Source organism: Acinetobacter tianfuensis, from assembly GCF_003611465.1.
GTDB classification, from domain to species: Bacteria; Pseudomonadota; Gammaproteobacteria; order Pseudomonadales; family Moraxellaceae; genus Acinetobacter; species Acinetobacter tianfuensis.
This window is the reverse complement of sequence record NZ_RAXV01000002.1, coordinates 113,803-209,060: the sequence shown is the minus strand read 5'-3', so window position 1 is coordinate 209,060 and position 95,258 is coordinate 113,803. Positions and strand designations below refer to the sequence as shown.

At 42.5% G+C, this 95,258-nt stretch carries 89 protein-coding genes, 1 other RNA gene and 3 pseudogenes (1 of these 93 running past the window's edge); 48 read left to right on the top strand and 45 right to left on the bottom strand.

The window, feature by feature from the left end:
• Positions 1-98 precede the first annotated feature (98 nt).
• The 8 genes from purD to D7V32_RS02395 all read right to left on the bottom strand — a co-directional run bounded on the left by purD (position 99) and on the right by D7V32_RS02395 (position 8,165).
• Complete coding sequence (purD, locus tag D7V32_RS02430) at positions 99-1,382, bottom strand: phosphoribosylamine--glycine ligase (RefSeq protein WP_120401328.1); 1,284 nt, start codon at positions 1,380-1,382, stop codon at positions 99-101.
• Between the two features lie 130 nt (positions 1,383-1,512).
• On the bottom strand, positions 1,513-3,087 hold the full coding sequence (purH, locus tag D7V32_RS02425) for a bifunctional phosphoribosylaminoimidazolecarboxamide formyltransferase/IMP cyclohydrolase (RefSeq protein WP_120401327.1): 1,575 nt from the start codon (positions 3,085-3,087) through the stop codon (positions 1,513-1,515).
• 89 nt (positions 3,088-3,176) lie between these two features.
• A complete protein-coding gene (gene fis, locus D7V32_RS02420) occupies positions 3,177-3,446 on the bottom strand; it encodes a DNA-binding transcriptional regulator Fis (RefSeq protein WP_001086304.1) in 270 nt (89 codons plus the stop codon).
• 382 nt (positions 3,447-3,828) lie between these two features.
• On the bottom strand, positions 3,829-4,716 hold the full coding sequence (locus D7V32_RS02415) for a DUF3426 domain-containing protein (RefSeq protein ID WP_120401326.1): 888 nt from the start codon (positions 4,714-4,716) through the stop codon (positions 3,829-3,831).
• 19 nt (positions 4,717-4,735) lie between these two features.
• Positions 4,736-5,638: a 50S ribosomal protein L11 methyltransferase gene (prmA, locus tag D7V32_RS02410; protein WP_120401325.1), complete on the bottom strand. Its 903-nt coding sequence runs from the start codon at positions 5,636-5,638 to the stop codon at positions 4,736-4,738.
• Positions 5,639-5,773: 135 nt separating this feature from the next.
• A complete protein-coding gene (locus tag D7V32_RS02405; protein ID WP_120401324.1) occupies positions 5,774-6,655 on the bottom strand; it encodes a bile acid:sodium symporter family protein in 882 nt (293 codons plus the stop codon).
• A 115-nt stretch (positions 6,656-6,770) separates the two neighbouring features.
• Positions 6,771-7,661: a bile acid:sodium symporter family protein gene (locus D7V32_RS02400; RefSeq protein WP_120401323.1), complete on the bottom strand. Its 891-nt coding sequence runs from the start codon at positions 7,659-7,661 to the stop codon at positions 6,771-6,773.
• Between the two features lie 153 nt (positions 7,662-7,814).
• Positions 7,815-8,165 carry a hypothetical protein gene (locus D7V32_RS02395; protein ID WP_120401322.1) on the bottom strand — a complete coding sequence of 117 codons (351 nt, stop codon included), beginning with the start codon at positions 8,163-8,165 and terminating at the stop codon, positions 7,815-7,817.
• Between the two features lie 258 nt (positions 8,166-8,423).
• Between D7V32_RS02395 and mnmG the strand changes: the two genes are divergently transcribed.
• The 3 genes from mnmG to D7V32_RS02380 all read left to right on the top strand — a co-directional run bounded on the left by mnmG (position 8,424) and on the right by D7V32_RS02380 (position 12,357).
• Entirely contained in the window at positions 8,424-10,304 is a 1,881-nt protein-coding gene (gene mnmG / locus D7V32_RS02390; RefSeq protein WP_120401321.1) for a tRNA uridine-5-carboxymethylaminomethyl(34) synthesis enzyme MnmG, read from the top strand.
• Positions 10,305-10,698: 394 nt separating this feature from the next.
• Complete coding sequence (gene mhpT, locus D7V32_RS02385) at positions 10,699-11,901, top strand: 3-(3-hydroxy-phenyl)propionate transporter MhpT (protein WP_120401320.1); 1,203 nt, start codon at positions 10,699-10,701, stop codon at positions 11,899-11,901.
• A gap of 129 nt (positions 11,902-12,030) precedes the next feature.
• Positions 12,031-12,357, top strand: coding sequence for a hypothetical protein (locus D7V32_RS02380; RefSeq protein WP_120401319.1), 327 nt, complete (start codon positions 12,031-12,033; stop codon positions 12,355-12,357).
• Between the two features lie 94 nt (positions 12,358-12,451).
• Here D7V32_RS02380 and glnG read toward each other — a convergent pair whose 3' ends face one another.
• Both glnG and glnL read right to left on the bottom strand, forming a co-directional pair.
• Positions 12,452-13,930, bottom strand: coding sequence for a nitrogen regulation protein NR(I) (glnG, locus tag D7V32_RS02375; RefSeq protein WP_120401318.1), 1,479 nt, complete (start codon positions 13,928-13,930; stop codon positions 12,452-12,454).
• Positions 13,917-15,026, bottom strand: a complete 1,110-nt coding sequence (gene glnL, locus D7V32_RS02370) for a nitrogen regulation protein NR(II) (RefSeq protein WP_120401317.1) — start codon at positions 15,024-15,026, stop codon at positions 13,917-13,919. The genes glnG and glnL overlap by 14 nt, the downstream gene beginning before the upstream one ends.
• A gap of 351 nt (positions 15,027-15,377) precedes the next feature.
• Between glnL and rimO the strand changes: the two genes are divergently transcribed.
• The 12 genes from rimO to lpxA all read left to right on the top strand — a co-directional run bounded on the left by rimO (position 15,378) and on the right by lpxA (position 27,806).
• Entirely contained in the window at positions 15,378-16,721 is a 1,344-nt protein-coding gene (gene rimO / locus D7V32_RS02365; protein WP_120401316.1) for a 30S ribosomal protein S12 methylthiotransferase RimO, read from the top strand.
• 51 nt (positions 16,722-16,772) lie between these two features.
• Positions 16,773-17,501 carry a UMP kinase gene (gene pyrH, locus D7V32_RS02360; protein ID WP_120401315.1) on the top strand — a complete coding sequence of 243 codons (729 nt, stop codon included), beginning with the start codon at positions 16,773-16,775 and terminating at the stop codon, positions 17,499-17,501.
• 80 nt (positions 17,502-17,581) lie between these two features.
• Positions 17,582-18,136, top strand: coding sequence for a ribosome recycling factor (gene frr, locus D7V32_RS02355; protein WP_120401314.1), 555 nt, complete (start codon positions 17,582-17,584; stop codon positions 18,134-18,136).
• 6 nt (positions 18,137-18,142) lie between these two features.
• Positions 18,143-18,895: a polyprenyl diphosphate synthase gene (uppS, locus tag D7V32_RS02350; protein ID WP_120401313.1), complete on the top strand. Its 753-nt coding sequence runs from the start codon at positions 18,143-18,145 to the stop codon at positions 18,893-18,895.
• 3 nt (positions 18,896-18,898) lie between these two features.
• Positions 18,899-19,723 (top strand): phosphatidate cytidylyltransferase, encoded by an 825-nt coding sequence (locus D7V32_RS02345; RefSeq protein WP_120401312.1) that lies wholly within the window; start codon positions 18,899-18,901, stop codon positions 19,721-19,723.
• On the top strand, positions 19,724-20,920 hold the full coding sequence (gene ispC / locus D7V32_RS02340; RefSeq protein WP_120401311.1) for a 1-deoxy-D-xylulose-5-phosphate reductoisomerase: 1,197 nt from the start codon (positions 19,724-19,726) through the stop codon (positions 20,918-20,920).
• A gap of 3 nt (positions 20,921-20,923) precedes the next feature.
• Positions 20,924-22,279, top strand: coding sequence for an RIP metalloprotease RseP (rseP, locus tag D7V32_RS02335; protein ID WP_120401310.1), 1,356 nt, complete (start codon positions 20,924-20,926; stop codon positions 22,277-22,279).
• 44 nt (positions 22,280-22,323) lie between these two features.
• Positions 22,324-24,915, top strand: a complete 2,592-nt coding sequence (bamA, locus tag D7V32_RS02330) for an outer membrane protein assembly factor BamA (protein ID WP_120401309.1) — start codon at positions 22,324-22,326, stop codon at positions 24,913-24,915.
• A gap of 40 nt (positions 24,916-24,955) precedes the next feature.
• Positions 24,956-25,456, top strand: a complete 501-nt coding sequence (locus D7V32_RS02325) for an OmpH family outer membrane protein (RefSeq protein ID WP_120401308.1) — start codon at positions 24,956-24,958, stop codon at positions 25,454-25,456.
• 3 nt (positions 25,457-25,459) lie between these two features.
• Positions 25,460-26,530, top strand: a complete 1,071-nt coding sequence (gene lpxD, locus D7V32_RS02320) for a UDP-3-O-(3-hydroxymyristoyl)glucosamine N-acyltransferase (protein ID WP_120401307.1) — start codon at positions 25,460-25,462, stop codon at positions 26,528-26,530.
• Between the two features lie 5 nt (positions 26,531-26,535).
• Positions 26,536-27,021: a 3-hydroxyacyl-ACP dehydratase FabZ gene (gene fabZ / locus D7V32_RS02315; protein WP_120401339.1), complete on the top strand. Its 486-nt coding sequence runs from the start codon at positions 26,536-26,538 to the stop codon at positions 27,019-27,021.
• A complete protein-coding gene (lpxA, locus tag D7V32_RS02310) occupies positions 27,018-27,806 on the top strand; it encodes an acyl-ACP--UDP-N-acetylglucosamine O-acyltransferase (RefSeq protein ID WP_120401306.1) in 789 nt (262 codons plus the stop codon). Before fabZ ends, lpxA begins: the two co-directional genes overlap by 4 nt.
• A gap of 55 nt (positions 27,807-27,861) precedes the next feature.
• On the opposite strand, the gene D7V32_RS02305 is transcribed toward lpxA, so the two are convergent.
• On the bottom strand, positions 27,862-28,737 hold the full coding sequence (locus D7V32_RS02305) for a YbgF trimerization domain-containing protein (protein ID WP_120401305.1): 876 nt from the start codon (positions 28,735-28,737) through the stop codon (positions 27,862-27,864).
• Between the two features lie 283 nt (positions 28,738-29,020).
• Here D7V32_RS02305 and ffs point away from each other — a divergent pair.
• Together ffs and D7V32_RS02295 are read left to right on the top strand one after the other, a co-directional pair.
• An RNA gene (ffs, locus tag D7V32_RS02300) (signal recognition particle sRNA small type) lies at positions 29,021-29,117 on the top strand.
• Positions 29,118-29,713: 596 nt separating this feature from the next.
• The gene (locus tag D7V32_RS02295) at positions 29,714-30,502 is read left to right on the top strand and encodes a hypothetical protein (RefSeq protein ID WP_147394206.1); all 789 of its coding nucleotides are present in this window, start codon (positions 29,714-29,716) and stop codon (positions 30,500-30,502) included.
• On the opposite strand, the gene D7V32_RS02290 is transcribed toward D7V32_RS02295, so the two are convergent.
• The 4 genes from D7V32_RS02290 to D7V32_RS02275 form a co-directional block, all read right to left on the bottom strand.
• Positions 30,499-31,137, bottom strand: a complete 639-nt coding sequence (locus D7V32_RS02290) for a regulatory protein RecX (protein ID WP_120401303.1) — start codon at positions 31,135-31,137, stop codon at positions 30,499-30,501. The genes D7V32_RS02295 and D7V32_RS02290 overlap by 4 nt on opposite strands.
• A 70-nt stretch (positions 31,138-31,207) precedes the next feature.
• A complete protein-coding gene (recA, locus tag D7V32_RS02285; protein WP_120401302.1) occupies positions 31,208-32,251 on the bottom strand; it encodes a recombinase RecA in 1,044 nt (347 codons plus the stop codon).
• 138 nt (positions 32,252-32,389) lie between these two features.
• Positions 32,390-32,836, bottom strand: coding sequence for an RNA-binding S4 domain-containing protein (locus D7V32_RS02280; RefSeq protein ID WP_120401301.1), 447 nt, complete (start codon positions 32,834-32,836; stop codon positions 32,390-32,392).
• Positions 32,829-33,515, bottom strand: a complete 687-nt coding sequence (locus D7V32_RS02275; protein WP_120401300.1) for an HAD-IA family hydrolase — start codon at positions 33,513-33,515, stop codon at positions 32,829-32,831. The genes D7V32_RS02280 and D7V32_RS02275 overlap by 8 nt, the downstream gene beginning before the upstream one ends.
• Before the next feature lie 14 nt (positions 33,516-33,529).
• On the opposite strand from D7V32_RS02275, the gene D7V32_RS02270 reads away from it, so the two are divergent.
• Positions 33,530-34,369, top strand: coding sequence for a 3'(2'),5'-bisphosphate nucleotidase CysQ family protein (locus D7V32_RS02270; RefSeq protein ID WP_120401299.1), 840 nt, complete (start codon positions 33,530-33,532; stop codon positions 34,367-34,369).
• Between the two features lie 61 nt (positions 34,370-34,430).
• Positions 34,431-35,174 (top strand): histidine phosphatase family protein, encoded by a 744-nt coding sequence (locus D7V32_RS02265; protein ID WP_120401298.1) that lies wholly within the window; start codon positions 34,431-34,433, stop codon positions 35,172-35,174.
• A 62-nt stretch (positions 35,175-35,236) separates the two neighbouring features.
• Here the strand turns inward: D7V32_RS02265 and D7V32_RS02260 are convergent, their stop codons facing one another.
• Entirely contained in the window at positions 35,237-35,677 is a 441-nt protein-coding gene (locus tag D7V32_RS02260; RefSeq protein ID WP_120401297.1) for a hypothetical protein, read from the bottom strand.
• A gap of 429 nt (positions 35,678-36,106) precedes the next feature.
• On the opposite strand from D7V32_RS02260, the gene D7V32_RS02250 reads away from it, so the two are divergent.
• Positions 36,107-38,812 carry a M66 family metalloprotease gene (locus D7V32_RS02250; protein ID WP_120401295.1) on the top strand — a complete coding sequence of 902 codons (2,706 nt, stop codon included), beginning with the start codon at positions 36,107-36,109 and terminating at the stop codon, positions 38,810-38,812.
• A gap of 305 nt (positions 38,813-39,117) precedes the next feature.
• Here the strand turns inward: D7V32_RS02250 and rpsT are convergent, their stop codons facing one another.
• Positions 39,118-39,384, bottom strand: a complete 267-nt coding sequence (rpsT, locus tag D7V32_RS02245) for a 30S ribosomal protein S20 (RefSeq protein WP_039622003.1) — start codon at positions 39,382-39,384, stop codon at positions 39,118-39,120.
• Between the two features lie 215 nt (positions 39,385-39,599).
• Here rpsT and D7V32_RS02240 point away from each other — a divergent pair, with 215 nt between their 5' ends.
• The 5 genes from D7V32_RS02240 (at position 39,600) to D7V32_RS02220 (ending at position 44,456) form a co-directional block, all read left to right on the top strand.
• Entirely contained in the window at positions 39,600-40,265 is a 666-nt protein-coding gene (locus D7V32_RS02240) for an NAD(P)H-binding protein (protein ID WP_120401294.1), read from the top strand.
• Between the two features lie 11 nt (positions 40,266-40,276).
• Entirely contained in the window at positions 40,277-40,789 is a 513-nt protein-coding gene (gene rraA / locus D7V32_RS02235; RefSeq protein ID WP_120401338.1) for a ribonuclease E activity regulator RraA, read from the top strand.
• An 88-nt stretch (positions 40,790-40,877) separates the two neighbouring features.
• Positions 40,878-41,657, top strand: coding sequence for a glutathione S-transferase N-terminal domain-containing protein (locus tag D7V32_RS02230; protein WP_120401293.1), 780 nt, complete (start codon positions 40,878-40,880; stop codon positions 41,655-41,657).
• Between the two features lie 188 nt (positions 41,658-41,845).
• Positions 41,846-42,547 carry a response regulator transcription factor gene (locus D7V32_RS02225; protein ID WP_120401292.1) on the top strand — a complete coding sequence of 234 codons (702 nt, stop codon included), beginning with the start codon at positions 41,846-41,848 and terminating at the stop codon, positions 42,545-42,547.
• Between the two features lies 1 nt (position 42,548).
• The gene (locus tag D7V32_RS02220; RefSeq protein WP_120401291.1) at positions 42,549-44,456 is read left to right on the top strand and encodes a sensor histidine kinase; all 1,908 of its coding nucleotides are present in this window, start codon (positions 42,549-42,551) and stop codon (positions 44,454-44,456) included.
• A gap of 54 nt (positions 44,457-44,510) precedes the next feature.
• Here the strand turns inward: D7V32_RS02220 and D7V32_RS02215 are convergent, their stop codons facing one another.
• Positions 44,511-45,683 (bottom strand): ribosomal protein uL16 3-hydroxylase, encoded by a 1,173-nt coding sequence (locus tag D7V32_RS02215; RefSeq protein ID WP_120401290.1) that lies wholly within the window; start codon positions 45,681-45,683, stop codon positions 44,511-44,513.
• A gap of 351 nt (positions 45,684-46,034) precedes the next feature.
• Here D7V32_RS02215 and D7V32_RS02210 point away from each other — a divergent pair, with 351 nt between their 5' ends.
• The gene (locus tag D7V32_RS02210) at positions 46,035-46,412 is read left to right on the top strand and encodes a YcgJ family protein (RefSeq protein WP_120401289.1); all 378 of its coding nucleotides are present in this window, start codon (positions 46,035-46,037) and stop codon (positions 46,410-46,412) included.
• Between the two features lie 156 nt (positions 46,413-46,568).
• On the opposite strand, the gene D7V32_RS02205 is transcribed toward D7V32_RS02210, so the two are convergent.
• Positions 46,569-47,162, bottom strand: a complete 594-nt coding sequence (locus D7V32_RS02205) for a Maf family protein (protein WP_120401288.1) — start codon at positions 47,160-47,162, stop codon at positions 46,569-46,571.
• Positions 47,162-47,545 (bottom strand): DUF2237 family protein, encoded by a 384-nt coding sequence (locus tag D7V32_RS02200; RefSeq protein WP_120401287.1) that lies wholly within the window; start codon positions 47,543-47,545, stop codon positions 47,162-47,164. The genes D7V32_RS02205 and D7V32_RS02200 overlap by 1 nt, the downstream gene beginning before the upstream one ends.
• A gap of 139 nt (positions 47,546-47,684) precedes the next feature.
• On the opposite strand from D7V32_RS02200, the gene D7V32_RS02195 reads away from it, so the two are divergent.
• The 5 genes from D7V32_RS02195 to D7V32_RS02175 all read left to right on the top strand — a co-directional run bounded on the left by D7V32_RS02195 (position 47,685) and on the right by D7V32_RS02175 (position 51,912).
• Positions 47,685-48,872, top strand: coding sequence for a phosphoglycerate kinase (locus D7V32_RS02195; protein ID WP_120401286.1), 1,188 nt, complete (start codon positions 47,685-47,687; stop codon positions 48,870-48,872).
• Positions 48,873-48,986: 114 nt separating this feature from the next.
• Positions 48,987-49,385: a hypothetical protein gene (locus D7V32_RS02190; RefSeq protein ID WP_120401285.1), complete on the top strand. Its 399-nt coding sequence runs from the start codon at positions 48,987-48,989 to the stop codon at positions 49,383-49,385.
• 136 nt (positions 49,386-49,521) lie between these two features.
• Positions 49,522-49,788 carry a hypothetical protein gene (locus tag D7V32_RS02185; protein WP_120401284.1) on the top strand — a complete coding sequence of 89 codons (267 nt, stop codon included), beginning with the start codon at positions 49,522-49,524 and terminating at the stop codon, positions 49,786-49,788.
• Between the two features lie 124 nt (positions 49,789-49,912).
• Positions 49,913-50,950, top strand: coding sequence for a class II fructose-bisphosphate aldolase (gene fba, locus D7V32_RS02180; protein WP_106984802.1), 1,038 nt, complete (start codon positions 49,913-49,915; stop codon positions 50,948-50,950).
• A gap of 104 nt (positions 50,951-51,054) precedes the next feature.
• Complete coding sequence (locus D7V32_RS02175) at positions 51,055-51,912, top strand: EamA family transporter (protein WP_120401283.1); 858 nt, start codon at positions 51,055-51,057, stop codon at positions 51,910-51,912.
• A gap of 91 nt (positions 51,913-52,003) precedes the next feature.
• Here the strand turns inward: D7V32_RS02175 and D7V32_RS02170 are convergent, their stop codons facing one another.
• The 3 genes from D7V32_RS02170 to nfsB all read right to left on the bottom strand — a co-directional run bounded on the left by D7V32_RS02170 (position 52,004) and on the right by nfsB (position 53,361).
• Entirely contained in the window at positions 52,004-52,264 is a 261-nt protein-coding gene (locus D7V32_RS02170) for a hypothetical protein (protein WP_213072532.1), read from the bottom strand.
• 103 nt (positions 52,265-52,367) lie between these two features.
• Complete coding sequence (locus D7V32_RS02165) at positions 52,368-52,532, bottom strand: hypothetical protein (protein ID WP_228200156.1); 165 nt, start codon at positions 52,530-52,532, stop codon at positions 52,368-52,370.
• A gap of 175 nt (positions 52,533-52,707) precedes the next feature.
• Positions 52,708-53,361, bottom strand: a complete 654-nt coding sequence (nfsB, locus tag D7V32_RS02160) for an oxygen-insensitive NAD(P)H nitroreductase (protein ID WP_120401281.1) — start codon at positions 53,359-53,361, stop codon at positions 52,708-52,710.
• Positions 53,362-53,614: 253 nt separating this feature from the next.
• Between nfsB and hpaI the strand changes: the two genes are divergently transcribed.
• Together hpaI and D7V32_RS02150 are read left to right on the top strand one after the other, a co-directional pair.
• A complete protein-coding gene (gene hpaI / locus D7V32_RS02155; RefSeq protein ID WP_171407552.1) occupies positions 53,615-54,412 on the top strand; it encodes a 4-hydroxy-2-oxoheptanedioate aldolase in 798 nt (265 codons plus the stop codon).
• A 407-nt stretch (positions 54,413-54,819) separates the two neighbouring features.
• Positions 54,820-55,038 carry a transposase gene (locus D7V32_RS02150; RefSeq protein ID WP_120401280.1) on the top strand — a complete coding sequence of 73 codons (219 nt, stop codon included), beginning with the start codon at positions 54,820-54,822 and terminating at the stop codon, positions 55,036-55,038.
• Between the two features lie 54 nt (positions 55,039-55,092).
• Here D7V32_RS02150 and D7V32_RS02145 read toward each other — a convergent pair.
• Positions 55,093-56,085: pseudogene (locus D7V32_RS02145) on the bottom strand (NtaA/DmoA family FMN-dependent monooxygenase); the annotation flags it as partial.
• On the opposite strand from D7V32_RS02145, the pseudogene D7V32_RS17805 reads away from it, so the two are divergent.
• A pseudogene (locus D7V32_RS17805) lies at positions 56,081-56,246 on the top strand (monooxygenase); the annotation flags it as partial. The pseudogenes D7V32_RS02145 and D7V32_RS17805 sit on opposite strands and share 5 nt — an antisense overlap.
• Here D7V32_RS17805 and D7V32_RS02140 read toward each other — a convergent pair.
• The gene (locus D7V32_RS02140) at positions 56,243-56,962 is read right to left on the bottom strand and encodes a UDP-2,3-diacylglucosamine diphosphatase (protein WP_120401279.1); all 720 of its coding nucleotides are present in this window, start codon (positions 56,960-56,962) and stop codon (positions 56,243-56,245) included. The pseudogene D7V32_RS17805 and the gene D7V32_RS02140 sit on opposite strands and share 4 nt — an antisense overlap.
• 88 nt (positions 56,963-57,050) lie before the next feature.
• Positions 57,051-57,560, bottom strand: a complete 510-nt coding sequence (locus D7V32_RS02135; RefSeq protein WP_120401278.1) for a peptidylprolyl isomerase — start codon at positions 57,558-57,560, stop codon at positions 57,051-57,053.
• A gap of 231 nt (positions 57,561-57,791) precedes the next feature.
• Between D7V32_RS02135 and D7V32_RS02130 the strand changes: the two genes are divergently transcribed.
• Together D7V32_RS02130 and D7V32_RS02125 are read left to right on the top strand one after the other, a co-directional pair.
• Positions 57,792-59,519, top strand: a complete 1,728-nt coding sequence (locus D7V32_RS02130; RefSeq protein WP_120401277.1) for a glutamine--tRNA ligase/YqeY domain fusion protein — start codon at positions 57,792-57,794, stop codon at positions 59,517-59,519.
• A 133-nt stretch (positions 59,520-59,652) separates the two neighbouring features.
• Positions 59,653-60,564, top strand: a complete 912-nt coding sequence (locus D7V32_RS02125; RefSeq protein ID WP_120401276.1) for a bestrophin family protein — start codon at positions 59,653-59,655, stop codon at positions 60,562-60,564.
• Between the two features lie 37 nt (positions 60,565-60,601).
• Here the strand turns inward: D7V32_RS02125 and D7V32_RS02120 are convergent, their stop codons facing one another.
• The 6 genes from D7V32_RS02120 to putA all read right to left on the bottom strand — a co-directional run bounded on the left by D7V32_RS02120 (position 60,602) and on the right by putA (position 70,177).
• Positions 60,602-63,307, bottom strand: a complete 2,706-nt coding sequence (locus D7V32_RS02120; protein ID WP_120401275.1) for a 3'-5' exonuclease — start codon at positions 63,305-63,307, stop codon at positions 60,602-60,604.
• Between the two features lie 162 nt (positions 63,308-63,469).
• Complete coding sequence (locus D7V32_RS02115; RefSeq protein WP_120401274.1) at positions 63,470-64,006, bottom strand: lecithin retinol acyltransferase family protein; 537 nt, start codon at positions 64,004-64,006, stop codon at positions 63,470-63,472.
• Between the two features lie 278 nt (positions 64,007-64,284).
• The gene (locus tag D7V32_RS02110) at positions 64,285-64,536 is read right to left on the bottom strand and encodes a hypothetical protein (protein ID WP_147394205.1); all 252 of its coding nucleotides are present in this window, start codon (positions 64,534-64,536) and stop codon (positions 64,285-64,287) included.
• A 174-nt stretch (positions 64,537-64,710) separates the two neighbouring features.
• A complete protein-coding gene (locus D7V32_RS02105) occupies positions 64,711-64,935 on the bottom strand; it encodes a hypothetical protein (RefSeq protein ID WP_120401272.1) in 225 nt (74 codons plus the stop codon).
• A 239-nt stretch (positions 64,936-65,174) separates the two neighbouring features.
• On the bottom strand, positions 65,175-66,260 hold the full coding sequence (gene trmA, locus D7V32_RS02100; protein ID WP_120401271.1) for a tRNA (uridine(54)-C5)-methyltransferase TrmA: 1,086 nt from the start codon (positions 66,258-66,260) through the stop codon (positions 65,175-65,177).
• A 167-nt stretch (positions 66,261-66,427) separates the two neighbouring features.
• A complete protein-coding gene (gene putA / locus D7V32_RS02095; RefSeq protein ID WP_120401270.1) occupies positions 66,428-70,177 on the bottom strand; it encodes a trifunctional transcriptional regulator/proline dehydrogenase/L-glutamate gamma-semialdehyde dehydrogenase in 3,750 nt (1,249 codons plus the stop codon).
• A 122-nt stretch (positions 70,178-70,299) separates the two neighbouring features.
• Between putA and D7V32_RS02090 the strand changes: the two genes are divergently transcribed.
• Positions 70,300-70,794: a winged helix-turn-helix transcriptional regulator gene (locus D7V32_RS02090; RefSeq protein WP_120401269.1), complete on the top strand. Its 495-nt coding sequence runs from the start codon at positions 70,300-70,302 to the stop codon at positions 70,792-70,794.
• A 39-nt stretch (positions 70,795-70,833) separates the two neighbouring features.
• Here the strand turns inward: D7V32_RS02090 and putP are convergent, their stop codons facing one another.
• Complete coding sequence (gene putP, locus D7V32_RS02085) at positions 70,834-72,348, bottom strand: sodium/proline symporter PutP (RefSeq protein ID WP_120401336.1); 1,515 nt, start codon at positions 72,346-72,348, stop codon at positions 70,834-70,836.
• A gap of 450 nt (positions 72,349-72,798) precedes the next feature.
• Here putP and aspA point away from each other — a divergent pair, with 450 nt between their 5' ends.
• The 5 genes from aspA (at position 72,799) to D7V32_RS02060 (ending at position 80,569) form a co-directional block, all read left to right on the top strand.
• On the top strand, positions 72,799-74,247 hold the full coding sequence (aspA, locus tag D7V32_RS02080) for an aspartate ammonia-lyase (RefSeq protein WP_120401268.1): 1,449 nt from the start codon (positions 72,799-72,801) through the stop codon (positions 74,245-74,247).
• A 167-nt stretch (positions 74,248-74,414) separates the two neighbouring features.
• Entirely contained in the window at positions 74,415-74,774 is a 360-nt protein-coding gene (locus D7V32_RS02075) for a hypothetical protein (protein ID WP_120401267.1), read from the top strand.
• A 139-nt stretch (positions 74,775-74,913) separates the two neighbouring features.
• Complete coding sequence (gene mfd / locus D7V32_RS02070; protein ID WP_120401266.1) at positions 74,914-78,372, top strand: transcription-repair coupling factor; 3,459 nt, start codon at positions 74,914-74,916, stop codon at positions 78,370-78,372.
• Positions 78,373-78,604: 232 nt separating this feature from the next.
• On the top strand, positions 78,605-79,039 hold the full coding sequence (locus D7V32_RS02065) for an HIT domain-containing protein (protein WP_120401265.1): 435 nt from the start codon (positions 78,605-78,607) through the stop codon (positions 79,037-79,039).
• A 123-nt stretch (positions 79,040-79,162) separates the two neighbouring features.
• The gene (locus D7V32_RS02060) at positions 79,163-80,569 is read left to right on the top strand and encodes an adenylate/guanylate cyclase domain-containing protein (protein ID WP_120401264.1); all 1,407 of its coding nucleotides are present in this window, start codon (positions 79,163-79,165) and stop codon (positions 80,567-80,569) included.
• Positions 80,570-80,650: 81 nt separating this feature from the next.
• On the opposite strand, the gene fdx is transcribed toward D7V32_RS02060, so the two are convergent.
• The 8 genes from fdx to D7V32_RS02020 all read right to left on the bottom strand — a co-directional run bounded on the left by fdx (position 80,651) and on the right by D7V32_RS02020 (position 86,839).
• A complete protein-coding gene (fdx, locus tag D7V32_RS02055) occupies positions 80,651-80,989 on the bottom strand; it encodes an ISC system 2Fe-2S type ferredoxin (RefSeq protein ID WP_120401263.1) in 339 nt (112 codons plus the stop codon).
• A gap of 16 nt (positions 80,990-81,005) precedes the next feature.
• Positions 81,006-82,865: a Fe-S protein assembly chaperone HscA gene (gene hscA, locus D7V32_RS02050; RefSeq protein WP_120401262.1), complete on the bottom strand. Its 1,860-nt coding sequence runs from the start codon at positions 82,863-82,865 to the stop codon at positions 81,006-81,008.
• Positions 82,866-82,899: 34 nt separating this feature from the next.
• Positions 82,900-83,415, bottom strand: a complete 516-nt coding sequence (gene hscB, locus D7V32_RS02045) for a Fe-S protein assembly co-chaperone HscB (protein WP_120401261.1) — start codon at positions 83,413-83,415, stop codon at positions 82,900-82,902.
• Between the two features lie 106 nt (positions 83,416-83,521).
• The gene (gene iscA, locus D7V32_RS02040) at positions 83,522-83,842 is read right to left on the bottom strand and encodes an iron-sulfur cluster assembly protein IscA (RefSeq protein WP_120401260.1); all 321 of its coding nucleotides are present in this window, start codon (positions 83,840-83,842) and stop codon (positions 83,522-83,524) included.
• A 37-nt stretch (positions 83,843-83,879) separates the two neighbouring features.
• The gene (gene iscU / locus D7V32_RS02035; RefSeq protein WP_005010233.1) at positions 83,880-84,266 is read right to left on the bottom strand and encodes a Fe-S cluster assembly scaffold IscU; all 387 of its coding nucleotides are present in this window, start codon (positions 84,264-84,266) and stop codon (positions 83,880-83,882) included.
• Positions 84,267-84,372: 106 nt separating this feature from the next.
• Entirely contained in the window at positions 84,373-85,590 is a 1,218-nt protein-coding gene (locus D7V32_RS02030) for an IscS subfamily cysteine desulfurase (protein ID WP_120401259.1), read from the bottom strand.
• A 1-nt stretch (position 85,591) separates the two neighbouring features.
• The gene (locus D7V32_RS02025) at positions 85,592-86,065 is read right to left on the bottom strand and encodes an Rrf2 family transcriptional regulator (protein WP_120401258.1); all 474 of its coding nucleotides are present in this window, start codon (positions 86,063-86,065) and stop codon (positions 85,592-85,594) included.
• A 111-nt stretch (positions 86,066-86,176) separates the two neighbouring features.
• Complete coding sequence (locus tag D7V32_RS02020) at positions 86,177-86,839, bottom strand: hypothetical protein (protein WP_120401257.1); 663 nt, start codon at positions 86,837-86,839, stop codon at positions 86,177-86,179.
• 192 nt (positions 86,840-87,031) lie between these two features.
• Here D7V32_RS02020 and D7V32_RS02015 point away from each other — a divergent pair, with 192 nt between their 5' ends.
• The 4 genes from D7V32_RS02015 to D7V32_RS02000 all read left to right on the top strand — a co-directional run bounded on the left by D7V32_RS02015 (position 87,032) and on the right by D7V32_RS02000 (position 91,043).
• Positions 87,032-87,502 carry a phasin family protein gene (locus D7V32_RS02015; protein WP_120401256.1) on the top strand — a complete coding sequence of 157 codons (471 nt, stop codon included), beginning with the start codon at positions 87,032-87,034 and terminating at the stop codon, positions 87,500-87,502.
• Between the two features lie 170 nt (positions 87,503-87,672).
• Positions 87,673-87,945 (top strand): HU family DNA-binding protein, encoded by a 273-nt coding sequence (locus D7V32_RS02010; RefSeq protein WP_120401255.1) that lies wholly within the window; start codon positions 87,673-87,675, stop codon positions 87,943-87,945.
• Positions 87,946-88,074: 129 nt separating this feature from the next.
• Positions 88,075-89,940 carry a SurA N-terminal domain-containing protein gene (locus tag D7V32_RS02005; RefSeq protein WP_120401254.1) on the top strand — a complete coding sequence of 622 codons (1,866 nt, stop codon included), beginning with the start codon at positions 88,075-88,077 and terminating at the stop codon, positions 89,938-89,940.
• A 143-nt stretch (positions 89,941-90,083) separates the two neighbouring features.
• On the top strand, positions 90,084-91,043 hold the full coding sequence (locus D7V32_RS02000) for an alpha/beta fold hydrolase (protein ID WP_407641526.1): 960 nt from the start codon (positions 90,084-90,086) through the stop codon (positions 91,041-91,043).
• Between the two features lie 66 nt (positions 91,044-91,109).
• Here D7V32_RS02000 and D7V32_RS01995 read toward each other — a convergent pair whose 3' ends face one another.
• On the bottom strand, positions 91,110-91,982 hold the full coding sequence (locus D7V32_RS01995; protein WP_120401253.1) for a DUF2797 domain-containing protein: 873 nt from the start codon (positions 91,980-91,982) through the stop codon (positions 91,110-91,112).
• Positions 91,983-92,017: 35 nt separating this feature from the next.
• Between D7V32_RS01995 and D7V32_RS01990 the strand changes: the two genes are divergently transcribed.
• Together D7V32_RS01990 and D7V32_RS01985 are read left to right on the top strand one after the other, a co-directional pair.
• Positions 92,018-92,488: a DUF6231 family protein gene (locus D7V32_RS01990; RefSeq protein ID WP_120401252.1), complete on the top strand. Its 471-nt coding sequence runs from the start codon at positions 92,018-92,020 to the stop codon at positions 92,486-92,488.
• Positions 92,489-92,592: 104 nt separating this feature from the next.
• Positions 92,593-93,202 (top strand): annotated as a pseudogene (locus D7V32_RS01985) (YidB family protein).
• 123 nt (positions 93,203-93,325) lie between these two features.
• Here D7V32_RS01985 and D7V32_RS01980 read toward each other — a convergent pair.
• The 3 genes in view from D7V32_RS01980 to D7V32_RS01970 are tightly spaced (at most 18 nt apart) and all read right to left on the bottom strand, a layout consistent with a single transcriptional unit that may run on beyond the window.
• The gene (locus tag D7V32_RS01980; protein ID WP_120401251.1) at positions 93,326-93,943 is read right to left on the bottom strand and encodes an OB-fold-containig protein; all 618 of its coding nucleotides are present in this window, start codon (positions 93,941-93,943) and stop codon (positions 93,326-93,328) included.
• Between the two features lie 18 nt (positions 93,944-93,961).
• A complete protein-coding gene (locus D7V32_RS01975; protein WP_171407556.1) occupies positions 93,962-94,273 on the bottom strand; it encodes a Rieske (2Fe-2S) protein in 312 nt (103 codons plus the stop codon).
• Between the two features lie 14 nt (positions 94,274-94,287).
• Positions 94,288-95,258, bottom strand: the 3' portion of a protein-coding gene (locus D7V32_RS01970; RefSeq protein ID WP_120401249.1) for an adenosine kinase. It continues 34 nt past the right edge of the window; the window shows 971 of its 1,005 coding nt (coding positions 35-1,005); the start codon falls outside the window, past its right edge; it ends in the stop codon at positions 94,288-94,290.

The window sequence follows — 95,258 nt, the reverse complement described above, 5'->3', positions numbered from 1 at the left end:
AATAAATTAAAGCGCATTTTTAGAAAGTATTTGTTTGATATTTAATTGAATATATCAAAAAACCCCGCACTTAGCGGGGTTTTTATTCTTAAATCTAATTAAGCATTTTCACGTGCAATTGCGCGGTAGCCAATATCTTTACGGTATTGAACACCATCAAAAGTCACTTTTTCACAAAGTTCTAATGCTTTGGCTTGCGCTTCACCAATGGTATTACCCAGTGCAGTCACACAAAGTACACGACCGCCAGCAGTCACAATGTCGCCATTCTCAAGCGCTTTCGTACCTGCATGGAAGACTTTCGCATCTGCCATTTCTGTGTCTAAACCAGAAATTACATCGCCATTGCTCGACGTTTCAGGGTAGCCTTTAGATGCTAAAACGATACCTACAGTCTTACGCTCATCCCATTCAGCTTCGGCAGGTAAGTTACCCGCAATACCTGCTTCAACCAAATCAACTAAAGATGATTTTAAACGCATCATGATCGGCTGAGTTTCAGGGTCGCCAAAACGGCAGTTGAACTCGATCACTTTAGGTTGACCTTGTTCATCAATCATCAAACCTGCGTATAAGAAACCTGTATAAATGTGACCGTCTTTTTTCATACCTTCAACGGTAGGACGCATCACTTCATTCATGGTTTTTTCAAACACATCAGCAGTCACGACAGGAGCAGGAGAGTAAGCGCCCATACCGCCCGTGTTTGGACCTTGGTCACCTTCAAAGATACGTTTGTGATCTTGTGAAGTTGCCATAGGCAAGATGTTGTCACCATCAATCATACAAATGAAAGATGCTTCTTCACCTGCAAGGAATTCTTCGATGACTACGCGTGAGCCAGCATCCCCAAATTTGTTGCCTGCAAGCATGTCATCAATGGCATCAAATGCTTCTTGATTGGTCATGGCAACGATTACGCCTTTACCCGCAGCAAGACCATCAGCCTTGATCACAATTGGCGCGCCATTTTTTTCAACAAAAGCTTTCGCTGCATCTACTTCTGTAAACACGTCATAGAAAGCAGTTGGAATGTTGTGGCGTTTAAGGAAGTGCTTCGCAAATGCTTTAGAGCCTTCAAGCTGCGCAGCAAATTGAGTAGGCCCCCAAATTTTTACACCAGCCGTGCGGCAAGCATCTACAACGCCATTTACAAGCGGTGCTTCAGGGCCAACAACGATTAAATCAACTGCATTGTTTTTAGCGAAGTCGATAATCGCAGTATTGTCTAAAATGTTAAGCGCAACATTTTCACATTTTGCTTCTGTTGCAGAACCTGCATTGCCTGGAGCAACAAAAACTTTTGCAACTTTGTCGTCTTGTGCGATTTTCCATGCAAGCGCATGTTCACGACCGCCATTACCCAAAACTAAAATATTCATGATCAAAAATCCTTCCAGAAATAAGAATCCCCCTAAATCCCCCTTTGGAAAGGGGGACTCCCTTCGTTCTATTATGATATAGAAAACCCTCCTTTATTAAAGGAGGGCTAGGGAGGATTTAATATATTAATTAGTGACGGAAATGACGCATGCCAGTGAATACCATTGCAATACCAGCTTCATCAGCAGCAGCAATGGTTTCTTCATCACGCATAGAACCGCCCGGTTGGATAATGCATTTGATACCCGCTTTCGCAGCGTTATCAATACCATCACGGAATGGGAAGAATGCATCAGATGCCATTACAGCGCCTTCAACCACTAAACCAGCATGTTCAGCTTTAATCGCAGCAATACGAGCAGAGTTAACGCGGCTCATTTGACCTGCGCCCACACCAATGGTTTGACGGTTTTTAGCATAAACAATTGCGTTTGATTTAACGTATTTCGCAACTTTCCAAGCGAAGATCATGTCATCGATTTCTTGTTCAGTTGGTGCACGTTTCGTCACAACTTTTAAGTCATCTTTCGTGATCATGCCTAAGTCTTGGTCTTGAACCAATAAACCGCCATTGACACGTTTGTAGTCAAGTTGAGCTTGACGCGCGTCAATTGCAGGAAGTTCGCCGCATACAAGTACACGAACGTTTTTCTTCGCGCCAGTCACTTCAAGCACGCCGTCAGCAACGCTAGGCGCAATGATCACTTCAACGAATTGACGATCAACAATGGCTTGTGCAGTTGCAACATCTAATTCACGGTTGAATGCAATGATGCCGCCAAATGCAGATTCAGGATCTGTTGCATAAGCAAGGTCATACGCTGCTTGAATACCGTCTAAAGATACCGCAACGCCACAAGGGTTTGCATGTTTAACAATCACACAAGCAGGTTTTGCAAATGATTTTACACATTCAAGTGCTGCATCTGTATCTGCGATGTTGTTATAAGATAATTCTTTACCTTGTAACTGTTTTGCAGTTGAAACAGATGCTTCAGTTGCAGTTGCTTCTACATAGAAAGCAGCAGATTGATGCGGATTTTCACCGTAACGTAAATCTTGTGCTTTGTTCAATTGCGTATTGAAAGTACGGGCAAATTTATCTGCTTCGCCTTCTTCTTTACCAACACGTGCGCCTAAGTAAGAGGCGATCATGCCGTCGTATTGAGCAGTATGTTCAAATGCTTTAACAGCAAGGTCAAAACGTGTTGCATAAGATAAAGCACCCTCAGCTTTAAGCTCAGCAACGACAGTCGCATAGTCAGCAGCATTTACAACTATACCTACAGATGCATGGTTTTTCGCAGCAGCGCGAACCATAGTCGGACCGCCGATGTCGATGTTTTCGATTGCATCAGCAAGTGAACAGTTTGGTTTAGCAACTGTTGCAGCAAATGGGTAAAGGTTAACAACAACTAAATCGATCGCATCGATGTTGTGTTCAGCCATTACTTCTTCGTCTAGACCGCGACGAGCCAAGATGCCGCCATGGATTTTAGGATGCAGTGTTTTTACACGGCCGTCCATCATCTCTGGGAAACCCGTGTGCTCTGAAACTTCAACTACGGCAACATTGTTGTCTTTTAACAACTTATATGTACCGCCAGTAGATAAAATTTCTACCCCAAGAGCAGCAAGGTCTTGTGCAAATTCAACAATACCAGTCTTGTCAGACACAGAGATTAAAGCGCGTTTAATAGTCATGATCTTCGTCACAGTTTTCAAGATTTAAAACAAATTAGCTAATATACAGGTAAAAAAAATGCCCGCGGAAGCCGCAAGCATTTTATCATTTATTCACTCATTAAACCGTGAGCTTTTAGCTTTTTACGTAAAGTACCACGGTTTAAGCCGAGAATTTCAGCAGCGCGAGTCTGGTTGCCGCGAGTGTATTCTAGAACAACAGATAGAAGAGGTTTCTCCATTTCTGCCAGCACCATGTCATAAACTTGAGATGGTTGTTCGCCTTGCAATTGTGCAAAGTAGTGGCGAACTGCGCGATCTACGTGAATACGAAGAGCGACATCAGATTGTGCAGTAAAAATAGGAGATTTGCTATTCATGCGAATTAATCCGAAAAATCTGAATATCACTTGGGTAAAAGTGATATATATAAAGTGGTCTAAAAATTTAAATGAACTCCGTTTTAGATCCTAAAACGGGTAGTTCTAAAACTGTACATTTAGCATGCCACAACTCGTCAAAATGGTCGAAAAATAAGCGTAACAATAGTTAAACATTTGTTACAGACCATTTTTAAAACAAAAAAATCTGCTCTATACGCTATAAATAAATAAAGCGCATTTTGCTGATGTTCTATTTGTATTAAAAAGACTGAGGAGATTGCAGCACAAAGCTTTCGTGGCGCGTATCATACCATTGTCTAAGAAAAAGTGAGCAAGAAAACTGCATTTTTTTTACTTTTTTTTATAGTTTTTTTCAATTTTACGGACGAATAATTTCTAGAGTATAGCTGTCAAAGCTTTTACGTGAGTGAGGCAGAGTAAATTTAAGACGGAATGGCGTATTGGTTGGAATACGTTTGATGCTGGAAAGACTGCCGATCAAATATTCCTGCGGCTGCAGATTGTAAACTGCAAATTCTTGACCATTGTCTTTAAGCTTGACGCGTATTATAGGTAAAGACAGGCTGCGGGTGTGGAAGTTGACCAATTCACCGCTGAACGTCACTTCATTCTTAGCTGTAGGTGAAACTTTAACCTTTTTTAGGTTAAGCAGCATGTACTGTTCATCAAATTTAGAACAGTTAAATACAGAACATACACTATTAAATGCGGCGCTCATAATTGGGCTGCCATTTAAATAGTGAGGATTAAACCAAAAAAACTGGAACAGCAGTGTGCTGAATAGCAAAATGTTGACTAGAGTCCAGCCAAAATAGCTGAGTACAGAACGTTTTTGCTTTTGCTCTTGTTTGTCTGACCAATTCAGGGCAGGGAAGTTGCCAATAGGGTCTGTACTAAAGTAGTTCAGGTTGTTCAAATAGGTTTTTAAGTCAATGTTGGAGTTTTCGACTTTTTTGTCAAAAATTGCCAGCATGCCGTTAGTATTTGCTTGGAGCGGAGAAGGCAGATTGTCTGCCTCCCTATTTACTTTTTCGACATCTACAGGCTCTGTCGTCATGACAGGCTTCATTGCTTCATTTAATGAAGGAATGAATTGTTCTTTGTTAACGTTAAGTAAATAGCTTAAAGCATTAAACGTATTTGAACATTTTGGACAGCAAACCATCCCTTGCGACATCGTCAACTGTGCGACAGATATCCTGTAGGTGGTAGAACACGATGGGCAATAGGTCTGTTTGCTGCTCATAATTGTTTACATAGCTGAATTAATAAGAATGACGTTTACCAGAGATGCGGCACCAGTATTCATCACGAATTTCGACCTTCAATATATCAAAGAATTTGCTATAAATGTTAGAAACATCAGCAACTTGCTCTTCTATTACACCTGCAAGTGCGAACTCTCCCTCAGATTTAATTAAAGTTGAGAATTCCTTTGCAAGCATCATTAGCGGTCCGGCAAGAATGTTTGCAACAAAGACATCTACTTTCTCATTTTTCAGCTCTTCGTTGAATTCTTCCGGCAGGCCGACATATAGGCGGTCAAGTACACCATTCAATTCGGCATTTTGCTGGGTTGCTAAAACGGCTTGAGGATCAATGTCTGTTGCATAAACTTTTTTTGCGCCGAGCAGCAGGGCAGCAACACCTAAAATGCCTGAGCCGCAGCCATAATCGATGACGACTTTATCTTTTACGTCTGTTTGACCGAGCCATTGCAGGCAAAGGAAAGTAGATGCGTGATTCCCTGTGCCAAAAGCTAGGCCAGGATCAAGCTTAATGTTGACAGCATCGGCTTCAGGCGCTTGCATCCATTCAGGCACAATCCAATATTTTTCACCAATTTGGATCGGCTCATAAGCATCCATCCATGTGCGTTCCCACGCTTGGTCTTCTAGGAATTCATGGCGCACAGGCGCCTCAGGCAATTGTGCGGCAACAAAGGTCAGCAAAGCATCTACATCAATTTCTTCGCCGTCTTCTTGTGCATAAATACCTGTCACAATGACTTTGTTCCAAAGCGGTGTTTCACCCGGAAGCGGTTCAAGCAGGTCCTGATTCTCAGCATCATCTAAAGTTACGCTGACTGCGCCTAATGAACTGAGTAATGTCTCAGTGAAATCTACTTGCGCTTGATCAACAGTAATATGAATTTGCAGCCACTTCACAGTAAGGAACCTAATTTTGTCTTCAAAAAAGCTATTGTAGCGGAACTTGCTTGGTATCGCCTATATTTTAAGAGGCTCTGAGCAAAATAAAAGGACGCGCTTTGCATCCTTTTATTTTAAAAACATGGTGCAGTTTTATATTGTTTCAGCTTTTGCAGACGGGATTGGCGCAAATTTGCTGAGCATTAATCCAAATAAGGCTGCAAAAATATACATGAAAATAGAGTATACGGCGGCAGGCATGGCGGCTGCAGAGCTCATCATGACGGTAAGTGCAATAGTCATGGCTAATGTACTGTTGTGAATGCCAATTTCAAATGCGCAAGCGCGGGCCTGCGTGCTGCTGATCCCGGCTAAGCGCGGTACAAAGTAACCGATAGTTAAGCTGCAGATACAGAAAATTGCTGTTGCGGCGCCAACTTGTGTTAAATAGGTCATAATATTTTCTCGTTCAGCAGCTATTGCGCCAACGATAATTAAAATCAGGAAAATGACAGCAAAAATGCGCAGCGGTTTACTGAGCTTTTCGGTTAGGCGCGGTGAATAGTGCCGAATAAGCATGCCAATAGCTACAGGGACAATGATGATGCTGAATACCTGCAGGATTTTTGAAAACTGCAGGGTGATTTGCTGACTTTCTTGCATAAAATGCGCAATGGAAAAATTGACAATTAAAGGCAGCGTAACTGCAGCTATTACAGAGTTAATTGCAGTTAAAGTAATGTTCAGCGCTAAATCGCCTTTAAATAAGTAGCTGAACAGGTTTGCTGTGCTGCCTCCGGGAGAGGCGGCTAAAAGCATGAGGCCAACGGATAATAGCGGCGGCAAATTGAAAATTTTACATAAGGCAAATGCAATGCTGGTCAATACAGCAAGCTGGCAGAATAGTGCAAGCAGTACCGCTTTCGGGTGTTTGCTTACTCGTGCAAAATCTTTAAGAGTAAGCTCTAAGCCTAATCCAACCATAATAATGGCGAGGGCTAAAGGGAGCATAATCGTAATAATTTGTGAATTCATCCTAAATCCTTCATTGTCCGTTTTTTATCATTATGTGCTTTAAAACTATCCGCTGTGCAGGTGCTGTTGAAACTCCTTTTTTGTAAAGAATTATAAATTAAGAATTTAAGTGTTTTTATTTGGCCTGTTTCGTCTGCGAAATAGCCAGACTGCCGTTTTCTTTACGTGTTAAAAATAAACCGAAACCGATTGCAAATATATACATGTAAATCGAATATACGCCTGCTGGAATAGCAATTGTTGTATTGGATAATACAGATAAAGCAATAGTTAGAGAGACTGCGGTATTGTGGATGCCGATTTCAAATGTACATGCCCGAGCTTGGCGTTCAGGAATGCCAGCGAGATGAGGAATTAAGTAACCAATGAACAGGCTGCTGAAGCAAAATAGCCCCATAGCAATTCCGACATCGATAAAATAAAGGATGACATTTGAACGCTCTTGGAAAAGGGCGTAAATAAAAATGCTTGTAAGAAATAGGATCGACAGCATGCGCATCGGTTTATTCCACTGGCGCGCAATTTTAGGAAAATGGTGGCGAATCAGCATACCTAAACAAACAGGAATAAATACAATTAAGAAGACTTGGGCAATTTTGGCGACAGGCATGCCGATGGTCGTGTCTGCGCTTAAAAAATACAGCAGAGATAAGTTGACAATAAAAGGCAATGTAAAGGTGGTAATTAAGGAATTAAGGGCAGTTAATGTCAGGTTTAGCGCAACATCGCCTTTGAAAATATAGCTGACTAAATTTGCAGTCGGGCCGCCGGGAGAGGCGGCTAAAAGCATCACGCCTACAGAGAGCAAAGGCTCTAATTGAAGTACTGTACAGATGAAAAATGCAATGCCGACAAGAACAATCAGCTGGCAGAACAGCGCAATAAATATTGCTTTCGGGTAGCGTCCTACACGTAAAAAATCCTTAACTGTCAGCTCTAAACCAAGCCCCATCATCATAAATGCTAAAATGACCGGCAGAAAAAATACAAATATGCCCGAATCCATGGAATATCCTTGTTTTTATCATCCTTTGGCATTGAGTTTAAACAAGTTAATTAATTTATCAATAAAGAAAAAGGGCAAAAAATAGGTACTTTGCCCTTATGTTTGAGTGAAATGTGAGATGGCTGGCATTCATTCGTCGCTTTTCATGCTCAGCTATTTTGGACGCGGCGGTGAAAATCCGAGTGCGCATTTTCCGTAAATTTCTTTGCCCTCAATATTTATAGATTTTACGTTTGCATCATTTAGACAGATTGAGTTGAGCTCTGCTTCATTGCCTGTTAATCCAGCTTTGCTGGAGGAGCTGAAGAATTGAGGTTCACATGTGCCATTCCAGATAATGCCTCTATAAGCAAAGCTTACTTCAGCGCCTTGTGATTTGCCTTTACAGACTTGCTGGAACTTCGTGCTGTTATAGATTGTTTCGACTTTGTCATTTGCTGCAGCTGAAAATGACGCGAAAAAAGAACCGCACAGTAAGGTCGAGAGCAGCATCGTTTTAATCATTGCTTTTATCCTTTTATTTTCTGTGGATCAAACTTCAGCATAAAAGATCGGCTGTGCTGTACAAGGGTAATCAGGTTAATTTTGCTGAAAAAGTGTTTTATTTTGCTGAAAAATGCTGCAAAGCGTATTTGCTGTTGAAACTGTGTATACCAGCTGAGACTGGTAAAATACAATAAAAACGACTGAATCAGTCAACTTATCTCTGAACTTTTGCTATAATCTTCGGTCATCCATTTTTTGAAATCTCTCCATACCACTATGCATTATCCTAAAGTTTACGATGTCATTGTTATCGGCGGCGGTCACGCAGGTACCGAAGCGGCTCTAGCTGCGGCGCGCATGGGCCGACAGACTTTGCTCTTAACTCATAACATTGAGACTTTAGGGCAGATGAGCTGTAACCCTGCGATTGGCGGTATTGGCAAGTCGCATTTAGTGCGTGAAATTGATGCTTTGGGCGGCGCAATGGCTTTGGCTGCGGACAAAGGCGGTATTCAATTCCGTATTTTAAATTCGCGTAAAGGCGCAGCAGTACGTGCAACCCGTGCGCAAGCTGACCGTGTGCGTTTTAAAGCGGCCATTCGTGAGACTTTGGAAAATCAAGCGAACTTGGATATTTTTCAGCAAGCAGCGGATGACCTGATTGTAGAAGGCGATACGGTTAAAGGTGTTGTCACTCAAATGGGTGTGCGCTTTGATGCGAAAACTGTGGTATTGACGACAGGTACATTCTTAGGCGGTGTAATTCACATTGGCCTAAATAACGCGTCAGGCGGCCGTGCGGGTGATCCGCCGTCTATTTCATTGGCTGCGCGTTTACGCGAATTAAACTTGCCTGTAGGCCGTTTAAAAACGGGTACACCGCCGCGTATTGATGCGCGTTCTGTCGATTTTTCTGTCATGACAGCGCAGCCGGGAGATTTCCCGTCGCCAACAATGTCATTCATGGGTGATGCTTCCATGCATCCTGAGCAAGTGAACTGCTATATTACCCATACCAATGAAAAAACCCATGACATTATCCGCGGAGGCTTAGACCGTTCACCAATGTATACTGGTGTAATTGAAGGTGTAGGTCCACGTTACTGTCCTTCAATCGAAGATAAAATTCATAAATTTGCCGATAAAAACTCGCATCAAGTATTCCTAGAGCCTGAAGGTTTGGATACGCATGAGCTTTATCCAAACGGCATTTCAACATCATTGCCATTTGATGTGCAGTTTGAGCTTGTCCGCTCGATTCGCGGTATGGAAAATGCGCACATTCTGCGTCCGGGCTATGCAATTGAGTATGACTACTTTAACCCGCAAGCCTTGAAGTTTTCTTTGGAAACTAAAGCAATTAATAACCTGTATTTCGCTGGTCAAATTAACGGTACAACAGGTTATGAAGAAGCGGGCGCGCAAGGTTTGCTTGCTGGTCTGAATGCTGCACGCCGTGCGTGGGATCAAGAGCAATGGACACCTAAGCGTGATGAAGCGTATATGGGGGTATTGGTAGACGACCTGATTACTTTAGGTACGAAAGAGCCGTACCGTATGTTCACGTCGCGTGCGGAATACCGCTTAATGCTTCGCGAAGACAATGCAGATCAGCGTTTAACTGCAATTGGCCGTGAAATGGGGCTGGTAGATGATGCGCGTTGGGATGCGTTCTGCCAAAAAATGGAAGCGGTAGAAACAGAAAAAGGCCGTTTACAGCATCTTTGGGCAGCGCCAAATAATCCGCTAGGTAAGAAATTTGTAGAAATGACAGGTGATGACCTGTCTAAAGAGACTTCTGCAATTGATTTGCTTAAACGCCCGAATATCAACTTTGCGCAAATTGCAGAATTAACGGGTTCTGAAGTATCTGCATTTGTAGGCGAGCAAATTGAAATTGCGGTGAAATATGAAGGTTATATCAACCGTCAGCAAGAAGATGTCGCGCAGTTGAAGCGTTTAGAAGAGACTAAGATTCCTGCTGATTTTGATTATGATGCGGTTTCTGGCCTTTCACGTGAAATTACCTTGAAGCTGAAAGATGTGCGCCCTGAAACACTTGCTCAGGCAAGCCGTATTCCGGGTGTTACACCAGCGGCAGTGCAATTGGTGATGATTACGATTCGTAAAAATGCCAATGCTAAAAAATCTGCTTAAGCTTTTAAAGTGAAAAAAACCCGCTGAGTGCGGGTTTTTTTATTTGTATTGATATGCCGCAGGTGTTTTATATGCTTTGCTGCTATTTATTCGATCTTAATAGCAGCGTTTATTTAAAGTTAAATACTGGCGTTGATCTGAAAAAGCGGAATGATTGTATTTCGCTATCATGGCATAGCTGTAATCTTTTGTTGTATTAAGTTTTTGATATATAAGTCTAAATTAAAATAATAAGAGTCAAAAACTATTGATGTGCAATCTTTTGAATCTTAATTGGCTTGTTGGTCTGTCTTTAATCCGACCATTGTAGTGGTATTTATTGTGATTCATTCGGCAGAAAATGCCTTGGCAGGCAGTAGAGGGCTGTCTGTGTACTATGGATAGGGGGTGAATTATGGCACAAGTACAAACGGGGAAAATGCAAAAGTTTCTAACGGTATTTTTGTGTTTCTGGGTGGCGTTTTTTGAGGGTTTTGACCTGCAGGCGCCTGGAATCGCGGCGAAAGGAATTGCGGCGACATTTTCATTGGATCAAGTGCAAATGGGCTATGTGTTTAGCCTAGGTGTATTTGGTATGCTGTTTGGCGCATTTTTTGGCGGCCGCGCAGCAGATTATTTAGGGCAAAAGAAAATGCTAATGCTTTCAATTGCAATATTTGGCGTATTTATGTCGATTACGGCATTAGCGCCAAGCATTGAAGTTTTGTATATTGCGCGTTTCTTTACGGGTTTAGGTTTGGGGGCTGCAATGCCGACCATGATTTCAGTGGTGGGTGACGAAGCGAATGAGTCGAACCGCGGCAAGTTAAATAGTTTAATGTACTGCGGCTTGCCTGTAGGCGCCATTTTTGTTGCTGGTTTGGGTATCTTGTTTAAAGATATTTCATGGCATGCCATTTTCTTAATTGGCGGTTTAGCGCCTTTAGTACTGATTCCATTCATGGCGTTTATTTTAAAAGATAAACCAAAAGCTGTTGTGGAAGTGAAAAGCGCGGAAACTGTACCGCCAATGGCGCAAGTATTGTTTGCTGAGAAAAAATATAAATATACATTGCCGCTGTGGGTAGGTTTCTTCTTTACGCTTATGGTGAACTATATTTTAATCAGCTGGCTGCCGAACTTGCTTATGGAGCAAGGTTTGGAGAAGCAGCAGGCATTCATGATCATGCTGGTGTTTCAAGTAGGCGCTGTCATTGGTACGCTTGGTTTTGGCTACTTGCTGGATCGCCTAAAGTTGTGGCAAATGTCGGTATTGATTTATACAGGCTTGTTTGTGGCGCTATTTGCTTTATTCACCACAACGTCTATTCCTGTGCTGATCGTTGCAGGCGTAATGGGCGGTATTTTCTCTACAGGCGGTCAATCGATCCTTTACGGTATTTCACCAATCTTCTACGCTGGCGCAGGTAAAGTGACGGGTGTGGGCAGTGCAATTTCTTTGGGCCGTTTGGGTGCAATGACAGGGCCGTTATTAACAGGTAAAATTTTAGCTTTAGGCTTGGGTACAACGGGTATTTTGGTGGCAAGTGCCCCAGGGATTGTGCTGTCAGCTATAGCGATTGCAGGTTTGTCTGCATATAAGGCAAGTCAGAAATAATTGCATCATTAAGCATTGAACGAAAAGGAGGCTCGGGCTTCCTTTTTTATGCATATTTAGATGTAAATTCTTTGGTTCAAAATAGCTCATTTGTTAATATAGCCTAGATTTAATAACGATGAAGCACCTATGGCATATCAACTTATTCAGCTTGCGGTCCAGCCAACTGATAATATTGCTTGCCCGCATTGCCAGCAGCAAGTCATTGATTGGGCTGAAGAGCAGTATATTCAGCCATGTGAGCATACTTTGTTTATTGCGATGGATATTGGTTTTGAGTACATTACGGATGAGTTTGAAACGACTATGCGCCGTAATGTGGATGATTTGCATGCGAATGATGATCAAGTGATTATGCTGGATGAGCTTAAAGCGGCTGCTTTTGATCATTACGTGATTTATCAGTCTGACTTGGGTATTGAAGGCTATTCACGTTATATTGGCTTTACCGCTTAAGGCTAAGCAGGCCTTTTTGCAGGACTAGGCGTTTGAGGCATTAAAAAAGCTAACTTTGGAAAGTTAGCTTTTTATTTTGGAAAAATATGAAAGTTTAACCTTCAACCTCTTCTTCAATGTCATCCTCGGTGCTGTCCATGCCAAGCTCTTTCAGCTTGCGGGTCAGCGTGTTGCGTCCCCAGCCAAGAAGTTCGGCGGCATGGCGTTTGCGGCCGCGTGTTTGCTGCAGGGCTGCATTAATCAGTGTGCGTTCAAACATTGGCGTTGCAATGTCTAAAATTTTCATCTCGCCATTTTTCAGTTTTTGCACAGCCCATTGGCCAAGCATCTCATCCCAGTGATGAATAGAAATGCGGTCTAGGTTATGCGGAGCAGGTGCGCCTTCGCCGCTTTGATGGATTGGAATCTGTTTCAGTTCGGAAGGCAGATCTTCAGGGTAGACTTCACGGCCAGTAATCATCACTGTTAACCAGCGGCAGGTATTTTCCAGCTGGCGAACGTTACCCTGCCAAGGGAGCTTTTGCATGTATTCCTGAGTTTCAGCGCGTAAAATTTTCGGACTTACCCCCAGCTCTTTACCTGCGCGTGCAAGGAAGTGCTGTGCCAGCATTGGAATGTCTTCGCTACGGTGCGCCAGTTTAGGAATGTGAATGCGGATAACATTTAGACGGTGGTACAAGTCTTCACGGAAGCGGCCATCTTGTACGAGTTTTTCTAAATCTTGGTGGGTTGCAGCGACAATACGCACATCGACTTTAACGGGAATGTGTCCGCCTACGCGGTAGAACTCACCATCGGCCAATACACGTAATAAACGTGTCTGTGTTTCAAATGGCATGTCGCCAATTTCGTCTAGGAACAGCGTACCGCCATTGGCTTGTTCAAAGCGGCCTTGGCGCTGTGTGTTTGCGCCAGTAAATGCGCCTTTTTCATGACCAAATAATTCGGTTTCAATCAAATCTTTTGGAATGGCGGCCATGTTCAGCGCAATAAAAGGTTTGCTGCTGCGCGGAGAGTGGCGGTGCAGGGCATGTGCAACCAGTTCTTTGCCTGTGCCAGATTCACCGTTAATCAGCACAGTAATGTGTGATTGTGATAAACGGCCAATCGCGCGGAAGACTTCCTGCATGGCAGGCGATTCACCAATAATTTCAGTCGACTGAATTGGCTGAGCGGTTTTCGCTGATTCTTGCTGCTGCAGCTTAGTAATGTGCAAAATTGCGCGGTTGACTAATGCAAGCGCTTCGTCAATATCAAAGGGTTTAGGCAGGTACTCAAAAGCGCCAGTTTGGTAGCTGGAAACAGCAGACTCTAAGTCTGAATGCGCTGTCATAATAATGACAGGCAAGTCAGGGTATTGGCCTTTTACTTTACCTAGGAATGTTAAGCCGTCGATACCGGGCATGCGGATGTCGGTTAAAATGACATCTGGCGCATCTAGGCTCAGCTGATCTAAGGCTGATTGGGCTTCTTCGAAACTGGTAACGTCAAAACCTTCTTCTTTGAAGGTTTTTTCCAGTACCCAGCGCATTGCGCGATCGTCATCTATAACCCAGATTTTATTTCGCGGCATGATCCGACTCCCAAGGTAAATATAAGCTAAAAATGGTTTGACCAGACACAGATTGGCATTCAATCATCCCGTTGTGCTGGTGCATGATGTTTTGTGCGATGCTCAGTCCTAAACCAGTGCCTTTCGCTCGGCCAGTCACTAATGGATAAAACACCGATTCTAATATTTCTTCAGGAACGCCTGGCCCGTTGTCTTCTATATCAATACGCACTGCAGAGCGTTTCAGTACGCCATTAATAGTGACAAGGCGCTGAATGCGGGTACGTAAAATCAGTTCAGGCTGATGGTTTGTGAAGAATTCTTTATTTTCGGTCATAGCCTGTACGGCATTGACGCTGATATTGAGCATGACTTGAATCAGCTGGTCACGGTCAGCCATGACATCAGGCAGTGACAGGTCATAATCACGGGTAATTTTAATTTTCTTTTTAGTTTGATTGACAATGAGCGCGCGCACCCGTTCCAGCGGTTCATGTACATTCACTGGTTCATAACTTGGCAGCTGGCGTGAGCCAAGCATGGTGTCGGCTAAATTGCGCAGGCGGTCAACTTCGCTGATGATAATGTCGGTGAATTCGCTGTACTGAGGATCATTTAAACTGCGGGCCAGCAGCTGTGTCGCGCCGCGAATGCCGCCTAGCGGATTTTTAATTTCATGGGCTACACCGCGGATCAGCTGGCGGGCAACTTGATGCTGCTGAATAAAGTTCTCTTCTTTAGAGATTTTCAGCATACGGTCAATTGGATTTAATTCAATAATTAACAGCGGGTGATACGGTTTCCCTGAGTTTAGCTGTGAAACAGTATAGTCCACATGCATTTCTTTGAACTTTACATTAATGGTTGCTTCACGGCGCGTGTATGGCTGGCCAGTCGCTAAAGTGTTGTTCAGCGCTTCTTCTGTATTGAATTCATCGTTTGGCATATGTAAAAGATTCAGTACAGGCAAGCCCTCAGCGCGAAGTAAGCTAATGTCAAATAATGCTTCGCAAGATGAGTTCAAATAAAAAATATTAAGCTTACTATCGACCAGTAAAATTGCTGTCGTTAAATTATCTACAAGTAAGCGATAATCGATAGTCATGGGCTGATCCATTAGCGGTGAGTTCCTGTTTTAAAATAGCGCAATGGCATCTTCATAAAGCATTTGTGTGTCAGTGTTTGGACTGAATTGATGCAGATTAAGCAAAATGCACGCCAACTTTTATGAAATTGGCTTAAATTTTATGGTGAGTTAAGCAAAATGCGCTGAATTTAGCCTTTGTTTAAAAGGTATAACGAATTAAAAAAGTGCTGTAAATAAAAAATGATTCAAGATGGTGCATAAATGTTTATATGGTTAGATTTATGGCATTATTTTGGTGCGTGATATAAAGAGTATCCTTTTCACCTGTTTTTATGAAGCGAAAAGACATACAATACGCGCATTCTAGTGGAGCGCAGATTCATGAAATCCCCCAAAGTCGGTTTTGTTTCTTTAGGTTGTCCTAAGGCATTGGTAGATTCCGAACGAATTTTAACTCAGTTAAAGACTGAAGGTTATGATGTAGCGTCAGATTACGACGGTGCAGATTTAGTTGTTGTAAATACCTGCGGTTTTATTGAATCTGCAGTGCAAGAGTCTTTGGACGCGATCGGTGAAGCGATGAGCGCAAATGGCCGTGTGATTGTCACAGGCTGTTTGGGTAAAGACGAAGACAAAATCCGCCAAATGCATCCAAATGTTTTAAAAGTAACAGGTGCGGCGGCATATCAAGACGTAATGGAAGCAGTGCATCAGTATGTGCCTGAACCTCCAAAACACAATCCATTTATTGACCTGGTGCCAGAGCAGGGTGTCCGTTTGACGCCTAAGCATTATGCATATTTGAAAATATCAGAAGGCTGCAACCACCGCTGCACATTCTGTATTATTCCAAGCATGCGCGGTGACTTAGTTTCACGCCCTGTCGGCTCTGTATTAAGTGAAGCTCAAGCTTTGAAGAAAGCTGGCGTAAAAGAAGTGCTCGTTATCTCCCAAGACACTTCGGCTTACGGCGTGGACACAAAATACAAGCTGGATTTCTGGAACGGTCAGCCTGTTAAAACTAAATTCTATGACATGTGTGAAGCATTGGGCCAATTGGGTATTTGGGTGCGCCTGCACTATGTATATCCGTACCCGCATGTGGATGCTGTTATTGATTTAATGGCGCAAGGCAAAATCCTACCGTATTTGGATATTCCATTCCAGCATGCAAGTCCTAAAATTTTGAAACTGATGAAGCGTCCTGCGCACAGTGAAAATACTTTAGAGCGCTTGAAGCTTTGGCGTGAAAAATGCCCTGATTTAGTGATTCGTTCAACATTCGTTGTTGGTTTCCCTGGTGAAACCGAAGAAGACTTCGTCATGTTGCTTGATTGGCTGAAAGAAGCGCAGCTTGACCGTGTTGGCTGCTTTACGTATTCGCCAGTTGAAGGCGCGACTGCAAACGACCTGCCGGATCATGTGCCTGAAGAAGTGAAGCAAGAGCGTTATGAACGCTTCATGGAAGTTCAGCAAGAAATCTCTGCTGCAAAATTGCAAAAGCGTATCGGTCAAAAAATGACAGTGCTTGTGGATGGTCTTGAAGATGAATTCCCAGTTGCAGTTGCGCGTTCTTATGCAGATGCGCCTGAAATTGACGGCAACGTATTTGTTGAAGACATCGATAAGTCTCTGATTAAAGCAGGTGATCTGCTGGAGGTGGAAATTACCGATGCAGACGAGTATGACCTGTTTGCGAAGCTGATCAGCATTAAGTCCGCTTAAGCGCTGCATACGAATAATATTTTAGATTAGATATAGGTATTGGAGTTTTAGATGATGGACTCAAAAAAACCGCGTTATGAACGTATTTTGCTGAAACTTTCGGGTGAAGCGCTTGCTGGCAATAAAGATATGGGTATCGACGCGCAAGTGCTTGATCAAATGTCTTTAGCAATTGCTCACTTAGTGGGTTTAGGCGTACAGGTTGGTATCGTTGTTGGCGGCGGCAATTTGTACCGCGGCAGCCAGCTGCAAAAAGATGGTTTGGTTGGCCGTGTAACAGGTGACCAAATGGGCATGCTTGCAACTGTCATGAATGGTTTGGCTTTGCGTGATGCATTGGTTCGCCGCAACATCAAAACTCGTTTAATGTCTGCATTGACAATTGGCGCGGTGGTTGAGCCATACTCAAGCCGTGATGCAATCCGTCATTTAACACGCGGTGAAGTGTGCGTATTTGTTGCAGGTACTGGCAACCCATTCTTTACAACAGACACAGCTGCATGTCTGCGCGGTATCGAAATTGAAGCGAATTTGATCTTGAAAGCGACAAAAGTAGATGGCGTATACAATAAAGATCCAAGCAAATTTGAAGATGCTGTGAAATATGACACATTGACTTTCGACCAAGTATTGGATGAAAAGCTGGGTGTGATGGATTTAACGGCAATTTGCTTATGCCGTGACCACAATGTGCCGCTTCAAGTATTTGATATGAATAAATCAGGTTCATTGCTGTCAGTAGTTATGGGTGAAAAAGAAGGTACTCACGTTACGAATTAATGTACGTGGGGCCTAAAGCTCTTTATACTACAGACTATTTTAGTCTTATCTCTTATTAAAAATTCAGTAAGGAAGATCACATGATTAACGATCTTAAAAAAGATGCCGAAGACCGCATGAATAAATCATTGGAGTCTTTGGAGCATGGTTTTGCAAAGGTTCGTACAGGCCGTGCGCATCCATCTATCCTAAACGGTGTTATGGTTCCTTACTACGGTTCAGACGTGCCATTAAACCAAGTTGCAAGCGTTGGTGTTGAAGATTCACGTACGCTGATTGTTCAGCCATTTGAACGCAATATGGCGGGTGCAATTGATAAAGCAATCCGTGAATCAGATTTGGGTTTAAATCCAATTTCTTCTGATTCGATTCGTGTGCCAATGGCAGCTTTGACTGAAGAAACCCGTAAAGATATGCAGAAAGTTGCGCGTAACGAAGCTGAAAATGCGAAAGTTGCAATCCGCAACATCCGCCGTGACGTTTTGGGTGATATCAAAGCATTATTGAAAGAAAAAGAAATTTCTGAAGATGATGAACGCCGTGCAGGTGATGATATCCAGAAAATTACAGACAAATTTGTAGCAGAAGTGGAAAAACGTTTAGCTGCGAAAGAAGCTGAATTGATGAAGGTCTAAGTTTGAATGACCCCATCTGAAGAAACTTCCCGTCTTCCGAAACATGTTGCCATCATCATGGATGGCAACAATCGTTTTGCCAAAAAAAATCAAATGCAAAAAGGTGAAGGACACCGTTCTGGAAAGGACATTCTTGACCCGATCGTAGAGCATTGCCGACAAACAGGCATTCAAGCGCTGACCGTATTTGCTTTCTCTAGTGAAAATTGGAACCGTCCTCAATTTGAGGTCGAGCTGCTGATGAAACTGCTGGAAGAAACCATTCACGAACAGCTGTCCCGCATGGAAAAATTCAACATTGCATTGCGCTTTATCGGAGATCGGTCACGTTTATCTCCAGAATTGCGTGCGCTTATGTTGCATGCTGAAGAAAGGACTGCTAAGTTCACTAGCATGACGCTGACCATCGCTGTAAGCTATGGCGGCATGTGGGATATGGCGCAAGCTGCGAAGCAGATTGCGGCAGATGTTCAGGCAAATAAATTAACGCTTGATGCGATTGATGTTGATGTATTTGGTCAATATGTCAGTATGAGTGATTTGCCCGCAGTAGATTTATTAATTCGTACAGGCGGTGATTTCCGTCTTTCAAATTTTCTATTGTGGCAGGCCGCTTATGCAGAGCTGTATTTTACACAGACATTATGGCCTGAGTTTACCGTCGAAGAATTAGAGGATGCCTTTGCAGTCTTTGCAGGGCGTGAACGCCGCTTCGGTAAAACATCAGAGCAAATTCAGCAAGCGACACTTGAGAATTAATAAATGTTAGAGCGGATTATTACCGCATTGGTTTTGGTTGCAGTTGTACTGAGCTGTATGTTTGCTTCGTCTTCTCATTATCCAATGTTTGTGCTGATGATCATTGCAGCAGGGGTAGCTGGCTATGAGTGGTTTAAACTCATGCCTAAAAAATCAGAAAATGCGAATAAGCCGCTGGCATGGTGCTATGGCATAGCGGCAGCTGTGCTTTCAGCTTTGGCGCTCAGCTATACAGATGTGGCGCTGCTGCTTTGGGCTGCGTCTATTTTGACGTGGGTTCTTAGCGTGTATTGGGTGAAGTCTTATCCTGAATATGACAGCTGGTATAATCCTTCTTTAAATGTTATTGGCTTTGTTTTAGTTTCTGCCGCTGTTACTGCCATTTATTCGGTATGGCAAAGTTCACCGTGGTGGCTGATGTACTTGTTCTTGCTGGTTTGGGGAGCAGACAGCGGCGCATACTTCGTTGGACGCAAACTAGGCAAAAAGAAACTTGCAGCAGATGTAAGTCCAAATAAATCTGTAGAAGGTTTATATGGCGGCGTAGCGACAGCTATGCTGATCGTGATTGTTGTGGAAGTGATTTATTTAGATTTAAGCTTGGCTGAACACGCGCTCTTTTTAATCCTTTCTGTTATTACGGTTTTCAGTTCTGTATTGGGCGACTTGTTTGAATCAATGATCAAGCGCCGTGCAGGCATTAAAGACTCTGGCCGTATCTTGCCGGGACATGGCGGTGTCTTAGACCGTATCGATTCATTATTGGCAGCAGCGCCTATTTTTGCTGCTGGCTTATATGTTTTAAAACTTATTGGCGTAGATTTATAAATGACACAATCTGTTTGTATCTTGGGTGCAACGGGTTCTATAGGTCAAAGCACCTTAAAGATCCTGCAGCAGCATCCGCAAGAGTATTCCGTTTTTGCAGTCACAGCGCATAGCAGAATTGTAGAACTGGTCGAAATTTGCAAACAGTACAAGCCTAAAATTGCTGTTGTTCCGCCGCATAAAGTGGATGAGCTTCATCAGCTGTTCGTGCAGCATCAGCTGGCCGATATTGAAATATTATCTGGCGAAGCTGGATTGATTGCAGTTGCAGAACATGCTGAAACAGATGTGGTTATGGCAGCCATTGTCGGCGCTGCTGGATTGCTGCCGACATTGGCTGCAGTAAAGGCTGGTAAGCGGGTATTGCTTGCAAATAAAGAAGCGCTTGTAATGTCGGGTGATATTATGATGCAGGCTGCTTTAGAAAATAATGCAGCATTATTGCCAGTAGATTCAGAACATAACGCAATTTTCCAATGCTTACCGCAAAACTATTTCAGTGCAGAACGTAACGGACAGCCTAAATTAGGTGTATCGCAAATATTGCTGACGGCTTCAGGCGGTCCATTTTTGCATCATACAATTGAGCGGCTGCAGACGGTGACGCCGGCCCAAGCCTGTAAGCATCCGAACTGGTCTATGGGGCAGAAAATTTCTGTTGACTCTGCAACTTTGATGAATAAGGGCTTAGAGCTGATCGAAGCTTGCCACTTATTTTCAGTGAAAGAACATTTTGTAACAGTAGTTGTTCATCCGCAGAGTATTATTCATTCCATGGTGCAATATGTAGATGGTTCTACATTGGCGCAAATGGGCAATCCAGATATGTGTACACCTATTGCGCATGCATTGGCTTGGCCTGAACGTATTCAGACACATGTGCCTGCGCTGGATTTATTTCAGCATTCACAGCTGAATTTTGAAGAACCTGATACTGTGCGTTTTCCTGCTTTACAGCTTGCACGCCAAGCAATGAAAACGGGCGGTATTACGCCGGCAGTTTTAAATGCAGCCAATGAAATCGCGGTGGACGCATTTTTGCATGGAAAAATTGGTTTTATGCAGATTCCTGAAATTGTGGAGCGGACCTTAAACCGTATGGAAAATAAAGCCGCTGCCAGTTTGGAAGTAATTGTGCAGGCGGATCAAACTGCGCGTTCAATTGCTCAGCAATTGGTGATGGATAAAGGAAGCTAAACGATGAATGCCTTGTTTGTAATAGCAGCAGCAGTTTTATTGCTTGGGCCATTAATTGCAATTCATGAATTTGGCCATTATTTTGTTGCTCGCAAACTGGGCGTTAAAGTTCTAGTTTATTCTATTGGTTTTGGTCCAACACTGCTGAAGTGGACATCTAAAAAATCGGGCATTCAATATCAGCTTTCTGCTTTGCCGCTTGGCGGTTATGTAAAAATGCTGGATGAGCGTGAAGGCAATGTGGCAGAAGAAGATTTACCCTATGCTTTTAACCGTCAGCATCCATGGAAGCGGATTGCAATTGTTGCTGCAGGTCCCCTCATTAATCTTGCTTTCGCAGTGGTGCTGTTTTGGGCATTATTTTTACCTGCACAAGAACAGTTGAATACCCGTGTTGGAAAAGTGTTGCTAAATACGCCTGCCGCAACGGTTCAGATGCATTCTGGTGACAAAATTACAGCAATTGACGGCACACCCGTAAGTACATGGGAAAAACTGAGTTATGCTGTGGTTGACCGTGTGGGTGAAACGGGTCATATTGCCGTGACTGCGCAGCGTGAAGACGAAGTTAAAACCTTCCAGCTGCCTATTCAGCAATTCTTAAAAGATCAATCGCAATCACCTCTTGAGGCGCTTGGCTTTACGCCTTACCGTCCGCAAATTCCAGCTGTTATTACAAAGCTGAGTGAAGGCGGCGCTGCGGTGCGGCAAGGCATGAAAGAAGGCGACCGTATTGTTTCAATTGATGGCGCAGCAATGAAAGATTGGTTTGATGTTGTGCAAGTGGTGCAGGCATCGCCAGAAAAGCTGTTAAAAATTGAAGTGATGCGCGGGCAGCAGCTGGTGCATTTGGACGTAATGCCTCAGGGTAAGCGCGATAATATGGGGAATGTGACGGGTGTGCTGGGTGTTCAAAGTGACCCAGGCAAAGTGACAATTCCTGCAGAATACAAACAAACAATTCAATACACTCCGGCAGAAGCGTTTACAATGGCGCTAGATAAAACTGGTCAGCTTTCCAGTATGATTCTAGGTTCAATTGTGAAAATGGTTCGGGGCTTAATCGGTCTAGATAATTTATCGGGTCCAATTACGATTGCGAAAGTTGCAGGGCAAAGCGCTGAAATGGGCTGGCAAACCTTTATTTCCTTTATGGCGCTGATGAGTGTCAGCTTAGGGATTTTGAATTTGCTGCCGATTCCAATGCTTGATGGCGGTCATTTAATTTACTATTTTATTGAATTAATTCGTGGTAAACCTGTTTCTGAACAAATACAATTGGTTGGATTAAAAATTGGTATGGTACTGCTTGGCAGCATGATGCTGCTGGCACTCTTCAATGATTTTATGCGTTTATAAACTGCGTAGATGATGGAATAAATTTAACAGCGGAAAAGACTGGCATGCAGCACAAACATTTATTTATGCCTTTGGCACTCGTCAGTGCAATGGCATCAGCACAACAAATATATGCAGCAGATGATTTTATAGTACAAGATGTAAAAGTGAATGGATTAGTCCGTTTAGCGCCGGAAAGTGTAGCAACAATGCTGCCGATCACCAGCGGTGACCGAGTGAATGATTCTGCAACTGCAAATGCAATCCGCACATTGTACGCAACAGGCTTGTTTGATGATATTAAAGCATCACAAGACGGCAATACGCTTATTTTCACAGTGGTTGAGCGTCCAGTCATTTCAAAAATTGAATTGAAGGGCAATAAGCTGATTCCTAAGGAAGCGCTGGAAGAAGGCCTGAAAAAAATGGGCTTGGCTGAAGGTGAGGTACTGAAAAAATCTGCACTGCAAATTGTGGAAACAGAGCTTGAACAGCAGTATATGCAGCAAGGCCGTTATGATGCGGATGTGCGTGTAACAACATCTGCAAAGCCGAATAACCGTGTAGACCTTTTACTTGAGTTTAGTGAAGGTAAAGCAGCCAAAGTCTTTGATATTAATATTATTGGTAATACAATTTTTAAAGATGCTGATATTAAACAAGCTTTTGCAGTGAAAGAAAGCGGCTGGGCATCTGTTGTATCCCGCAATGACCGCTATGCGCGTGAAAAAATGGCTGCCAGCTTAGAAGCATTGCGTGCAATGTATCTGAACAAAGGCTATATCAATTTTAATATTGCAAATTCAAGCTTGAACTTAAGTGAAGATAAAAAGCATGTCTTTATTGAAGTTTCTGTGGATGAAGGTGAGCAGTTTAAATTTGGCGAAACGAAATTTTTAGGCGATGCTTTGTATCCTGCTAAAGATTTAGAAGCGCTTAAAATTTATAAAGATGCTGATATCTATTCGCAAGAAAAAGTGAATGCTGTAAAACAGCTGCTGCTTCGCAAATACGGCAATGCCGGCTACTACTTTGCTGAAGTCAATGTTGTGCCGCAAATTAATAATGAAACCAAACTGGTTGATTTGAGCTACTATATCAATCCAGGTCAGCAAGTGACCGTTCGCCGCATTAACTTTACAGGCAACTCAAAAACTGAAGATTCAGTATTGCGCCGCGAAATGCGTCAAATGGAAGGCGCATTGGCAAGCAATGAAAAAATTGATTTGTCTAAAGTGCGTCTTGAACGTACTGGTTTCTTTAAAACTGTAGACGTTAAGCCAGTTCGTGTACCAAATGCTCCAGACCAAGTTGACTTGAATGTCTCTGTTGAAGAGCAGCACTCAGGTACAAGTACTTTAGCAGTCGGTTTCTCACAAAGCGGCGGTGTAACATTCCAAGCAGGTTTAAGCCAAACTAACTTCTTGGGTACGGGTAACTCTGTTTCTATTGATTTATCGCGTTCTGAAACTCAAGATTACTACAACCTGAGTGTCACAGATCCGTACTTCACCATTGATGGTGTGCGCCGCGGTTACAATATGTATTACCGTAAAACTAAGCTGGATGATGACTACAACGTTAACAACTATGTAACGGACAGTTTCGGCGGCGGCATTAATTTTGGCTATCCAATTGATGAAAACCAAAGCATCAGTGCAGGTTTGAATATTGATAGTACAAAGGTTACAACTGGTCCGTATGTGTCGACTTATGTACGTGATTATTTGCTGCAGAATGGCGGTAAATCAACAGGAAAAGGCTCATATTGTCCAAATGATGCAAGTGGTAATGCGCAAAATACAGTTCCTGTATATTTGACCGATTCAAATGGTAATTATTTGGATTCTGACGGTAAGATTACTACAGATAGCACAAAATACGTTATTTCCTATTATAGTTGTGCAGTTCCTGAAGTTACATATGATAATGAGTTTGAAGGTGACTTCTTAACTTATAACCTAAACTTGGGTTGGAGCTATAACACGCTGAACCGTCCAATGTTCCCGACTAATGGCATGTCACATCGTGTAAATGCTGAAATTGCTTTGCCAGGCAGTGATGTTGAATATCAAAAAGTAACTTATGATGCGCAAGCCTTCTTCCCATTAGGTAAGGATTTCGTACTTCGCGGTTATGGTAAATTAGGCTATGGTAATGATTTGCCGTTCTATAAAAACTTCTATGCTGGCGGTTTTGGCTCTGTACGCGGTTATGACAACAGTACTTTGGGTCCTAAATACCCTGGTGTGACTTATAGTGAAACAGAAACGCGTGATCATGATCCTGAAGAAGTTGGTGGTAATGCTTTGGTTCAATTTGGTGCAGAACTTGTATTGCCATTGCCGTTTAAGGGGGATTGGACACGTCAAGTTCGTCCAGTATTATTTGCCGAAGGCGCACAGGTATTTGATACGCAGTGTGATGTTCCAACAGGTACATTGTATTTAGATGCAAATAACAAAAGTGTTGATGCTAAGCAATATTGTCAAGACAACTATGGCTTTGATATGAATAACATGCGCTATAGTGTTGGTGCAGGCTTTACTTGGATTACGATGATTGGTCCGCTTTCATTGAGCTATGCATTCCCGATGAATGATAAAGCTGGTGATGATACCAAAAATATCCAATTCGAAATTGGCCGTACTTTCTAAGTACGGTTCCTTTCGGGGGATAAAAAATAAAGGTGAATACATGAAACAGATTATAAAAAGTATTGTTGCCTTAACTCTGCTGAGCGGAAGCGCCGCTCATGCAGCAGGTTATGGAGTAATTGATATAGAACGCGCTGTAGAGCAAAGTACATATATTAAGCAGCAAAATGCAGTCATTCAAAAGCAAATTCAGCCGCAAACAAATCAAATTTCAGCTTTAAGCAAGGAACTCGAAGCGCTGCAGCAGCGCGCACAGCAAACTGGCGCCAAACTTTCAGATGCTGAAAAGCAAAAGTTTGCTGCTCAGTATGAGGCGAAAATTAATGAGATGAATAGTTTGCAGCAAAAAGTGCAGGGTGTAGTTGAAAATAATATTCAAAGTATTAAACGCACAATGGATGCACGTATTAAGCAAGCTGCAGAGCAATTGCGCAAAGAAAATAGCTTAGATGTGGTTTTGAACAAAAATTCCGCATTGGCTTATGACCCTAAATTTGATTTAACTGATAAACTTATTCAAAAGGTTAACTCAGTTAAATAATCAATGAATCTTCAGAAATTCAGCCTTGAGCAGCTCGCCAGCTTCGTACAGGGTAAGGCTGTCGGCCAGACAGAAATGCAGCTTGACGGTCTGGCAAGTTTGACACAAGCGGATGCTCATAAGCTGGCATTTGTAAATGCAGATAAATATCTTGATCAGGCAAATCAGTCAAAAGCTGGCGCATTGATTGTGACCGAAGAGCTGAGGGCTCATATCACTTCACAGCAAAATTTTATTGTTGTCGAAAATCCATACTTAGCCTTCGCTATTCTGACGCATGTCTTTGAAAAGAAACATACAGCTCAAGGAATAGAAGCAACGGCTCAAATTCACGCTTCTGCCATTATTTCGGACACCGCTTATATTGGCCATTATGCTGTCATTGGTGAACATTGTGTGGTGGGTGATGAAACGGTTATTCAATCGCATTGCCATATTGATGATGGTGTTGAAATTGGCAAGCAGTGCTTTATTGACTCGCATGTTGTGCTGACAGGGCATTGTAAATTAGGTAACCGTGTGCGTATTCATGCCAATACGGTGATTGGCGGTGAAGGATTTGGCTTTGCGCCATACAAAGGCAAGTGGCATCGAATTGCACAGTTGGGTTCTGTGCTTATTGGAAATGATGTGCGTATTGGCTCAAACTGCAGTATTGACCGCGGTGCATTGGATGACACGATTATTGAAGATGGCGTCATTCTTGATAACCTTGTGCAAATTGCCCACAATGTTAAAGTTGGCGCCAATACAGCGATGGCAGCCAAATGCGGTGTTGCGGGCAGTACCACAATTGGCAAAAACTGTATCTTTGCGGGTGCAGTAGGTGTGGTGGGTCACATTAATATCGCCGATAATGTAACGGTTACCGGTATGTCAATGGTCACAAAAAGTATTTCTGAAGCTGGGAGCTATTCTTCTGGCACGCCTATGCTGGAAAGCCTGCATTGGAAACGCGCAGCTGTGCGCTTTAAACAATTAGCAGATGCGCCATTGACCCAAATGTTAAAAAGACTTGATCATATGCAGGCTCAAATTGAGTCACTTGAATCAACTTTTAAATTGCGTAAATAATTATGATGACTGAGTCGAATACACCTGCATTCACTAAACCTGAATTGCCAATGAATATTCAAACTATTCGTGAATATCTTCCGCACCGTTACCCATTTTTATTGGTTGATCGTGTGACTGATATTACTGAAAATGCGATTGTCGGTTATAAAAACGTTTCAATTAATGAAGAGTTTTTACAAGGCCATTTCCCAGAATTTCCAATTATGCCAGGTGTGCTGATTGTTGAAGCTATGGCGCAAGTTTCTGGTATTCTAGGTTTTGTAATGAACAATAAAAAGCCAACTGCTGGAAATTTATTCTTATTTGCTGGGGCGGAGAAGGTTCGCTTTAAAAAACCTGTCGTTGCTGGCGATCAATTAGTGTTAAAATCTGAACTCGTCATGCAAAAGCGCGGCATTTACAAATATAATTGTATTGCTACGGTGGATGGCGTAGTCGCAGCAACCGCGGAAATAATGGTTTCGCATCAGAAAATAGAGCAAGCATGAGCAATAACGAATTTATTCACCCAACCTCTATTGTTGACTCATCTGCAGTAATTGCTCCAGATGTGCAGATTGGCCCTTATTGTATTATTGGTCCAAATGTAACAATTGGTGCAGGGACTAAACTGCACTCTCATGTGGTTGTTGGCGGTTTTACCCGTATTGGCGAGCACAATGAGATTTTTCAGTTTGCCAGTGTAGGTGAAGTCTGTCAGGACTTGAAATACAAGGGTGAAGAAACGTGGCTTGAAATTGGCGATCATAACCAAATCCGCGAACATTGCAGTTTGCATCGCGGGACTGTTCAAGATCAAGGCTTGACAAAAGTCGGCAGCCATAACCTTTTGATGGTAAACACGCACATTGCGCATGACTGTATCGTTGGCAATCATAATATTTTTGCAAATAATGTGGGCGTTGCTGGTCATGTATCGGTGGGTGACTTTGTTATTGTTGGCGGAAACTCAGGTATTCACCAATTCTGCAGAATTGATTCTTACAGTATGATTGGCGGGGCGTCTCTGATTGTGAAAGATGTTCCTGCATATGTGATGGTGTCTGGAAATCCTGCACATGCATTTGCTATGAATATTGAAGGCATGCGCCGCAAGGGCTGGTCGAAGAATGTTATTCAAGGTCTGCGGGAAGCATTTAAACTGATTTATAAATCAGGTTTAACCACACAAGAGGCGGTAGATAAAATTCGTAATGAGATCTTGCCTGAAGTTGCTGAAGCGCAGCTGCTGCTAGATTCGTTAGAACAATCAAAGCGCGGTATTGTACGTTAATCCGCAGCTTAAAAAAAACCGCCATATTGGCGGTTTTTTTTATTTAAGTTCCTGCTTATTTCAAATAGCCGGCTTCTTCTGATTTTGGATAATTTTTTAACAGCTGCTGTTTGTATTGATTTGCTAGGGCAGTATTGTGATCTACATCTTTAGCAATATTATGCAGCTGATAAAGTGCGCGTGATGCACGTGAAGAGTTGGGATACTGTTTCACGACGATGCTGTAATTTTTTTTTGCTTCACTAAAATTGGATGGCTCGATTGCTACATAAAACTCAGCAAGCCAAAAGTGTGCATTACTGATATATACGCTGTTTGGATTGTTTTTAATGAAGTTTTGCATTGGCGCAATGGCTTTTTTAGCACCGCCTTGTTTATAAGCATCTAAAGCTACTGTATATGCGGCTTTGTCCAGCTCTTCTGAGCGGGCAGGCACAGCAGCGGTATTGGCTGCTGCTGGTTGTTTATTTGCTGCTGTATTGCTTTTGGGCGGTACAGGCGGCGCAGTTGTTACGATGCTGGTGTTTGCTGAGTTGCTGGGTACACTACCTTGTTGGTTATCCTCCTCTGCAGCAGTACCCTCAGCGGGTTCTATTTTTTGCAGAAGCGCTTCAAGACGCTGATCTAGGTCTGCGTAGCGGTTATTCAGCTCATTTTTGAGTTTTTCAATTTCATTGTCATGCTCTTCAATTTTGCCGCGCAGCGCTCGAATATCATTTTCCAGCTGCTGATTTTTTTGCATCAGCTGCCAATTCAGATTGGTCGTGACAGGCTGTTCGCTGCCTATAGAGATTGCAGCTTGTGTATTGTTGACAGCATAGACCGTATTGCTGCCTTGGCTTAAACCACGTGATTCAATGGGAATATTGGCAAAAACGGGTGCGGAGCAGCAGATAAGCAGTGTGCCGAGCGCATGTTTTTTTAGCATCATAAAATTTCCGTATTATTTGTGCTGGTTTAAGCGGAGACATCCAGCATCATGTTAAATTTCAATAGACACATTAAAAACGGCAATACTGGCAAATGCAATACGATTTTTCATGGTTGTTGTTTTTATAAGTAAAGTTTTTGTGCAAATGTGGAGGAAAGATATGATTTAAAATCAGTATTTTGCTTTATAAATAATCAAATGAATCAAACAGCGGGTGAATATGGCTGTTTAGGCTTGAAAGTTTAAGAAAATTCTCTATACTCTGTTTTTGTAATGGTAGCCCTGCTGGTTACTTCGCAATTGTAATCTACGAACCCCGCCAGGACCGGAAGGTAGCAACGGTAGTAGACCTATGATGTGCCGAAGCTTTGCTGGTAGGGCTGCCACCATATTATTAAAATAATTTATCTTCTTTTATCTTTATTTCATAGCTCTCATATATCATTTATGTCACTATCAGTCATATAGCGATATGATTTTTCTATTGTATTTTAAAAATCATACTCTTAGACGCTTCAATCTTGCTATGCTTTAACTGTACATAAAGAATAACATTAAGCATAAAAATACATTTTGCTTATAATGTTTATGAAGGTCGGGTGCTGGCTTATTCCGCGTAAATAAAACGTTCAAGAAGTAGCTTATGGTTTTTCTTTGTTTTATTGCTCTTTCCTTGGTTATGATTCTTAAATGTTTCTTTGATTACAGCGCAGCAGCCAGTTTGGGGGATTGTGATAGCCGCCGCCGCTTCATGTTTGGTATCTGTGCTTTATTTGGCGTTATTGATTGAGTTTTTTGTTTCTAAAATTGTCATTCATGCAGATCATCTAAGCCAGTGTTATTTTTGAAAACCAAAATTATTAAGTACCGGGGTATTTAGTGTTGCCGTTTAAGATATCATCTGACCATTGAAGCTCAAAATGGCGAACGGATAACGATACTGCGTTTACTTCAGTATTTTAATGAGATGTGTTTGATGAGGCAGGAAAACTCTCAGGATTTGGATCGAATATTGGGCAATAAGCATGATCAGGCATTTTTTGCTCAGGCAGGCGAGCTGACTGAGGCTGAAAAACAGCGCTATATTAGCAAGGCAAAACGGATTAAAAAAGCCATTGATATTGTAGTCGCTGGATTATTCATTCTGAGCTTTTTTCATTTTTCGCCTTATATTGAATTGATGTTTTATTTAAGTGTATTTGTTTATTTCTATTTAAGTTATTCGAACAGCAGTTTAATCCGTATTCACTTTGGGCAGACTGAATTGCCAAATGCGCTCTACAGTGTTTGGATTATTATGATGTTATCTGGGCTATTGCTGCTTTATAAAGTGATTGATCATCAAGATATAGCGCGCTATCTGATGATTGTGCTGGCTTTTAGCTGTCTGCTATTTATTTTACTATGTATAACGGCCAATATGTTCAGAGCGGAAACAACCGTGACTCAGCTGTTTGGGCTGCTGTTTCTGAGCTTTAGCTTGATGTTCTTTTACTCCATGAGCTTTATCTGCTTTTTGAATGTGTTTGGAGAGCAGCGGGTTGTGCATAGCAGCAGCTATATAATTATAAATAAAGATTATTCATCGAGCCGTCGAGGTCCATCTAGGCATTACTTTGACTTAAAAACGGAATCGGGTACTGTGCTTCGAAATATTGATGTGCCTTCATCACATTTTAATTCTAAGCAAATTGGCGATGAATATCAGATTCAGACTTATAAAGGCAATTTAGGCATTGCTTGGACACCAACCAATGGCTATTAATCCTCATTGGGTTTGCGTGATATGGCTTTGATAATCGCGTCCATTTCAAAGCCGCGGTACATTAAAAAGCGAATCTGCTTGGCTTTTATTTTAGGGTCTTTGCTGACCTCTGTACCATATTTTTTGACTTTAAGCTCATAAGCCTGCTGAACCCAATCAGTTTCTTTCAGCTCATCCGCAATTAATGCTGTATCCAGTTTTTTGCTTTTGAGCTTCATTTTAATTTGATTTGGCCCTTTGCCTTTGCGTTTTTGGCTTGATAGAAGGGTGTCTGCAACGCGCTGATCACTTTGATAATTCTTACGTGCTAGTTCGTCAACCAATTTTAAAACTTCATCGCGTGATTCTGCATATAAGGACAGTTTTTCGATCAGTTCGGCTTTGGCATATTCTTTACGGGTGAGTACAGCAAATGCATAAGAACGCAAACGCGAGCCTGTAAGGCCGGGTTTCTTTTCAGCCTGAGCTGGCGGCGCATCAAAACTCAGCGCATCATCGTCATTAGATAAAATGTGCTCTCGCTGAGCATGATAAGCAGTGGGGGCGCTGCTATGCGGCGCAGTGGGTCCGTCTTCACCAAATTGCTTCTTCAGTGCTTCATAATCTAGAAGTTTGGGAAATTTTGAATCAGTCATCTTCTCTATGCTTATAAAAGAAAAACGCCCCGCAGGGCGTTTAACAGTTTAACCTGAAATTTCTTTGCTGTTAAACATCTAAGAAATCTGGCTCTTCTTCATTATCTTCCGCAGGAGCTGCATTGCTTGTAGTCAGCAGCTGTTCGCGGATTAGTTTTTCAATGGTTTGAGCAAGTTCTGGGTGCTCTTCAAGATGACGGATGGTGTTGTTTTTACCTTGGCCAATCTTGTCGCCTTGGTATGAGTACCAAGCGCCTGCTTTGTTGACAATTTCCTGCTGTACAGCAAGGTCAATGAGTTCACCAAGGTGGTTTACGCCTTTGCCGTAAAGAATTTGGAACAGTGCTTCACGGAATGGAGGTGCCATTTTGTTTTTTACAACTTTGACTTTTGTTTCTGAACCAATGATTTCATCGCCTTCTTTAACTTGGCCAATGCGGCGGATGTCTAAGCGAACTGATGCGTAGAATTTTAGTGCATTACCGCCAGTTGTGGTTTCTGGGCTGCCGAACATCACGCCAATCTTCATACGGATCTGGTTAATGAAGATCACCATACAGTTTGAGCGTTTCGCATTACCTGTGATTTTACGCAGCGCTTGGCTCATTAAGCGGGCTTGCAAGCCCATGTGCGAGTCGCCCATTTCGCCTTCAATTTCAGCGCGAGGAGTAAGCGCCGCAACAGAGTCGACTACGATTAAATCAATTGCGCCTGAACGAACAAGCATGTCGGCAATTTCAAGCGCCTGTTCACCGTGGTCTGGCTGAGATACCAGCAAATTATCAATATCTACGCCAAGTTTACGGGCATATTGAGGATCTAGCGCATGCTCAGCATCAATAAACGCGCACGTGCCGCCAGCTTTTTGACATTCCGCAATAGCTTGCAGTGTCATTGTGGTTTTACCAGATGATTCTGGACCATAAATCTCGATAATACGGCCTTTCGGCAAGCCGCCAATACCTAGCGCAATATCCAGTGTTAATGAGCCAGTTGATACAGCTTCAACCGCCTGTACAGTATTTTCGCCTAAGCGCATCACTGTATTTTTACCAAATTGCTTTTCAATTTGGCTTAAGGCAGCATTCAGCGCCTTGCTTTTATTATCATCCATCTTACAACCTCAATACGATGTCACTAAACAATATACTCAAGTGGATGTATTCACTTTAAAACTTTCCACATGAGTATAGTGGCAGAAATATGCCTTATAAACTACAGCAATTCTGATATGCACGACATATCATGACGCTTATGACTCATCATCATAATAAGACCAATGCTGGTCAAACTGCTGGTCATTTTCTCTTTTAAATTTGCCAATATCTCGGCGGTCCTTTTTACTTGGCCGATGATCTGGCCGCGCTAGATTATGCAACTTTCTTTGTGATGCAATCAATTCCCTTCGCGCAATACTGACCTCAGTTTCTTCGTACAGCAGCTGAGCAACGGGTGCTGGGCCGCGAACATCAGAGAGTGCCTTGATAATCACCGATTTTTTTTCAATACCTTGTGCAATGGTTAATTCCATACCGATACGGACTTCACGTGATACTTTTACACGTTCGCCATTATGATGCACTTTACCGCCTTCAATGGCATTTTTAGCAATTGAACGGGTTTTAAAAAAACGCGCAGCCCAGAGCCATTTGTCTATACGCATTCCAACCGCATCTTCGGCTAGATTCGATTTACGCATATTTTTTGATTTCCTCAGCTTCTTCCAAAATAGAAATAAGATCTGTTAATGCGTGCAGCATAGGATATTTGCATGTATCACGCGGCGCTTTTGCAGAAGAAGGCTGAGCAATGCTGTATAAATTGGCAATACCGCAGCGCTGAGCGCCTTGCAGCACTTTTTCTGTATCATCAATAAAATAGCAATATTCAGGCTTAAATGGGTGTAATGCATTTAATTCTTGCCAAAACTCATCGAATTCTTTTGCATGGCCTAAGGTTTCACTGCTGACAATGACATCAAAATAGTCTGCAATGCCAGTCTCGAGCAGTTTAAACTCCAAGCCTGCAGCATCTGCATTGGTTGCCAGCCATATTGGATAGCCATTATCTTTTAAATAAGCCAGCAGCTCGATACAGCCGTTGCGTTTAGCAACTTTATGCTTTTGCTCAATTTGCATTTGCAATACATCAACGCCGACTTGTGATGTCCAAAAGCGTGATGAGTACCATTTTAGGGTATGATTATGCTGTTGGTAAAAATTAAACAATGTTTGCGTGCTTTGCTCTAAACTGCAGTTATGATGCTCTGCATAGCGGATAGGCAACAGCTCATTCCAGATGAAATCATCATAAGCAAGATCGAGTAAAGTTCCGTCCATATCAAAAATGATGGTCGGCTTTTCTGAATAATTTGGCATATATAAGGCTTTCTATGTTTAAAACAGCAATGCCGCCGCAAGATCAGCTCATTGGGCAACTGGTACCCATTGTGACACAGGCGTGTGAAATTTTGCGAGAAGAATATCAGCGCTATTGTGCAGGTGCAGATTTTGATGTGGAAAGAAAAGAGGATAATTCACCTGTTACGCAGGCAGACTATCGTGCCAATGCTTATATCACTGCAGCGCTTTCACAGATTTCAAATTTACCTTTGCTTTCGGAAGAAGGCGATCAGACGCAGCGCAAAGACTGGAAGGCATTTTGGCTGCTGGATCCTTTAGACGGTACAAAAGAATTTCTGCATAAGCGCCCGGAGTTTACGATTAATCTGAGCAAGGTTGTTAATGCAGAAACGGTTTTTGCGATATTGGCTGTGCCGGGTGAATACACGATGTATATTTGTCCTGAGCAAGGCATCCCCTTAAAACTGGATATTGCGTCTGGACAATGGTTTGAATATTGCCCGCAGGACACCGCGGCTGTTCACGTCGGTTTAAGCCAGAGTGCGCAAAGCAAGCCGCAATATGATGAATATCTGCAGTCTTTGGCTAACTTGACTGAGTATACGGTGTTTAAGGCTGGAAGTGCCTACAAGTTCTGTATGATGCTGGAGGACCGTGTCGATATTTATCCGCGCTTTCATCCAACGTGTGAATGGGACACCAGTGCGGGGCAATGCCTGATTGAGCGCATAGGCGGCGGTTTAATTGATTTTAAAGGGCGGCCCTTTGTTTATAATCAAAGGGATAGTCTGCTAAACGGCGGTTTTATTGCGTATAAAAATAAGCATATGAAAAAACTGGCGTTGCAGGCGCTAGAGTTAATGCTTTAGTGTCATTGAGCTCCAAGCTGTTCGTGCTATAGTAAGCGCACAGTTTTTTGTTTGATTTGATATGGCTCTAGATCTGCTTCCTCCCAGTATGTTCAAAGCGCTGGATTTGCTCCCTGATGCAAAAACACCAGTGACTTTGTTTACGCGCCATTCTATACGTGAGGTGGTGACAGGACAGGGGCTGGCGGGTTATGACCTGCAGCTGACCAATCAGGGCCGTGATCTGGCAGAAGCTTGGGGTGAGTATCTCATCTCAAATACAGACCGAGTAATTGAACACTGTATTTCCAGTCCAATTCAGCGCTGCGTAGATACGGCAGCCTTAATGATTCAGGGGGCAGATGCTAAAGTGCAAAGCCCCAATACGCATCATATTGAAATTATTGAGCAGGGCTTATTGGTAGAGCCGGGCAGTTTTGTTTTAGATATTAAGCAAGCTGGGCCATATTTTAAGAAACAAGGCGCTCTCGGTTTTATTAACAGCTTTGTTAATAATGCGCTGCCGGGGATGAAGCACCCAATTGGCGGTGTGGTTGATGTGCTGGAGCTGATTTATCAAACGCATCCGACGAGTCAGGCTGGTCTGAGCTTGGCTGTGAGCCATGACACAATTTTAGCCGCAATTTTAGCGGTTATTTCAGGTAAACACGGTATTACCCGAGAAGAATGGCCGAAAATGATGGAAGGCTTGTTTGTCTGGTTTGAGGGTGAGGTTTTTAAAGATTCGAAGCTGAAGTGGATTTGGCGCGGTGAGCTGCATGAGCTGGTTATTGCAGACTTTTATATGCATCAGCCCGTGGACTAAATAAAACTGAATCAGATCAGAAAAAGCCCAAAGTGAGCTTAGCTTTGGGCTTTTTTTTATTGTTAAAGGTTTGCTTTTAAACGGTTTGGAAAATCATTTAAATTAATCTCCCGGCCTTGATCATTGAGAGGCCATTGAGCGGTGTTCACACTGACGCTTTGCTGGTGAATGCGGCTGTATTTGTCTGCCGCTATGAGTGTTGCGATTTCATGTCCAGTGATGGTGTAAGCTGTAACAACATCTTTCGGATATGCGGTACGTTGGTAAAATTGTGTTTCACTTTCACCTTGATGCAGTGCAAAAATACGTTCCACAGCCGGTAGATATATACCATAACCTAGCCATGCATCGACACCTTGAGATGCTTGTATTTCGGCAGTGCCTTTCATATTTGAGATGACTTTGCCCAAAATATCTTTTTCGCCTTTTGCGGTGAAATATTCAATATATTGCTGTTCAGCAGACTGAAATTTTTTAAGTGTTGGCAGGAAGTTATTAATCATCAGATGCACCTGTTTTATTTTCAATATTTCTCAGTTCTCAATAGAGAATACCATATTTTTTTTATGGGTATTTTGTGTGAATTTATAAAAATCAGAAGAATTGAAGCCTGTCCGAAATAACTTGCTAAGTTTTTATAAAAATAAAGAGCAGCGCCAAAAAAATGATGACTTTTTTCGACACTGTATCGGCATAAATAATATTGCGCTATGTAGTGTTGTGACTGAAAAAGAAGACTTTAGTCGCGCAATTTTTATAATTAATTATCGTTTTTATGGATTATTTTTGAAAATTGTCTTTTTGTGACAAATCACGTTATTTGTAATTAGTATTGAATTTTTATATTATATATTTATAAGTAAGATATTGATTTTAAAAGTTAATTTTAAATCACGTTTTGGTGTGAAAATGCTTGGTGGTTCGAGGGGATTATGAAAAGTGTGATTGATTTTACGTCTAGCAAGCTGAGTGTTTATATTTTGGCGCTGATGCTCAGTGCATGCGGCGGCGGTGGCGGTTCGGGCGATGGTGCTTCATCGGGCGGCAGCGGGGATTCGTCAGATTCAGGGGGAAGTGCTGAACGCTATCCCGAACCTGAGAAAGATGTTGCTGATACGGCAAGTATTGGCTTTTATGACTTTAACGCGGAAGATAAAGAACGTGAAATTCGCCCTGATTTAGAAGGGAGTTTTCAGGGAATGGTGCAGTTCGGACAGGGGCATGTGGTTGACCCGAATGGCAATGAAGCAAAGCAAATGCCTAGGCTGACTGCTGAGCGTGAGGCGCTGTTATTAGTCACTCCTGTAAAAACGCTGCAATCTGTAAAGAATCTAAAAGCTGAAATTTATCGTAATGGCGCTTTATTAAGAACCGTGGATTTGTCACCGCCAGAAGATATTCCAGCTTCAGATCAAAATATTATTCAAAATCGTCCATCTGTTGTTTACAGCAAGCGGGCATGGTCAGCCAAACTGGGTTGGAATGAAGTTCAGCCGGGCTTACATATTAAATTCATCGATTCAGAAAACAGACAAGGTGAGTTGGCGGAAAGCAAAATTGATTTTGCCTCTCCGGGTGAATTGGTGCTGAATAACATCCGTATAGGAATGTTGACGTCTGCGCCTGCTTCAAATGGACATTATATGCTGTTAGAGCCTGAAAAGGCTGGGGCAGATTATTTCCAGACTATCCCTGCTGCCCAAATGGTTGTTGCCAAGTACGATGACGTTTTCTTACCGCGTGTTATGGTGTCAAGCGGCACGATTTACAGCAGTACAAGCAGTACAGAGGGTGGTGCTTATTCTGGAGATATGCGCGGAGATACAGCGAAATCGACGTTTAGTGTTGGTATTAATTTAGCGAATTGGGGTGTGACCAGTGCCTCCATGGCAAATCAAAACCAGCCGCAGATAACCCAGACTGTTATTGTGCACCATGCCAAGGGTAAATATACGAATGGTGAACAAGGCCACGGCTTAAGCGGCGGTAATGGCATGCTGACCCTGTATGACTCTGTCGGTAATGAGTTTAGTCATGAAATTGGCCACCATTACGGTTTGGGTCATTATCCTGGTCAGGAGGGTGATAATTTATTCTGGGCAGCACATCATGCAGACAGCGGATGGGGCTATATTGGCTACCGTAATAAAATGCGCGGCAACTTATCTTGGACGGCAGCGTGGAAGTGGGATGGCGCTAATGGTATTCCAAACTTCAAGGGCATTTTTCCTTATGGTAAGGACGCTATGTCCGGCGGTTATACAGACAGTAATATTTCCCGTTATACGCATTATACAGGCTACAGTACATTCTTAAGAATTCAGCCGCATTATGACCGCTATGTTTGGGATGAAACATCTCCAACAGGCTATAAAAAATGGAATAAAGATACGCGTCAGATGGAAGTCGCGCAGCCAGTCATGCCTAATTCAACTTCGCCAGTATGGTATCAGGCAGGTCAAAACTATCTGCGCCCGCGTATTTTTGGTCAGCCCGTTCTTACCATTCTTGGCGGTTATGATCCTGTGAATCAAGTGGGCTTATTGTACCCGGCAGCCCGTTCAAATTGGGGCAATGTCTATGACTTGCCAAGCGCGAATACATCAATTGGACAAGCATCCTGCTGGTTAAATGTACAATATTCTAGTAAATCGACAAATATTGCACTTGCACCGCAAAGGCTTTTGATAACAGATAAATCAGAAGGCAATGCAAATAAGCTGCATGTTAATTTATCACTGGCCGATCATCCTCGGAAAGTAGATTTGTATTGTAAAAAAGCCAATGAAGCTGAGAAGCTGCTATCTACAATTGATATTCCTGTATATACAGACGAGATTAAGCCAGCCGTGAAAATTGGCCGTGAAGCGGGTTATAGCGCTTTACGCAAGATTGAACTTCCTGTGCTCGAGCAAGCCCTGCTCAGTCAGGCTGGCAATCCTGTGATTGCGTTATCGCCGTCTGAGTTTGCATTATATGAATCGTACAAGACTTTTGCTCATGAGCTGTCTGGAGCTGCGCAAGCCGAGTTGCGCCGTTTTGAAGATCAACAGTCTAAAGTGTACCGATTAAACCGTTGGATGAATGTATATGCTAAAGACTTGGAAACACAAAAGCCCGAAGCAATAGAGGCGCTTGATAAATTTAAGACCTCTTTGGGCTTGGCGGAAGACAATGCGCTAAAAAATGTTTCGCTGATCAAAAATGGCAGCAATTGCTTGAAAGGTATGCCATTAGGCAATGGTGAATATGATCTTTATATCAGCGGCGCATCTGGCTGTAAGGCAGATGGTACAGAACAGTGGATATATGATGGCTTAGGCCGTATTCATAATAAAGATGCGATTGATCAGTGTCTGACAAGTACGGGCGGTTCAGGCAGTAAGGTCATCATGAGTAAATGCAGTACAAATTTGAATACGCAAGTTTGGGCAATGCATCCTGGTACTGGAACTATCCGCCAAGATGGACAATGTATGGATTTGAATACAGGACATTTGGTGAATAACCGTCAAATACTGATCCGCTATGGGTGCGGTAATAATAATGCCAATCAAAAATGGACAAATTTGACTGCGAATCCAAGCTTAATTTTGGTATATTTGAAGCCGCATAATTTGAAGCTACTTACTAAGTAAACGTAATTCAATTGCTTATTGTAGATACATTGTTTTCTGCAATAAGCGAAATCTTAAAAATCTTGAATTATAAAATGATGCACCGTGTGCATTTCATGAAAAATGCCAGATGGGATTTCTGGGGTGATTTTGTGTGAATGCTGCAGCGGTTTAATTTTAAGTTTATAAAATTGAATGATTTAATGTTTAGATGATGAATAACTGCTATGTTTATTGTGCTTATTGTATTTAAAAGTTATTGATTTTATATGCTTAAAAAAGCTATAAAAAAAGCCCTGAAAGGGCTTTTTTTATTTTGCAGCAAATTAGTTAGCTAATGCTTTAACTTGTGCATTTAAACGGCTCTTGTGACGAGCAGCTTTGTTTTTATGGATGATGCCTTTGTCAGCCATACGGTCGATTACTGGTACAGCAGTTTTGTACGCTTCAGTAGCCGCAGCATAGTCGCCAGCAGCAATAGCAGCTACTGTACGTTTAAGATAAGTACGAACCATAGAACGTAAGCTAGCGTTGTGTTTGCGTGCTTTAACGTTTTGACGAGCACGTTTTTTTGCTTGAGCAGAGTTTGCCACTCGTGCACTCCTTGAAATAGATTGGTCTGGGCGGGCTGAAATTCCATCTGAAAACCAACATCAGAAGAACTATCACCAGCCCGTAAACAAGTGCCATATTGTGATTAATGTGAGCGCTTAAGTCAAGTCTTGACATGCTTTGACAACATTTTAGATGAAGAAAAATGCCGAGGAAAACGTTAGATTAGCGGTATAGAAAGGATATTGTATAAAAAATGAGTAATTCAATCGATAATGCAATTGTAATTGGCGCAACTGGTTTAGTTGGCAGAAAATTAATCCAGCAGCTTAGTCAGGCCAGTGACTGCAGAAACATTACTGCTGTAGTACGCAAGCGTGATCCAGAACTGGATCGAACGGCTAAAGTGCAGCAATTTGTGCTGGATGACTTCACTATAATGAATCATGAAGATGTCAGCGGCTATACGCATGCATTCAGCTGTTTGGGCACAACAATGAAAAAGGCGGGCAGTAAAGAGCAGTTTTATAATACAGACTTTGTAATTAATGCTCATTTTGCAGAGTTGCTGGAAACCGCGCCGATACATTTTATTTTACTTAGCGCGATGGGGGCAAATACGGCATCCCCTTTTTTCTATAACAGGGTGAAGGGCGAACTTGAATATTATGTCAAAAGTTTGAATTTGGCTCGGACATCAATTATACAGCCCTCGCTGCTGCTGGGCGTCCGTGAGGAGCAGCGCAAAGCGGAAGATGCTGCACAGCGGCTGTACCGCCGTTTTTCGCATTTAGTGCCAGATACTTTTAAATATAAGCCAGTGACAGCAGAGCAAGTGGCTCATACTATGGTCGAGGCTGCGCATGTTCAGACTGAAAGATTTCATATTTATGATAATTTACGCATACAAAAAACTAGATGAGGGAAAGCATTGTGTCTACAGCACCATTTGTAACCTGTGATTTACTGGATGATAACCCAGACAAAGAACTTCAAGTTGTGACGCCGTCAATGGATGGGAAGTTCTTTAAAAGCTATGGCGCGCGCAAGAGCTTTGGCGGACAGGCTGTTACAGTCAAGTGCTTTGAAGATAATTCTCGTGTCAAAGAGCTGTTGGCTACTGACGGCACAGGTAAAGTTCTTGTTGTCGATGGGGGCGCTTCAATGCGCTGTGCGCTGATGGGTGATTTGATTGCTGAGTCTGCGGTGAAAAACCACTGGAATGGTGTGGTCATTTATGGCTGTGTGCGTGATGTAGATGCAATTGCAGAGCTGGATTTAGGCGTACATGCCTTGGCCTCTATCCCGCAAAAGAGCAACCGTAAAGGCGCGGGTGAAACAGATGTTCAGCTCAATTTTGGCGGTGCAGTGATTCAATCAGGCGATTATATCTATGCCGATAATAATGGAATTGTGATTGCAAGAGAATCCTTAGTCAGCCTTTAACAGTTAGACACAGTATCAGCCCATGATCAGTGGGCTGATATTTAAAAATAAAAGCAGTAAAACAAAAAAATAATTGAAGGATCCATCTATGATCATGCATCAAATCAAAGTCGTACAAGCTTTAGTTTCTGGCGCGCTGGAAGGCGGGCGCGGTACAAATGGTACTGCTCATCCAAAACAGCCAGAAAAAGCGCTGAAATTGTATGAGTTTGAAGGCTCTCCATTTTGCCGCCGTGTACGTGAAGTTATGACAACACTGAATTTGGATTACGAGGTTTATCCATGTCCAAAAGGCGGACAGCGTTACCGCAATGAAATGAAGAAAATTGGCGGGCGGCGACAGTTTCCATTTTTAGTTGATGAAAATACAGGCACACAGCTGTATGAGTCACAAGATATTATCCATCATTTATTTAAGCATTACGGAAATAGCGGTAAAACACCTAAAAAATATTCACATTATCCAAAAATTCCAGCGCTGGCATTTGCTGGGACTTTAGCAAACGGTGCGCGCGGTGTATGGGTAAATAAAAAAATTTTAGAGCGTCCAGCGCCTGAACATTTATTGGAACTGTGGGGTTTTGAAGCAAGCCCTTATACCCGGATTGTCCGGGCAGAATTGACCGAGCTCGAACTGCCATTTAAGTTCCATAATGTTGCAAAAGAACGCTGGCAAGATCAAGGCCTAGCAGTTTTACGTTTAAAGCCAGGAAAATATTCACCATTGCCGGGCGGTAAGCGCGAGCAGGTGCTTAAAGTTATGGGTGATAATATTCAAGTGCCTTATTTGGTTGACCCCAATACGGGCAAAGCTTTGTTTGAATCTGCTGAGATTATTAAATATTTAAGAAAACAATACGCGGCTTAACAGAGCGTCAAAATCTGTATGAGTAAAAGCTGCCGTATTTTTTAAAGGCTCATCATGTTTATGCTGTGAATAAAAAAGCAGCATAAATGTAAGTATATAAAAAATAACAAGGTAAATTACTTATTTCTAGGGATATGCTGGCATTATAAAATTGATTATCTTAGGAAAATTTTTTGGGAAGGATTGATATGAAGGCCATCGAACCCGTTTTGCCAGTCCCCGTGCTGGTGGTTGAAGATGAAGAAATTATTCAGCTTAGACTTCGCCAGATTTTAACTGATTTAGGTTATTGCCCAGAAGTATTGCTCTTTGCAAAGAGTGTAAAAGAGTCCTTTAAAATTATTGAAGAACAGCCGATTTCTTTAGCTTTAGTTGATTTAGGTTTGCCTGACGGCAGCGGGCTGGAGATTATTGAGAAATTACGCGCTATTGAAAGCAGTGCGATGATTTTAGTTATTTCTGCATGGAGTACGCAAGAAAGCTTATTTGCTGCGATCAAGGCTGGCGCAACAGGCTATGTGCTTAAAGAACGGGATGATTCAGAGGTATTATTATCTATCCGCAGTATTTTACGCGGCGGCGCACCCATTGATCCTTTTATTGCCCGTGAAATTTTAAAACAAATATCGGCAGTTGAATTAGAGCAGCCGCAAAATGTTCCTGAATCTGAAATAGAGCCGGCAGCAGATATAGAACAAACGGTTTTAACTAGCCGTGAAAAGGAAATCTTAAATTTAGTTGCGCAAGGGCTGAGCAACCGTGAAATTGCGGAGCAGCTTTTTGTCTCACGCTATACTGTAGAAAGTCATATTAAGCATATATACCGTAAACTTTCGGTCAGTAAACGTACTAAAGCAGTCAGTACGGCACGCTCTTTAGGAATTTTATAAGATGCGCATCTGGAAATATTTGTGTCTGCTGCTGTGCTTTATGTGGAATATTGCATGTGCAGAAGAAATATTTCCAATTAATTCAACCTGTCAGGCAACAATACATACTGTTGAAAAAGTAAAAACCAAATCGCTTGAAAATATTCCCAGTTCAGGTTGGAAACGTATTGGCCCTTTACCTGATATTTGGGAAAAGCAGCCTGACTGGAAAAATTATAACGGCGGTGCATGGTATCGGCTGACATGGGGGTGGGGCTGCAGGCAAGGCACACATTTGAATGAACCGATTGCACTGTCATTAGGTTATATCAACTCAGCTGGAGCTATATATTTAAATGGTGATTTACTTTGGAAAGATCGAAATTTAATTGAGCCATTATCGACTGGCTGGAATATAGTACGTCATTGGATCTTACCAAAAACAGGTTTAAAACCAGATGAAAACGTCATCATGGTATATGTAGTCGGCTATGGCAATTTAAAAGCGGGCTTAGGTCAAATTGCGTTTAATAATGTCGAGAATAATGCCGCATTCGTGACAAAAAAAAGGTGGGAAAATAGAACCCTTTTTCAAATTAACTTAATCTTGTCCGGCACCTTAGGAATTATTTGTTTAATTATTTGGCTATTTCGCCGTGAGGAGCCGAGCTTTGGCTGGTTTGCTCTCAGTTCACTAATGTGGATGGGATTTATTTCAAATGTCTTAAGAATTGAAACAGCGCCGTTTCCCAACTTAATTGTGGCATCAAAAGTTAATATGATTTTTTTCATATTATATTTTTTAGCTTTCTGTTTGTACTTGCTGCGATTCATTGGAGAAAAAAAGCCAAAAACTGAAAAAGCAGTATTATTTATTTCATTCATTTTACTTTTAGCGAATATTTTTGCAACGCTTAAAAATATTCAGCCCGTATTTAATATCATAGTATTTTTCTACACTCTTTTATTTACGGTGACGTATATTTATTTATGCATAAAAGCATATAAATCAAAACGCATCGATTTTATTTTTCTTGCGCTATGTATGTCTGCAATCGTGTTTTTCGGCTTATTTGACATATTTTCCTATACGATTTGGGGCGGGTCTGAATTGCCGCCTTTGACACCGTACACATCACCTATTGTGACGGTTTTTATTGTGGTCATATTGGGCGCGCGCTTAAACCGAAATATTCGAAAGGTTGAGAAATTTAATGAACATTTGGCACAGAAAGTTCATCAGGTCAGTGAAGATTTAAGCGCCAGTTTGCATGATAAACATCAGTTAGAATTAAGCAATGCGCGTTTACATGAGCGTATGAAACTTTCACATGATTTGCACGATGGGCTGGGCGCATCAATTGTCAGATCGATGATTATGGTCGACCAATGTGCGCATCCTATTCCAAATCAGCAATTTTTATCGATGCTGAAATTATTACGGGATGATTTAAGGCAAATTATTGATAGCGGTTCTGCTGAAAATAATCGAGTGCCTGAATCTCCAGTGTTATGGGTGGCGCCTGTTCGTTACCGTTTTAATTCTTTGCTGGATGAAATGGATATTCGAGGGCAATGGCAGCTGCCGGCACAGTGGATCTTTGTGCCTAATGCATTGCAATGTTTGACGCTAATACGCATTTTGGAAGAAAGCCTCATTAATGTGGTTAAACACAGTCAGGCTGATAAGGTTTTAATTAGAATGCAGTTTTTGTCCGATACACAGCTGGAGTTAACGGTGGAAGATAATGGCATTGGGTTTGATGTGCAATGTGTTTATCAAAATGGGATGAGTATTGGCATGCGCAGTATGAAAATGCGCGCGGAGCGCATGGGCGGAGAGTTTAATATACAATCTGAAGCAGGACGAACATGCATGAAAGTGGTATTTAGTGCGGAAAATTCAACTATAAACAGTGGAGAAATTTAAGTTTCTCCACTGTTAGTTTCAGCAGCAGATTAAGCTGTTATGAAAAAATATGTATTATTCTTCATCGTTATGCAGCGGGACAAGCATAATAATGGATTCGTTCAGCAGCTGCGCGATATCTTCCAGAATGTCTTCATCTGCTAAGTTTTCGTCCAGTAAAACAGCTTGGCCGTCTGCTAGACGTTTAAGAATTGGCGCTGAAGCGTCTGCAATACAAATTCCTTCGCCATTTGCCCAGAATAAAATTTCATTTTCCTGTTCTGTATACAGTAAGCGGGAAGCTGGCTCCATCATCAGCTGATAACCTTGTTCTAAGGCATCTGCTAAGTCTCCTGTACCAATCTCTTCTGCTTCTGGAATATTTTCAGGATATTTCGGTTCAGACATCAGGCTCATGATGGCATCTTCAAGCACGGTTGAGTTTTGAATTTGCTCAAGCAGCTTTTCTTTCAGATAGTCCAGCTCGTTTAGAGTGATTTGTCCAACTGGGCTGATTTGGTCACGAATGATATCCAGAAGCGGATTTTGCAGGTTTTGATTTTCAGAGATTTTGTCGCCGACACGGTCAACCATGTCGCTGACATTTGGCATACGGAAACCGAAAGAGAAGGTCAGGCAGTCATTTTCAGCAACGCCGTAATGCGCCAAACCTGGCGGTACGTACAGCAAATCACCCGGTTCAAGCACTTCATCAAAATGAACATCAATTTCCGGCAGCAGTTTTAAGGGCTGGCCCGCAGCAAATTCGGTATCTTCATTGCACATTTGGCCCAGCTGCCAGCGGCGCTGTCCATAACCTTGTACAAGGAATACATCGTAAAAGTCGAAGTGTTTGCCTACAGAGCCGCCTTTCGGTGCATATGACACCATAATGTCATCACGGCGCCACTGCGGAATGAATGGAAACTTTTTCCAAAGTTCTGCTAAGTCAAATGAATAATGGTCAGTTGCTTGAACAAGTAAAGTCCAAAGCTTTGGCATTTTCTGAAAGTCAGCTTTTAGTAAAGGAGAAGACTTAACAGACCATTGATTCGGATCTTTGTCTTTTTGCTTGATCAGGCGTGCTGTGACATTTTCATCCAATGCCAGCTCCATCACATCGCTTGGCTCTAAAAGGCCTGCAATTTCAGGAAGCGCATTACGGACAAGGAGAGGTTTCTTTTGCCAATATTCGGCAAGGAATTGCTCGGCAGTGATACCGCCAAGGACATCTAAGGGTTGAGACATTACTTAAACTGCTTGAAAAATTTTATGTATTTTCGCTTGAGTTGGCTTGGGGCGCAAGCTGTTGTTAAATCTGATGGGGATCTGCCGATCTTTTATTTGCAAAGCAGATAAATCACCAGTTTAAAGCAGCTGGAGTTTTAAGCCCGATGTAAGAGTTATGAAAATGAATTTTGATCTTTAAATGGGCTTATTCATTTAGATGGAGCTAAATATATTAAGAGGTAAATTTATTAAATTGATTTATATTTTGTTTTTTACATTATTTAAAATTCGAAACATTAATATACTTTAATTTTGGTCTATTCTTTTTAAAATATGCGATGTAAAAAATTAATTTTACATTTGGAGAAAATGATGAAAAAAACGGCTTATTTATTGTTGATGCCGATGCTTTTAATGGGCTGCCAAACTGCTCAAATGAATGCAGTGAAGCCAGTCCAAGGGGTTGAGTTAAAGCAGCCCGAAGCGCATGTTTTATGTGATCAATATATTTGTGCCAATGATTCAGGTATTTCAAGAGAACTGACTCAAAAATATCTCGGTCAGGATCAAGCGGATAAAGTTTTTTCGAAAGGGCAGTTTAATCGTACTCAGTTTGCTTTTGCGAATGGTATTTTTTGCGATGTTCAGGCTGGAAAATGTTATGTAGACCGTTATTTTAATGCAGATGGCAAGCGCAGCGCTGTTGCGGAAAATTATAGTAAAGCATTATTTGGTCAAGAAAAATGAATATGCGGGCGGATGAATGATTGTCTCATTTATGAGTTTTTTATTGAAAAAATGATTGATTTAGAGTGAAAGCCTGCAAGTAAAAATACGAGTTCGGCTGTGCGGCAGGCAAAGCTGAGCACAGCCATCATGATTTTTAAATAGTACGTGAAGCCGTTAAGGCACTAAGACATTCAGTTGACGCAAGATAGTGCAGAGCTGAATCATGGGCATACCCATGAGCGTGGTTTGATCTTGCCCAATCATTTCTTCAAATAGGCTGATTCCCAGACTTTCACATTTAAAACTGCCGGCGCAGTGCAAAGGCTGTTCAATTTCAACATAGCGTTCAATTTCAGGCAGGCTCAGTTTGCGGAATTTCACTTTATAGTGTTCAACTAATGTTTGTTCAAAACCAGACGCCGCATGCTGCACGCTCAGTGCTGTACTGAAATACACAATTTTATCTGAGTTGGCCTGCAGCTGGCGTACTGCTTTTTCAGCAGCCAGCGGTTTGCCGATAAAAATATCGGGTGCGCCTTCACGCCAAGCAACTTGGTCAGAACCAATGACAATTGCATCTGGATATTGGCTGGCAATGAGTTTGGCTTTTTCAAAAGCCAGACGCTGCGCTAAATCATCTGCATGGTTTTCCCCTCGGGGCGCTTCGTCGATGTTAGGAACGATAGAGCGGTAATCGATGCGCAGCCGATCCATTAAATCCCTGCGGGTTTGACTGCTGGATGCTAGGATGATTTCGGGAGTATTCATTAGACAGCATATTCCATTAATACATTAAGAGGGACATAAGACAGCACAGCTTGGTGGCATGCCTGTATTTTCACTGGTGGAGCAAGGCCTTCTTGATAAGCTTCTACCCAGCGCGTCACGCAGATGCACCAGAAGTCACCCGGCTGTAAGCCAGGGAAGCCAGCCTCGGGTAATGGTGTGATTAAATCATTGCCTGTTTTTTGGGAAAAGTTTAAAAATTCTGAAGTCATTTGCGCACACATGGTGTGCTGGCCTAAGTCTGAAGTTGCAGTATGGCAAAATCCATTGCGGAAATAACCGGTAATCGGATCGAAGCAGCAGCTGGCCAAAGGCTCGCCTAAAACGTTCAATCGGTTAATATTTGGATCTGGATGAATGGACATAATGCTGCGAATCTTTATCAGGCTTTTCACTATGATAGCAAAACTTTATGTTTACATGCCTTTTCTGCAAAAGAAGCTAACCTTTTTCTGCATAATCATTTAAAATCTTGGCGTTTTGATATCAATAAGAGAGCAATGCATGAACTTTCAGCGTATGACTGATCTTGATTTGGCAGGTAAGCGCGTACTGATTCGCGAAGACTTAAACGTACCTGTTAAAAATGGCGTGATTACTAGCGATGCGCGTTTACGTGCGGCATTGCCGACAATTAAAGCTGCTTTAGCAAAAGGCGCAGCTGTAATGGTGTATTCACACCTTGGTCGTCCAGTTGAAGGTGAACCTAAAGCTGAACAGTCACTAGCTCCAGTGGCTGCTTACTTAACTGAAGCATTAGGTCAGGAAGTGAAGCTGATTACTGACTATCTTGATGGTGTTGAAGTTGCTGCAGGCCAAGTGGTATTGCTTGAAAATTGCCGTTTCAACGTTGGCGAAAAGAAAAATAATCCAGAACTTTCAGCAAAATATGCAACGCTATGCGATGTGTATGTGATGGATGCATTTGGTACAGCTCACCGTGCAGAAGCGTCAACTGAAGGTGTTGCGCGCTGTGCAAAGGTTGCTGCTGCTGGCCCATTGCTTGCTGCTGAGCTTGATGCGCTTGGCCGTGCTTTGCAAACTCCTGCTAAGCCAATGGTTGCCATTGTTGCGGGTTCAAAAGTTTCGACTAAATTGGACGTATTGACTTCACTTTCAGATATCTGTGATCAGTTAATTGTAGGCGGCGGTATTGCTAATACATTCTTAGCTGCTGCTGGTTTCAATGTTGGCAAATCACTGTGTGAAAATGATTTGATTGATACAGCGAAAGCGATTGCTGCAAAAGTATCTGTACCGCTTCCAACTGACGTTGTAGTGGCTGATGCTTCAGAAATTAACTTTGATGATTTCTTAGGTTCATTGGCTGCTGCGAAAGCAGTGGTGAAAAAAGTTGAAGACGTTGCTGACAACGATATGATTTTGGATGTTGGTCCAGAAACTGCAAAAGCCTTTGCTGACATTTTGAAAACATCTAAAACGATTCTTTGGAATGGCCCAGTAGGTGTTTTTGAAGTGGATCAATTTGGTGAAGGCACGAAAACTTTATCTTTAGCGATTGCACAGTCAGAAGGCTTCTCTATTGCTGGCGGCGGCGACACTTTAGCGGCAATTGATAAATACGAAGTGGCTGACAAAATTGGCTATATCTCTACTGGCGGCGGCGCTTTCCTTGAGTTTGTAGAAGGTAAAACACTTCCTGCAGTTGCAGCGCTGCTAGAACGTGCATAATCATTAGTTCATGTAAATGATGAGTGAATAAAAGGCTGATTACGTATCGGCCTTTTTTAACGGTGTTTGTTCATCTGTATTTATAATAAATATTCATTTTTAAATAAGATTAATATGGCAAAAATTATTTTTTTATTCGGTATCTTTCTATCGATATCCATTAATGCTGAAACAAATTGGAAACATGTGAATAAATTTCTTGATATGCCAAGAAGTCATTCAGAGTTTGAGGGGATTTGGCTTCAAGATTTAACAGGGGGTGAAATGGTGTTGAGATTAAATCAAGACGGCACTGGGATGCTCTGTATGAACAATGGATATGCCATGAGCGCTTATGAGCTGAATTATTTCGAAAATATATGGCATACAGTTGATCCGAAGATCAAATTTGAAGTAGTTGAGAAAGATGGAGATGTTAATTTAACCATTGAGCAAAATAAGAAAAGGATTCAAATGCGACCAGATCCAGATCTGTATTTTTCATCAGGCAATTGTGCCAAACTTTTAAAATAAAGCCCCCTAGGCATTTTTTCGACAGCGTGAAGTACCAGCAGTCCTTTTTTGTGGCCGTAGATTTTTCGGTCATAAAAATGAAATATTTCTGCAATAAAATTTCTGCGAAGTAATCATCAACCCGTAGGAAAACATGATGAATCTAAAACTGGTACTTGCAGCATTATTAATTGCACCTTTGGCATTAACCGCATGTGCAAAAAAAGAAGCAGCGCCTCAAGATACAGCAGAAGCATCTGCACCAGTTGCTGATGAAAAGACAACTCCAGAACAGCAGGCCGCAATTGATGCGCTGGATCAGCCAGTTTTGGATGAAAAAAACACGGACATTCCTGCTGAAATTGCAAATGCGCCGGCGGATGCTGCGACACCTGACAGCGAAGCTTCAGCTGCCTTACACTGATATTGCTGATTTTAATCTAAAAGTCCCTGCGTGAGCGGGGATTTTTTTTGAATAAAAGCGCTTTTAAGTGCTGATTTGAACAGCCCGAACATGTAGAATATGTCGCATTACCTGGGAGGACATTATGGCTCTTATTTCTTTGCGCCAGCTCTTGGATCACGCCGGCGAACACAACTACGGCGTACCAGCGTTTAACGTAAACAACTTAGAACAAATGCGCGCTATCATGTTGGCCGCAGACGAAACGAATTCACCTGTAATCGTGCAAGCATCTGCTGGTGCGCGTAAATATGCAGGCGCTCCATTCTTACGTCACCTTATTTTGGCAGCAATTGAAGAATGGCCGCATATTCCTGTTGTAATGCATCAGGACCATGGTACAGACCCTGATGTTTGTCAGCGTTCTATCCAATTAGGCTTCTCATCTGTAATGATGGACGGCTCTTTGGGCGCAGACGGCAAAACACCAACAACTTACGAATACAACGTAGACGTAACTCGCCGTACAGTTGCGATGGCGCATGCGTGCGGCGTATCTGTTGAAGGTGAAATTGGCTGTCTAGGAAGTCTTGAAACTGGTATGGCTGGTGAAGAAGATGGCGTAGGCGCAGAAGGCGTACTTGACCACTCTCAACTGCTTACATCTGTTGAAGAAGCAACTCAATTTGTTGCGGATACTAATGTCGATGCGCTTGCTATCGCAGTTGGTACGTCACACGGTGCGTACAAGTTTACGCGTCCGCCTACAGGCGACATCCTAGCGATTGACCGTATTAAAGAAATTCATGCTGCGTTGCCAAACACGCATCTTGTAATGCACGGTTCAAGCTCTGTTCCTCAAGAATGGCTTGCAATCATTAACCAATATGGCGGCGACATCAAAGAAACTTATGGTGTTCCTGTTGAGCAATTGGTTGAAGCAATTAAGCACGGTGTTCGTAAAATCAATATCGACACTGACTTGCGTTTAGCGTCTACCGGTGCAATGCGCCGTATGATGGCTGAAAAACCAAGCGAATTTGACCCGCGTAAATTCTTTGCTCAAACTGTTGATGCAATGAAGCAAATCTGTGTAGACCGTTACACAGCATTTGGTACAGCTGGCAACGCTGACAAGATCCGCCCGATTTCTCTTGAAAAAATGGTTGATCGTTATAAATAATTTGTCATAGATTATTTATAAGCAAAAGCCCACAATATGTGGGCTTTTCTTGTGTATGCATACGAAAAAATATAAAACACCGCCTGAATAGAGGATGAACCGTCATGGAGCTGATATTTGCCGCTGCGCTGTGCAGTGTGGCTGTATCCATAGTTTTAAAAATCTGCCGTGATAAAGGTTTGCTTCCAATGCAAATGATTGCTTGGAATTATGCGATGGCCAGTATTTTGACATATTTATGGTTTAAGCCAGATTTAGCGCATGTGTCTGCAGCGCATACGCCGTGGTGGCTGATTATTCTTTTAGGCATATTGCTGCCTGCGATTTTTTTCTGCTTGTCTAAATCGCTGCAAAATGCTGGCATTTTAAAAACGGAAATTGCTCAGCGTTTATCTGTCGTATTGTCTTTGCTGGCAGCCTATTTTATTTTTAATGAAACTTTTAATCAGCTTAAGATTCTTGGAATTATTATGGGGGTTGGAGCAATATTTTGTATTTTAGACTCGCATAAACGTAAACAGGCGGTTCATGGCGCTAAGCCTTTGGCCGCGGCATCGCTATTGGCTGTATGGATGGGGTATGCGCTGATAGATGTTTTGTTAAAGTATACAACTGGTCTGGGTTTGCAGTTTTCTGTGACCTTGAATTTAATGTTTATTTTCGCCTTTGTCATTTCTATACTGTTCATCGCTGTAAAATATAAAAGTTTAGGGACTTGGCAAAATATTGGAGCAGGGCTGTTGCTTGGTATTTTGAATTTTGCCAATATTGCGCTTTATGTAAAAGCGCATATGCTGCTGAAAGATTCACCAGCAGTGGTATTTGCAGGAATGAATGTGCTGGTTGTTATGCTGGGCGTGCTGAGCGGATTATTCATTTTTAAAGAAAAGCTAAAGCCGCTTGTCGCTTTAGGCATTGTCTTAGGCTTAACCAGCGTGCTGTGCTTGGCTTTTGCTATGTAAGCAGCAATATTTTGATGCACTGAAGTGTAAAAAGGCACATAGATTGTGCCTTTTTATTGGTTTTGACTGTCAATGTTTCAGTGCTGTAAAACTAAACTTTTAGGGACAGGCGGGTATTTGAAGAGTGAACTGCAAATTTGTACTTTGCCCAAATTAAGCCGCTGTTTAGAGCATGAACTGGATGGCAGAACAAATCAGAGCTTTCGGCGATACCCGTAAGTAAGCCTTGCTGTCCGCATTCGGGGCAGCATGGATACTGACGGTTTTCCTGCTGATAGGGGTGCATATAGCAAGAATTGCAATGATGGCATTGAAACTTCATTGGCATTGGCCAATTAAAAAGTACAGACATATCTAATCCTCTGATAAGAATTGACTGATGAAAATGAAAGCAATTTATAGGCCATATTTGCAAGCTTGCAGTGGTGCATAAAGGCAAGTTCTTAAGTCTGAAATTATCTTTTCATATATGCCAGTGTGCTATGCAGCAGGCTTTTAGCTACGCTAACAGGGTGCTTAAGCAAATCTTGCGATTCAATTGTGCCTTGCAGCTGTCCAGCATTGCTGCATTGGGGACAGGCAGGATAGCTGACAAGTGCATTCGCACGATAAGCTTGCATGTAAACTGAATTGCAGGAAGTGCAATAAAACTTCATAGGTAATTTGGGTGAAGTAAGCATATTGTTCTGCCAGTGTTTTGTTTTGCGCAGAATATACTCGATTTATGTTTAAAAAATAAGTCCTGAAATGACATGAAAGGGGTTTTTTAGCCCCTTTCATCGTTTTATTCCAATATTAAAGCTGTGTAAAGATGTCTTCTTGGCTTAAGCGCGATTTGGGTAATTTTGCATTAAAGTCAGTTTCACTGCGGTAGCCGAGTGTAAGCAGTACAGATGGAATTAAGCCTTTTTCAGCTAGGCCTAGTTCATCGCTAATGATTGCTTCATCAAAACCGCCAATCGGTGTTGCATCGATACCTTCAATACCTGCAGCCAAAAGCATTTGTCCTAACGCAATAAAAGTTTGGTTCTCAGCCCAGCGCTGAATGTCGCCTTTTTCATTGCGGTAATAATCGACATAACCAGTGCGGCTGTCCTTTTGACCTTGCTTAGCAGTTTCATCTTTAAAGCGGCCGCTGGCTTCATCACGGCTCAGCAGCTGCTCTAAATGATCTGTACTAATGTCGGCTTTGGTGCAGAACAAAATGGTATGTGATGAGTCTAGGACTTTGGGAGCATTGTAAGCATATTTCCCAACGAGCGCTTTTGCTATGCGTTCTTTAGCTGCGTTATTGTCTGCAATAAAAAAATGCCAAGGCTGAATATTAATAGAGGATGGTGTTAAACGCAGTATTTCGAGTAAACGTTTAAATTGCGCTTCTGGAATTTTTTTAGTTGGGTCGTAGGCTTTGGTGGTATAGCGGCTTTTTGAAACGTTTAGTAAATCCATCAATACTGCTCCAATATTCAATTTATGTCATAGTTTACCTGAAAGAGAGCGGGCCAGACGTTCATGATTAGGGAAGATCATATGAATTTTGGCATAAGGAAGTTTGGAGCCTGTTCTATTTTAGAATAAATCCCCTAATAAAAATAATGAATTAAGAGTTTTCTTCAATTATGCAAGAGAAAATCTATATTGGCAGATTTTGTGAAAAGGCGTTTAATCAAAGAGAACATCTGAACCTGCACTGAGCAAGCAAATGATAGATTATACAAATCACTTTAAACGGAAATTAAAAACACAGCAGCAAATTGGTTTGTGGATTGGCTTGGCGGATGCTTACGGTACAGAAATTGCCGCCAATGCAGGCTATGACTGGCTGCTGATTGATGGCGAGCATGCGCCAAGTGATTTAAGAACAACGCTTTCACAGCTGCAAAGTATTGCGGCTTATCCCTCTCAAGCTGTAGTACGTCCGCCTATAGGCAGTGTGCAGCTGATTAAACAGCTGCTGGATATTGGCGCGCAAACGCTGCTGATTCCTATGGTGGAAACGGTAGAGCAGGCTGAGCTGATGGTGAGGGCTGTGCGTTATCCGCCAGCAGGTGTTCGCGGGGTAGGCGCAGCATTGGCAAGAGCGACGCGCTGGAACAGCATTCCAGACTATTATGCAACTGCCCATGAAAATATCTGTTTGCTGATCCAGATTGAATCTGTAGACGGCTTAGCAAATTTAGATGAAATTCTAAAGGTGGATGGTATTGACGGTATCTTTATTGGCGCTGTGGATTTGTCTGCGACAATGGGTTATGAAGGAAATCCAAATCATCCTGAAGTACAAAAAGCTGTTATAGATGCCATTCAGCGGATTCGCGCTGCGGACAAAGCGGCGGGTATTTTGTCTACTCAGCATGAGGCAACACAAAAGTATATTGAACTTGGCACGGAGTTTGTGGCTGTTGGTGTAGATACCAGTGTGCTCATGCAGTCGCTGCGCAATTTGCTGCATCAATATAAACCTGAGATTGCAGCAATCAAGTCTGCCGAAGGCTATTAAGCGACGTGTACATATTTAAATGTACTTGAGTGTTTTAGCGCCCCCATCTTAATGTCTGCTTATAGAAAATTAAGTCTTAAGCTGGGGGTATTTAAAAAATAGATTTTTATGAAATTGATGTTAATAAACAGATGATATTTAATGAAAATTAGACATGTTTTTTAGCTGCTGTTTAAATAATGTTACAAGTTCAGTTTGCCTTTATAAGTTTAAAAATGTATAAAAGAAATACTCTAAGCGGGTATTGTTCCTGCTTGTCTATTTTTATAGCTGTTTGTGATTTATATAAAATCTAAGTGAGTTGCTTAGATTGCATCTAGTAGTTAGTAATACAGAATAATTCCTCTATCTGCGTTAGTTGATTTCTTTGCGTGATTGTCACAACTGCTCAACTTTGAGTAATTGTAATGAAAAAATTAAGTGAATGGCTGACTGCCAGCCAAGCCAATGGCGGTCAGATTAAAGTAAAATTAGTTCCAATGCAGCGTCAGCAAAATACGCCGCAAGGTTTTATTTGGGTTGATGTTGGGCAAATGATCGAGCTGGAAACAGGCGAAACTTTTAACTTCAATGTTGATGGAAAAAGTTTCTATACAGGTTTCAATCAGCTTTATCGCTTAGCTTGAAATAAATAAAAAACAGCAGATAACCTGCTGTTTTTTATTGCCTGAATTTTTATTTTAGGCCGTTTCTGCAGCATGAAAAGTATTGGAGACATTCAACCCTGCATGATAGCGGTATTGTGCAGCGCGGTGGCTGTCAGGCAATCTTGCTTGTTGGACAAAAGTTTTTTTCTTAAGGTACCCTCGCATATTCCGTTTGATAGACACCGCGGCGCTGCAGCTCAGGTACGACAAACTTAACAATATCTTCAAAGTTTTGATGCGCCAAAATATCAGCCAGATTAAAGCCGTCAATGCCCGTATTTTCTACTCCTTCCTGTAAGCGGTCTGCAACTGTGGTTAGCGAGCCGACAATAATAGGACCGTTGATGCCAATACTGGTCTATTTCGCTATTTTTTCAATAGTCCAACTTTATTTGGATCTGCTTCGACATAGGACTGAAGCATGGGCTGAATGGCATTGGTATGAATGTATTCCGCTTGATCTATGGGTTTAAACTGCGAAAAGTCGACACCTGACCAGCCAGCAGCTAAAGTTAAGCCACAATCATAGCTGCCGTATTGCTGGTATTCACGGAACTTCGCTTGGGCCTTTTCATCTGTTTCATCGACGATAAGGGCCAGCATGGTATAGATCAGGACAGAGAGGGTATCTTTGCCTTCTTTTACTAAATTATGCCGAATACCATTGGCCAGTTTTTTTACGGCAATTTGAGTTGGGGCAGAAATGAATACGCATTCTGCATTTTGACTGGCAAATTTTTGCCCGCATGATGATGCGCCAGTCTGGTACAAAACAGGTGTGCGCTGCGGTGAGGGTTCACAAATGTGAATTTCCGGTAAAGTGAAGTATTTCCCTGCATATTGAATAGGATGCACTTTGGAGTGATCTGCAAAGATGCCTTTTTGTTTGTCACGGAGGACGGCATCATCTTCCTATGAGCCATCCCAAAGTTTGTACAGCACTTCAAGATATTCATCTGCGATGTCATAGCGGTTGTCATGGCTGACTTGAGTCTTTAAGCCTAAATTTTTAGAGACGCTTTCTAAGGCGAGTTCTACCGCAAAACAGTTAGACCGTTTTGGTCTAATGCGAGGGCATTATCTTCAAATAATCCGTTGATTTATAAACAAAAAGTGATTGGATGATGGGGGTTAATCAAGCGCCGCTGCTGTATGTCTGGCAAGTTGGCAATAGCCCATCATTTTAGTACGTCCAAGTTTTTAGATGGAGATCATCTAATACGCTTTTTTCGTCAATTTCTAAAATCTGCGCTTGGTCTGCGCGCCAGTCACCTAAAACAATACGTTTTTTTTGTGCGATGTCATGTACAGCAGGGCGGTGTGTATGGCCATGAATAAGCAAATCAGCTTGCTGCAAAGCATTTTCGACTGCTGATGCATTTACATCCATAACATCATAGCTCTTGATTTGATTGGCCTGCTGGCTTTTTTTACGGAAGCCATTGGCAAGCTTCTGCCTGAAACTTAATGGTGTGCTTTTTAAAATGCCGAGAATCAGCGGATTACGGATAATTTTGCGGAAGCGTTGATAAGAAACATCATCGGTGCAGAGCAGGTCGCCGTGTTCGAGGCGAATATTGATGCCGCCAATTTTTAAAGGTTCAACTTCGCTTAACCGCTGTGCGCCAAACTGATCTAAAAATGTCTGACCTAAGGCAAAATCGCGGTTGCCGACAATAAAGTAAATATGATTGCCAGCTTGCTGGAAGGCTTGCATCGCTGCAACGATTTCATCCAGCCAAGGCGCACGGTAGTCATCGCCAATCCATGCATTAAACCAGTCGCCTAAAATATACAGCTGAGTCTGTTTGTTTTTATAAGCATCCAACAATGCTAAAAACCCTCGAACGAGTCGAGGGTGATCTGGTGACAAATGTAAATCAGCGATAAACAGATAGGTCACGAATCTTTTTCCTTTGAATCTCCCTAAATCCCTCTTTAAAAAAGAGGGACTTTCCCTCCCTTTTATAAAGGGAGGTTAGGAGGGATTCTTATTCAGAAATGATTTTAGCAGATTCAATGACAACGTTCTCTAGAGGAACGTCAGCGTGGTAACCGCGGTTGCCAGTACGAACGCCTTTGATTGCGTCAACAATATCAAGACCTTCAGTTACTTTACCAAATACTGCATAACCCCAGCCTTGAGCTGTTTTGCCAGTATGGTTAAGGAATGAGTTATTTTTCACGTTAATGAAGAATTGAGCAGATGCAGAGTGAGGCGCTTGAGTACGAGCCATTGCAATTGTGCCTGCATCATTGCTTAAACCGTTGTCTGCTTCATTTTCAATAGAGTCACGAGTCGCTTTTTCTTTGAAGTTTTCATCCATACCGCCGCCTTGGATCATGAAACCATCAATCACGCGGTGGAAAATCACGCCGTCATAGAAGCCGTCACGAACGTATTCTAAGAAGTTAGCTACAGTTTTTGGTGCTTTTTCACTGTTAAGCTCAAGAACAATACGGCCTTTATTGGTGTTTAACTCTACTTGAGGAAAACTCATTGTGTAATCTCCTGAACATGGACATTAAAGCCATGGGTTTTTGGTTGTGAGAAGCATAAGCAAACTGTAAACTACAAGGCAAGTAAAAACGTTATTTTCTTTGTTAAAAAGATCAAATTACGTTTAAAGGCCTGTTTATCATTCATGATTCAAGCAATCAGCTTGGTTTGCATGAATACGGTACAGTCTGTATTTTTGAACTAATATTTTACCAGAAGTGATTTTAGAACTATGAAGCCAAATGATGTTGTTTCATCTCTGCCAAATAACCCGACACCAAGTAACAATGCCTCTGTCGATGCTGCGCAGCAAGAACAACAGCCAGGCTTAGACTTTGTACGCCAAGTGATTACAGAAGATTTAGCTTCTGGCCTTACAAAACAAGTGGTGACACGTTTTCCGCCTGAACCAAATGGCTATTTGCACATTGGTCACGTCAAAGCGATCTGCCTGAACTTCGGCATAGCAGATGAGTTTAATGGCGTATGCAACCTGCGTTTTGATGATACAAACCCAGGTGCTGAAGAACAAGAATATGTAGACGGCATTGCAAATGACGTGAAATGGCTAGGTTTTGAATGGGATGGCGAACCGCGTTATGCGTCTAGCTATTTTGACCAATTATACACATGGGCCATTAAGCTGATTGAACAAGGTGATGCCTATGTCGATTTGCAAAGCCCAGAAGAAATTCGTTTAAACCGCGGCAACTTTGTGGATTTGGGTAAAAATTCACCGCAGCGTGATGCAACGGTTGCAGAAAACCTTGAACGCTTTGAAAAAATGCGTAACGGCGAGTTTGCAGAAGGTCAGGCTGTGTTGCGTGCCAAAATTGATATGGCTTCACCAAACGTACATATGCGTGACCCAATTTTGTACCGTATTTTGCATTCTGAGCACCATCAAACAGGCGATACTTGGAAAATTTATCCAATGTACGACTATGCGCATCCTTTGTCTGATGCCATTGAAGGTGTAACGCATTCATTGTGTACGCTGGAGTTTGTCGATCACCGTCCATTTTACGACTGGGTAGTAGAAAAAGTTGAATCGCCTGCAGTGCCGCGTCAGTATGAGTCTAGCCGCTTAAATGTCGATTATACGATTACGTCTAAGCGTAAATTGCGCCGTTTAGTCGAGGGCGGCTTTGTAAATGGCTGGGACGATCCCCGTATGCCTACAGTGGTTGGCATGCGCCGCCGCGGTTTCACGCCAGAAGGTCTGCGTGACTTCTGTAAGCGTGTAGGTGTGACTAAGGTCGATGGCAGTATTGTTGATGTTGCTATGCTGGAATTCTGCATCCGCCAATCTTTAGAAAATACGGCAAGCCGCGCTATGGCAGTGCTGAACCCGCTGAAAGTTACTTTAACCAACTTGCCTGAAGCGATGGATTTGGTGCATGCGCGTCATCCGAACGTAGACATGGGGGAACGTATTATTCCTTTAACGTCTGAGCTGTATATTGACCGTAAAGATTTTGAGGAAGAGCCGCCTAAAGGCTTTAAACGTTTAATTCCAGGCGGTGAAGTTCGTTTGCGTCATGCATATGTCATTAAATGCGATGAAGTGATTAAAGATGAAAATGGTGAAGTGGTTGAGCTGAAATGTTCCATTGACCCTGAAACCTTAGGGAAAAACCCAGAAGGCCGTAAGGTGAAAGGTGTGATCCATTGGGTATCAGCGTCTAAAGGCGTAAAAGCGGAAGTGCGTATTTATGACCGTCTGTTTACAGAAGCTGACCCAGAAGTAGGTGAAGACTTCTTGGAAAACCTAAATCCAAACTCTTTAACTGTTGTAGAAGCAGTTGTGGAACCATCTTTGGCGCAAGTTCAGCCTGAAGACCGTTTCCAGTTTGAGCGTGAAGGTTACTTCGTTGCAGATCAGCACGACTATACAAGTGAAAAACCTGTCTTTAACCGTATTTTGGACTTAAAAGACAGTTTTAAACCTGCTAAATAAGAAGGCTGCTTATGCTGTAGTAAGAGGAATGTCTCGATGGATATGAATCTTTGCAGCAGCTTGCGATCTTAATCAAAAGCTCAACCTCGGTTGGGCTTTTTTTAAGGCAGTATTTGAGAAATAGGAAGAGCTAATGATTATCCGCGATAAAGAGAATAGCTTTAAGCTGTTATTTGCCTGGCATGGTACAATTTTACCCAAGGTCATGCCAGCATTGCTGATCGTGGTTCTGATCTCTGCATTACTGGTGTATTTGGGGCTGCGGCATTATGTCAATCTGGCTGAAGTGCCAGCCTTTGGCTTCACCATTTTTGGTGTAATTCTTTCTATTTTTATCAGCTTTAGAAACAATGCCTGCTATGACCGCTGGTGGGAAGGCCGGAAGCTATGGGGGGCACTGATTGCGCAAACCCGCCATATCTGCCGTGACAGTCATGTGATGCAGCTGCAAGCGCGTGAAGCGATGATGTATCGAGTGATGCAGTTTAGCGGATTGCTGCGTGACCGTTTGCGCAAGCAGCCGGCAAATTTGAGCTTTAGCCAAATACAGCTGGCTTTAGATGATGTTCAATGGAAAAAATTGCAGCAGCATTTTAATCCGCCGCAATATTTACTGGAAATGGTGCAAAAGGATTTAGCTGCTCAATATCACCGCGGTGAGTTAAGCGATATTATTTATGACAGCCTCAGTAAGCATATTGTGGCTTTGGGTAATATTCATGCGGGCTGTGACCGTATCTCTTCTACACCGCTGCCATTTTCATATTCAGTGCTGCTGCACAGAGCTGTGTATTCTTTCTGTTTTATTTTGCCTTTTAGTTTGCAGGGCAGTTTAGGGCTTTGGACACCTGTAATTGTGGCACTGATCGCTTATCTGTTTTTAGGTCTAGACGCTTTAAGCGCAGAACTGGAAGAACCCTTTGGCCTGCAGGAAAATGATCTGCCTCTAGATTCGATTGTACGAAGTGTAGAGCGGGAAATGCTGAGTTCTTTAGACGCAGCGTTGCCGCCGGCAATACCGGCACATAAAGGCAATTTGCTATAACAGTCTGCTGCGCTTGATTCATCGAAGCCAGTTAATATTAAATCTGTTGAAATTGTCCGCGATAAGCGGCTAAAAACTGCGTGATGTCATAATGCCGCGGATGCTTCCAGCCGCGTTCATGGTTTTTAAAATTATAAGTGCCGATAATCAGGCTTTTTTTAGCGCGTGTCATGGCGACATAAAGCAGCCGCTGCTGTTCTTGAAACAGCTGTTCGGCTTCCTGTTTATGCAGCAGCGAGCTGCTTTGACGTTTTTTGATGACCATATAGCTTGGAAAATGCTGATCGATAACATCGGGCAGGATGACATGGTCGAATTCTAAGCCTTTAGAACGGTGGATCGTGCTGACAACTAAATGGTCATTTGGCGTGATTAGATCAGATTCTTTAGCGGTTTGGTAAAATGGAATGACTTCATCAAAATAGTGATAGGCATCTTGGATTTGATCATAATGATATTGCGCATGGTTAAATAGCTTTTGCTGCAGCTGATCAATATTTTTTTCGGCGTAGCCTTCGTAAAGCTGACGGTTCATGTCGCGGATATAATGAATATATAAGGTAAACAGCTGCTGAATTTTAAAGTCACGGTTGCACTGGATGCTGTATTGAGCCAAGTTCCAAAGCGGGCTTAGGCTGCGGTTGAAAGCATTGAGGCATTTTTCGGCCTGTGTCAGCAGGTGAGTCAGCGCAGGTTCATTTTCTTCAATTTTCTTGACTAAATGGGAGAGCAGCGAGCGGCCAGCTTTCACATCGTCCAGTGCGTTATGGCTGTTTTGGCCTTCTAAATTAAATTGCTGCAGTAAATCTCCTAATTTATAGCTATCTAGCCGTGGGAAAAGCTGTCTGCTCAGTTCTAATGAGCAAAATTTTGGCCGGCTAAAGAAGCTTTCAGTCAATTCGGGCGCATATTTACGGATATTTTCATTCAGCATTGCTTGATCAAATTTTAAATTATGTGCAATGAGAGCGCTGTCTGGATTAAATGCCATAAATGCATGCAGCTGCGTATGGTTCGGTGCGCCGTGTCTTTCCAGTGTGGCTGCGCTGATTTGATGGACCTTGCTGCTTTCAGTTAGATCAAGTGAAGTATGGCAATATAAATTAAGTTCTTGCTGATGCGTTACTGCGGCAATTTGAATAATATCGTCAGCAGTATAGTTTAAACCTGTAGTTTCAGTATCAAAAAAAGCTGCGCTGCCATGATTAAAATAGCTTTTCAGCTGCTGCTGACGGTGCTGAAAACAGTCTTCAATATTCAGAAAGTTATTCAGCCAGCAGCCATTTTCTGCGAGCTCATGAACCAATTTAATGGCAGCGAATTGCGCTTCTGTTTCTTTTAAATGCACAGGTTTATTATGCTGTACGTTGCCAAAGCGCCACAGCAGGCGCGCCCAAGCTAAACGGTTTTCAGGGTTTTGCAGCGCACTGATAAATGCCATGAAGTCTAAGTAAAATTCGCGGGTCAGCAAATCATCTTGAGCAACAAAAAAGTGGGGCATTTCATAAGTATTTAATGCATCGGAAAAGGCTTCAGCTTGCTTGTTGGTTGACAGAAGCACTGCCAGAGATTCATGGGTACGGTTTGCTTTACGAATACAGGCAATCAGATCTTCGGTCTGCTCGGTGTCATATTGACGATGCAAATGCTGCAAAGCTTTAGCGTGCGCGCGCTTATTGGCGCGGGCTTTGATTTTATATTTTTTGTTGAGCTGGGCTGCTGCATAGTCATTTGACAGCTGAACCAAATTATCTGGACTGCGGTAGTTTTCTTCCAGTATATAAACATTTTTCCCTAAGCGCTGCTCAGTCAATTCTACGGATGCGCCCATGAAGCGGTAAATAGATTGGTTTAAATCGCCTAAAATTAAAATATGAGCATCTGCGGTAACTAAATGATCGATCAGCAGCCAGTGCAGCGGGGAAAGATCCTGTACTTCATCAATCTGCACCCAAGCATAGCGTTTAGCATGTTCTTGGTTTTGCAATGTTAATGTATCAATAATTAAGTCATCATAATCATAAAAATGATAATGCTGTTTCAGCTGCTGATAGGCCTCATTGTAATAAACCGCCAAAATAAAGGCATATTTGACAGATGTATCGGGAATGTTTTGATCTAAAGTTTTCAGGCGCTGGCGGATAAAGTCCTTCTGCACAGCAGCGAGATAGTGCCGCGCATTTGAGATCAGAGGTAAAATTAAGTTACGGATGCTGTCAATGTTCCAGCGTTCATAGGAGTTTTCAACTTCGAAAATTTGATAGGCGCAATACTGAATATGATCTGGAGAAAACCCTTGCAGCGCTCCAGTATGTAAGCCGTAGAGATTTAAACAGTGTTCGAGCTGCTGCAGTATAGCTGGATAGGGCTCTTTCAGCAGATTTTGCAGCTGCACTGAAGCTTGGCGCAGCAGCCTTTTTTGCAGTTCTTCATTAATTAAGTCGCGCTGCTGTTTGGCATAGGGCTGTATTAATGTTTTAAAGCAAAAAGCATGCATATTGCCAATCAATAGGTTTGGAAAATTTTTGCCTAGCCGTGAATTGACTTTTTCCCGCATGTTTAAACCGGCGCGGTTGGTAAAGGTCAGGCATAAAATATCTGATGCTTTTACACCGCGTTCAAGCGCTTGCACAATCCGTTCAGTCAGTACTTCTGTTTTTCCGCTGCCAGCGGGCGCTAAACATGCATGATAGCCTGTGGTTAGATGGATAATTTTGAGCTGTTCTGGATTGAATACAAGCATGGATGCGACTCAGGCTGGACAGGTTTTGCAGGAGATAAGACAAATGGCTTTAGCAGGCGGCCTGTATTTTATGCAGGGCTGCAGAAAAAAGCATAAATCTGCTTATAAAATAATAATATGGATGCAGTTAAGCAAGAGCTGGAAAGCGGCTGGGCCGACCTTTTAACGGTTTTTATGCTGCTGATTGCGAAATTCTAAATAATCGCTTAAACGCTGATTGGCTTTATCGCGCAATTTTTTCTTAATATACAATACTAAGGCAAAACTTGTTGTTGTTAGCGTGAGGAATAAACTGTTCATAAAGCTCATTGCTGAACTCACATAACCAATGGTTGTAAGCCGGTTCATCATACGGAAGACTTGCGGACTGCTTTCTACACCGGTAATAGCCCAGGTGCATAGATGTTCACAATTATTGGTAATTAAGTGGTAGCTGTTTTCATGCATACGGCTGCGCATGCGGCGAACAACTCTGCGGCCGCTGAATTTAGGGTTTTCATAACGCTGGATTGTGATCATTCGGCCATGGCTGAATTGCTCAATCGTGGTCATTTCAATGGGATGCTTTTTAAATAGATGTGCGAAACCTGAGTAATGAATTACTCTGCCTCGTCCAGCATAGATGCCGTGATGAGTATAGCCAAAATGTTTGACGATTAAATGCGCCCCTAAAGGAAACCGTTTTCTGTGCTGTTGCATGCCTACGTTAGCCAATAAAGTTACAACTGTATTTTAGCACCTAGTCTAATGCTTTTGTGTGAATTAAGCGACCTATTCAACTAGACTTTGTCTAAGCATTTGGCAGGGGGATGCGTGATGAAAGATTTTTTAAAAGTATGCCTATGCGCATTGAATTGCATGCCTTTTATCCAGCACGTATATCCTTGCTTTATAGAAATGATGAGTTTAGGCATTTAGGCTCGATATTGGCATATACAGAGCCTATGCACTGTAAATAATGCAATGCAGCTGAAAGCTTATTTTTTCGCTAGGTTGAGAAAGCTGCTTTTGGCGGTACAGCTTTGCACAGCTTCTTGTTTCGGCATCGCTTTTATTTTATTTTCAAAAGCAATTTTATTATTTTCAATTTGCATATCACTCATCCCCATTTGTTTGGACAGCTGTTCAATTTGTTTCCAATAGCTTGTACAGGCTTCAGGTATGCTGCTGCACCCAGTGAGTATGGTGCTTAAACATAGCATCAAGGCAATCACAAATGATTTCATCATCAATCCTTATTTTTGATTTTATTTATTCATTTTGTTTCAGCATATCAAAAAAAGCGCAGAAAATTTATACAAAGCAGTCATTTGCTTTTACACACGGCGCAGAAGCATTTTAGTGCAGGCCTTAAAAAAGGCACTTCGATAAATCGAGGTGCCTTTTTTGTTGCGTTTTGCTGCTTATTGAAGCGGCAGGCGCTGCAGTTCATTCAGCTCTTTGCGGCTATAGCCTCGTGATACGAGAACTTTTTTAATACCGATAATCACATCTTCATCAGTTGCTTGTACAAGCTTCTCAATCAACTGCTCATTCGATTTGCAAGAGCAATCATTTTCGACGCAAGAAATTTGATTCTTGTGTTCATTCTGCTGTTCATTAGAGAACAACTTTTGCCAAAAACTCATAGAGCCATCATTTACCGCCTTAGATAGGGTGAAATATAGCCAAACTGTAAAATAAAGCAAGCCTGCTTAACTGATAAAAACAGCAGTCAGATGCAGTTTTTGTCGATTCAGTTGGAAAAATGTGCAACAAGATAAATTGTGGCAATTTTTTAGCTTATAAGCTGCTCATTTTACAGGCAATAAAAAAGAGCTTAAGGTTAAGCTCTTTTTTGACAGAAAAATGACATGAAATAAATTGTTTAAATTTTTTCCAGCATCACACCTGATTCGACATGATGGGTATAAGGAAACTGGTCAAACAATGCAAACTTTGTCACTTTATGGGTTTTTGCCAGTGTTTGCAGATTGTCATGTAAAGTGTCAGGGTTGCATGAGATATAAATAATACGTTCAAAGCGCTGCAGCAGTTTCAATGTTTCATCATCAATGCCTGCACGCGGCGGATCGACAAATACGGTGTCGAAGTCATAGCTTGAAATATCAATATTGGCTTCTTGCAGGCGGCGGAATTCACGTTCGCCATTATAAGCAGAAGTAAAGTCCTCAGCAGATAAGCGGGCAACTTGGATGTTATCTACGCCGTTTTGTTCAATATTCCACTGCGCAGCATAGACTGAAGATTTTGCAAGTTCGGTTGCCAGTACACGGTTGAAACGCGCTGCCAGCGGTAAAGTAAAGTTGCCGTTACCGCAATACAGTTCAAGTAAGTCTTTGTCGGATTGTTCAGCTGCATTGCATGCCCATTCCAGCATTTTTTCACAGACTTTAGCATTTGGCTGGGTAAAGCTGTTTTCAATTTGTTTGTATTTATAAGTACGGTCAAAAACTTGCAGCTCTTCAACCACATGCTCATTTTCAAGAACAAATTTTTTACCGCGGCAGCGGCCAATGATCTGGATATTCAGCTCTTGCGCTGCTGCTTTAGCCGCAGGTTCCCAATTTTCTTCAAGCTTGCGGTGATACAGTAAAGACACCAGCATTTCACCGCTGAGTGTTGCAAGGAAATCAACTTGGAACAGGCGTTCTGAGAGTAAAGGATTTGCTTCAAGCGCTTGCAGCAGTTTTGGCATCAAGTCATTAATGCTTTTATCTGCAATAGGGAACTGCTCAACTTCGATGACTTTTTTCTTATCATCTTCCGTGCGTTCAAACATTGCGTAGAACATGCCGCCTTCTTTACGGTGCCAAATACGGAATTCTGCACGCATACGGAAGTTTTTTTCAGCAGACGCAAATACTTCGAGTGAGGGAGGATTAAATTCGGCAAATTGCGCTGAAATACGCTCAACTTTTGCATCAAGTTGTTGCTGATAAGATGAAGTCATATACAGAAAAAATCACAAGCATGTTCAAAACACGGATGGTAGCAAAAATTGAACTTCAGCGGTCAAAAATCTTCTTAAATGTTGTAAGAATCTGAGCTTTTTGCAGGAAATAAAAAGCCCAAGCTATATGGAATATAGCTTGGGCTTCCTCAGAGGGAGAGGAAAGCTTAGCTCATGGTCATCAGGCTGGCATTGCCGCCGGCAGCTGCAGTATTCACACTGATTGCACGTTCAATAACAAAGCGTTCCAGCGGAATGTTGTATTGACCTGGCTCTAAACGGGTAATGCCGATAATGGCGCCGTCACGTTCTGCAATACGTTTTTGCAAATCCAGCAGCTGGGTCTTAGTGCCATGAAGCAGTACGGCATCGAAGCTGCCTTTTTCAATGCTGGCGACAGCTGTAATACGGGCAGCGACTTCTTTAGGCATGGATGCCAGATATTTCAGGATAAAAGTGTTGTCTGCCAGTACAGCAGGCTGGCAGCCGACTTTAAAGACAGCCAGCAGCTGCTGGATTAAATCTTGTTCCTGATCTGCAATTAACAGCACACTGCTGCGCGGCAAGACTGCATATTGATTGCTTTCACCAGTAGGTCCTTGCAGTTCAAAGATTTGGCCAGAGCAAAATTCTTGGGGCATTTGCAGCTTGAATTCAGGGAAGGTTTTTTCTGCCCAAAGTTTAAACTGCTCGAATAATGCCTGCTGTGACGGAACGTTGGCTGCCGTGCCTGCCGCAAATGGTTTGGCTAATTTTTTATTGCTGCATTCCTGCATCAGGCGGTAGATATAAATTGGACCGCCAGCTTTAGGGCCAGTGCCTGAAAGTCCTTCGCCGCCAAATGGCTGCACACCGACAACTGCGCCGACAATGTTGCGGTTAATGTATAAGTTGCCGACTTCAGCCTTACTGATGACGGTTTGAATCGTTTCATCAATACGGGTATGCAGGCCCATCGTCAGACCATAGCCTTTGGCATTAATCTGATCTAATAGCTGCTCTAATTCGCCGTATTTATAGGTAATGACATGCAGGGCAGGACCGAATACTTCACGTTTTAAGTCATCAAGGTTAGGCAGTTCAATCAGTGTTGGAGGTACAAAAGTTCCTTGGCTGATTTCACGGCTGTCTTTGTTGCGCATCAGCTGATGCACTTTGTGGCCTTTAGCGCGCATAGCGTTAATATGTGCTGTAATCATGCTTTGAGCTTCACTGTCAATGACAGGGCCGATGTCTGTTTGCAGTAAATATGGTTTGCCTACACGCAGCTGCTGCATTGCGCCTTTCAGCATAGTAATCACTGTCTCAGCATTATCGTCTTGTACGCAAAGTACGCGCAAGGCAGAACAGCGCTGACCAGCACTGTCATAAGCAGAGTTGACTACATCTAGTACAACCTGCTCAGTTAAAGCAGATGAGTCAACAATCATGGCATTTTGACCGCCAGTTTCCGCAATTAATGGTACAGATTCGCCAGTTTTGCTTAAGCGTTTTGCAACGGTTTTTTGCAAAATGCGCGCGACCTCGGTTGAGCCTGTAAACATAATGCCGTTTACACGTTCATCTGCGCTGAGTTTGGCGCCCACTGTTTCGCCGCGGCCAGGCAGTAACTGCACGGCAGATTTCGGGACACCTGCATCCCAAAGCAGCTGAATGGCTTGTGCTGCAATCAGCGGAGTTTGTTCTGCAGGTTTCGCAATGACCGTGTTGCCTGCAACGAGGGCTGCAGCAATCTGTCCTGAGAAAATGGCCAATGGAAAATTCCATGGACTAATACAGAGCACTGTGCCAAGCGGTACAATTTTAGATGTATCATCTAAATCACGCATTTGCGCAGCATAGTAGCGCAGGAAATCGACAGCTTCACGTACTTCAGCAATGGCATTGGCATAAGTTTTACCGCTTTCTCGGCATAACAGCACCATCAGCGGCTGAAGCTGCTGTTCCATGCTGTCGGCAGCGCGAGCCAAACAAGCAGCGCGTTCATTTTTGCCTAATGCTAACCAAGCGCTTTGTGCAGATGCCGCATCGTCTAAGGCTATATCTGCTTGGGCTAAAGTTGCCTCAGTTACAAAGCCGACAATATCCTGCTGGTCCGCAGGGTTAACAACAGCGAGCGATTGAGCGCCCTCTGCAGGCGCATCCAGATGCTCACCCATGGGCTTAGCAGCCCATTGCGCCGTACTTAAGGCTTTTGCCGTTTTATCCAAAGCTGCTAAATCTTGATCATTGGCTAAGTCCAGACCAGCTGAGTTGTTGCGTGAAGCGCCATATAGATGAACTGGGCAGGGAATAGACGGATGTTTTAAGCCCGCTTTACCTTCTGCTTTTTGAGCGTGTTCAATTGTAATGCGCGGGTTTTCAATTAAATCATCAATTTTTAATGTTTTGTCTGCAATGCGGTTTACAAATGACGTATTTGCGCCGTTTTCCAGCAGGCGGCGGACCAAATAAGCCAATAAAGTTTCATGGTTGCCGACAGGCGCATAAATACGGCAAGGCACACCCAGTTTATGATCTTGTTTGCTGCCTACAACTTGCTGGTAAAGCGGTTCACCCATGCCGTGCAGGCATTGAAACTCATACTGTCCTGTATAATATTGAGCTGGGTCTGCTAAATGGTAGATAGTCGCCAAAGTTTGCGCATTATGTGTAGCGAATTGCGGGTAAATTTGTTCTGGCGCGGCCAGTAATTTACGTGCACAAGCAATATACGATAAATCGGTATGCACTTTACGGGTAAAGACAGGATAGTCTTCCATACCGTCTATTTGCGCTTTCTTAATTTCGCTGTCCCAATATGCGCCTTTAACCAAACGGATCATCAGGCGTTTTTGACTGCGTTTAGCAAGGTCAACAACATAGTCGACCACGTAGAAGCAGCGCTTTTGATAGGCTTGGATAACAAAACCAATGCCTTTCCATTGATCCAGCAGAGGCTCAAAACATAGGCGCTCAAGCATTTGCAAAGAAATTTCTAAGCGGTCTGTTTCTTCTGCATCAATGTTCAGGCCAATATTGTACTGCTTCGCTAAAACCGCTAAGTTCAGCACTTTTGCATACAGTTCATCTTGCACACGGTCAATTTGAGCGCGCTGATAACGCGGATGCAGCGCGGAAAGTTTAATTGAGATTCCTGGACCATCATAAACATCTTTATCTTTAGAGGCTTTGCCAATAGCATGAATCGCATTGGTATAGTCATCATAATAGCGCTGCGCATCATGGTCAGTTAAAGCAGCTTCGCCCAGCATGTCATATGAGTAGCGGAAACCTTTATCTTCTAAAGTTTCAGCATTTTTTAGCGCTTCATTAATGGTTTCGCCAGTAACGAATTGCTCGCCCATCATACGCATTGCGGCGTCAACAGCTTTACGGATAATACCGCGGCCGCTGCGCGCTAAAAGGCCCGTTAAAATGCCAGAGAGGTTATTGGCTTTTGGTGTTTCCATCAGTTTGCCAGTTAGCATCAGGCCCCATGCTGCCGCATTGACGAACATCAGGCTGCTTTGACCTAAATGATCTTTCCAGTTGCCTTGGTTAATTTTATCTTTAATCAGCAAATCGCGGGTTGCGGTATCTGGAATGCGCAGCAAAGCTTCTGCAAGGCACATCAGTGCAATACCTTCCTGAGAAGAGAGTGAAAACTCTTGCAGCAAGCCTTGTACAATACCGGCTTTGCCTGAATCCCCTTTACGTTCACGCAGACTATGCGCTAAATCGAAAGCTAATTTATAAATACGGTCTGAAAGTTCAAGATCAATTTGACTATGTGTAAGCAGGTTTTCTACACATTCACTTTCTGAACGGCGCCAAGCGCGGTTAATTTCTATTTCGTATTCAGATTTCTCGGTAAACGCCGTGATATATCCTAAGTGCGCATGGTCCAAAGAGAGCGGGGAGTTATGTTCTGACATTTTGCCAACATCCTGTGACATCGAAAATTTAAATTGAGTTAAGAACTGGATTTAATTTATGATCACAGAAAATATGCAGTACAACTCACTATAATTTGATCTATTTTTAGGGAAAAATTCAGATGGCGAGCCCAATCATGCTATTGGACCGTACAGATATCAGGATATTGGATATCCTGCAGAAAGATGGTCGTATTTCAAATATTAAATTGGCTGAAGCGGTAAATTTATCGCCTACAGCAGCGCTGGCGAGAGTGCAGAAGCTGACAAAGGATGGTTATATCATCGGCTATGAAGCAAAGCTTAATCCAGACATGCTGAATAAGAGCTTTGTGGTTTTTGTCGAAATTTTATTGGACAAAACAACGCCGAATGTTTTGGAGGAATTTACAGATGCTGTCATTCATTTTCAAGATATTGTGGAGTGCCACATGATCAGCGGCGGTTTTGATTTTGTTGTGAAGATTCGCTGCGCAAATATGGAAGAGTTCCGTAAAATTTCAGGGCAGGTACTTTGGCAGCTGCCTGGTGTGAAAGAAACCCGCAGCTATCCTGTGATGGAAGTGATTAAGGAAACACATCAGATTAATATCAAGCAGCCTGTCAAAAAGACTTAAATAAAAAAGGGGCCGAGGCCCCCTTGAATTTGAATCGTATTATTTACCTGTTTTCATTTCCTGCATTTCTTTTTCATAAAGATTTTTAGCAGCGTCAAATCGGTCAGTCACATCTTTAGCGGGCGCTTTGCCTAATAGGCTGACAACGACAATGCTGATCAGCGCAAAGATGAAGCCAGGAATAATTTCATAGACTTCAGTATGCGCCATGGTATTTTTCCATACAATTACGGTAACTGCACCAACAATCATGCCGGCAATTGCGCCGTTCAGCGTCATGCGTTTCCAAAATAAAGACAGAATAATCAATGGGCCGAAAGCAGCGCTAAAACCAGCCCATGCATAAGCAACTAAGCCTAAGACTTTGCTGTTGGGGTTCATAGCAAGGATAATTGCTAGAACTGCAATGGCTGCAACCATAAAGCGCCCGACCCAGACGAGTTCATATTGAGAGGCATTTTTGCGTACAAAAGCTTTATATAAGTCTTCGGTCAAGGTGCTTGAACAAACCAGCAGCTGGCAGCTGAGCGTACTCATAACCGCAGCTAAAATCGCCGCAAGCACAATACCTGCAATCCACGGGTTAAACAGAATTTTGGTCAACTCCATAAATACTGTTTCAGGGTTGGCGCTGACTGCAGCAGCCAGTTCAGGATGCGCTTGAAAGTAAGCAATCGCGATATAGCCGACAGCTACCGCACCGCCTAAGCAAAGAATCATCCATGTCATGCCAATGCGGCGGGCGGCTGGAATGGACTTGACAGAGTCCGCAGCCATAAAGCGCACTAAAATGTGCGGCTGGCCAAAGTAGCCTAGCCCCCATGCCATGGATGATAAAATAGCGACGGTGCTTAAGTCGGAGAGCATGTTGCTGGCCAATGGACGGACAGATTCAACTGTGGCAGACAGCTGCTGTGCATTATCGCCTAAAGCAAGGTAAGTCATAATTGGTGCAAGCAAGAGCGCAAAAATCATGAGGCCGGCTTGAAATGTATCGGTCCAGCTGATGGCAAGAAAGCCGCCAATACAGACATAGCTGATGGTCGCAATAGCGCCAATCCACAGCGCTGTTGTATAGTTCCAGCCAAATAAGCTCTCGAATAAGCGTGCGCCGGCAACCATGCCTGAAGCACAGTAAATAGCGAAGAAAATTAAAATAACAACAGCGGAGATCACGCGCAGCACTTTTTTGCTGTCGCCAAAACGGCTGGTGAAATAATCGGGTAATGTGAGTGCGTTATTTTGCAGTTCTGTATGTGTGCGAAGTCTGCCCGCAACCAAGAGCCAGTTTAGCCAAGCACCTATAATTAAGCCGATTGCAATCCATGACTCTGATAGGCCTGATAAATAAATTGCACCGGGCAAACCCATCAGAAGCCAGCCGCTCATATCTGATGCGCCGGCAGAAAGTGCGGTAACGACGCTGCCTAAGCTTCGGCCGCCAAGAATATAGTCGTCAAAATTCGTTGTTGCCTTATAGGCATATAGCCCAATGCCAATCATCGCCACGATATAAAATATAAACGTGATCAGCGTAGGATTCATTTGGCTCATAGCTGCACCATCCATTGTCTGTTCAAATACTCATCTTTCCTTAATAAGATGAAATTTTGTTCTGTATTACTAAGGTGCTGATTCAAGCATAATTGGAAAATTACGCTCTGTTACATTTGAGTCGCTATTATTATTGTTTTGTGAAACTGATTGTAAAAATAGTTACAAAGTTGGAAATATTATGCATTTTATGCTTAAGCGTAAAATTTGTAATTCAGCATTAATATTCAAAAATGCAGTCTGGGATGCTAAAAAATATTTAATGAATAAAGGTGGTGCTGTTAGAGTTGAAGGGTAAAGTTAATTTTTACACAAAATTACATTTTTTACATAAATTATACGCTTGTAATAATTTATTTCATTATTTAGTGAAAGAACTGTAGCTTAAATCCCACGCTGATATAGCATGGGTGTGCACACTTTTAGTGCATTTAAAGAGAGAATATTGTTGTGTCTACGGTTCAGCTGGAAAAAACAAGGATAGAGCGTGATTTGCTAGGAGCAAAAGAGGTTCCTGCCCAGAGCTACTATGGTATTCATACTTTGCGGGCTTTGGAAAACTTCCAGATTTCCTCAAAAAAAGTCGGTGAGCATTTACCTTTTATCCGTGCACTGGCGCAAGTCAAAAAAGCCTCAGCGCAAACCAATTTAAAATTTGAGCAAATATCTGCAGAAATCAGCGCTGCGATTCAGCAAGCCTGTGATCAATTAATTAAACAGCCAGAGCAGTGGAGCCATGCATTTCCTTTAGATGTTTATCAGGGCGGTGCAGGAACTTCTATCAATATGAATACCAATGAGGTCATTGCAAATATTGCGCTGGAAAATTTGGGTTTGGCTAAAGGTACATATGCACGTATTCATCCAAATGATCATGTGAATAAGTCGCAGTCAACCAATGATGTTTATCCAACGGCTTTACGTTTAGCTGTGTATTACAGTTTAGAAAACTTATTTGCTGTAATGCGAAAAATTATTGACAGCATTCAGCTGAAAGCTGCTGAATTTAATTTTGTTATTAAGATGGGCCGTACGCAGCTGCAAGATGCTGTGCCTATGACATTGGGACAAGAGTTCCGCGCTTTTGCAACGCTGCTAAAAGAAGATTTGAAGCTGATTGATAATACCCGTCAGCTGCTTTTAGAAGTAAACCTTGGCGCGACTGCAATTGGCACAGGCGTCAATACGCCTTATGGCTATGCTTATGAATCAGTAAATGCTTTAAGAGAAATTACAGGCTTGCCATTGGTGGGCGCAGAGGATTATGTTGAAGCAACGAGCGACTGCGGTGTATTCATTATACTTTCCAGTACATTAAAGCGCTTGGCAGTCAAGCTGTCAAAAATTTGTAATGACTTGCGCTTGCTAAGCTCAGGCCCGCGCACGGGTTTGGCTGAAATTCGATTGCCTGAACTTCAGGCTGGCTCATCAATTATGCCTGCAAAGATCAATCCCGTTATACCGGAAGTGGTAAACCAGATTGCATTTAAAGTGATTGGAAATGATTTGACTGTGACGATGGCTGCTGAAGCAGGACAGCTGCAGCTTAATGTGATGGAGCCAGTCATTGCTGTTGCTATGAATGAGTCTATTGATTTGCTGTGCCAGGCCATTCAGACTTTAGATGAAAAATGTATTCAGGGTATTCAGGCAAATGAGCAGGCTTGTTATGATGCAGTGATGCGCAGTGTCGGTATTGTGACTTTACTTGATCCAATTTTAGGCCATGCAAAATGCGATGAAATTGGCAAGCAGTGTATTGCGGAAAATAAAACAATTCAGCAAGTTGTTTTAGAGCAAGGATTATTGACTCAAGAGCAGCTGGATCAAATTTTTGCATTCTCTAATTTAGTTTCTGAAGTGCAGACAGCCCAGCTGGATTTGGCGCAGGTTTCTTAAGCCGAATAATGAATAGCCTGATGTTTAGGCAGTATTCTTTTTAAGCAGCTTGTTTGTGCAGAAAAGCAGCATTTGCTGCTTTTCTGCATTTTAAAGGGTGAAATTGCAGAGAATGCGCAGAATTGTCTTTAGAATATCAAAGCTAAGCCTTTAGAGAGTTAAAATCAATGCTAAACAAGCTATCTGCATTATTTAAAAGTAATAAGCCTGACCCTGAGCAGCTGTACTTAGAAGAACACCATATTCAGTTTGAAGAAGGTAAAGGCTATATTGTTGCAGGCGCGGTTTTAAATGAAACTTTGGCTGCGCGCTTAGCATATCTTTCTAACCGCCGTTTACAGTCATTTGATGATTTGCAGGCTTTATACAATACAGCCATGATTATCAATGAAAAAATTGATTTGGAAATCGCTAATCAGCGTTACGCGGCGCATTTAGGAAATACGGAAGAAAATTTATTGGCCTTCAAACAGATTGTCAAACTGCTGAATGACTATTACCGTAATTTTAAGCGTGCACGCAAATAAGCGGCCTTTGGGCAAAACGGCTGAATTGCAGTGCAGGCCTATAAAGTAAAAGCTTGTAAAAACACGCCGATAATATACGCCTGCTGGAAAAACATCGTGTTAAAATATGCGCTATGTGGTCTAGACTTTAAAGCTATTCATGTTCCAACAAGAAATTTCCCAACTGAAAATTAAGCAGCTGAAAGCTGGCGAAAAACGCTGGATTGGCAATTTACAAGGATCAGCAACAGGTTTGCTGTTTAAAGAAATCAGCCAGCAGCACAGCCAGCTTTTTATCATGGTTGCACGAAACAGCCTGCACTTGGGGCAATTGGAAAGTGAGCTTGAATTTTATGGTATTAAGCCAATCATCTTTCCTGATTGGGAAATTTTGCCTTATGACCGTTTATCACCGCATCAAGATATCGTTTCTGAACGTTTAGCGATATTATCCAATATGCCTGCAAATGGTGTGCTGCTTTTGACGGCCGCCGCGCTGGCACAGCGTGTTGCGCCAGCTTCATGGGTGCTTGGAGAGCATTTTGATATCCGTGCAGGGCAGAAGTTTGATTTAGAACAGCAGAAAAAGCGTTTAGTTCAAGCAGGATATCGCTTGGTCGATACCGTGTATGACCATGGTGAATTTGCTGTACGCGGCAGCATTATGGATATTTATGCATCGGGACAAGAATCGCCGGTCCGTATTGACTTGTTTGATGATGAAATTGATACGCTGAAATTTTTTGATCCTGAAACACAGCGTACAACAGAAACTTTGCAGTATTTTACAGTATTGCCTGCCAAAGAATTTCCATTAAAAGAAGGCCGGGCAGTTTTCCGTGAGCGTTATGCCGAGCAGTTTCCAACGGCTAATCCAAAGAAAAACCCAATTTATCAAGATGTCATGGAAGGCATTGATTCACAAGGGCTTGAGTTTTATTTTCCGTTATTTTTCAGCGCAGCAGACATGCAGGCGCAAAGTACGCTGATGGCGTATTTGCCGGAGAATGGCATTGTCATTACAGATCAAGGCATTGATGAAGGTTTGACGCAGTTTTGGGCTGAAGTTGTCCGCCGTTATGAAGACCGAAGGCATAATGCAGATCAGCCGATTTTGCCTCCAGAACAGCTTTTCTTACAGCCCAATGCGGTGTTTGAGCAGCTGAATAAATTTGGACGCATTATTGCCTCGCAAGAGCCATTTGATGAAAAAGCAGGCGTGATTAATATTAATGCAGCGATTCCGCCTCGGCTGCCAGTCGACCCAAAACGGGAAAAACCATTTGCAGAGGTTAAAAAATACATTGATGATGCGAATCATCCTGTCTTGCTGGTTGCAGAAAGCGCGGGCCGCCGTGAAACGTTAAAAGATGCGCTGCGGCCTAGTTTGGGCAATATTCCTTATGTGGAAAATTTCCAAGTTTTTATAGACTCTCTGCATGCAATTGCAATTACCAATGCGCCTTTAGAGCGCGGTTTGCTGTTAACAGATAAAATTAGCGTTATTTCTGAAAATCAGCTTTATGAACATCGTGTGGTGCAGCGCCGCCGTAAACGCCAGCAGGAAGTTTCAGAAGAATTCCTGATTCGCAGCTTAACTGAATTAAATTTAGGTGCGCCAGTTGTACATATTGACCATGGCGTAGGTCGTTATGCAGGCTTGGTTACGCTGAGCATTGATGATCAGGATCATGAGTTTTTACAGCTGGATTATGCCAATGAGGCGAAAGTTTATGTGCCTGTAACGAATTTACATCTCATTAGCCGCTATAGCGGCGGTGATCCTGACTTGGCGCCTTTACATAAATTAGGCACAGATGCATGGAGCAAAGCTAAGCGTAAAGCGCTGGAGCAGATTCATGATGTAGCAGCGGAGCTATTGCATATACAGGCCCGCCGTCAGTCTAAGCCTGGTTTTGGTTTTGAACTCGATCAGGCGCTGTATATGCAGTTTGCCAGCGGTTTTGCATATGAGGAAACCTTAGATCAGGCCAATGCAATTGAAGCGGTGGTTTATGATATGCAGCAGGCTAAACCGATGGATCGTTTGGTTTGCGGTGATGTCGGTTTTGGTAAGACAGAAGTGGCTATGCGGGCAGCATTTGTTGCCGTGCAAAATAATAAACAAGTGGCCGTATTGGTGCCGACCACCTTGCTTGCGCAGCAGCACTATGAATCATTTAAAGACCGTTTTGCCGATTGGCCTATACGCATTGAAGTGCTGTCGCGTTTTGGTTCATCGAAAACACATGCCAAGACCATTGATGATTTGGCAGATGGTAAAGTGGATATTGTGATTGGAACGCATAAAATCCTGCAGGAAAATGTGCAATTTAATGATTTAGGTCTGATGATTGTCGATGAAGAGCACCGTTTTGGCGTGCGTGACAAAGAGCGTATTAAAGCAATGCGCGCTGATGTCGATATGCTGACACTTACAGCAACCCCAATTCCGCGTACTTTGAACATGGCATTTAGCGGGATGCGCGATTTATCTATTATTGCGACACCGCCAGCCCGCCGTTTAGCAGTCAAAACATTTGTCCAAGAGCATACGGATGCTGCGGTTAAAGAAGCTATTTTGCGTGAATTGCTGCGCGGAGGACAAGTTTACTTTTTGCATAATGAAGTTGATACGATTGAGCGTACCGCAGAAAATATCCGCCACTTAGTGCCTGAAGCGCGTGTCGCGGTGGCGCATGGCCAAATGCGCGAACGTGAACTGGAACAGGTGATGCAGCAGTTCTATCACAAAGAATACAATGTACTGGTCTGCTCAACCATTATTGAAACAGGTATTGATGTACCCAATGCCAATACTATTCTTATAGAGCGGGCAGATAAGCTCGGCTTGGCGCAGCTGCATCAGCTTCGCGGCCGTGTCGGGCGTTCTCATCATCAGGCATATGCCTATTTGCTGGTACCGTCAATAAAAGGTTTAAAAGGCGATGCTGAAAAACGCCTTGATGCGATCAGCCGCGCTGCAACACTGGGCGCGGGTTTTATGCTGGCAACTGAGGATTTAGAAATCCGCGGCGCAGGTGAGCTGCTGGGTGAACAGCAAAGCGGATCAATGCAAGCGATTGGCTATAGTTTGTATATGGAAATGCTGGAAAAAGCGACTAAAGCGATACAAAAAGGTAAAACACCTAACTTTGACGCACCGCTGTCATTAACTGCAGAAATTACCTTGCATATGCCTGCGCTGATCCCAGATGAATATTTGGGGGATGTACATCAGCGTCTGCTGTTTTATAAACGCATCAGCAACACCGATACCAGTGAAAAGCTGGACAATATCCGCATGGAGCTGATAGACCGTTTTGGTGTGCCGCCGCAATCGGTAAAACAGCTGTTTGCGGTACACCAGATCCGTTTAAAAGCAGAACAGCTGGGTATAACCAAAATTGATATCAGCGCTCATGGCGGCAGTATAGAGTTTGCGCCAGATACACCTGTACAGGCAATCAGCATTATTCAAATGATGCAGAAACATCCGACATTCTTCAGAATGGATGGCGGACAGCGCTTAAAAGTCATGGTAATGCTTGAAGAATATGAGAAGCGGATTCAGTTTATAAATGACTTGCTGGACAGTCTTTTAAAAGAATTGCATTGATTTTGATCAAGACAAAAAAATTATGAGATCTTTCTTTAAATAAATCGAGTATTCTATCGCTTGTACAAAGAAATACTTGATTTTTTGAAGAAATTTATTAGAGTTTAAAGTGTGAAGTGCTTCTAGGTAAATCCGACTTATTTGTACTGAAACACAAAGCTCAGAATATTCACGTCCCTTTGGATGTGTTAGTATTAGCCATCATTCTAATTTTTGCATCATTTATAAAGATATGTTTAGTTTGCATCCACAACTTGCTCAAGATACGTTTTATGTAGGCGACTTTCCACTGTCAACATGTCGTTTAATGAATGATATGCAATTTCCGTGGCTAATTTTGATCCCGCGTGTTCCGGGTATCACAGAATTATATGAATTAAGCCAAGCAGATCAGGAACAGTTTTTACGCGAATCCAGCTGGCTGTCTAGCCAGCTGTCCCGTGTTTTCCGCGCCGATAAAATGAACGTGGCAGCTTTAGGCAATATGGTGCCTCAGCTTCATTTCCATCATGTTGTCCGTTACCAAAATGATGTGGCTTGGCCTAAACCGGTATGGGGTACACCAGCTGTTCCTTACAGCAATGATGTGCTTGCCCATATGCGTCAGACACTTATGCTGGCCCTTCGCGGTCAGGGTGATATGCCGTTTGATTGGCGTATGGATTGATCCAGTCACTGACCATATTAGGGAATAATGTGGCTATTGATGTCCATAAGGAGTGACTAAGTGGCATTGTTAGACGATTGGATAAATAAAGAGCCAAGGCAGTTCGAGTATTTTCATCGCTTGATGGGATATATCATGCTGTCTTTGGTATCTGTCGTCTATCATTACACCCAGCCAGATACACAGTATCAGGTTTATATTCCTTTATTCCTGCTGTTTGTGCTTTTAATTACGCCAAAGCTTTCGCATTGGCTGATTTACAGCTTTAATAATACAACGAAGCGCAATGTGATGTTTATTCTTGACATCATGATCATTGCGGTAATGCTGTCAGCTGTGCATTTAAATTTAGTGCTGACATTTTTAGCATTATTTGCGCTGCTGTATACGGTAATTAATAACAAAATTTCATTTTTAATGATGTCTTTGGCAACCTTGCTTGCAACGGCTGTCTTTTATATTTGCACCATTTTCATTTTTGGCTTCCATGAGTATTTTGATAACACCAGCAGTGAGCTTACTGTAGTCGGTTTTTTATGCTTGATTACGTACTTTGGTGTGGGCAGTTTTTATCAGCTGTCGCAAGTGCAATATATGGCCAGCAAAAAGAATCATTATTATGAACAGATGAACCGTTATATGGAATTTGCCAATCAGCTTAGCCGCTATGCGCCGGTACAGCTGTGGCAGTCGATTATGAAAGGTGAATCTGAAGCTAAAATTGAATATAAGCGTAAAAAACTTACGATTTTCTTTTCTGATATTCAAGGCTTTACCGAGCTTTCAGAGACGTTGATTCCAGACGATTTAGCCTTCTTGCTTAATGATTATTTGAGTCATATGACGGAAATTGCGAAGCAGTATGAGGCGACAGTTGATAAATTCATGGGTGATGCGATTCTGATTTTCTTTGGCGATCCGCATAGTGAAGGTGTGGAGCAGGATGCTAAAGTCTGTTTGGAAATGGCAATGGTCATGCGTCAGCAAATGAAATTGCTGCGTGAGCGCTGGATTAAAATGGGTTATCCGCCGCTGCATATCCGTATGGGTATTTCTACGGGTTATTGCCACGTAGGTAATTATGGCGCTGCACACCGTATGGCTTATACGATAGTTGGCCGTGATGCAAATTTGGCAGCGCGTCTGCAAAGCGCAGCTGAGGTGGATGAAATCTTAATTTCAGATGATACGCATAAGCTGATTAAAAATGATTATTTATGTGCGCCTAAAGCGCCAATTTACTTAAAAGGTATTCAGGGGCCTGTGCGGACTTGGCAGGTGATGGAAAAGTATACTTCGCAAAAAATGGATTATCAGCGCTGGTTTGACTACGAATACAAAGGTTTCCATTTGCTGTTGAATTTGGATGAAGTGCAGAACTTTGAATATCCTGAGCTGATTCATGTATTAGAGAAAATGATTAAGCGCATTCAAACGCAGCAGAAGATGACGAACTCAGAAGGTATTGTGAAGCTGAATCTTGAAGATGAGGTCATTGCAGAAATTAAAGAGGCAGAGTCTCATAGCTGATTTTAATGAAATTCATATTGTGAAATAAAACCAATAAAAAAAGACCGCTATGCGGTCTTTTTTTATTGCATTAAGAATATCTTAATGATTTTCTGATGCATGATTCAGGGTGTATTTTGGAATTTCAATTTCCAAATCTTCATCTTCGATTTTAACTTGGCATGACAGGCGGGAGTCTGCTTCTAAGCCCCAAGCGCGGTCAAGCAAATCAGCTTCGATATCATCCATTTCTTCAAGGCCGTCAAAGCCTTTCCGCACAACAACGTGACATGTTGTGCATGCTTTAGACATATCGCAGGCGTGTTCAATTTTAATGCCGTTGCTTAATAAGCTTTGGCAAAGATTGGCATTCGGCTCAACTTCAAACTCAGCGCCATTTGGGCAAATTGTTGCATGAGGCAATACTTTAATACGTGGCATAGTGTTGACCTATAAATTAGTTTGAGTTTGACCAGTCGTCGAGCTTAGTGCCTTTTAGCGCAGCGTCAATATGCTGATTCATACGAATGGCAGCAAAGCTGTCGCTATGTATTTTAAGCTGCTCTACGGCATGTTCAATAGCTTTAATGTCGTTTGACTCAAGCTGGGTTTCAAGTACAGATTTTGCTGCAGTTAATGCGGCTAACTGCTCAGTATTTAACAGGTGCTGGTCTGTAATTAGAGCTTGTGTCAGCGCTTCGAGTTCACGCTGCGCTTCTACTTTGGTTTCTTGAAGATGACGCAGATTTTTATCTTCTGCTGCAAACTTAAAACCATCGAGCAGCAGACGTTCTGTATCAGATTCAGAGAGGCCATAAGATGGCTTAATGTCAATTTGCGCGTGGACGCCAGAAGTTGTTTCTGTTGCAGATACAGTGAGAAGGCCGTCAGCATCGACTTGGAAGGTTACTTCAATACGCGCTTGACCTGCGGTCATTGGCGGAATGCCGCGCAGGACAAAGCGGCCTAGGCTTCGGCAATGCTCAACTAAATCACGCTCACCTTGCACAACATGAATCAGCATGGCTGTTTGGCCATCCTGATAGGTGGTGAACTCTTGACGGCGTGCAACAGGAATTGCTGTATTGCGCGAAATTAGACGCTCTACCAAACCGCCCATGGTTTCTAGGCCAAGAGAAAGCGGTGTTACGTCTAAAAGCAATGAGCCTTCCTTGGTGTTGCCAATCAGCTGGTTTGCAGTGATTGATGCGCCAATTGCGACAACTTCATCTGGATTAATGGTGCAAAGCGGTTCTTGCTGGAAAACTTCACGCACAGCATTTTGTACTGCATATGAGCGGGTAGAGCCGCCAACAAGCACAACATTTTGAATGTCGCTAAGCTCTAGTTTTGCATCACGCAATACGCGCTTACATACGCTAATCGTTTTATCTAAAGCAATTTTGATAATTTCTTCAAATACTGGGCGGTTTAGTGTTAGCTGATATTCAGCAACTTGCAATTCAGCGGATTCTGCATCTGTTAACGCTTCTTTGGCTTTACGTGCTGCGACAAGGAAGTGCGCATACTCAGTATCATTGAGAGTTTCAATGTTTAGCTGCTTTTTAGCCCATTTTACAATTAAGCGGTCTAAATCATCACCGCCAAGCGCAGTATGGCCGCCAGTCGCTAAAACTTCAAAAACACCTTGAGAAAAACGCAAGATAGATACGTCAAATGTACCGCCACCTAAGTCATAAATGACATAGTTTTGATCGTGCGCAAGATTGGTTTCTTGATCTAAACCATAAGCAACTGCAGCTGCAGTTGGCTCATTCAGCAGGCGTAAAACATTCAGGCCTGCAAGCTGCGCTGCATCGCGTGTCGCTTGGCGCTGCGCTTCATCAAAATATGCTGGAACGGTAATTACAGCGCCATTGATTGGATTTTTTAAGCTTTCTTCGGCACGGTCTTTTAGCTGTTTTAAAATTTCAGCTGAAATCTCTACAGGCGTTTTGCGGCCTTGTGCAGTTTCAAATGCAGGCATTTGATTGTCTGCGCCAGCCAGTGTGTAGGGGTGCTGGAATTTAATATCGGCTTTTGAGCGGCCCATAAAGCGTTTTACTGAAACGATCGTGTTCTTCGGATCGGCAGTGATAAATGTTTTGGCTTCGTCGCCATATGCAGCTGAGTTTTCAGTGTAGTGAACAATAGACGGAAGTAACACTCGGCCTTGTTCGTCTTGAAGCACTTTCGCTTTACCTGAAAGTACAGAGGCGACTAGAGAATGTGTAGTACCTAAATCGATACCAATTGCAATGCGGTGTTCATGCGGTGCACTTGATTGACCAGGTTCTGCAATTTGCAAGAGAGCCATGTGTTACATCCTTTGAACGTCAAATATAAATAAATCAAAAATCATCGTCTAAATCAAAGCTGTCATCATCTAGGAGGCGATCTTCAGCTTTGTCGATGTCTGCCATCACTTTTTGGAAGAAGCGTAATTTGCGAACCGTATCGCGGGCTTCACCCCAATCTTCATCCTCATAGTCAATTTTGAATTCACGTACAAGGCCATCCATCCATTGCTTTACTTCTGTGCGCAGGGAGGTTAGTTCATCTGAGCTGCGGGCATCTTCAAGCTGCTCACGAATTTCCAAAGCATCCTGCAAAAATTCAAAATCACTGATTGACTGATCTAAGTGGTAATCTTGTTTCTTGAGGCTCAGCAGGTAAGCGGCGCGGCTATCAACAGCCGATAGCGCTTTATAAGCTTGATTAATCTCGCTTGATTTAATCAATGCTTGGTCTTTATCGTCTGCTTTGTCTGGGTGGAATTGCTGCTGCAGTTTTAGAAACTGAGCTTTTAAAGCGGCTAAATCGATATCGAGTGCTGCAGGCAGGTTGAACAGCTCAAAATGATTCATGGGAGATGTGTTCCACGATTGGTTTGCAAAAAAATAGTATGCTTTAAATGCAATTAAAACAGTGATTTTACACTGTTTTAATATACAAAGAAGGGAACTGCGTAAATTAAACAGTGAAGGATTCACCGCAGCCGCATTCGCCTTTTTTATTTGGGTTGTTAAATTCGAAACCTTCGTTCAGGCCGTTTTTAACATAGTCCATCTCTAAGCCTTCGAGATAAACCAAGCTTTTTGGGTCAGTAAAAACTTTAACACCAAACTGCTCAAAAACCTGATCATGCGTATCAACTTCGTCAACGAATTCGAGTACATACGCCAGGCCAGAACAGCCTGAAGTTTTCACGCCAACGCGAATGCCTTCACCCTTACCGCGACTTTTAAGGTAATTGCTGATATGAGATGCTGCATTTTCAGTTAAATGGATCATGAAAACTCCGTTAGATCTTAGGCAAAAACTTTCACAATTAAGCTTTTGTTTTTTTGCTGCGGTAATCTTCTACAGCAGCTTTGATTGCGTCTTCTGCAAGTACAGAGCAGTGTACTTTAACAGGAGGAAGTGCAAGCTCGGTTGCAATATCAATGTTCTTGATCGCTTGAGCTTCATCAAGCGTTTTGCCTTTAAGCCACTCAGTAACAAGTGAGCTGGATGCAATTGCTGAACCGCAGCCATAAGTTTTGAAACGCGCTTCTTCAATTACGCCGTTGTCATCAACTTGAATTTGCAGACGCATTACGTCACCGCATGCTGGAGCGCCAACCATGCCAGTACCAACATTTTCTGCATTTTTGTCTAAGACGCCAACATTACGAGGGTTTTCGTAATGATCAATTACTTTTTCGCTATAAGCCATGATGCTTCTCCAAACCTCGGGGTCAGCCTGTAAGATTTAATATGGGGGTGAAATAACAGTAGTCAATGAGATAGCCTTTAAATAAAAGCTATCCCGCGGGGATGAATTAGTGTTCAGCCCATTCAACAGTAGAAAGGTCGATGCCTTCTTTGTACATATCCCAAAGTGGAGAAAGCTCACGCAATTTCTCTACAGCAGCGATAGTCACTTGTAAAACATGGTCAATATCCTCTTCAGTTGTGTATTTACCAAAGCTGAAGCGGATAGAGCTGTGCGCTAATTCATCAGAAAGACCTAGGGCACGAAGAACGTATGAAGGTTCTAATGTTGCAGAAGTACATGCTGAACCTGAAGATACAGCAGCGTCTTTCAATGACATCATTAAAGATTCGCCTTCAACAAAGTTGAAGCTGACGTTCAGGTAGTTGGCAACGTTGTGTTCTGGGTGGCCGTTTAAGAACACTTGTTCTAAACCTTGTAAGCCATTCCAAAGTTTGTCGCGAAGTACGCGAAGGCGAGTTTGTTCTGCAGTCAGATTTTTGCCTGCAAGTTCAAATGCTTCACCCATACCTACGATTTGGTGAGTGGCAAGTGTTCCAGAACGCATGCCGCGTTCATGACCGCCGCCATGCATTTGCGCTTTTACGCGTACACGCGGAGAACGGCGAACAAATAGTGCGCCAATACCTTTAGGACCATAAATTTTGTGAGCTGAGAAACTCATTAGGTCGATTTTCATTGTTGAAAGGTCAATTTCAACTTTACCTGCTGCTTGAGCGGCATCGACGTGGAAATAAGTTTTGTTTGCGCGGGTCAGTTCACCAATTGCAGCAACATCAGTCACAGTGCCGATTTCGTTGTTTACCATCATCAGTGAAACAAGAATTGTATCTGGACGAAGCGCAGCTTGAACCATTTCAGGTGTAATAAGACCTGTTTTTTCTTCTGGTTCAAGATATGTGATCTCAAAGCCTTCTTCTTCAAGTTCACGGCAAGTATCTAAAATTGCTTTATGTTCAATTTTAGAGGTGATGATGTGTTTGCCTTTGTTTGCATAGAACTGAGCAACACCTTTAAGTGCAAGGTTGTCAGATTCAGTTGCGCCAGAAGTCCAAACGATTTCACGCGGATCAGCTTTAATTAGGTTTGCAACTTGTTCACGTGCATACTCAACTTTTTCTTCTGCTTGCCAGCCGTAAGCATGCGAACGAGATGCTGCATTGCCGAAAGTGCCGTCAAATGTTAAGCATTCCATCATACGCTCAGCAACTTGAGGGTCTACAGGAGTCGTTGCTGCATAATCAAGATAAATAGGACGTTTCATGTCAAATACCTGTAACCGATAGAAGGGCTGAATCAAAACCTGAAGTATTTTGGCGAATGGCAACGGTTTGCACGTTGTCACGGGCTACTAAGTCAGCAAGCGTGATTTTTGCAAGATAATCGGCAATGTGGTGGGAGAGTTCTTGCCATAAATCGTGAGTTAAGCACATTGCGCCATTTTGACAGTTGCCTTTATGGTCACAGCGTGTTGCGTCAACGGTTTCATTTACGGCTTCAATAATTGCTAAGACAGTGATTTCTTCAGCGCTGCGGGCTAGGTGATAACCGCCATTCGCACCGCGAATACTTGAAACTAAGCCGTGGCGCTTTAATTTCGCGAATAACTGTTCTAGGTAGGCCACAGAAATTGTTTGACGGGCAGCAATTTCTGCAAGAGTGATCGTTTGTTCAGTTGGCTGCAAAGCTAGATCAAGTAGAGCAGTCACCGCGTAGCGACCGCGAGTTGTTAAGCGCATGATTCGATACACAAGTTTAGACTAGATGTATAGATTCTAAGAATCCTGACTAAAATAGTCAAGTTTTTTAATAGTGTTTAATTTGAAATAGGTTATAGCAAAAAATGCTAATTATGCAGGCCAAACATTATACACGACTAATGCGATTAAAAGAACTGTAATCACGGTAAATATGATGTTAATGCGTTTTTGACGGCGCTCCATACGTTTAATGCGGTTTTTGTATTGTTTTACTTCAACTTGCAGGGTGTTGATTTTAGAGCGCTGCTGATCAATTTTTTCTAAAAGAGGGGCAATGCGCTTTTTAGAGGCAGTGATATTTTGTTCGTCATCAGGCTGAGTCAGCCATTGTTTCCAGTCACCCATAAGCTTTGGAAAGCTAAATAAGGAAAGCAAATCACGAAATTCATCTTTAAGAACTAAATCGCCGTCTATGCGCATGCCTTTAATACAGCGGTGGTTGCCGAAAACAAAGATCTTGATTAAGTCCATGAGAGTTGTGCGCACATCTAGATCGACAGCTTTTTCTGGCGCTTTGTCATCAAATAAAATGCCGCGCTCTGTAAACTGAACGTAAAAATCGAAGTAAGGGATATAGCTGTTGATTTTAATTGAGATGTTTTGATCTACAAATTTTTTCGCCTGCAGCGCTACGACACGGTCATGTTTTAGAATAAAAGAGAAAATAGTTTCTAAAATAATTAAAGACATCGTGAGCAGCAGATGAGTCTGATCTTTTTGCTGATGATCTTTACTCTGTTGCGAATCACTCATAGAAAAACCTAATCCTTACCTGAAAATGGCGCGTCCTGCTTGTGTAATATTTCAGGTGCAAACAAAACACTTGAATTAACTTGCTTTGTAGAACAGTTTAGCAAATCAATCAAGCTTTAAGTTTGTTAATATGGTGTCATTTTGCATATTGCCGTATAAATAGACATAGAATAATCAGGAGCGTGCCGTCAGATGGATAAGATCAATGCACATGAAGAACAAGCAGAAGATTTGCTGGATGAAAAACCTTTAAAAACGAAGAGCGGCAAGCACTCAAATAGAAAATCTGTGCTGGATTTCCGCAAGTATACCAAGCAAATTTGGCTTGCCGGCCTTGGCGCATTTTCTAGAGCGGAAGAGGAAGGCAATAAGCTTTTTGACTCGCTAGTCAAAGTGGGTGAGGAGCTGGAATCCAAAACAACAGATATTGCCGATCAGACAGTGGAAATGGTCTCTGAAAAAGCCAAAGAGTCTGTGACCGATACCAAGGATAAAGTTGAAAAGCTGCTGGATAATAGTGTGAATCATTCACTGAACCGTTTGGGTTTAATTACACCAAAAGATTTACAGCATCTTGAAAAGCTGATATTACAGTTGCATGCAAAAGTTGATGCCTTGGCTGAAGAACAAAAGCAAATGAAGGATCAGTTGCCGAAAAAATAATAGGCAAAAACAGATTATTTATTTATCAAGGTTTTTTTCTTAATTATTTTGCAAAAAAAGGGGATCAGGAGTATTGCCTTTACCCCTAAAGCATTGCTATAAAGGCGCTATGGCAATTCAAACACATTTTTTGGACCTTGAATAAACGATATTAAGAGGACGTAATTTTCATGAATAAATCAGAATTAATTGATGCAATTGCAGAAAAAGGGGGATTATCTAAGGCTGACGCAGGTAAAGCTTTGGATGCTACAATTGCTTCTATTACTGATGCGCTTAAATCAGGCGACACAGTAACTTTAGTGGGTTTCGGTACTTTCAATGTGAAAGAGCGCGCAGCGCGTACTGGCCGTAATCCGCAAACTGGCGCAACTTTAGAAATTAAAGCAAGCAAAGTACCAAGCTTCAAAGCTGGCAAAGGCTTGAAAGACTCAGTAGCATAAGACTATTGATCTATTAAACGCGCCTAAACGGCGCGTTTTTTATTGATAAATGTGATTTAACGCATTAACACATTCATTCACTTTGGGTTTTCAGTTAAAATCTGTTGCAAATAAAATATTGGATTACTAATGGAATCTTTTCGCAAAGTCATTAAAGGCTGGCTTGGCAAAGTTTTACTCGTTTTGTTTTTAACTCCTTTGGCCTTGGTTGGCATTGAGGGTTATTTTAGCGGCGGGTCAAAGGATGCAGTGAAGTCCGTCAATGGAACAGATATTTCTAAAAAAGAATTAGAAGCTGCTACGAAGTCATTTAAAGATCAGTATTTGGCTTATGTGGATGGCGATGAAACGCTTTTGAATCTTGATTTTATCAACAATAAAGCGATGGACACGCTGATTTCCCGTCAGCTGCTGATTCAGCAAGCTGAGAAGCTGGGTATCAGCTTAAGCGATCAGCAGATGATTCAAATGATTCATCAGCAGGCCAGTTTTCAAAAAGACGGCGTGTTTTCAGATGAAATGTTTGCGCAATATTTAGCTTCTATCGGTATGACAAACCGTCAGTTTTTGGACAGCTTGCGTACAGACCATGCATTGAAAATGCTGTCTACAGCGTTTACTGACTATCCGCTCGTGAGTAAGGTGGATGTGCAGCAAATTGCTAATCTGCAGACTGAACAGCGTTCGATCCAATTGGCGAGCATTCCGCTGGATGAATATAAAAAGTCTGTAAAAGTGACTGATGCTGAAATTGCTGCGTATTTTGAACAGCATAAAACGCTATTTAAACAGCCGACCAGTGCGGATGTAGACTTTGTGCTTTTGACACCTGCAAATATTCCTGCAGTATCTGAATCTGTAACAGATGAAGAGCTGAAGCAGGCTTATGATGCTTTCACTGCTAAATTGCAAAGTGAGGCTCAGCCGCAAGTTAAGCATATTTTAATTACTGCTGAAGGCCGTTCAGATGCAGATGCGCAAAAACGCGCTGCAGATGTCGCTGCGAAAATTAAAGCTGGTTTAGCTTTTGATCAGGCTGCTGCAGAGTATTCTGAAGATCCTGCTTCAAGCAAGCAGGGCGGTAAGCTGGCTGTATATAGCCAGGGCGCTTTTGGCGATGCCTTTGATAAGGCTGTCGCAAGCACAGGCGCAGGACAAGTTTCTGCACCAGTAAAAACGGATTACGGTTACCATTTAATTGCTGTTGAAGGCGCTGCTGCAAATGTCCCTGCATTTGAAACTCAAAAAGCGCGTTTAACTGAAGAAGTGCTGGCGGCGAAAAAGGCCAATGCTTTTTCTGATACAGTAAATAGCTTAAATGACTTGGTTATCAGCAGTGATGCTTTGGATGTCATTTCACAAGAAGTGAAAGGTGCGGCAGTGCAAACGGTTAAAGGTTTGACACTTTCTGCTAAGCATCCTGTATTAAGTGAAAATGCGGTGAAAGCTAAAATCTTCAATGAAGATGTGAAAAATGGCGACCGCAATGTTTCAAGCAGCATTCAGCTTGCAAATGGCAACACAGTTTGGATTAAGGTACGTAATTACTATTCATCCGGTGAGCAGTCTCTAGCTCAAGTTAAGCCTGCTGTTAAAGCAAAGCTGATTGAGAAAAAAGCTTATGATGCGGCAAAAGCAAAAATTGCAGCAGTGTTGGCTGAGTTTAAAACGAAGCCAGCCGCGCAAGTCGCGAAAACAGGCCTTGTATTTGAAAATGCAGGTACTTTTACTCGTGCAGACGGTTTGTTAAAACGTGATATTCAGCGGGCGGCATTTAGTACAGCTGCGCCGAAAGCAGGTTTCTGGTCTGTAACAACTGCAAGTATGCCAAATGAGCTTGTTGTGGTTGCTGTGACGAATGTAAACAAAAATGCAGCCAGCGGTATTGATGATGCGCAAATTGCAGAGCTGCAAAAGCTTTATCAGCAGCTTCGCGGTCAGCAAGAATTTGATGATTACACGCGTTATCTTAAAGCAAATGCAAAAATCAAATAATGCATTATTGCTAAGTTGCTAAAAAACCAGCCCGCGGGCTGGTTTTTTTGACTGCATTTAATCTGAAGTGAGCTTTTAGGCAAATGCAATTGTCTGTAAAAGCGCTTATAAAAATGAAAACAAAGAAATCGGATAAAACAAAAATGGTTGGGATAATGTGTAAAAAGCTGCTGCAGATAGCAGCTGGATTAGGTCTATGTTTATATTCAGTGCTTATGCAGGCTGCTGAGATTAATTTTCAAAATATATTGCAGCAAGAGCGGGCATGGGCAGGGCTGCAAACCAAGACTGTAAAAGCGGGAGATGTAGAGTGGATATACAGTGAGGGCGGCAATGCGTCAAAGCCGACAGTACTGTTAATTCATGGGCTGTCAGGGACACGTGATAACTGGAACCGTGTTGCGCGTTATTTAACACCGTCTTATCATGTGATTATTCCTGATCTGCCTGCACACGGAGAAACTAAAACCGCAGCTGAATTTGATTTGTCTATACCCAATTTGGCAGAAAAATTACGCCGTTTTACTGATGCTGCTAAATTTGATCCAAATCTGCATATTGCGGGCCATAGTATGGGCGGCGCTATAGCCATGCTTTATAGCGCTCAATATCCGCTGGAGGTGAAATCCTTACTTCTGGTGGATGCGGCAGGCGTATATAAAACTGCAAATACCGCATATTTAAAAGATCCGCAGCAGCTGCGTCAGATTGTGGTTGAAAAGTCAGGTGATTTTGACAAATTAATTACGATAGCAATGCAATCTCCGCCATTTATTCCGCAAGAACTGAAAGCTGCCCAAGAGAAGCTGATGGTTTCACAGTCTAAAAATACGCATAAAATGGTGAATGCTTTAATTGAAATGTCTAAGCTTTATACGCCTGAATCTTTTGGGCTGCTTGCGCGTACCATTGATGCGCCAGCGCTGATTGTTTGGGGTAAGCAAGATAAAGTGGTTAATGTTGAAGCGGCGGCTGAGCTAAAAGGGCTATTGAAAAATAGCGAACAGCCTTTAATTTTAGAGGGTATAGGGCATATGCCTATTCTGGAAGCTGAGCAGCTGGTGGCTTATCCCTATTTAAACTTTTTAAAGAAAGTGAAATAATTTTCCAGTCATTTTGTCAGATTAAAAAAGCGGAAGATTGACTTCCGCTTTTTTGTGTTCATCGCTTTACTCTGCGCGGACTTTCAGCTCATAACCAGTATATTTGCGGATATTGATTACACCAGTGTCCATAATCAAATACTGTCCCTTAATTCCTTGCAGTCTGCCGCGGATAATCGGTGTTTTATCCAAATTATGTGACTTGATTTTTTCAGGATACTGCTCCACGGGATAGATGAATTGACGCGGTTTTTCATCTTCTAATATTTCAATACCTTCATTAAATTCTAAACTTTGACTGAATTCGTCACGAATGGTTTGAATTTTGGGTGCAAATTCTTCAAGCAGCTGTTCACGGATGCCAATCAAGTCTATGGGTTCCGCCTCACCTTTCAACAGCTTACGCCAGTCGGTTTTGTCTGCCACTTGAGTGCCAAACATAATTTCCAGCTGGCCAGAGAGGCGGCGCGAACCGACTTTCATAATTGGTAAAGCTTGGGTTGCGCCTTGATCTAGCCAGCGGGTGGGCATTTGACCTAAACGGGTAATACCAACTTTCAAGGCGCTGGAATTGGCTAAATAGACAATATGCGGCTGGAAGCAAACTTCATGTGCGAAACTGTCTTCACGGCAAGTACCCAAATGATAGTGGCAGGTTTCAGGTTTCATGATGCACATATCGCAGGCGGCTTTAGTTTTAAAGCATTTGAAACAATGGCCTTGTGAATATGATTTTTGTGTTTTGCTGCCGCATGATACGCAATAAATATTGCCAGTGGCTTCCAGTTCAATTTCTTGGCCTATGCTGAATGGCAGTTCAATATCTGAACGATCCAATATGAATTTATATTCAACATTTGCCCTGTGTATATGTTGATCAGTTACACTAAGGTCTTTAAGACCTGCATGCATTTTATGGCAAATGCCTTGTAGTTCCATACAGAATACTCACTTTATATATAAGGATGCAGTAAATGGCTGAACAGAATGTCATTACTTCTATGCTAGATGATTTATCAACCGAGCAGCCTATTTCTACTGCATTGTGTATTGGCCAAAATCTAGAACAATACAGCAGTCATCATTCGATCTCTTGGCAATATTTTAACGTAACTGATTTTTTAAATCTGCCTTTTACCCAGCGTTTTGACCTTGGTTTTGTACTGTTTGATACAGCAGAGTGGGATGGGATATCGGAACAGCAAAAAATACAGATGCTGGTCAAGCTTCGTGACTTAATGGCTAAGCGCTTGGTAGTAGTCAGTAATTTACAGGATGAAAAAATGCTGCGGGCTTTAGGCTTTACACAGTTAATTGATAAAACCGCGCATGTCAGCGATTTTGCATTGTGGCAGTTTAATATTTTGACGTATAAGCATGTACCTGACTGGTTTAATTCTAAATTTTGGGCGAACCCTGAAAACTGGAATAAGTTCCGCTGGTAAACGATGGTATTGCGCGCAGATTTTGCAAAATTTAACAAAGAGCAGCCTGAGGCGAAAATTTTTCAATGTATGCTGGAATGATCAATAGATAGGAAAGCATGATAATGACAAATTTAAGCAGCATCGTAGAAATTTTAGCGAAGCAAGCATTGGGCGGTACAAATGCGCAGCAAGGGCGGTTTAGGCGGTATTTTGGGTTCGGTATTGGGTCAACTGGGCGGCGCATCTCAGCAAAATAATACACAAAGCGGTGCGGGCGGCTTAGGCGGTATTTTAGGTTCAGTGTTAGGCCAGTTAGGCGGTGCACAGACCCAAACCCGCAGTGCAGGCGCCTCAGGCAGTTCTGCGCTGTTAATAGCAGTGCTTCCTTTAGTTCTAAACTGGATTCAAAAGCAAGGCGGTTTACAAGGCGCTTTAGACAAGCTGAAAGGGCAAGGGTTGAGCAGTCAAGTTGATGATTGGGTGTCAACAGGTTCTGGTGATAATGCTGCCGTGAATCCGCAGCAAGTGCAAAACTTATTTGATAATGCAGATGTAGAGCAAGTAGCTGCGCAAGTCCAAGCGCCGAAGCAAGACGTATATGGTGCAATTTCACAAGTGCTGCCGCAAATTATTGATTCCTTGACACCGCAAGCGGGTGAGACCAATCAGCAAGAAGCGAATGCCGATATCCAGCAAGTCCTGAATTTGGTTTCTGGTTTTTTACGCAAATAATCTGCAGCTTAGCAGCATTGAAAATGCTGTTTTTAAGCTCTGAAGTAAAAAGGCATGCTGATCATCAGCATGCCTTTTTATGTTATGGGTTCAGGTAATATGTGTACAAATAAGGCACGTATCTTATGGATTGAAGTCTAGACTGAATAGCTGATTGGACTGACAGATTTTTTTGGCAATATAGTGTGATTTTCGGATGCGGATGAGAATGACTTGTGATTGGAACTCCAGCTCACCAAACTCAGGTTCAACCTGTACATAGTGAAGCTGGCCAAGCTCGTCGCGCACCCGTGCCTGTGCAGAAAAACCCGGGCGGGCATTGCCGCTGGAAATTGTTGCTAAACGGCCAAGCAGGTTGACTTGAGGGTGGATGCGTTTTGATGGAATGACCTGATCCAAACAGTGGATCATGAAAACAGTAAAGAAAATGGCAATAATGAGCGCTGGAATAATTAAATAATAAGCGGGCAGAAATTCTTGCTGATTTGCAAAAACACATAATTGCAAAAAATATCCAGCAAAACTGAAATTCATGAGCAAAAAATACATGATTAACGCGGCAGAAAACTTGACATTCAGCAGTGGAAGATTGTGCAGCTTTTGCGGTGAAAAACGTTTGAAAATATGGCTAGGGCGCGCATTGATATAATAGCCGACAGTTTCTGCCATACCAAGACAAATTACGATCATTAAACTTAAATGAAAAGGAATCAGGTCTAAATCTGTAAATATATCCAGCATGGCAGCACCTTCGGTTTCTTATTCTTCGATGAGGTAAATTCCGCCATCAGAATGAACGGTAATATCTACTTTTTCAAGTGCTTGACCTTGACATGGGCCAGATACACATTCGCCAGTTTCAACTAAGAACAGTGCGCCATGGGTAGAGCACTCAATCATTTCCTGATCGCGGTCTAAGAATTGGTTTTCTAGAAACTCTAATTCGACTTGCAGATGCGGGCAAAGATTCTGGTAAGCATAAAAGCTGCCGTCACGCTGAGTGATGAAGATGATATCGCCATCCGGCAATTCAAAAGAGCGCGCCTCGCGCTCAGGCACATCTTCTGTCATGCAAATTTTGTACATTATACGCATTCCTTTTGAAAGCTGTTTAGCAGGACAGCATAATCGTCTACGTCTAGGCGCGGGCCAAACTGAGTTACAACTTCACTTGAAATTAAGATTGCCAGTTCAGCTGCGGATTTTGCATTAAAGCCTGCATTTAGAGCATAAAGGAATGCGCCTGCAAAAGCATCGCCTGCACCATTTGTATCTACTGCAGTGACAGCGCGGCCAGGAACGGTCAGGCTATCTTTTTCCATTGCAATACGTGCGCCATGTGCGCCAAGTGTAATCACTACATTTTTGCTGAATGCCTGCAATGCAGTTACAGCCGCTTCTACATTTTCTGTACCTGTGTACATCAAAGCTTCTTGCTCGTTGCACATCAGCAGGTCTACACCGCTGCCAATCATTTCTTCTAAACCAGCGCGTGCATATTGAACCATGGCAGGGTCAGATAGTGTTAAAGCAATTTTTACACCATGCGCTTGCGCAATTTCACGTGCTTGCTGTACCGCTTTGCGGGCTGTATCGCTGGTAGATAAGTAGCCTTCAAGGTAGAGCCATTTTGCCGTTTTAAGCGGCGCGAAATCAATTTGCGCATCAGACAGTTCAGCTGTAATGCCTAGGTATGTATGCATAGTGCGTTCGCTGTCATCGCTCACTAGGACCATACAAGTGCCAGTTACCCCTTCACTGATAGATTGCGCTGCAGTTTGAATGCCAGCTTCATTTAAGCCTTGCAGATAAATTGCTCCAAGCGCATCATTGCCTACGCGGCAGCCATAAAATGCTGAACCGCCTAGAGCGCTGAAGGCAACAGCAGTATTGGCAGCTGAACCGCCAGAAGCTTGGCCTTTATAAGTTTGAGAATTTTGCAGATTTTGATATAAAGCAGCTTGAGTGTCGCCGTCAGTAAGCTGCATAGTGCCTTTTTGCAAATTTTGCTGAGATAGGAATTCATCAGAAACTTTAAATTCCTGGTCAATTAATG

Excerpts from the sequence above, each read along its gene's own strand:
- purD (WP_120401328.1), bottom strand. The coding sequence starts at position 1,382 with ATGAATATTTTAGTTTTGGGTAATGGCGGTCGTGAACATGCGCTTGCA.
- purH (WP_120401327.1), bottom strand. The coding sequence starts at position 3,087 with ATGACTATTAAACGCGCTTTAATCTCTGTGTCTGACAAGACTGGTATT.
- fis (WP_001086304.1), bottom strand. The coding sequence starts at position 3,446 with ATGAATAGCAAATCTCCTATTTTTACTGCACAATCTGATGTCGCTCTT.
- D7V32_RS02415 (WP_120401326.1), bottom strand. The coding sequence starts at position 4,716 with ATGAGCAGCAAACAGACCTATTGCCCATCGTGTTCTACCACCTACAGG.
- D7V32_RS02405 (WP_120401324.1), bottom strand. The coding sequence starts at position 6,655 with ATGAATTCACAAATTATTACGATTATGCTCCCTTTAGCCCTCGCCATT.
- D7V32_RS02400 (WP_120401323.1), bottom strand. The coding sequence starts at position 7,661 with ATGGATTCGGGCATATTTGTATTTTTTCTGCCGGTCATTTTAGCATTT.
- D7V32_RS02395 (WP_120401322.1), bottom strand. The coding sequence starts at position 8,165 with ATGATTAAAACGATGCTGCTCTCGACCTTACTGTGCGGTTCTTTTTTC.
- mnmG (WP_120401321.1), top strand. The coding sequence starts at position 8,424 with ATGCATTATCCTAAAGTTTACGATGTCATTGTTATCGGCGGCGGTCAC.
- mhpT (WP_120401320.1), top strand. The coding sequence starts at position 10,699 with ATGGCACAAGTACAAACGGGGAAAATGCAAAAGTTTCTAACGGTATTT.
- D7V32_RS02380 (WP_120401319.1), top strand. The coding sequence starts at position 12,031 with ATGGCATATCAACTTATTCAGCTTGCGGTCCAGCCAACTGATAATATT.
- glnG (WP_120401318.1), bottom strand. The coding sequence starts at position 13,930 with ATGCCGCGAAATAAAATCTGGGTTATAGATGACGATCGCGCAATGCGC.
- glnL (WP_120401317.1), bottom strand. The coding sequence starts at position 15,026 with ATGGATCAGCCCATGACTATCGATTATCGCTTACTTGTAGATAATTTA.
- rimO (WP_120401316.1), top strand. The coding sequence starts at position 15,378 with ATGAAATCCCCCAAAGTCGGTTTTGTTTCTTTAGGTTGTCCTAAGGCA.
- pyrH (WP_120401315.1), top strand. The coding sequence starts at position 16,773 with ATGATGGACTCAAAAAAACCGCGTTATGAACGTATTTTGCTGAAACTT.
- frr (WP_120401314.1), top strand. The coding sequence starts at position 17,582 with ATGATTAACGATCTTAAAAAAGATGCCGAAGACCGCATGAATAAATCA.
- uppS (WP_120401313.1), top strand. The coding sequence starts at position 18,143 with ATGACCCCATCTGAAGAAACTTCCCGTCTTCCGAAACATGTTGCCATC.
- D7V32_RS02345 (WP_120401312.1), top strand. The coding sequence starts at position 18,899 with ATGTTAGAGCGGATTATTACCGCATTGGTTTTGGTTGCAGTTGTACTG.
- ispC (WP_120401311.1), top strand. The coding sequence starts at position 19,724 with ATGACACAATCTGTTTGTATCTTGGGTGCAACGGGTTCTATAGGTCAA.
- rseP (WP_120401310.1), top strand. The coding sequence starts at position 20,924 with ATGAATGCCTTGTTTGTAATAGCAGCAGCAGTTTTATTGCTTGGGCCA.
- bamA (WP_120401309.1), top strand. The coding sequence starts at position 22,324 with ATGCAGCACAAACATTTATTTATGCCTTTGGCACTCGTCAGTGCAATG.
- D7V32_RS02325 (WP_120401308.1), top strand. The coding sequence starts at position 24,956 with ATGAAACAGATTATAAAAAGTATTGTTGCCTTAACTCTGCTGAGCGGA.
- lpxD (WP_120401307.1), top strand. The coding sequence starts at position 25,460 with ATGAATCTTCAGAAATTCAGCCTTGAGCAGCTCGCCAGCTTCGTACAG.
- fabZ (WP_120401339.1), top strand. The coding sequence starts at position 26,536 with ATGACTGAGTCGAATACACCTGCATTCACTAAACCTGAATTGCCAATG.
- lpxA (WP_120401306.1), top strand. The coding sequence starts at position 27,018 with ATGAGCAATAACGAATTTATTCACCCAACCTCTATTGTTGACTCATCT.
- D7V32_RS02305 (WP_120401305.1), bottom strand. The coding sequence starts at position 28,737 with ATGATGCTAAAAAAACATGCGCTCGGCACACTGCTTATCTGCTGCTCC.
- D7V32_RS02295 (WP_147394206.1), top strand. The coding sequence starts at position 29,714 with ATGAGGCAGGAAAACTCTCAGGATTTGGATCGAATATTGGGCAATAAG.
- D7V32_RS02290 (WP_120401303.1), bottom strand. The coding sequence starts at position 31,137 with ATGACTGATTCAAAATTTCCCAAACTTCTAGATTATGAAGCACTGAAG.
- recA (WP_120401302.1), bottom strand. The coding sequence starts at position 32,251 with ATGGATGATAATAAAAGCAAGGCGCTGAATGCTGCCTTAAGCCAAATT.
- D7V32_RS02280 (WP_120401301.1), bottom strand. The coding sequence starts at position 32,836 with ATGCGTAAATCGAATCTAGCCGAAGATGCGGTTGGAATGCGTATAGAC.
- D7V32_RS02275 (WP_120401300.1), bottom strand. The coding sequence starts at position 33,515 with ATGCCAAATTATTCAGAAAAGCCGACCATCATTTTTGATATGGACGGA.
- D7V32_RS02270 (WP_120401299.1), top strand. The coding sequence starts at position 33,530 with ATGTTTAAAACAGCAATGCCGCCGCAAGATCAGCTCATTGGGCAACTG.
- D7V32_RS02265 (WP_120401298.1), top strand. The coding sequence starts at position 34,431 with ATGGCTCTAGATCTGCTTCCTCCCAGTATGTTCAAAGCGCTGGATTTG.
- D7V32_RS02260 (WP_120401297.1), bottom strand. The coding sequence starts at position 35,677 with ATGATTAATAACTTCCTGCCAACACTTAAAAAATTTCAGTCTGCTGAA.
- D7V32_RS02250 (WP_120401295.1), top strand. The coding sequence starts at position 36,107 with ATGAAAAGTGTGATTGATTTTACGTCTAGCAAGCTGAGTGTTTATATT.
- D7V32_RS02240 (WP_120401294.1), top strand. The coding sequence starts at position 39,600 with ATGAGTAATTCAATCGATAATGCAATTGTAATTGGCGCAACTGGTTTA.
- D7V32_RS02230 (WP_120401293.1), top strand. The coding sequence starts at position 40,878 with ATGATCATGCATCAAATCAAAGTCGTACAAGCTTTAGTTTCTGGCGCG.
- D7V32_RS02225 (WP_120401292.1), top strand. The coding sequence starts at position 41,846 with ATGAAGGCCATCGAACCCGTTTTGCCAGTCCCCGTGCTGGTGGTTGAA.
- D7V32_RS02220 (WP_120401291.1), top strand. The coding sequence starts at position 42,549 with ATGCGCATCTGGAAATATTTGTGTCTGCTGCTGTGCTTTATGTGGAAT.
- D7V32_RS02215 (WP_120401290.1), bottom strand. The coding sequence starts at position 45,683 with ATGTCTCAACCCTTAGATGTCCTTGGCGGTATCACTGCCGAGCAATTC.
- D7V32_RS02210 (WP_120401289.1), top strand. The coding sequence starts at position 46,035 with ATGATGAAAAAAACGGCTTATTTATTGTTGATGCCGATGCTTTTAATG.
- D7V32_RS02205 (WP_120401288.1), bottom strand. The coding sequence starts at position 47,162 with ATGAATACTCCCGAAATCATCCTAGCATCCAGCAGTCAAACCCGCAGG.
- D7V32_RS02200 (WP_120401287.1), bottom strand. The coding sequence starts at position 47,545 with ATGTCCATTCATCCAGATCCAAATATTAACCGATTGAACGTTTTAGGC.
- D7V32_RS02195 (WP_120401286.1), top strand. The coding sequence starts at position 47,685 with ATGAACTTTCAGCGTATGACTGATCTTGATTTGGCAGGTAAGCGCGTA.
- D7V32_RS02190 (WP_120401285.1), top strand. The coding sequence starts at position 48,987 with ATGGCAAAAATTATTTTTTTATTCGGTATCTTTCTATCGATATCCATT.
- D7V32_RS02185 (WP_120401284.1), top strand. The coding sequence starts at position 49,522 with ATGAATCTAAAACTGGTACTTGCAGCATTATTAATTGCACCTTTGGCA.
- fba (WP_106984802.1), top strand. The coding sequence starts at position 49,913 with ATGGCTCTTATTTCTTTGCGCCAGCTCTTGGATCACGCCGGCGAACAC.
- D7V32_RS02175 (WP_120401283.1), top strand. The coding sequence starts at position 51,055 with ATGGAGCTGATATTTGCCGCTGCGCTGTGCAGTGTGGCTGTATCCATA.
- D7V32_RS02170 (WP_213072532.1), bottom strand. The coding sequence starts at position 52,264 with ATGTCTGTACTTTTTAATTGGCCAATGCCAATGAAGTTTCAATGCCAT.
- D7V32_RS02165 (WP_228200156.1), bottom strand. The coding sequence starts at position 52,532 with ATGCAAGCTTATCGTGCGAATGCACTTGTCAGCTATCCTGCCTGTCCC.
- nfsB (WP_120401281.1), bottom strand. The coding sequence starts at position 53,361 with ATGGATTTACTAAACGTTTCAAAAAGCCGCTATACCACCAAAGCCTAC.
- hpaI (WP_171407552.1), top strand. The coding sequence starts at position 53,615 with ATGATAGATTATACAAATCACTTTAAACGGAAATTAAAAACACAGCAG.
- D7V32_RS02150 (WP_120401280.1), top strand. The coding sequence starts at position 54,820 with ATGAAAAAATTAAGTGAATGGCTGACTGCCAGCCAAGCCAATGGCGGT.
- D7V32_RS02135 (WP_120401278.1), bottom strand. The coding sequence starts at position 57,560 with ATGAGTTTTCCTCAAGTAGAGTTAAACACCAATAAAGGCCGTATTGTT.
- D7V32_RS02130 (WP_120401277.1), top strand. The coding sequence starts at position 57,792 with ATGAAGCCAAATGATGTTGTTTCATCTCTGCCAAATAACCCGACACCA.
- D7V32_RS02125 (WP_120401276.1), top strand. The coding sequence starts at position 59,653 with ATGATTATCCGCGATAAAGAGAATAGCTTTAAGCTGTTATTTGCCTGG.
- D7V32_RS02120 (WP_120401275.1), bottom strand. The coding sequence starts at position 63,307 with ATGCTTGTATTCAATCCAGAACAGCTCAAAATTATCCATCTAACCACA.
- D7V32_RS02115 (WP_120401274.1), bottom strand. The coding sequence starts at position 64,006 with ATGCAACAGCACAGAAAACGGTTTCCTTTAGGGGCGCATTTAATCGTC.
- D7V32_RS02110 (WP_147394205.1), bottom strand. The coding sequence starts at position 64,536 with ATGATGAAATCATTTGTGATTGCCTTGATGCTATGTTTAAGCACCATA.
- D7V32_RS02105 (WP_120401272.1), bottom strand. The coding sequence starts at position 64,935 with ATGAGTTTTTGGCAAAAGTTGTTCTCTAATGAACAGCAGAATGAACAC.
- trmA (WP_120401271.1), bottom strand. The coding sequence starts at position 66,260 with ATGACTTCATCTTATCAGCAACAACTTGATGCAAAAGTTGAGCGTATT.
- putA (WP_120401270.1), bottom strand. The coding sequence starts at position 70,177 with ATGTCAGAACATAACTCCCCGCTCTCTTTGGACCATGCGCACTTAGGA.
- D7V32_RS02090 (WP_120401269.1), top strand. The coding sequence starts at position 70,300 with ATGGCGAGCCCAATCATGCTATTGGACCGTACAGATATCAGGATATTG.
- putP (WP_120401336.1), bottom strand. The coding sequence starts at position 72,348 with ATGAGCCAAATGAATCCTACGCTGATCACGTTTATATTTTATATCGTG.
- D7V32_RS02075 (WP_120401267.1), top strand. The coding sequence starts at position 74,415 with ATGCTAAACAAGCTATCTGCATTATTTAAAAGTAATAAGCCTGACCCT.
- mfd (WP_120401266.1), top strand. The coding sequence starts at position 74,914 with ATGTTCCAACAAGAAATTTCCCAACTGAAAATTAAGCAGCTGAAAGCT.
- D7V32_RS02065 (WP_120401265.1), top strand. The coding sequence starts at position 78,605 with ATGTTTAGTTTGCATCCACAACTTGCTCAAGATACGTTTTATGTAGGC.
- D7V32_RS02060 (WP_120401264.1), top strand. The coding sequence starts at position 79,163 with ATGGGATATATCATGCTGTCTTTGGTATCTGTCGTCTATCATTACACC.
- fdx (WP_120401263.1), bottom strand. The coding sequence starts at position 80,989 with ATGCCACGTATTAAAGTATTGCCTCATGCAACAATTTGCCCAAATGGC.
- hscA (WP_120401262.1), bottom strand. The coding sequence starts at position 82,865 with ATGGCTCTCTTGCAAATTGCAGAACCTGGTCAATCAAGTGCACCGCAT.
- hscB (WP_120401261.1), bottom strand. The coding sequence starts at position 83,415 with ATGAATCATTTTGAGCTGTTCAACCTGCCTGCAGCACTCGATATCGAT.
- iscA (WP_120401260.1), bottom strand. The coding sequence starts at position 83,842 with ATGATCCATTTAACTGAAAATGCAGCATCTCATATCAGCAATTACCTT.
- iscU (WP_005010233.1), bottom strand. The coding sequence starts at position 84,266 with ATGGCTTATAGCGAAAAAGTAATTGATCATTACGAAAACCCTCGTAAT.
- D7V32_RS02030 (WP_120401259.1), bottom strand. The coding sequence starts at position 85,590 with ATGAAACGTCCTATTTATCTTGATTATGCAGCAACGACTCCTGTAGAC.
- D7V32_RS02025 (WP_120401258.1), bottom strand. The coding sequence starts at position 86,065 with ATGCGCTTAACAACTCGCGGTCGCTACGCGGTGACTGCTCTACTTGAT.
- D7V32_RS02020 (WP_120401257.1), bottom strand. The coding sequence starts at position 86,839 with ATGAGTGATTCGCAACAGAGTAAAGATCATCAGCAAAAAGATCAGACT.
- D7V32_RS02015 (WP_120401256.1), top strand. The coding sequence starts at position 87,032 with ATGGATAAGATCAATGCACATGAAGAACAAGCAGAAGATTTGCTGGAT.
- D7V32_RS02010 (WP_120401255.1), top strand. The coding sequence starts at position 87,673 with ATGAATAAATCAGAATTAATTGATGCAATTGCAGAAAAAGGGGGATTA.
- D7V32_RS02005 (WP_120401254.1), top strand. The coding sequence starts at position 88,075 with ATGGAATCTTTTCGCAAAGTCATTAAAGGCTGGCTTGGCAAAGTTTTA.
- D7V32_RS02000 (WP_407641526.1), top strand. The coding sequence starts at position 90,084 with ATGGTTGGGATAATGTGTAAAAAGCTGCTGCAGATAGCAGCTGGATTA.
- D7V32_RS01995 (WP_120401253.1), bottom strand. The coding sequence starts at position 91,982 with ATGGAACTACAAGGCATTTGCCATAAAATGCATGCAGGTCTTAAAGAC.
- D7V32_RS01990 (WP_120401252.1), top strand. The coding sequence starts at position 92,018 with ATGGCTGAACAGAATGTCATTACTTCTATGCTAGATGATTTATCAACC.
- D7V32_RS01980 (WP_120401251.1), bottom strand. The coding sequence starts at position 93,943 with ATGCTGGATATATTTACAGATTTAGACCTGATTCCTTTTCATTTAAGT.
- D7V32_RS01975 (WP_171407556.1), bottom strand. The coding sequence starts at position 94,273 with ATGACAGAAGATGTGCCTGAGCGCGAGGCGCGCTCTTTTGAATTGCCG.